Below are 115,343 nucleotides of genomic sequence, written 5' to 3' on the forward strand. Positions count from 1 at the left end.
GTGGACAGCCATACTTCTGATTTATGGCAGCAAATTTTATCAATCATACAAAACAAACTCAGCAAACCCAGCTTTGACACCTGGTTCAAAGCCACCAAAGCCACCAAGCTGAATGACCGTTCAATCGTCATTTCCGCACCAACCACGTTTGCCGTCGAATGGCTGGAGAGCCGTTACACCAAATTGGTTGGCTCGACGGTATACGAGTTACTTGGCAAGCAAGTCGATGTGAAATTTGTCATCGAAGAGAACAAGCCTGCTGAACCGGACCCGCAACTGCCGGCGCCAACGCCTACAGTTGTACAGGAAGAAGCCGTACTCAGCATGCTGAATCCGAAATATACGTTCGATACATTTGTCATCGGGCCGGGCAACCGTTTTGCCCATGCCGCATCGCTGGCGGTCGCTGAAGCGCCCGCCAAAGCTTACAATCCTCTCTTTCTGTATGGAGGAGTAGGTCTCGGTAAAACTCACTTGATGCATGCGATCGGACATTATGTTCTGGAGCATGATCCGGGCAGCAAAGTCGTTTATTTGTCGTCTGAGAAATTCACGAACGAATTCATTAACTCGATCCGTGACAACCGCGGGGAGAGCTTCCGTAACAAATACCGGAGCGTCGACATTTTGCTCATTGATGATATTCAGTTCTTGGCGGGAAAAGAATCAACACAAGAGGAATTTTTCCATACGTTTAATGCGCTGCATGAGGAACGGAAGCAGATTATCATCTCCAGCGACAGACCACCGAAGGAAATTCCGACATTGGAAGAACGGCTTCGTTCTCGCTTTGAATGGGGGTTAATCACGGATATCCAGCCTCCAGATTTGGAGACAAGGATCGCAATTTTGCGGAAAAAGGCACGTGCGGAAAACTTGGATATTCCGAATGAAGCGATGATGTACATTGCCAACCAGATTGACACCAACATCCGTGAACTGGAGGGCGCCCTGATTCGGGTCGTTGCTTATTCTTCACTGACTAATCAAGATGTAACCACTCATCTGGCAGCTGAAGCACTGAAGGATATTATTCCTTCCAGTCGTCCCAAAATGATCACTATTCATGACATCCAACAAAAGGTCGGCGAGTATTATAGCCTTAAGCTTGAAGATTTCAAAGCACGGAAACGGACCAAGGCAGTTGCTTTTCCAAGACAGATTGCCATGTATCTCTCTCGTGAACTGACAGACTTTTCTCTGCCCAAAATTGGGGAAGCATTCGGAGGACGAGATCACACCACTGTCATACATGCTCACGAAAAAATCTCCCAAGCGATTAAAAACGATCAGGATCTCTATAAAGTTATCAACAACTTAACCGAAAAAATAAAGAATCCAACCTGAACAAGTCCCAAGCCTATGCACAACATATACACATGTGGATAGGCTTGGGTGTACGGGTTTATACCCACTTATCCACATATTCAGTGCCCCTATTACTATTATTACTAAAAAGATCTTAAAGATATCATCTCCAAAATAGCCATTTCGGAGCTTAGCCTTCGGCCTTTGAAAAACACCTTTTAACACCCCAACACCCAAAAAAACAGCTAGGAGTGAAACCATGAAAATCAGCATAATGAAAAACTACTTAAACGATTCCATACAGCAAGTATCCAAAGCGATCTCAAGCCGTACGACGATTCCGATCCTGAGCGGTATTAAATTCGACGTCAATCATCAAGGTGTAACGTTGACAGCAAGTGACACCGATATATCCATTCAATCCTTCATCCCGCTTGAAGATGGAGATAAAAGCGTAGTTCAGGTAGATCAACCCGGCAGTGTAGTTTTGCCAGCCAAGTTTTTTGTGGAGATCATCAAAAAGCTGCCATCACAGGAAGTGCACATGGAAGTCAAAGAGAACTTCAACACCTTTATCTCCGCAGGTGCTACCGAAATTCAACTGGTAGGTCTGGATCCGGAAGAATTCCCGGTACTGCCAAGCATCGAAGAAAACCAAACCGTCTCCATTCCAGGAGATTTGCTGAAAAATATGATCAAACAAACGGTCTTCTCCATTTCCACACATGAGACTACTCCAATCCTGACAGGTGTACTCTGGAGTTTGGGTGACAACGAATTGAAATTTGTGGCAACAGACCGTCACCGTCTTGCTACTCGATCAGCAATGCTGGATAATGCAGAAGGTATCCGCTTTAACAACGTGGTCATTTCCGGTAAAACGCTGAACGAGCTCAGCAAAATTGTTCCGGATCAAAATACCCTTGTGGATATCGTTGTTGCAGATAACCAGGTTCTGTTCAAAATCGACCGTGTATTGTTCTACTCCCGTATTTTGGACGGAACATATCCGGATACTTCTAGAATTATTCCAACGTCATACAAAACAGAACTTGTTTTAGATACAAAAAAATTAAGTGAATCCATTGACCGGGCTTATTTGCTGTCGCGTGAAGAGAAAACAAACATCGTGCGTATGCAAACGATGGATTCGGGATCCGTTGAAATTTCTTCAAGCTCTTCCGAGCTAGGTAAAGTAAGAGAAGAAATCGAACCTGCCGAGTTTACAGGAGATCCGTTAAAAATCTCGTTCAACTCTAAATACATGCTGGATGTGCTGAAAGTTGTTGAAAGTGAGCAACTGATGATCGCTTTTACAGGAGTCATGAGTCCAATCATCTTGAAACCGCTGGATGACAGTCACAGCCTTTACGTGATATTGCCATATCGGACGACCAACTAACGAAAGGAAGATCATAGTGAACCAAGTTACGATTCGTACGGAATATATTAAGCTTGATCAATTTTTGAAACTGGCTGATTGCATCCCAACTGGAGGTATGGCCAAAGCTCTGCTTCAGGAAGGACTTGTACGTGTGAATAAAGAGCCTGAGGAACGCCGGGGACGTAAGTTATACCCTGGGGATATCGTTGAAGTGGACGGAGAAGGCACATTCGAAGTTGCTGCAGAATAAGAAGACCAGTTCGATCCTGCTGCCTCCTGACGGACGGGATAAAAGGGAGGTTACCGCGTGTTTGTGAACAGCATTGATCTGCAGAATTTCCGCAATTATGAACATCTGAGACTGGATTCTTTTGGTCCCGTAAACTTGTTGATCGGGCAAAATGCCCAAGGCAAGACCAATCTTGCAGAGGCGATTTTTGTACTTGCACTCACCAAGAGCCACCGTACATCCCGTGACAAGGAGTTAATCCGTTTCGGTGAGGAACGTGCCAGACTTGCAGCAGAGGTCGACAAAAAGTACGGATCGGTCAAGCTTGAACTATCTTTGTCGCAACAAGGCAAAAAAGCAAAGATTAACGGCCTGGAGCAGCGCAAGTTAAGTGATTTTGTCGGAGCGCTCAATGTGGTGATGTTTGCACCGGAGGATCTGGAAATTGTAAAAGGCACACCGGGGGTCCGCCGCCGGTTTCTTGACATGGAGATTGGACAGGTTGCACCTGGCTACCTGTACCACCTGCAGCAATACCAAAAAGTGCTCGTCCAACGAAATAATTTGCTTAAGCAGTTATGGGGAAAAGGGGCATCGGCCCAGACCATGCTTGAGGTGTGGAACGAACAACTGGTCGAGCATGGTGTTAAAATCGTCAAAAAAAGGAAACAATTCATAAAGAAACTGCAAAAGTGGGCAGAAACGATTCATCAGGGGATCACCGGAGGCGGAGAAGTCTTGCGGCTGGCCTACCTTCCTTCCTTCAGCGAAGCCGCTGAGGAAGATGAAGCTGTCTTAATGGACCAATTTATGATAAAATTATCACAAATGAAAGAGCAGGAGATTCGCCGAGGCACAACCCTTAGTGGGCCGCATCGGGATGACCTGTCCTTTTTCATTAACGATCGGGAAGTACAAACATATGGCTCGCAGGGGCAGCAGCGCACAACGGCGTTGTCCCTTAAACTTGCGGAAATTGAACTGATTCATGAAGAAATCGGAGAATATCCAGTTCTGTTGCTGGATGATGTTCTGTCCGAGCTGGACCCTTTTCGCCAGACGCAGCTGATCGAAACGTTCCAGAGCAAGGTGCAAACCTTTATTACGGCTACGGGGATCGAGAGCCTGAACGTTGACAAGCTCAAAGATGCCAGTATTTATCACGTTCATGCCGGACAGGTTGAACGCTAAGGAGTGAGGGGCTTATGTACATTCATCTGGGCGGTGAGAAGATCATCCGTTCTTCCGAATTGGTCGCTATTTTTGATATATCGATTGAAAAATCCTCAAAGATCTCCAAGCAGTATGTCACGCATGCCGAGCAGGAAAAAACAGTGGAACACATCGGCGAAGAGGAAGCCAAGTCCATTGTGGTGACCAAAAACATTGTGTACTACTCGCCTATTTCCTCAGCCACGCTGAAAAAGCGGGCTCACATTTTTCCGGATCTCTAGCGTTGTGTGGCATAAAAGATGTCTCTTTTGCTGCTTGTCTTTAAATTTGAATAGCTGCTGAAATGAAGGACGTTGCCTATTTCAGCAAACAATTATTAGTTAACGCATATTTACGATATTGAATCTATAGAAGTAGGTGAAAGGCATGTCTATGAATCAACCGTCATATGATGCGAATGAAATTCAGGTCCTTGAAGGATTGGAAGCCGTACGGAAGCGTCCGGGCATGTATATCGGTTCCACCAGTTCCAAGGGCCTGCATCATCTGGTCTGGGAAGTAGTGGACAACAGTATTGACGAAGCGCTTGCAGGTTACTGCGACCACATTGAGGTCAGTATCCATGAAGACAATAGCGTGACTGTAGTCGATAACGGACGGGGTATTCCTGTCGGCGAACATACCAAAATGAAACGTCCTGCACTTGAGGTAGTTATGACTGTCCTCCATGCAGGGGGAAAATTTGGCGGCGGCGGATATAAAGTATCCGGTGGTTTGCATGGTGTTGGTGTGTCCGTTGTGAATGCACTCTCTGAAAAAGTGGTTGTAACGGTTAAACGTGAGGGACATATCTATCAACAGGAATATCGCCGTGGAGCTCCACAGTATGACCTGAAAGTGATCGGTACAACCGACGAAACAGGAACAACGGTTAGATTCCATCCGGACCCTGAAATTTTCACGGAAACAAGAGTGTTCGAATATGACATCTTGCTTGCCCGGATTCGTGAGCTGGCATTCCTGAACAAGGGCATCGGTCTTACATTGACGGATGAGCGTACAGGTGCAACCAACTCGTTCATGTACGAAGGCGGCATTATCGAATACGTCTCCTACCTGAACCAGAAGCGCGAAGTCCTGCATGAGAATCCAATTTACGTCGAAGGTTCCAGAGATAACATTCAGGTGGAAGTTGCCCTGCAATACAATGACAACTACACCGAGAATATCTATTCCTTCGCGAACAATATCAACACGCATGAGGGCGGAACGCATGAATCAGGTTTCAAGAGTGCCCTTACGCGGATTATCAATGACTACGCCCGTAAGGCGGGGGTAATCAAGGACAGCACGGGGAACCTTTCCGGGGATGACGTGCGTGAAGGTTTGACGGCCATTATTTCGGTCAAGATTCCGGAACCACAATTTGAAGGACAGACGAAGACCAAGCTGGGCAACAGCGAAGTGCGTGGTATTGTCGAATCCTTGTTTGCCGAGAAGCTGCAGGAGTTTCTGGAAGAGAATCCTTCCGTATCCCGTCGCATTTTGGAAAAAGGGCTGCAAGCAGCACGTGCGCGTGAAGCTGCCCGTAAAGCCCGTGAACTGACACGTCGTAAAGGTGCACTCGAAGTAAGCTCACTTCCAGGTAAACTGGCAGACTGTTCATCCAAGGATGCTTCAATCAGCGAATTGTACATCGTCGAAGGTGACTCTGCAGGCGGATCAGCAAAGCAAGGTCGGGATCGTCATTTCCAAGCGATTTTGCCACTGCGTGGTAAGATTTTGAACGTGGAAAAAGCTCGTCTCGACCGGATATTGGGTAATGCGGAGATTAGAGCAATTATTACGGCAATGGGTACCGGTATTGGTGATGACTTCGATATTGCCAAAGCACGCTATCACAAAATCATTTTGATGACCGATGCCGACGTTGATGGTGCTCATATCCGAACACTATTGCTGACATTCCTGTATCGGTACATGCGTAAAATCATTGAGGCAGGTTATGTATATATTGCACAACCGCCATTGTTCAAGATTGAGCGTAACAAAGTGATTCGTTATGCCGGTTCCGAGAGAGAGCGCGATGAAATTATTGCAACGCTCGGCGAAAATGCGAAATTCAACGTTCAGCGTTACAAAGGTCTTGGCGAGATGAATGCCGGACAATTGTGGGAAACGACGATGGATCCGGAGAGCCGGACCATGATGCAAGTATCGATTAATGATGCCATACTTGCTGATACCATGTTTGACACCCTGATGGGGGATAACGTTGAACCGCGTCGTGACTTTATCCAGGAAAATGCAAAATACGTGAAAAACCTCGACATTTAACATATTCGAAGAGGCGCCTGAGAGGGCGCCTTTTTTATATTAGGGAAGCTATGGAACAGGGAAGGCGTATACTTAGATCTCCATATCCCTTTGTTATCTGCGTACACGTTTTTTGGCAGATGAAGCCTGTGCTTTAGGGGATGGCCGGGAGCTCTTACCCTTTTTGGAGGGCAAACGACCGTACGCAATCGCATAACGTTTGATCTTCCGGTACGCCTCCTTGTCCGGTAATAAGCCAAAGGCATAAATGCCTGGCAGTGTGTTGACTTCAAGAATCCAGGGACGCCCTGCTTCGTCTAGCGCAATATCAATACCAATCTCTTTGAGTCTTGGAAATGATGTTTGCAATTGCACAGCGGTATGAATACCTAAGCGGTACAGCTCAGTGCGAAGTTTTTTGAAGCCATCCTGGTGAAGATGGGGGAGTACGAGTTCTTCAAACGTGGCCAATCGCCCACCGCCATGAATGTTGGTGATGATTTTACCCGGGGCAGCAACACGTCCCAGAACACCTGTTGTTTCCCAGTTGTGTTGCAGATTTTTCTGAGTTAACACACGCAAGTCAAAAGGCAAATCTTCATGCTTCATCAGCGATATTCCCTGTTGAATGATATAATCACGTTCCTGAATGCGATCATTCAGTGCTCGTTCGAGTTCGTCCAGAGAATGAAATGATCTCTCCTCTGTACCGTATTGGAGATGATATGTTGTTGTGAGATAGGTAGCTCTGGAGATAATAGCACTTGCTTCGGGTTCATCAGGCAGGTTTCGATCATTGGTTTCTTCCGAAACCTCTGCATCTGTGGTGGAATCTTCGGAATTAACAACAGGTTCGTATAAACGGGTTGTTCTCACCCGCATAACGCCATTACCGTAAGTGCCACGGTCCGGTTTGATATAGTTGGACTCAAATAATTCAGTCATTCGTTCCAGAGTTTGACGGCTATATTTTCGGGTCACTGGGATATATTCATTCACAATGCGACTGCGTTGTAACACGGCTGTTTTGGCCCATTTGCTGGAGACGCGTTGGATACCCAAGATTCATCAGTCCTTTCATGTTTTGTTCAGTTCTAAAGAGGGACCAGACACGGAGAAATCAAAGGACAAGAGACGATTTCAGTGGTATAATAGAGAAATATGGCGTTTTGTGCGATGAGCTGCACAATTTGCAGTTTGATCGTAGGACGGGAATGGCTTTAGCCTCGGTAGGCACAGTACATATGCCGTTTTTCTAGCATTGTATGTGCAATTGGGGAGGAAGGCAGGGCGTATCCCCAGACATGCAGAAGTTCCCGGAAGAAAGGCTATTGCCCAGCGGACGTTTAATTGTGTAACTTTTGTGAAAGTAATATAATAAAGAGTAGCGTTCTTGCGCGGTTTTAGCCTTGTTAGGCTTTTCACATATAATCAACTTTTTTGCATGACGGAATGGAACGTTTGTTGAAGGACAAGAAGGAGGTCCAGCATGGCGGAAGAAATGAACTCTCAGATTACAGATCGGGATATAGGCGTCGAGATGCGTGAATCGTTTATGGATTATGCGATGAGCATCATCGTTAGCCGTGCCTTACCTGACGTGCGTGATGGATTGAAGCCGGTTCACCGGCGTATTCTGTACGCGATGTCAGAGCTCGGCATGACACCCGATAAACCACATAAAAAATCAGCCAGAATCGTCGGCGAAGTTATCGGTAAGTATCACCCACACGGTGACTCTGCTGTTTACGAGACGATGGTACGGATGGCACAGGATTTCTCCCTGCGTTATATGCATGTAGATGGACATGGTAACTTTGGATCGGTCGATGGTGATATGGCAGCAGCCATGCGTTATACCGAAGCACGTTTGTCCAAGATTGCTATGGAAATGCTCAGAGATATCAACAAGGATACGATTGATTTCCAACCGAACTATGACGGTGAAGAACATGAGCCAATCGTTCTGCCTGCTCGTTTTCCTAACTTGCTTGTCAATGGGGTTGGCGGGATCGCGGTAGGTATGGCTACCAATATTCCTCCTCATAACCTGGGTGAGGTCATTGATGGTGTACAGGCCATGATTCAAAATCCGGACATTACATCCATGGAACTCATGGATTACATTCAAGGACCAGACTTCCCTACGTCCGGCTACATTTTGGGCCGCTCAGGCATTCGCCAGGCGTATCAGACCGGACGTGGTTCAGTAACGATGCGGGCTAAAACCAACATCGAAGAGAATAACAACAAGGCACGAATTATCGTTACAGAGCTGCCTTATCAGGTAAACAAGGCGAGACTTGTTGAGAAAATCGCTGAGTTGGTACGTGATAAAAAGATTGATGGTATTACTGACCTTCGTGATGAGTCTGACCGTAATGGTATGCGGGTTGTAATTGAGCTTCGCAGAGACGTGAATCCGGGGGTTGTCCTGAACAACCTGTACAAACATACATCGATGCAATCCACTTTCGGGATTAACATGCTTGCGATTGTTAATAAAGAACCTAAAATCCTGAACTTGCGCGAAGTGTTGTATCACTACCTGCAGCATCAGATTGAGGTTATTCGCAGACGTACGCAGTTTGAACTGAAAAAGGCTGAAGCTCGTGCACACATTCTAGAAGGTTTACGTATTGCGCTGGATCATATCGACGAGATTATTACGTTGATTCGTTCATCCAGTAATGCGGATGCAGCAAGAGAAGGTTTGATTGAGCGCTTCTCACTCAGTCATGATCAGGCTCAAGCTATTCTCGATATGCGTTTGCAACGACTCACAGGTCTGGAACGCGAACGTATTGAAAATGAATATAACGAACTGATGGTCAAAATCAGAGAGTATCGCGAAATTCTGGCCAATGAGCATCTGGTGCTTGAGATTATCAGTACGGAACTGCAAGAGATCCGCGACCGCTTCAGCGATGATCGTCGTACGGAGATCACTGTAGGTGAAGAGAGTATTCTGGATGAGGACCTGATTCCACGTGAAGAGGTTATCATTACGATTACTCATACAGGCTACGTGAAACGTCTGCCGGTATCCACATACCGCAGCCAGAAACGTGGTGGACGTGGAGTCGTGGGTATGGATACGAAAGATACCGACTTTGTCGAGCATCTGTTTGTGACAAACTCCCACAATTACCTCATGTTCTTCACTGACAAAGGTAAAGTGTACCGTCTCAAAGCTTACGAGATTCCAGAGCTTGGACGTACCGCACGGGGAACGCCGATTATCAACCTGATCCAGATCGAGCAGGGCGAATCGGTCAATGCCGTAATTCCGGTCCAGGAATTCGAAAGTGACAGATACTTGTTCTTTGCTACCCGCCAAGGGGTTGTGAAGAAGACGCCACTTGAGGATTACACCAATATTCGCAAAGGCGGCTTGATCGGTATTTCCTTACGTGATGATGACGTTCTGATCGATGTTAAGCTGACCGATGGATTGCAAGAGATCATCATGGGTACAGCTCACGGAATGTCTATTCGATTCTCGGAAGGTAACGTACGTTCCATGGGACGAAGCGCAACCGGGGTCAAAGGGATTACATTGGATGAGCAGGATGCTGTTATCGGCATGGATGTAGTTGATAAAGAGCTTGATGTTCTGATCGTTACAGCCAAAGGTTACGGTAAACGTACACCTGTCAGTGATTATCGGATGCAGACTCGTGGCGGTAAAGGGATCAAGACTATTAATGTCACAGAGAAGAACGGCTCAGTAGTCAGCCTCAAAATGGTTAAAACCGAAGAGGATCTGATGATTATCACGTCCAGCGGTACGTTGATCCGGATGAGCATGGAAGGCATATCCACTATGGGTCGATACACGCAGGGTGTGAAGCTGATTCATATTCGTGACGAGGATTCAGTAGCTACAGTCAGCCGAATTGACAAAAATGAAGAGGAACCAGACGATGAGTCGCTTGAAGGCTTGGAAGGCGAGGAGTCCCAAGCTCCGGAAGTAAGCTTGGAAGAAGGCACCGTTTCTGACGCTGAGGTTAATGAAGTTGAGGGCGACGACGATTCCGGTTCGGAAGCATAAAATAGAATTTTATAAAGACTGATCTCTTTGAGATTGGAAGAAGATTGCGAGGGCTCCCACGGGGAGCCCTCTTGTTTGTATAAAGGAATCTCTTCTTTTATTCTTCCGAATCTGGGATGTACAGCCTGATTCCTGAGTAATATAATGGGAAATATCATGAAAAACCGGGACTATGGTCTTGTTTGTATTAACATAGAAGAACGATGAGTGAGGGGAATACACATGGGATTAATCACCCTGTCAGAAGTCAAACCAGGACTCAAACTTGGGAGTGATGTGCAAACACTTCGCGGCAACGTTCTGCTTCAGAAGGGAAAAGTCATTTTACCCAAGGATATGGAAGTGCTCAGAGCCTTTATGATTCAACAGGTAGATATTGAACAAGAAAGAACGGTGTCGAGTAGTACAGGAACCAAAGGTGCATCTGTGTCCGCAGGAAGTTCTGCGAATGACAACAATGGTGAACGGGCAGGGAAGACAGGGAACGTCACCACAGCTCCTGTAGTAACGTCTTTGCAGGATGAGTATGAGAAAATGGTCGGACTAACCAAAAATGCTTTCCTGTCCTCTCTGGCGGCTGAATTACCGGTCTATGAGTTACGTACACAGTTGGAGGCAGTGTTTGCACATCTCAAACAATATAATGTGCTTACCTTTAGTCCACGAGTAATGCAAGAACATGATTATGTATATCACCATGCCGCACTGAGTGCGATCACATCCTATCAACTGGCTCAATGGATCGATCTCCCCTCCAAGGATTGGATGCAAGTGGCTTTTGCAGGCTTGTTCCATGATATTGGTAACAACAAGGTAGATCCGCAGATACTCCATAAACCATCCACGTTGACGGCTACAGAGCAGGAAGAGATTCGTCAGCATACGAAATATGGTTATCAGATCCTTAAACAGGCAAAGGCTATTAATGAGGGAGCCAGACTTGCAGCTTTACAGCATCATGAAAAAGTGGATGGTTCAGGCTACCCGTTGCAGCTTAGTGGGACGCAGATTCATATTTATGCCAAGATTGTAGCTATCGCTGATATTTTCCACGCCATGACGCTGGAGAAGATCTACCGCAAGGCACAATCACCATACCTAGTCCTAGAACAGATCCAAAGTGAGGCATTTGGGAAATTGGACCCTGCAATTGTAAGAGTATTTGTTCAACGATCGACCCAGATCCATAATGGCATCCGAGTAAAACTCAGCAATAACCAGATTGGAGAGATCGTATTCTCTGATCGAGATCATCCTACACGGCCTATGGTGTCAGTAGAAGGAACCATCATTAACCTGATGCAGCAACGGCAGCTTCACATCCAAGAGGTTATCGGATAACAATAGATATTAAAGTAACTTGATGAGAGGGCCTTTCTTTTATAGAGAGGCTTTTTACGTGAGATAAATGTGGATGTGTAGAAAAAACAGAAAGATTGTAGAGTTATATATAATTACTCAAAAAAAGACTTGCATTCAATATCTGTACATGGTATATTCTAAGTCCGGCCAAGAAAACACGGTTTACACGGTGCGGCAAGCAAATGAAATAAGCTTCGAAAGAAACTTAAAAAAAGAGCTTGCAAAGTTGGTTTGGATGTGATAAGATATAAAAGTTGCTGAAGAGAACAACATTCGGTAACAAAATAAGTTTGATCTTTGAAAACTGAACAACGAGTGAGTAAACATTCTGCTTGCAGAATGAACGCGAAAGTTTGAGACAAGCCTTGGCTTGAATCGGCTGGAGCACAAATGAGATTTTTAATCTCGTCAGATTCAAAATGAGCTTATCGCTCTTTTCAATACTTTATTGGAGAGTTTGATCCTGGCTCAGGACGAACGCTGGCGGCATGCCTAATACATGCAAGTCGAGCGGACTTGAAGAGAAGCTTGCTTCTCGGATGGTTAGCGGCGGACGGGTGAGTAACACGTAGGCAACCTGCCCTCAAGTTTGGGACAACTACCGGAAACGGTAGCTAATACCGAATAGTTGTTTTCTTCGCCTGAAGGAAACTGGAAAGACGGAGAAATCTGTCACTTGGGGATGGGCCTGCGGCGCATTAGCTAGTTGGTGAGGTAACGGCTCACCAAGGCGACGATGCGTAGCCGACCTGAGAGGGTGATCGGCCACACTGGGACTGAGACACGGCCCAGACTCCTACGGGAGGCAGCAGTAGGGAATCTTCCGCAATGGGCGAAAGCCTGACGGAGCAATGCCGCGTGAGTGATGAAGGTTTTCGGATCGTAAAGCTCTGTTGCCAGGGAAGAACGCTTGGGAGAGTAACTGCTCTCAAGGTGACGGTACCTGAGAAGAAAGCCCCGGCTAACTACGTGCCAGCAGCCGCGGTAATACGTAGGGGGCAAGCGTTGTCCGGAATTATTGGGCGTAAAGCGCGCGCAGGCGGTCATTTAAGTCTGGTGTTTAATCCCGGGGCTCAACCCCGGATCGCACTGGAAACTGGGTGACTTGAGTGCAGAAGAGGAGAGTGGAATTCCACGTGTAGCGGTGAAATGCGTAGATATGTGGAGGAACACCAGTGGCGAAGGCGACTCTCTGGGCTGTAACTGACGCTGAGGCGCGAAAGCGTGGGGAGCAAACAGGATTAGATACCCTGGTAGTCCACGCCGTAAACGATGAGTGCTAGGTGTTAGGGGTTTCGATACCCTTGGTGCCGAAGTTAACACATTAAGCACTCCGCCTGGGGAGTACGGTCGCAAGACTGAAACTCAAAGGAATTGACGGGGACCCGCACAAGCAGTGGAGTATGTGGTTTAATTCGAAGCAACGCGAAGAACCTTACCAGGTCTTGACATCTGAATGACCGGTGCAGAGATGTACCTTTTCTTCGGAACATTCAAGACAGGTGGTGCATGGTTGTCGTCAGCTCGTGTCGTGAGATGTTGGGTTAAGTCCCGCAACGAGCGCAACCCTTATATTTAGTTGCCAGCACTTCGGGTGGGCACTCTAGATAGACTGCCGGTGACAAACCGGAGGAAGGTGGGGATGACGTCAAATCATCATGCCCCTTATGACCTGGGCTACACACGTACTACAATGGCCGGTACAACGGGCTGCGAAATCGCGAGATGGAGCCAATCCCAACAAAGCCGGTCTCAGTTCGGATTGCAGGCTGCAACTCGCCTGCATGAAGTCGGAATTGCTAGTAATCGCGGATCAGCATGCCGCGGTGAATACGTTCCCGGGTCTTGTACACACCGCCCGTCACACCACGAGAGTTTATAACACCCGAAGTCGGTGGGGTAACCGCAAGGAGCCAGCCGCCGAAGGTGGGATAGATGATTGGGGTGAAGTCGTAACAAGGTAGCCGTATCGGAAGGTGCGGCTGGATCACCTCCTTTCTATGGAGAATCGTTTCCTGCAACGGAAACATTCAAATACGCAGCTTAGCTGCAAAACACTCACTCGTTGCTCAGTTTTGAGAGCTCAAACTCTCAAACAGCTTGCTTTTGCATGGAGCTTGTTCTTTGAAAACTAGATATCGAAACGAAACAAACGCGAATTAGAACATTCCTTTTTAGCTGAACTTGTGTTAAACAAGTTTCAATAAAAACGGTAGATTGCACGTACGATGGTATCGAATGGGAGCGACTTTTGGCTTTGCGCAAGCAAACCAAGGGAAGCGAGCAGTCGAAACCGGAGCACGAGGTTAAGCTACTAAGAGCACACGGAGGATGCCTAGGCGCTAGGAGCCGATGAAGGACGTGGCGAACAACGAAACTGCCTCGGGGAGCTGTAAGCAAGCTTTGATCCGGGGGTGTCCGAATGGGGAAACCCAGCTGGGGTAATTTCCAGTTACTCACAACTGAATACATAGGTTGTGTAGAGGCATACCAGGGGAACTGAAACATCTAAGTACCCTGAGGAAGAGAAAACAATAGTGATTCCGTCAGTAGCGGCGAGCGAACGCGGAGAAGCCCAAACCAGAGAGCTTGCTCTTTGGGGTTGTGGGACGTCTCACATGGAGTTACAAAGGAACCGGTTAAGCGAAGAGGTCTGGAAAGGCCCGCCAAAGAAGGTAAAAGCCCTGTAGTTGAAAGTTGGTTCCCTCCGAGACGGATCCCGAGTAGTGCGGGGCACGTGAAACCCCGTATGAATCCGGCAGGACCATCTGCCAAGGCTAAATACTTCCTAGCGACCGATAGTGAAGCAGTACCGTGAGGGAAAGGTGAAAAGCACCCCGGAAGGGGAGTGAAATAGAACCTGAAACCGTGTGCTTACAAAAAGTCAGAGCCCGTTTTAGGGGTGATGGCGTGCCTTTTGTAGAATGAACCGGCGAGTTACGTTCCCGTGCAAGGTTAAGGTGAAGAGCCGGAGCCGCAGCGAAAGCGAGTCTGAATAGGGCGAATGAGTACGTGGACGTAGACCCGAAACCGGGTGATCTACCCCTGTCCAGGGTGAAGGTGCGGTAACACGCACTGGAGGCCCGAACCCACGCATGTTGAAAAATGCGGGGATGAGGTGGGGGTAGCGGAGAAATTCCAATCGAACTCGGAGATAGCTGGTTCTCCCCGAAATAGCTTTAGGGCTAGCCTCGGAAAACAGAGTCGTGGAGGTAGAGCACTGATTGGGTGCGGGGCCCGCAAGGGTTACCAAGCTCAGTCAAACTCCGAATGCCATAGACTTACTTCCGGGAGTCAGACAGTGAGTGCTAAGATCCATTGTCAAAAGGGAAACAGCCCAGACCATCAGCTAAGGTCCCCAAGTGTGTGTTAAGTGGGAAAGGATGTGGAGTTGCACAGACAACCAGGATGTTGGCTTAGAAGCAGCCATCATTGAAAGAGTGCGTAATAGCTCACTGGTCGAGTGACTCTGCGCCGAAAATGTAACGGGGCTAAACACACCACCGAAGCTATGGCTTGATGCTTTGCATCAGGGGTAGGGGAGCGTTGTATAAGGGTTGAAGGTGTACCGTAAGGAGCGCTGGACATTATACAAGTGAGAATGCCGGTATGAGTAACGAAAAGATCAGTGAGAATCTGATCCGCCGAAAGCCTAAGGGTTCCTGAGGAAGGCTCGTCCGCTCAGGGTAAGTCGGGACCTAAGGCGAGGCCGAAAGGCGTAGTCGAAGGACAACAGGTCGAAATTCCTGTACCACCGTAAGCCGTTATGAGCAATGGGGGGACGCAGTAGGGTAGTGACGCGGACTGATGGATGTCCGTCTAAGCAGTAAGGCTGATGTGTAGGCAAATCCGCACATTGTAAGGCTGAGCTGTGATGGGGAGCGAAAATTATAGTAGCGAAGGTCATGATCTCACACTGCCAAGAAAAGCCTCTAGCCAGGTGATGGTGCCCGTACCGCAAACCGACACAGGTAGGCGAGAAGAGTATTCTAAGGCGCGCGGAAGAACTCTCGTTAAGGAACTCGGCAAAATGACCCCGTAACTTCGGGAGAAGGGGTGCCCCGGTAGTGTGAATAGCACGAGGGGGCCGCAGTGAAAAGGCCCAAGCGACTGTTTAGCAAAAACACAGGTCTGTGCGAAGCCGTAAGGCGAAGTATACGGGCTGACGCCTGCCCGGTGCTGGAAGGTTAAGGGGAGTGGTTAGGAGCAATCCGAAGCTGTGAACCGAAGCCCCAGTAAACGGCGGCCGTAACTATAACGGTCCTAAGGTAGCGAAATTCCTTGTCAGGTAAATTCTGACCCGCACGAATGGCGTAACGACTTGGGCGCTGTCTCAACGAGAGATCCGGTGAAATTTTAATACCTGTGAAGATGCAGGTTACCCGCGACAAGACGGAAAGACCCCATGGAGCTTTACTGCAGCTTGATATTGAATTTGGGTACGATCTGTACAGGATAGGTGGGAGCCTTTGAAACGTGAGCGCCAGCTTGCGTGGAGGCAACGTTGGGATACCACCCTGATCGTATCTAGGTTCTAACCTGGTACCGTAATCCGGTGCGGGGACAGTGTCAGGTGGGCAGTTTGACTGGGGCGGTCGCCTCCTAAAGAGTAACGGAGGCGCCCAAAGGTTCCCTCAGAATGGTTGGAAATCATTCGAAGAGTGCAAAGGCATAAGGGAGCTTGACTGCGAGACCTACAAGTCGAGCAGGGACGAAAGTCGGGCTTAGTGATCCGGTGGTACCGCATGGAAGGGCCATCGCTCAACGGATAAAAGCTACCCTGGGGATAACAGGCTTATCTCCCCCAAGAGTCCACATCGACGGGGAGGTTTGGCACCTCGATGTCGGCTCATCGCATCCTGGGGCTGAAGTAGGTCCCAAGGGTTGGGCTGTTCGCCCATTAAAGCGGTACGCGAGCTGGGTTCAGAACGTCGTGAGACAGTTCGGTCCCTATCTGTCGTGGGCGTAGGAAATTTGAGAGGAGCTGTCCTTAGTACGAGAGGACCGGGATGGACGTACCGCTGGTGTACCAGTTGTTCCGCCAGGAGCACCGCTGGGTAGCTATGTACGGACGGGATAAACGCTGAAAGCATCTAAGCGTGAAGCCCCCCTCAAGATGAGATTTCCCAGTATGTAAGACCCCTTGAAGACGACGAGGTAGATAGGCTGGGGGTGGAAGTGCAGCAATGCATGGAGCTGACCAGTACTAATCGGTCGAGGGCTTATCCAATAGCAAGTTGTAATTCGCATGTTTCGTTTCGAATCTAGTTTTCAGAGAACAACAACTCTGAAATGTAAGCTATGCGTTTGGTGGCGATGGCGGAGGGGTTCCACACGTACCCATCCCGAACACGACCGTTAAGCCCTCTAGCGCCGATGGTACTTGGACCGCAGGGTCCTGGGAGAGTAGGACGCCGCCAAGCAAAGAACCACTGCCGATGTTATTCGGTGGTGGTTTTTATTTGTTTATAAGGATTAAATATGATAAGTGGAAGCTCTGACATGATCGATACTGGAAGGTAACATTTTTGTTACGGATAACAGCGGCAAAACCAGTATAATAGGACTATGTTAAATATGCTAAAAGTACCTGACCACAGAGCTGGAATGTGCAGCTGTGAAAAGGAGGGTGTGTGTGTTAAGTTGGCGGAGACTTGGACTACAATCATTTCTGTTGCTTTGTTTGACCGTTGTTCTAGCAGGATGCGGTGAAGCTTCAGGATCTGTATGGACTTCATATGAAGGTGCGGTGAACGAGAAGAGTTTTCCGGTGCCGAAAGTAGCGAATAAATCTGACCAGTCTGAAAATAATTCGGATATGGATTATGTTCGATATACGCTGTCTGGTATTAGTGAGAGTACTAGCTTGCCTGAGGTATATCTAGACGAGATTAAAAGCTGGGGTTGGACAGAGAGGCAAGCCAAGGGTACATCCAATGAATCCAGTACCTTGCGTGTATTTGCAAAGGAAGGACATACTGTGCATTTAGCAGTACATGATGGTTCCTTTACACTAATGGTTCCTAGAAATGATGCTACTCAAACGACAGTTAAATCATTGGCTGAAGATGATTGAGCTGGTTCAGGTATGATTTGGTATGATTAATTAACGCTGTGATGTTCCTTATAATATAGTAAAGCTCCCGTGTACATGATCGGGGGCTTTTTGTTTTTTGGCGAAGTAGGCTTTAGTAATGGTGGGAGAAGCTATCGCGTATGGTGGATCAGAGGCCATAAAGGTACAGAAGGAAGGAATGAGTAGTTTCTTTCGTACCATGTATAGGTGGTATGTGTGCTTGAAGCATAGCGGAGTGTAGAGCGCTAAAAGTAGAGGGGGAGAGATATAAGTTGTATAAAGGTATGAGGTAATGAGTGGCTGATGGAAAGCAGCTTGAGGGCATATAGAGCTGAGACTGAGTGAGAGATCGCTCAAGGCGTTCTACGAAACAAATGGGGTTATGAGATATGTAATAAGAGGCGAAAAAGAAGAGAAGAACGGAGCCACGACTGGGGATAACTCATTTAACTATGCCCATGCTGTGGATAATGGATGAGAAGGGAACAATAAATAAAGGTTATCCACTGTGGATAACCTTTATTTGCGCATATGAGGAACGATACACGATTATGTTTTTGCATCAGATTATTCGAAGGGCTCAGCGGTTATGTATTACAAGTAAGTAAGGTACATTGAGTATTGCATAAATGAGGGAGTGTTATTGCAGATAATATGAGACATCTTGTTCATTCAATTTGATGAGTCCGTCTTTACGCTCACGGGAGAGCACCATTACAACATACAAGCGAGGACCCAGCAACCACAAATGCCAGAAGATCAGCGAGAGGGTGAAGGACAATGGCGACCATATCAAACATACTGTAATGATACATAATCCAATCCAGCTCATGTTAAGGTGTACCCGGACAAACATACGGAAGCTAAAATGCTGATCAGGGATATAACCTAACCAGGGCATACGCATATTCCAGCGCCAGCGTTTGGCGTAAGAGGTACGGACCAGCAGTAATATGGTTCTGGCGATGACATAATGAATCCAGATGGTGATTGGACCTGCCAGTACAAAAAAGAAGAGGCCAGTCCAGGAGAATGCGAGTAGATTGAATAAGAGCATGATGACCGGCAGACACAGATAGCTGTAAATGACACTGCGGGCGATAGCCTTTTTTTTCAGAAGCCGGTATTGATAAAATGTTGCTTTATTCTCCGGTTCGGCGATCATACGATTATATATCCTCCTTCGGATTCACGTTTGTGTGGGGTAGGTATTCGTTTTTTTTACACGAGTAAAAGGGAATGAATCATACATGTATGTATATATGAACCTTGTATCTCACGCCATGACGATTGTACAAGATATTGAGATTCGACGGAGCTTATCTCAGTATACTCCCGAATACACGGACTGTCAGGCTTTGATATCGTTATCATGTATTATATATCGGCTGGGATTCCAAGTTTTTTTAAGGAAATTGAATATAAGTTTGAGTCAGGCCATGGGATACGTGATGTAGAGGTAAATGCGATGGATTGTAGGATTACTGTATATACATAAGCAGGTGAATGTTCTTGCAGGGAGAATGAATGTATTTTTCGGTACAGACACCCAAAAGGGGGTGGGCGAATATATATATTTTATAGAAAGAAAGCACTATGAAAATGTTTAAAATAATAGAAACTGTGCAATACTGATAGTAAACGTAAAACAAGGTGGGATGGTTCATGGAAGAACATGCCGAACACACATGTATTATCTGCGAGCAAAGAAAAAGAGAAGGCATTTTTATTGTATCTGAATTCATATGTGACACTTGTGAAGCAGAAATGGTTCATACCGACGCGCAGGATGCCAAGTACAATTATTTTATTCATCAAATGAAGCAAATTTGGGTACAAAAAAACGCATAATGAATGTTGCTAATAGAAGTAGAAGCGAAACATCACATTGTAACGATGCTGATGTGTATAGAGGCCCATTGGGCCTTTTTCTGTTTTTAAGAGGAGAGATTGTCTTGTTTGCCATCTTAGGAAGGGGTATGCTGATATAATGGGTATAGATCATTTGCAGTAGAGCGTGTGGAGATGGGGAAGAAGTGCGTTCCTTGGATTAGGAAGCATTTTGAAGCGCATAGGGCGCACATTATATATGTACAGGATGGTTATTTCATGGAACATAAAAATAAATCAAGTAGTGCCCCTTTATATGAAGCGTTGCTTGCGTATCGTGATTCGAAGCAGCGTTCTTTTCATGTGCCTGGGCATAAGAATGGACAAGCTTACCGACATTTACTGGAACAAGCAGAAGCAGGGCAATCTCCAGCTAAGGATATCGTCAATGAGGAACACCAGCACAACGGTGAGATTCAGAATGATGGAGGAAAGAATGTTAACCAGAAGGTAGAGCGTTTCAGTTCGGTGGATGAACATGGGGCTGATCTGCAGAGTGTGGAACGACTCAGCGTTGAAGGGGCTCACTCGGAATTAGAACTGGTACCGGTGCGTTCATTTCTGGAGATGATGGAGATGGATGTTACGGAGATCACGGGCACCGACGATTTACATCATCCAGAAGGTGTGATCCAGGAAGCACAGGAGCTTGCGGCAGATTGTTTTGGTGCTGAGGAGAGTTTCTTCCTTGTAGGAGGCAGTACGGCAGGTAATTTGTCTCTATTACTAACTGTGTGTGATGAGCCAAACAGTATTGTACTGGTGCAACGGAATGTGCACAAATCCGTTATTCACGGGTTAATGCTTTCAGGCGCAAGAGCTGTATTTCTGGAGCCGTGGGTCGATCCTGCGTCTGGACTTGCGGTCATGCCGTCTGTGGAGACGGTGCAGGCTGCTGTCCAGTACTATCCTGAGGCAAGGGGTGTATTAGTCACGTTGCCTAATTATTACGGCATGGGCGCTGATCTGACGCCCATAGCCGAGGTATGCCACGCCGCTGGCATGCCATTGCTCGTGGATGAAGCGCATGGCGCGCATTATGGGCAGCATCCGGAGCTGCCTGTCTCTGCACTGTCGTGCGGAGCAGACGGTGTAGTGCAGTCGACACATAAGATGCTGACGGCCTTCACCATGGGTGCCATGCTGCACATTCAGGGACCACTGTTAAACCGGTCCCTGTTAAGGCAGCGCCTGGCCATGGTGCAAAGCTCAAGCCCATCATACCCGGTGATGGCTTCGCTTGATCTGGCGCGCCGGCTGCTGCACGTGCAGGGCGCGAACACATTCACGGCGGGGTTCGCCGCCGTGAAAGCCTTTAAGCGCGGCCTCGCGGAGCTGCCGCGCTTTCAGTTGCTGCAGCCTGCACAGCCGCTGCAGCCAGAACCGCCAGCCGGAACAGCGAAGCCGGCTGGCATGCCCGTGTCCGCTGCGCAGCAGACACGGAAGGGCCTGACCGCGGCGGCGATGCCAGCTGCCGCGGGGTATACCGCTCAGGACCCATTCAAGGCCGTCATCTATGACGGCGCAGGGGTGCTGAGCGGTTATAGGCTACAGCAGCAGCTGGAAGCATGCGGCTGTGTGCCTGAGATGAGCGACGAACGGTACGTCGTCTTGCTCTTCAGCCTGGGCTCAACGGTGCAAGATGCCCAGCACCTGTTGCAGGCTTTACACCATATCAGCTCTGCCAATGGGCATGAGCTGAACCAATCCAATACAGAGCCATCGCAACAGATTGCGAAAGGTTCGGCACATTATATTTCCACGTGGAACAATTTACAAGAAACCACTCGCTACTCGGAACCGATCTCCTTTACACTGCAACCAATTGTGGAGACGAATACGATCAATGTGCCGATAGAAGAAAGCGTAGGCTGTCGATCAGCTGAGATGGTAGTCCCGTATCCTCCAGGGATTCCGCTTGTATATCCGGGTGAACGTATTAGTACATCGATGGTGGCTCGTATACAACTCCTGCGGGATGAGGGTGCAAAGTTTCATGGGGTATCCGATGCATCTCTACGGTCATTGAAGGTTATGAAGGAATGAAGGGAACACATGAGGATCTGAATTGCATTCACCAATAGGTAGGCAATATGACCAATACGGATAGCGATACCGGACCCTACACATGTGAGGGTCTCTTGGTCATTAATCTAGTTGCTAGGGTGTGTCTTCAAAATCAGGCATGCAATACGTTGAAGAATGTCAGGGTCCAACAGCTTGAAGTCAAGGATTGCTGATCCTGGCGAATTGTCCAGACGATTTTCTAAGAAACCGAGGACGTCTTATTTAGCCTTCGAGTCCTCCTTTTATTTTGTAAGGAACCTGAGACACGTTATTAACCATATTGACCTAACAAACACGCTGTAAACGGCTGGTTATTCCAATATACCGTGTTTCAGATTCCTTAGATTGCTGCGGGCGCTTCAAATCGCTGAATAAGACGTCACAGGGTCGTTAGCCCTCCCGCTCCGTGCCCTGCTCCAGACACATTCAGTTTGAAGACACGCTTTAGTTCAACTTATATAGATAGACATAAGAAAGAAGGGAACACTTTGGGTATTCCGCTAAAAAAATATACAGGAATAGTCCTGCAAGTTTTGTTGATGTACGGTTTTTATTGGATTGGCAACTTGATTCAAGCTGTATTACATCTGCCGTTAACAGGTAGTATTGTGGGCATGATGGTATTGTTTGTCACCATTCAACTGGGATGGATCAAAATGAGCTGGGGAGAAGAAGGGTCGACGTGGCTTCAATCTCATCTGCAATTGTTGTTCATCCCCCCAACTGTGGGCATTATTAATCATTTTGATTTTTTTAGAGCCAACACCTTGTTATTGGTACTTGGTTTGATTGTTAGCACATTAATCACCTGTCTGATATCTGCCAAATTAAGTGAGTGGCTTATGACATGGAGATCGTCTCATTCAGGCAAAAAGGAGGCGATCACTTGTCAGCATTCATCCTCGGAATTGGAATGATCGCGCTAACCATCGCTGTATATATTCCAGCCACTCGTCTATATAAAAGGCTGAAATGGCCGATCCTTATGCCTGTACTCACAACGACTGCCATCCTGATTCTGATATTGGTGATTTCCGGTATAAAGCTGGATACCTACATGCTGGGTGGAAAATGGATACAGGAGCTTTTGGGACCAGCAGTCGTATCGCTCGCTTTTCCCTTGTCCAGACATCTGCATGTGCTGAAGCAAAATATCATTCCAATTGTGGGTGGAACAATCGGAGGCAGTATTACAGGTATCGCTACAGGCGCTTTAATCGCCATTCTGCTCGGCTATCCGCAAGAGATGGTCATCGCTTTATTGCCAAAATCAGTGACAACTCCTGTGGCTATTCAACTCGCTAATCAGGTTGGGGGGAATGCCTCATTCACATCGCTGTTTGTGATGATTGCAGGATTCTCAGGGATATTATTGGGGCCGATGCTCTTGAAATGGGCCAAGGTCCGCAGTAAACATGCCTATGGAATTGGACTGGGTTCAGCATCTCATGCCCTCGGCATGGCAAGGTCTTTTGAATATGGAGAGAATGCGGTAGCCCTCAGTTCAGTTTCCATGATTGTCAGTGCTATTGCCGGATCAATTATGCTTCCATTATGGGTATGGATCATCTACGGTTGAATGCTTTACTTTGTTGTTCATGTTGGAGTAACCGCTGACCTATAGTATGATAGAGAGAAACAAGCTTGTATGATCTGGGTGTTATTAATACGTACCGATATAGCTGTAGCTATACACCTCTGGGCGGGGGATATCATATCTTGTAGCAAGAGGGTCTAAGCATATTCAATTACAGCAGCAATAGATGCAATTATCGACATAGAAAGCAGGGAAGCATATGCAGGGCAGAGGTAAATTCATTACGCTGGAAGGGGGAGAGGGTTCCGGTAAAACAACGATGATCGGTAGAATAGGTTCTTATTTTGAAGAACGGGGTATACCTTACGTAGTTACGCGAGAGCCTGGTGGAATTGAGATTGCGGAGAAAATACGTTCAATTATTCTGGACCCTCTTCATACGGCAATGGATGCTCGAACCGAAGCGCTATTGTATGCAGCTGCACGCAGCCAGCATCTGGCGGAGAAAGTAGAGCCTGCGCTGAGAGCTGGAAAAGCAGTCATCTGTGACCGATTTGTCGATAGCAGTCTGGTCTATCAAGGCTACGCCCGTGGACTCGGGATAGAGAATGTATGGGCCATTAACCGTTTTGCGATTGGTGATCTCATGCCGGATGTGACCTTATATCTGGACATTGAGCCTGAAGTGGGGCTTGCCCGGATCGATGCTCATGATGGCCGCGAAGTGAACCGTCTGGATCTGGAAAATCTGGAGTTTCACCGTAAAGTGCGAGAGGGTTACTTCCTATTAAAAGAGCAGTTCCCGGAACGGATCAGAGTTATCGATGCTTCCATGAAGCAGGAGGATGTCTTGGCAGCAATGATTTTGTCGCTGGAGACAGGGATTTTGAAGGATTTTGACGAGTAATTGTCTAATATATAGACAGGGCATTTGATAAAGGTGCTTATTCTAAAGGAGGTTATGCAGGATGAAACTGATTGTTGCGATTATACAGGATAAAGACAGCAACCGATTATCCAGCGCATTGGTCAAAGCAAACTTTCGGGCGACGAAGCTTGCCAGTACGGGCGGATTTTTGAAGGCAGGCAACACGACGTTTATGATCGGTGTCGATGATGGTCAAGTCGAATCCGTAATGAACGTCATTCGCAGCAGCTGTAAGGTTCGTGAACAGCTCGTGACTCCGGTCACACCGATGAGTGGAACAACCGACTCTTACCTGCCGCTACCTGTTGAAGTTCAAGTAGGCGGAGCTACTGTATTTGTTCTCCCGGTAGATCGCTTCGAACATTTCTAATTAAACCTATTGCATGGATCCCATGAGGGTCCTTCATGATTGATAGCATGTTGGAAACGATGGATGCAAGAAGAGTTAACAGAGTTCGTGCGTGCCACTTACGGAACGCCTTTCTTGACGAGAAGAATCAGCATACTCTTTCCGGATGAGCATTTCCCAGCTGGGGAATGGTTCATTTCGGAAAGAGGTTGACTACAAAGAACAAGTCCTTGATGGTGATGTGTATCTACCATTATATATAGAGTGTGATCAGCATATATAAAAGCCTCATTCTCACGCACAGGCGCAATGCGCACTGTGCTGATGGGCGATTGGCTAACTATGATAGAAAGCGGGCGTATCCATGAAAATCAATCCTGGATTCAGACCGATTCAGAGCGGGATCAGTTCTACTGATTCAGGTTCCAAACCGGTTCAATCCAAAAATTTCTCTGATATGATGAATCACCAGGGTGAACGGGCCTCACAAGCTGAACTGAATCGCCGGTTTAGTGAAATCCAGCTTCAGGGAGATCGCTTGGCACGTTCCATGACGATTCGTGAACTGAAGGCGTATAAGCAACTTGTTAAAAGGTTCCTGGAAGAGACCGTTCGTCGCGGTGTATCCATGAAAGAGACAAGGGGTTGGGATCGTCGTGGCAGAGGTAAGCGGTATAAGCTGATTGATGAAATTGACTCCGCTCTGTTATCCATGGCTGATGAATTGCTGGATACAGAAGAAGGAAAAATCTCTCTATTACAACAAGTAGGGGAAATTCGGGGGATGCTTATTAATTTAAGCTTCTGAGGAGGAAGTATGTCCTTTCAACAGATTATGGGTCAACAAGCGGCCAAGAAAATGTTACAAAGCAGTTTGAGACGTAAGGCAATAAGCCATGCGTATTTGTTTAGCGGTCCAGCTGGTAGCGGGCAACGGAAGACGGCAATTACCTTTGCCAAGGCAATATTCTGTACAGAGCTTGAAGATGACGCATGCGGGCAGTGTCTTGAATGCCGTAAGGTAGATCATGGTAACCATCCGGATCTAACCATGCTTGCACCAGATGGAAACAACATTAAAATAGATCAAATCCGGGATCTGCAGCGTATCTTTTCATACCGATCAGAGGCAGGCCATCCCAAAGTATATATTATAGAACAAGCCGAGAAAATGACGGTGCAGGCAGCAAACAGTTTGCTCAAATTTCTGGAGGAACCGCAGGTACCAGCAGTCGGCATCCTGATTACAGATAATGGACAGGCCATGTTGCCAACGATCCGCTCACGCTCCCAATTGGTGCCGTTCAGCGCACTGAATCCGGAAGAGATGCTGCAATCTCTGATCGAGGAAGGGCACCCTGCCAATCTGGCTCGCTCTGCCGTCCATTTAGCGTCAGGATTGGAAGCATGTAGAGAAATTCTCCAGCAGAATTGGTTTGCAGAAATTAGAAACGTAATGTTACAATTAGGGAAGGAGTCCCTGGGTAGAGGAAGTACATCATTGATCTCTGCACAGCAGAAGCTTTTTAAAACCGGACTCTCTGAACACCTGGACATGTTACTCAGTTTGTTCCATTTATGGTTTAGGGACATGCTGTATGTTCAGTACGATAGGCATGAACATATCGTTTTTATAGATCAGTTAGACATGTTATCTCAGTTGGCACATACCCGCAGCACAGAGCAGTGGGTCTCCTATATGGATATGGCCGCAGCATGCAGAAAAAAATTGCGTTTCAACGTCAATGGCCAGCTTTGTCTGGAGCAATTTTTGATCGGTTTGGCATAAGACTGGGAGAGGGCAAAGTTAGCTCCAATCATATGCAAACGGTTATAACTTCGGCCGGTTCCCTAAGAAGACGGGGCTTCAGACGAAGTGGGGTTGGCTTACAAGGGGGTTAATTTTTTGTACAGTGTAGTGGGTGTCCGTTTCAAAAAAGCGGGCAAAATTTATTACTTCGATCCCCTGGACCTTCCCATTGAGAAAGAAAACTGCGTTATCGTGGAGACAGCGCGGGGGGTTGAGTACGGTAAGGTTGTCGTAGGTAAGAAGGAAGTGGGCGAGTCCGATGTGGTGTTGCCGCTGAAGAAAGTCATCCGCGTTGCGGGCGATACAGATGCCCGTGTGGTTGATGAGAACAAACGTGCAGCCAAAGAAGCATTCGGTACTTGTTTAAATAAAATCAAAGACCATGGCCTCAAAATGAAGCTGGTCGATGTGGAATTTACGTTTGATCGCAATAAAATTATATTTTATTTTACAGCTGAAGGAAGAGTTGATTTCCGGGAGCTGGTCAAGGATCTGGCAAGCATATTCCGGACACGAATCGAGCTGAGACAGATTGGTGTACGTGATGAAGCGAAGATGCTTGGCGGAATCGGACCTTGCGGCCGTGTGTTGTGTTGTTCTTCCTGGCTGGGAGACTTTGAGCCGGTATCAATCAAGATGGCTAAAGATCAGAGCCTGTCACTGAATCCGACGAAAATTTCAGGGTTGTGCGGAAGACTCATGTGCTGTCTGAAATTTGAGCATGATAACTATGAAAGTGTGAGAGAAGAACTGCCAGCTGTAGGCAAATTGGTCGTCACCTCATTGGGTGAAGGAAAAGTTGTCGGAATTAATGCCGGTAGCCGCACAGTCCATGTTCAACTGTTCGACATCAGTAAAGTCAAAGAACTTCCGCTGGATGACGTCGTTATCAAGTAAACCATAAAGGTTGCTTCGGGGTGGAAACTTGGAAAAGAAAAATCTGTTTACGCACATTCATGAAATGGAAACCCAACTGGGTCAGTTGCACGGTGATTTAGGAGAGTTAAAAATGATTGTGAAGGAGCTGCTTGAGGATAATCAGCGGCTTACCATCGAGAATGAGCAGTTACGCAAACTGCTCAAACGTGAGGCTCCGGCAGATCTGCCGATCTCTTCAGCACTCGCTCCTGTAGCAAGACCAGCAGGTCCGGCTACAGGCGAGGATGTTGTGGGTGAAGGGTATGATAATCTGGCCCGGTTGTATCACGAAGGCTTCCATATCTGCAACGTCTATTATGGACATTTGCGGACGGAAGGCGATTGTCTGTTCTGCCTGTCTTTTTTGAATAAATGAAGTGACCGTAGGGATCCCCTACGGTTTTTTTTCAAGGTTATAAACCTAAACTAAACAAACATGAGATATAGAGTACCGGAGGATGAGCGTAACATATGGAAGAAAATGAAGTTGTGTTACATGAGTCAGAGCGGATTGATGATCTGCTCTCTCATGATCTGAGAATCATTCAAAGTGATGAAGTGTTTAGTTTTTCGATGGATGCCGTATTATTAGCCCGGTTTGCTTCCGTACCTAAACGGGGTTGTATACTTGATTTGTGTACGGGTAACGGGGTGGTTCCCATTTTGCTTACAACGCGTACGCAGGCTAGTCTGGAAGGGATCGAGATTCAGCCACGTTTGGCTGATATGGCGCGTCGCAGTGTGCAATTAAATGCATTGGATGAGTCGATTATGATTCGTGAAGGTGATTTGCGAGAACTCGTGAAAGAAACAGGACATGCTGTATACGATGCAATAACGGTTAATCCTCCATACATGCCTCTGAATGGCAGTGACCTCAAGATGAACACACATCAGGCAATGGCACGTCATGAAATCGGATGTACCCTGGAAGAAGTGATTCAGGCTTGCAGTCGACTTGTACGTAATGGCGGCAAAGTATCGATGGTTCATCGTCCACAGCGCCTTGCAGAGATTATCTCACTCATGCGCGAATATAAGCTGGAACCAAAAAGGATTCGGATGGTACATCCCCGTGCTCATTTGGAAGCCAACATGGTGTTAATTGAAGGAATGAAAGATGGTAAACCGGAAGTTAGGATGCTTCCTCCACTCATTGTCTACAATGAAGAGGGGAAATACTGCGAAGAGATTATGGATATTTACTATGGTCAGCAACATGCTGAGCGTACTACGAAAGGAGGGCTTTAGATGACTTTGCATATTCAAAAAAGCTATGCGGAGCAGCCTGAAGGATCAGGCAAGCTCTATCTGGTTGGAACACCCATTGGTAATCTGGAGGATATGACCTTCCGTGCCATCAAGACATTGCAGAGTTGTGACATCATTGCAGCAGAAGATACACGCCAGACCCGAAAGCTGCTTACCCATTTTGAAATTACACCTTCGATGCTGTTTAGTTATCATGAGCATAATAAGGGGGCGAGTGGACCTGAACTGATACGCTATATAATAGAAGGAAAAAATTTGGCACTCGTCAGCGATGCCGGTTTGCCAGCTATTTCGGACCCTGGTTCTGACCTTGTACAGCTTGCACTGGAAGCCGGAATAACGGTCATTCCCATCCCGGGGCCCAACGCTGCGTTGTCTGCTCTGATCGTGTCCGGATTACCGACGGAGCGTTTTACATTCGGCGGTTTTTTGCCGCGGGAGAAAAAGGACATGCGAAAAGTGCTGGAGGCTTTTGACGAATCCAACGGGACTTTGTTATTTTATGAATCGCCTCACCGTATTCGGAAAACATTAGTCCACCTTGAAGAAATTCTGGGTGATCGCTCGATTGTCCTGGCTCGTGAACTAACCAAGCGTCATGAAGAATTCGCAAGGGGTACTGTGAGGGAATGCATAGACTGGCTTGAAGAGCATCCACCTCTTGGCGAGTACTGCTTGCTGGTAGAAGGCATTAAGGAAGAGGAGCGTAAGGCTGAGCGCGAAGCATGGTGGCAGCTCATGTCACTCGCGGATCATGTCAGCCATTATGAGGGTGAAGGACATAACCGCAAAGATGCAATGAAAAAAACGGCTACCGATCGCGGTCTGGCGAAGCGTGATGTATATAATGCATTAATCGAGTAGTAATCTAACCAAATATCTTCTGTTGTGGGGAACATAACCTGAAAAGAAGCTTATATCCAACCTTAGTGGAATATTAAAAAGAGCAGAGTGGCTAAAAAAAATTCCGAACAAAATTCATCGTTCTCTCCCAGTTCGCGTGTGACAGAATCATTTTGGGTAATGGAACCCATAACAAGGCAAAAAAATACCTTCCGCGGTGGGGTTCACACCGGGAAGGTCATTAAGGAATATTAAAAAGGTTAGAAATAACAATTTAGATAAGTCCAGTATACCTGGTTTTTCTTATTTTGTCACAGGTGCAGGGATTTCGGAAATACATTCGTTACAAACAATTTTACCTTTGAAGTAAGTAACATTCTCTGCATTACCACAGAAGATACAAGCAGGCTCGTATTTTTTCAACATGATGCGCTCGCCGTCAACGTAGATTTCCAGAGCATCTTTTTCACCAATACCGAGCGTACGGCGCAATTCAATTGGAATAACTACCCGTCCCAGTTCGTCCACTTTTCTTACAATACCTGTTGATTTCATCATTATAATCAGTGCTCCTCTCAGCTAACTATCTTTGTCATTATTCGACATTATTTTATGTTTTATGATACTCATCATACCAACGATTCCCAAATCAGTCAACCTTAAAATTAGCTTAAAATTAAGGCTGTTTTTCACAAGGTTACTGGTGGTAAGGGATTGGAAGCCGTTTTTCGCATTTAAACCTCAATGTCAGCTTTGTCGATTTGGAAAACGACAAAACTACTTCATTCGACAAAGTTCGTCATATGGTGTCGAATCTTAGGTGAATCGCAGAGCTCAAAGCGTTAATATAAAAGAAATTAAAGGAGTGAGTCGACATGGAACAACGTTTAACGGAAGAGAAAGTATTCAAAGATCCGGTACATAATTATATCCACGTGCAAGATCCGGTTATATGGCAGTTAATTAACACCCCGGAATTTCAGCGTTTACGCCGGATTCGTCAGCTAGGTACTTCTTACCTTACCTTTCACGGAGCAGAGCATAGTCGGTTCTCACATTCACTAGGTGTTTATGAGATTACACGCAAGATCATCTCTCAATTTGAAAGAAGTCATTATTCGGATTGGCCGAAGGAAGAAAAGATTGTAGCTCTGTGTGCAGCTCTGCTTCATGATCTCGGGCATGGGCCATTCTCTCACTCCATCGAGGAAGCTTTTGACATGAATCACGAAGATTGGACTTGCCGCATTATTACAGGTGATACCGAAGTAGGGGCGATCTTAAGACGGTATGCTCCTGATTTTCCTGAGAAAGTAGCGTCTGTCATTCAAAAAACGTATGAAAAGCCGATTGTGGTGAACTTGGTGACCAGTCCGCTTGATGCAGACCGAATGGATTATTTGCTCAGGGATGCCTATTTTACAGGTGTAAATTATGGCACGATTGACCTTGATCGTATCCTTCGGATGCTGCGTCCTTATCATGGGCGGATTGTAGTCAAGGAGTCAGGCATGCATGCTGTGGAGGATTACCTAATGTCTCGGTATCAGATGTATTGGCAGATTTACTTCCATCCGGTAACTCGTAGTTCTGAAATTATATTGCGGCAAATATTCAAGCGAGCGAAAACACTCCTACAACATGGTTTTCAATTCCGCTTCATGATTGATCCACTCCCTCAATTATTTGAAGGAGAATTATCCGTGGATGAATATTTGCAGTTGGATGAAGCATTAATTCAGACGGCATTTACGCAGTGGCGCAAGGAGAACGATACTGTTCTAAGTGAGTTATGCGAACGTTTTATGGATCGCAAGTTATATAAGTATGTAGAGCTTGAACAGGTCGACTTGACAATGATGGAAGAGATTCGGGAAGCTTTTGTACAGGCTGGCCTCGATCCCGAATATGATCTTGAAATTGATTTTCCTTCGGATAATCCGTATGATGTGTTTCGTCCGGATGAATCCACAGATAAGCAGATTCTTCTTCTGGATCGACAGGACAATTTACGTGAGTTGTCAGAAGTATCTGACATTGTCCGTTCCATCAGTGGGCTTCACCGAGGGAAACATCATTTGTATTACCCGCAAAACAAGGTGGATGCGATTATTCACGAATTACCGTCACATATACGCCCCTATTTCTTGTAATCGTGTGGGTATAATCCGATGAAGAATTTCGATATCAAAACACTTTCTAAAAGAGCTATTTTCCATGATACAGTAATCTGCTTTAATGGGGAGTATATGTAGATCGACATAATTTTGTAAATGAAAGCAGGCAGAATGAGTACAATCAACAATATATAGATCAGAATTTCCGTATATCTTCTATATATTGTAGTTGTGAAGAAACAAACGTAATGATGTAATACACAGATACCCAAAATGTTTTATGTATGAGTCATTGAATTATTGAATTTTACAAATTGAATTTTACAAATTGGATTTTGAAAAAGAAGATAGTCGTTATTTCGACATGAAGGGAGATACAGACATGATGCTGTTCGACACACATACACATCTGGATGCACCACAATTCGACGAGGACCGCGAGGACATGATTCAGCGTGCTGTGGATGCAGGAGTTGGTCGCATGATCAACATTGGCTTTAACCGGGAGACGATTCCAACCACAATGAAACTCGCCGAAACATATGACTTTATATATGCAGCTGTAGGGTGGCATCCCGTAGATGCGATCACAATGCAGGAGGGCGATTTGGAGTGGATTGCATCTTTATGCAAGCATGAAAAAGTGGTTGCGATCGGTGAGATTGGATTGGATTATCACTGGGATACTTCACCAAAAGAGATACAGCATCGCGTATTACGACAACAAATTGCTTTGGCGCGTGAAGTGAACATGCCAATTGTCATCCATAATCGGGATGCACATGAGGATATCATAAGAATTTTGCGTGAAGAGAAGGCGGGCGAAGTTGGTGGTGTGATGCACTCGTTCTCGGGCAGTTGGGAAACAGCAAAAAGTTGTCTCGATATGGGCTTCCATCTCTCCTTCGGAGGACCGATCACATTCAAAAATGCAAAGCAGCCCAAAGAGGTGCTGGAGAAGGTTCCTATGGACCGGTTTTTCATTGAAACAGATGCTCCATATTTGACACCTCACCCTTATCGTGGGAAGCGAAATGAGACAGCGCATGTACGTCTGGTTGCAGAGGCAGCTGCGGAAATTAAAGGCATTTCGGTGGAGGAAATTGCTGCAATAACAACCAAAAATGCCATGGAACGATTTGGGATTCGGTAAAAAAACGAGCAAATGAGGTGAAAAAGGCAGGTAAGCGGAGGTAATTTGCCCTTTGATCCAAATAAATCAAGAATATTACAATATTTTAACCAAATATTCAGAAAAACGTACTTGATCAACGCTTTACAACATGCATCAAAACAGGATATCATCTTTTCAGTGAATTGTTGTGCGGAAAATTGGACAGATGTTCGGGGGATGAACAAAGGGACACTTTCCGATGAAACAACATTACTTTCATGAATCAGTCTCGCTGAGTCTCCGTTAACGGAGAGCGGGGGAACCAATAGGGCTTAAACATCGGTGTATTTGGCCGATGCGCAACGTTCGCTGACCCAAAAGCAGCGAAGGGAACTGCGAAGCCGTATTTGATTTCTTCTTTGGGTCTCGGGGTGAATTCAAGGGCGTCCGCCATGAGCGGGTGACCCAAGATAGGGCGGCTCTCTTTCGCCCGAACCCGACAGCTAACCTCGCAAGCGGAAAAAGAGAGGCAACCTCGTGCATGAATTTCCGATATTCAAAATCATTCGGAAGCCACGAAAGAGTTCCTCTTACACTCTTTCTTTGGCTTTTTTGTTTTTGAATAAAAGAAATATTGTCATCATACGGTAGGTATTCAGGAGGATGACATCATGTTGCGAAGATTGATTCATGGTGCAGAACCGGATTATGTTGGTCCAATCTGTGTTCTGTAGAAAATTTGGTATAGTCACGTCAAAGACATCATGCATTACTTTAGACGGCGAGGCTATGAAGGAGGACGGAGAAGTGGGCACATTCCAACCAGAAGAGACCCATGAGTCACGATCATCCAGTAAGTCTTTCGCGTTGCGGTGGAAGCATGAGAACATGCGTCAAATGGCATTGATCGCGATTTTCTCAATTGCGCTTACAATCATGATCTTGTTAGTCGTTTACGGTCAGGCCGGGAAACAAATTTCACTGGTTATTGATGGCAAAGCTCAGGTGGTAGAGACTCGTACAGGAATGCTTCAGGAAATGCTGGAGGAGCAGTCGATCACAGTCAGCCCTCACGATAAGGTATCCATGTCCATGAATGGGGCGTTAACAGATGGAGACCGAATCGTTATTGAGCGGGCCGTTCCAGTTAACATTACGGCAGACGGAGACACCAAGACTCTGTATACAACCGATTCATCGGTAGAAGATGCAATTCAAAAATCAGGTATTCAAGTTGAAAGTAATGATAAAGTGTATCCGGCGCTTGGAACTGCGATCAAAGCGGAGATGAAGATCCGTGTAGTGCGCGTAACAAAGCGTACAGTGGAAGTAGAGCAACCGATCGCTTACAAAGTCATTAAAACGGCTGACCCTAGCTTGTACAAAGGGGATAACCGTGTCGTTGTGAACGGCAAAGAAGGCACAATTGTACAGCATATCGAAAAGGTATTTCAGGATGGAGAATTGGTCTCCAAAAAAATGGTCGGCAAATCTGTCGCTAATAATCGTGTAGATAAAGTGATCGCTGTCGGCACCAAAGCAAAACCGGTCGTGAAAGAACCTGAGATTCAGACCGTATCGGCTCAAACTTCAACAACCAAAAAGGCTACAACAACGAACTCGAAGAAAACATCTGCCTCGGGCAGCAAAGTGATTACCGTATCCGGGACTTCTTTTAAATACTCCAAAGTACTTAAAAATGTATCCATGACTGCCTACTCTTCCGAAGAGCCTGGCATTGGAACTAAAACAGCTTCCGGTACTCGTGTAACGGAAGGACGCACCATTGCGGTTGATCCCAAAGTCATTCCAATTGGCTGGTGGGTATATATCGAAGGTCTGGGATTCCGTCGTGCGGAAGATACAGGCGGTGCCATTAAAGGCAACAAAATTGATGTGTATTATGACAGTGTGAAGCATGCCCTGAATTTTGGACGTAAGAAAGGCAAGACGGTCTACGTGATCGGTCCGGTGAAGCCGGAAGCGAACTAAAATCGTTTTACTTTGAAATGGGAATGCTATAAAATAGTTGCATGAATGATTCATGCGGAATATGCGGCGGAGGAGTCTGAATTCAGTCTCCCCCGCCGTTTGGCAGAGAAGAGGATATTCCTCTTCTTTTTGCGTTAGAAAGGAAGAAATGGAACATGATAAAAGAAGTCATTGTGGTGGAAGGCCGTGACGACACGGTAGCTATCCGTCGGGCCGTGGAAGCCGATACCATAGAAACAGGTGGATCAGCAATCAACCAACGCATTCTGAAGCGGATTGCGCTTGCTCAGGAGAGACGGGGAGTCATTGTACTGACAGATCCGGATCATGCTGGCGAACGCATTCGAAAAATTATTGCGAACAAGGTGCCAGGCTGCAAGCATGCCTTCATTCCGGAAGCCGATGCAACGCGCAAAGGGGACATTGGGGTGGAGAATGCCTCACCCGAGGCGATCCGTCATGCTCTGGCGCGCGTACATACTTCATACGAAGGTGCTCCGAGCCTGATTGATTGGGAGGACCTGATCGCGGCAGGACTTATTGTGCATCCGCAGGCTGCTGCACGTCGCATGGAGATGGGCAATCTGCTGGGCATCGGATATTGTAACGGAAAGCAGTTCCACAAACGTCTCAGTGTATTTCAGATTACACGGGAAGAATTCTCTACAGCATTAGCGCAAATTGAACGTGAAGGATTGTGAGCATATGAAGAACATGGAAGAGACGATTGAAATTGCAACGCCCAAGCGTACGAAAGAGATTATTCAAAGACACGGATTCTCATTTAAGAAAAGTCTGGGTCAGAACTTTCTGATCGATCAAAATATACTGAACAAAATTGTTAATGCAGCCGATCTGGACGAGTCTAAGGGCGCACTGGAGATCGGGCCGGGTATTGGAGCGCTCACGGAGCGACTGGCTCGGGTAGCCGGTCCCGTCACAGCCGTAGAGATTGACCAGCGCTTAATCCCAATCCTGGGAGAAGTGATGCAGCCTTATTCAAATGTACGTGTACATCATGGGGATGTGTTGAAGCTTGATCTGGCTGAGTTGTTTAATACGGATTTTGCATCCGTGGACAAAGTCAGTGTTGTGGCTAACCTGCCTTATTATGTAACGACTCCAATCATGATGAAACTTCTGGAAGAGAAACTGCCGGTAGACAGCATTGTTGTCATGATCCAAAAAGAAGTGGCTGAACGCATGGCTGCTGCACCTGGATCAAAAGACTATGGCAGTCTGAGCATCGCAGTTCAGTACTACAGTATGCCGGAACTTGTGTGTATTGTGCCTCCTACGGTCTTCATTCCGCAACCTAATGTGGAATCAGCTGTCATTAAGCTGAAAGTGCGTGAGCAGCCGCCAGTGGAGATTCCGGATGAAGCACACTACTTCGAAGTGGTACAGGCTTCTTTTGCCCAGCGGAGAAAAACAATCTCAAACAACTTGAAGGCACGTTTCTTCACAAAGGAGAACCGGGAACAGGCAGACATTCTGCTGGAGCAGGCAGGTATTCAACCGTCCCGGCGTGGAGAGACGTTGAGTCTGCAAGAGTATGCCACACTCAGCACCGTAATGTGGGAAGCTGGGGTACGTGCAGCGCTGTAAAATTTGAATGAACCAAACCGGGTCTTTGCCCATACGATGGGGTAGAGGTGATTACGTTGATGAATATCGGAGACTTGGTCGTTCGGAAGTCATACGGCGGCGATGTGACTTTTCGGGTGGAAGGCCTCCAGTTGGATGCTGCGGTCATTAAAGGGACTGAGTTCCGGCTGATTGCCGATTCCCCGGTGGACGATTTGATACAGGTTCCCTACGAACCACAAAGCGCCAAGACCAGACAGGCGCATATTAAAGCACATCAGACCCTGTCCCGTCTGCAGCAGAATCGTATGGAACAGGCTGAGCGGAATCGTGAAGGTCTGGTACAGGATTGGTCTGCCCAGCAGGAACCGGCTTATTTTGAAATGCCTGGAAAGGTGCTTCATCTGGATGGAGATCCAAACTATTTGAAAAAAAGTATGGATCTCTATGAGCAACTTCGTGTGCCCGCAGAGGGACAGTATGTCCATGAATCGGCAATGGCAGATACCTTATACCGCTTATTACCCAAAGTACGTCCGGATATCGTAGTTATTACGGGTCATGATGGGGTGCTAAAGACACGTCAGCCCTATGACTTATATAGTCTTGGTAGCTACAAGAACTCGCAAAATTTTGTATCGGCCATTCAGGTGGCCAGACAATATGAACGCCATCTGGACGCACTCACTATTGTGGCAGGGGCCTGTCAGTCCCATTTTGAGGCACTGTTGCGCGCTGGAGCGAACTTTGCCAGTTCCCCAGGCAGAATTCTCATTCATGCACTTGATCCGGTCTATGTGGCAGCCAAGGCCTCCTTTACTTCTGTGCGCGATACGGTCAACATGAGTGATGTTCTGCACAATACCATCAGTGGTAGCCAGGGTGTGGGTGGTGTCGAGACACGGGGGAGTTACCGGGTAGGTCTGCCTGGGCTGAATGATTTATCTACGCTAAAAGTGAACCCGTCGGCAGTCTGATGTAGGCCATTTAAAGTCCCAATTTGGGGCTTTTTTTGTTTGCAAAAAAATTCATTGACAACAACTTTTTGATGCTGATATAATAATTAGTTTTGATTTGACAATGACTGTAAAATCCGGTATAATGGACAAGAAAAGAGGTGGTCGTCGACAATGGCTAAAAACACGCTGTTGGATATCAAACGCAATCTCGATGCACATATTGGTCAGAAAATTATGTTGCGGGCTAATGGTGGCCGCCGTAAGACCATTGAGCGTACGGGTGTATTGGAAGAAACGTACCCTTCTGTTTTTATTGTTAAGCTTGATGAGGAGCAAGAAACCTTCAAGCGAGTATCTTATAGTTATGCGGATATACTTACGGAATCGGTGGAAGTCATGGTTTATGACCCGGGCAGCCAGACGCATAGCTCCTATATGGAGACGTAAGTATCGATTTACAGGCGATTCGCCCCACAAGGCGGATCGCTTTTTTGTTTTCTTTAAACACCAATTCTCCCTCTAACGTAACCCATACATACTCAGGAATGAGCGAGGAACGGTCGCGGCATACTATATGGACAGGTGAAGGGACAGTTTCTTAAGCAATGTAGGAAACTGAATATGGCCTGGTGACAAAATGTCCAAAACGTGAACGAACAACGAACTCATCACATTATGAAGGATACTTTGGAGGAGGATGGTTCATGAGTCGCAGAAGAAGAAGTGTCATGTCAGAGGATCTGAAGAATGAGCTCGCGAAAGATCTGGGCTTCTATGATACTGTGCAACAGGAAGGCTGGGGCGGAATTAAAGCCAAGGATGCAGGAAACATGGTAAAACGTGCAATTCAACTTGCTGAACAGGCTGCGCGCAAATCTTAATCCGTTTCAAGCAGACTGAAAAGCGGGGAAATCCGTCAGGAACAACCCCGCTTTTTCCCCTTAGATGCGGAATACAAATGACTTGACAGCCCCATTTTGATATAATATGTTAAGTTGTCTTAGGGAAAAGGTGAGGACGGGTGAACGCCTTGAAAATTTACGAAAAAGCGCCTGCTAAAATTAATTTGATGCTGGACGTTTTACATAAAAGAAGCGATGGATTCCATGAAGTTGAAATGATCATGACCATGGTCGATCTGGCTGATCGGCTGGAAATGTCGGAGCTGCCGCGAGATACTATTTTCATCTCCAGTCAGGCAGGTTATATCCCGCTCGACGAGAAGAATCTGGCTTTCCAGGCAGCCAGACTCATTAAGGAACGCTATAACGTGCGTACGGGCGTCCACATTCATCTGGATAAAAAGATTCCAGTTGCCGCCGGACTCGCCGGCGGCAGCAGTGATGCAGCAGCAGCGCTGCGTGGATTGAACCGTCTGTGGCGGTTGAATATACCGGATCACGAACTGCAGGAGCTTGGAGCTGAACTCGGGTCGGATGTTCCATTCTGTATCACAGGAGGGACTGCACTCGCTACAGGCCGTGGTGAGAAGTTAACTCCCATTCCTAATCCGCCGCAGTGCTGGGTAATTCTGGCCAAGCCTCCGATTAATGTGTCTACAGCCGATGTGTACGGAAGGTTCCGCAGTGACAAGATTGTTCGTCATCCAAGTGCAACTAAAATGGAGCAGGCTATACGCAATCAATCATTTACGGAAGTCTGTGACCAGATGGGCAATGTGCTTGAAGATGTGACGTTGAAACTGTATCCGGAAGTTCAGCATCTGAAGGATGCCATGATTCGATTGGGTGCAGACGGCGTGTTAATGTCTGGTAGCGGTCCAACGGTATTTGGTCTGGTTTCCAAAGAATCCAAGGTTGCCCGGATATACAATGGTCTGCGTGGGTTCTGTAAAGAAGTGTATGCTGTACGTATGTTAACGTAAAATTCGCTTTTATAATGTACAAACACGTATAAAGGTGTTATATTCTTAAATAATTATTCGGATTTGGATGTTTCCGTGATCGTGAGGATGGATCTCTGTGAAGAAGTTAAAACGAAGCGCAAGGCTGGTTGAAATGACGCAATACTTATTGTCCAGACCGCATACGGTTATTCCGTTGACCACATTTGCCGAACGTTATGGTGCCGCAAAGTCTTCAATTAGTGAAGATTTAGCGATTATCAAAGAAGTGTTCGAAGAAGGTGGGTCAGGAGAACTGCATACACTGGCTGGAGCAGCCGGGGGAGTAAGATGGATTCCGAAGGTATCCCGAGAACTGGCATTGGCATTTGCGGAGCGGCTCTCGACCCAGCTCGCGCAACCTGATCGGATCTTGCCTGGAGAATACCTGTACATGTCCGACTTGCTTGGTCAGCCCGCATTGATGAATGAAGCCGGCAAGATTTTTGCAACGGCCTTTGGCAATATGAATATTGATGTGGTTATGACGGTAGAAACCAAAGGAATTCCACTGGCTTATGCGACCGGAGCCCAGCTCAACCTGCCTGTCGTGCTCGTACGCAGGGACCATCAGGCTACAGAAGGATCGGCCGTAAGTATCAATTATGTATCCGGGTCCCATAAAAGTCTGCATACCATGTCGCTCTCTCGTAGGGCGATGCGTGAGCATTCCAGAGTACTTATTGTGGATGACTTCATGAAGGCCGGGGGTACGGTGCAAGGAATGATCGATCTTTTGGCCGAGTTTAATGCTACAGTAGCCGGGGTAGGGGTACTGGTGGAATCTGGTTCTGTAGATTCAGAAGAACGCCTGTTAACAGATTACGTATCTCTGGCGAAACTGACAGCGGTTGATGCCAAGAGCAGACAGATTTCCGTCAAGCCTGGCAACTATTTTGACCTGTAGAAAGATGACGAATGTTATGTCGTTAAAAGGTCTTTTCCATCGACCTGGCACTAACGTTGTCGAATTGTGTATTAAATAAAAAAATTCCTGAAATTAGGAAATTTTTGTGGTTATAAAAAGAAGGAGTTCGTATATGCTGTGTGGAATTATACACCAAGTTCTGATGGAAAAAGGTGGTGAACACACACATGCAAATTACGGATGTCAGACTCCGCCGTGTTAACTCGGAGGGGAGAATGAAGGCTATCGCATCCATTACCATCGATAACGAATTCGTCGTTCATGACATTCGTGTCATTGATGGTAACAACGGAATGTTTGTTGCTATGCCGAGCAAACGTACTCCTGATGGAGAGTTCCGTGATATCGCCCACCCGATCTCTTCCGGTACGCGTGAGAAGATTCAGGCAGCAGTTTTGACTGAATACGATCGTGCGGCAACTGAGGAAGAAGTCATTGAAGAAGGTGCCTGAGAACATTATTGGGGTTCGAAGGAAAAGAGAGCCATGTCTTATGGCTCTCTTTTCTTTTTGACCGGAATAAGATATATTCAGTATTGAGTTTATTAGCAGAGAACAAAAAGCGCATCGTGCGCTTGGTGGCAGGGCGGCATCTTAGGAATCATTGGGATTCGGTTAAGCTCGCAGGTACACGGCGTATACATATAGGTCACGATTCGTTGGTGTCCGCGTTGTTACGTGTGATTACAGAGACAGCAGGCGATGAACAGGACCGGCTTGAAGCCGGCTGAACGATACTCATTGGATATAGATCAGCGATGCATTTCAATGGGATTTTCAGAACAGGAGGTCGTTAATTTTGAAACGAATGGCAATCGTTCTTGCCGCAGGGCAAGGAAAACGAATGAAATCAAAATTGTACAAAGTACTGCATCCCGTATGCGGTAAACCTATGGTTGGACATGTGCTGGATGCAGCACTCAGCGCAGGCGTTGAACGCAGTGTAGTTGTAGTCGGTCATGGTGCCGAAGCGGTGCAGTCATTTTTGGGTTCCAGAGCGGAGTATGCACTTCAGGCGGAACAACTGGGTACAGGTCATGCAGTGAAGCAGGTTAAATCCTTGCTTGGCGGTGAAACTGGCTCTACGATTGTGGTCTGCGGAGATACACCACTTGTGACCAGTGAGACGTTGGAAGGTCTGATGAAGTTGCATGAGAGCAGCGGAGCAGCAGCCACAGTTCTTACGGCTCAGTTGGACAATCCCAAAGGTTATGGCCGCGTCATTCGCGGAGAAGATGGATCTGTACAACGGATTGTGGAACAAAAGGATTGCACAGAGCAGGAAGATGCTGTGAATGAGATTAACACAGGCACATACTGTTTCGATAATGCAAAATTGTTCGCTGCCTTGGAAAAAGTGACGAACCAGAACGCTCAGGGAGAGTATTATCTCACAGACGTAGTTGGCATTTTCCGCAATGATGGAGAAGTGGTTGAAGCTTACATGTCGGATGACATCGCAGAATCCATCGGGGTTAACGACCGACTTGCACTTTCGCAAGCCGAAGCCTTCATGCGTGAACGTCTTGCCGTACGCCATATGTTGAACGGTGTGACAATCATTGATCCGTCATCGACATATATCGGAGCGGATGTTACGATTGGATCAGATACAGTTCTGTATCCGGGGACGATCCTCAAAGGCACAACTTCCATCGGTGAAGCATGTCATATTGGTCCTCAGGCAGATGTGGAAGACAGCGTTATTCAGGACGGAGTTACGATTAAACATTCGGTAGTATCCAATGCCGAGGTTGGTTCTGATGCAACGGTAGGTCCATTTGCTAATTTGCGTCCAGGGACTAAGCTGGGTCGCAACGTAAAAATTGGTGACTTTGTTGAAGTGAAAAATGCTACAATTGATGAAGGTTCCAAAGTATCTCATCTCAGCTATATTGGAGATGCCAAAGTAGGGAAAAACGTAAATGTTGGATGCGGGGCAATAACTGTCAATTATGATGGTTATAATAAAGCTGTGACAACGATTGAAGATGATGCTTTTGTAGGCAGCAACGTCAATCTGATTGCACCGATTACGGTAGGAAAAGGCGCTTATGTGGTTGCTGGCTCCACCGTTACCCATTCCGTTCCCGAGAATGATCTGGCCATTGCTCGTCCACGTCAGGAGAATAAACCTGGTTATGCGGAGAAGATTCGCGGACGTGCCAAAGCCAAGAAACAGAATGCCAAACCCCAATAAGGGGTTTTGATAACAAGATTGCCTCCCGAAGATCGGGGAGGTGCCGACATGTCGCAGACGCTTATTGATTCCAATGAACCAGCACGGAGGGTTTTTATTTTATGACTTATTTTGATTCGAAATTAAAAATATTTACTTGCAATTCTAACCCCAAGCTTGCCCATCAAATTGCTGATTATATCGGGATCCCTATGGGTGAATCTCACACAACCAGCTTTAGTGATGGCGAGATTCAAGTGAAACTCTCCGAGAGTGTTCGGGGTTGTCACGTTTATATCGTGCAGTCCACTTGCTTGCCGGTTAATGATAACCTGATGGAAATGCTCGTTATGATTGATGCACTCAAACGGGCATCTGCCAAGACGATTAACGTCGTTATTCCTTACTATGGCTATGCAAGGCAGGATCGCAAGGCACGTTCACGTGACCCGATTACAGCGAAACTGGTTGCTAACCTGATTGAAAAAGCGGGTGCAACCCGTGTCATCGCGATGGACTTGCATGCAATGCAGATCCAGGGATTCTTCGACATTCCAGTCGACCATTTGCTTGGCGTGCCAATTCTGGCTCAATATTTCCGGTCGAAACAGATCGAAAATCCGGTTGTTGTGTCGCCTGACCACGGTGGCGTAGTGCGCGCACGTAAACTGGCTGATTTCCTGAATGCACCCCTGGCGATTATCGATAAACGTCGTCCTGAGCCAAATGTGAGCGAAGTGATGAACATTATCGGTAACATCGAGGGTAAAACAGCTATCCTGATCGATGACATTATTGACACGGCGGGAACGATTGTACTGGGAGCGAATGCTCTGATGGAAGGCGGCGTAAAAGAAGTATACGCGTGCTGTACTCACCCGGTATTGTCCGGACCTGCGATGGAACGTTTGGAGAATGCACCATTGAAGGAAGTCATCGTAACGGATACTATTCCAATTACGCATGCTAATCCGACAAGCAAACTCAAAGTGTTGTCTGTAGCGCCTTTGCTCGGAGAAGCGATTATCCGGGTTCATGAGGAATTGTCAATCAGCAAGCTGTTTGAAATTGAATAAGGATGTCTGCATAAAGTAGTAGAGGGGTTACGTTTTCCGGTTCAATGGAAAATGTAACCCCTGTCGGCGTGCCGTTTTATTAAAAGTGAAACAGACGCTGGTCAGCTAATACCCCGGGCGGGAGATAAATCGGAAACGACGCCGATGAAAAAGCGTGTCAGCAATTTCGACGAATTGATTATCGAAACGTGTGATTAGACCAATCTCAATATGGGTGTCGCGGTCGTATACCTGTACAGGTACGTGATATTCGAGATGATAGATAAAATCGCTATGTTGAGTCAGTTGTCCATTGTCTTCGCGCAAAACCCGCTCACCTTCCTGGGTCGATAAAATATTAACTGTGAACACTACAGTTAATCGATCTTTACTTTCTTGATATTATATGAAATATAAGATTCGAAGTCTATGCCTCACCTCAGGCTAATCCGAAGGAGGGAACAAGATGAAGTGGATTGTCGGACTTGGAAATCCAGGCTCGAACTATGCCAAAACCCGTCATAATATCGGTTTTATGGCACTGGATCGGTTGGCTGATCGTCATAATATCTCCATTACACAGAATAAATGTAAAGCGCTGATTGGAGAAGGCAATATTGGCGGTGTGAAAACTGTACTGATCAAACCAATGACCTATATGAACTTGTCTGGTGAATCGGTTCGAGCATATATGGACTTTTATAAAGTTAGTCTTGAAGATCTGATTGTTGTGTACGACGACATGGATACAGAGATTGGCAAAGTCAGATTGCGTTACCAAGGTAGTGCAGGCGGACATAATGGAATCAAGTCCATTATTCAGCATACTGGTACACAGCAGTTTAACCGGGTACGCATGGGAATATCCCGGCCTGAACCAGGACATGCCATTGTTGATTATGTACTGTCGACATTCATGAAGAAAGAAAAGGAAGCCCTTGATCAGACCATTGAGCAAACATGTGATGCCCTGGAGCATAGCTTGACTCATACGTTTGAACAAACAATGGCGAAGTTTAACGGTTAATTTTGTAAGACATACTGGTAAAATGATCATAAAGACGGGTTCGATTCAGCCATACTGGACATACTGGATGTATAAACCATGTTCAGGAGGCATAAACATGTCAGTGAATTACGTATGTAGGCATTGCCGTACCTTTATTGGACGAATCGATTCTGCCCGGATAACGGAAGTAGAGCTCGGCTTTCATTTCTTGACCCCCGACGAGCGGAGGGATATAATAGCGTATAATTCCGGTGGTGACATTACCGTTCGGATTACATGTGATTACTGTAAGGAAGCCCTGGAGCACAATCCGGAGCTTAGCCTGCTCGCGAGTCCGCTTCAGTAGACATCGCCTGTACAGGATCGAATGACAGTTGAGGGCGGTTGCGTAATAACGCTCCACCTTTTATAGCCTTGGCAGCCTGCTGAGGCTTCTTTTCAGTTGGCATGAAAGTCATGGCTATCTCGAAATCAGGCTCAGCCGCATCAACAGATGTGGTAATGTTGCGAGTAATCCGATATGATGAAACAGGACAAAAAGGAATTTGTATCCATTTTAATAGTGATGCTACGCGTATGCGTGAGATAATCAAGTAAGTTATAAGAGAGGTGCCCCTTTTGTTACAAGCACTTATACAGGCTTTTTCCAAAGATCCGGACTTCGGATCCATTACAGCCGGAATCAAGTCCGGCATGAAGGAACAATTGGTTTCGGGTTTATCCGGCTCGGCGCGTCAGATTATGCTGGCTGCCTTGCATCAGGAAATGAACCGACCATTGCTCGTAGTAACACACAATATGTTTTCAGCTCAAAAAATTGCAGAAGATTTACAGGAAGCGCTTTCACCTGATCAGGTGTTGATCTATCCTGCCAACGAACTTGTCGCTGCGGAAGCTGCTGTTTCCAGCCCGGAAACATTGGGTCAGCGTATTGATGTGTTGGTCCGTTGCGCCCAGGGATTCAGGGGCGTTGTTGTTATTCCTTTTTCCGGGGTAAGACGTTATGTTCCGCTTCCGGAAGTGATGGCCAATGCTCGAATTTTGATCAAACAGGGTAACACACTTCAACTGGACTCCTTCCTACTGGAGATGGTAAAGCTCGGATACGAGCGTGTGGAACGCGTGGAATCTCGTGGTGAGATGAGTGTACGCGGAGGTATCATCGACTTCTATCCGGTTACTTCATCGATCGCATATCGGGTGGAGTTATTTGATGATGAGATCGACTCCATTCGGACATTTGATCCAGCGGATCAGCGTTCGATTGAACGGATTGAAGAAATTACGGTTTTACCATGCAAGGAGTTAATTGCAGATCGTGAACGTATGGAAAAGGCTGCCGATGCGGCTGCTCTTTTGCTGGAGCAACAGCTGGAGAAAATGACGGACCGGCAGGCGAAGCTGCGTCTTCGTGAGGAAATTCACCGGGAGATCGAGCTTTTGCGGGAACACGTGTATTTCTCCGAAATGTATAAATATATTTCTCCGCTCTATCCGGAGAACAAAACGATCTACGACTATATGCCAGAAGATACCCTGCTGGTTCTTGATGAGCCTGCCAGACTATCGGAGACATCGAAACAGCTGGACCGTGATGAATCAGAGTGGAACCTGCATTTGATGCAAAACGGAAAAACACTTCCGGATCTTCCATTATCCGCAGACGGTGATGAACTCTTGTATGAGCGTCCATTCCAGACGCTGTTTATGTCGATCTTTTTGCGCCAAGTTCCACACACTCAACCACAAAACATTCTGAACTTCATCAGTCGTGGCATGCAGGATTTCCATGGACAGATGAACGTACTGAAGGCAGAGATGGAGCGTTGGCAGAAGGCCGGAGTCAAAGTGCTCATGCTGGCGAACGGTGAGGAGCGACTCGAGCGGATGCGCCGGGTACTGATGGACTATGATATTCCAGAGCCAGAGATGATGATTGGTAATTTGCAAACGGGATTTGAAATGCCGTCCATTCATTTGGCTGTTGTGACCGAGGGCGAGATGTTCTCGCAAAAACAGCGTAAAGTACGCAAACCGATTCGGAATGTGGATAATGCTGAACGGATCAAATCATATAGCGAGCTAAAAGTGGGCGATTATGTCGTTCATCAGAACCACGGGATTGGTAAGTACCTGGGGATCGGCACCCTCGAGGTTGGCGGTATTCATAAGGACTACATGCATATTCTCTATGCGGGTGGAGACAAACTGTCTGTACCTATTGAGCAGATCGATCTGATTCAGAAATATGTTGGTTCCGAAGAGAAAGAACCGAAAATATACAAGCTGGGCGGCAATGAGTGGACACGGGTTAAAAATAAAGTTCGCACATCCGTACAGGATATTGCTGATGATCTAATTAAGCTGTATGCAGAGCGTCAGACCTCCAAAGGGTTTGGATTCGACAAGGATTCTGCGGAGCAGCAGGAGTTTGAGGACATGTTCCCTTACGATGAGACACGTGATCAGGTGCGTGCGATCGAAGAAATCAAAAAGGACATGGAACAAAACCGTCCAATGGATCGTTTATTGTGTGGGGATGTTGGTTACGGCAAAACCGAGGTGGCTATTCGGGCTGCATTTAAAGCAGCTATTGAAGGCAAACAGGTGGCTGTCCTCGTGCCAACAACTATTTTGGCACAGCAGCATTTTGAGACGTTCCGTGAGCGCTTCTCCGGTTATCCGTTCAACATTCATGTGCTTAGCCGGTTCCGCTCCCGTAAAGAGCAGAATGAAACAGCCAAAGGCATCAAGGCAGGCACAGTGGATATTGTCATCGGGACGCATCGATTGCTGTCACAGGATCTGGTGTTCAAGGACCTGGGACTGCTCATTGTTGATGAAGAACAGCGCTTCGGTGTAACCCATAAGGAAAAACTGAAGAAGCTGAAAACCAATGTGGATGTGCTGACACTAACGGCAACGCCGATTCCGCGTACGCTTCATATGTCCATGCTGGGTGTGCGTGATCTGTCCGTTATTGAGACTCCACCAGAGAATCGTTTCCCGGTGCAGACCTATGTGGTTGAACACAGCCAGGCGCTTGTGCGTGAAGCCATTGAGCGTGAGCTTGCCCGTGGTGGGCAAGTGTATTACCTCTACAACCGTGTTCAGGGAATTCAGGAGATGGCTGCCGAAATTTCTGAGCTTGTGCCTGAAGCCAAAGTTGGTGTAGGACATGGTCAGATGTCGGAAACAGAGCTGGAGAAAACGATTCTGGACTTCCTGGATGGTGAATATGACGTGCTTGTGAGCACAAGTATCATCGAGACCGGGGTAGATATTCCGAACGTAAATACACTGATCGTACATGATGCGGATAAAATGGGACTCTCCCAACTGTATCAGCTGCGCGGACGTGTGGGTCGTTCCAACCGTATTGCGTATGCCTATTTTACGTACCAACGGGATAAAGTGCTTACTGAAGTTGCTGAGAAACGTCTGCAATCAATCAAAGAATTCACCGAACTGGGTTCAGGATTCAAAATCGCCATGCGTGACTTGTCGATTCGTGGGGCGGGAAATCTGCTAGGAGCGGAGCAGCATGGTTTCATCGCTTCCGTCGGGTTTGATCTGTATTCCCAGATGCTTGCGGAGGAGATCAACAAACGCAAAGTTACGATGCTTGGCGAAGAGCCGGTACCTTCAGACCAGTGGAACACAACCCTGGATCTCAGTATCGATGCTTACTTGCCGTCCGATTATATCTATGACAGTATTCAGAAGATTGAGATCTACAAAAAAGTGGCGGTCATTGCATCCTTCGACGATGCGATGGAGTTGGAAGACGAATTGGTTGACCGATTCGGTGATCTTCCGGAAGCCGTCATTAACTTGCTGGCTGTTGCGCGGATGAAAGTATACGGCAAAATCTACGGTATTGAGTCCATTTCCCAACGTGGTGAGGACATTACCGTGAAGTTCTATGAAGGGCGTGAACATGCCTTTGAACTCTCGAAAATCGCGCACATTGGAAATCAGTTCGAAAGACGTGTACAATTTGAACAAGGACCCCATATGCTGATTCACGCTAAAGGCAAGGGGCTTGGGGATAAGCAACTGATGGAGCTGGTAGAGAAAATTCTGGAGTCCATGAAAACTGCTTTTAAATCAAAGGGGGAACTAAAGGATGTTACCAAAGTATAAAAAAGTAGGAAAAGTACTGTCTGTGAGCATGGTTGCAGTACTATCCTTATCACTGCTTGCTGCATGTGGCAAGAAGGAAGAAGCAAAAACACCTGAATCCACGGATACAAGTGCTGTAGTCGCTACGTATGATGGTGGTACCATTACAGCCAATGAATTCGACATGGAGCAACGTGTCATGAAATTCCTCTATCCGGAGTATGCACAAATGATGGATATGGACGATTTCAAAGAGTATCTGGTGAAACAGGAAGTTGCTTATGAATATCTGAGTGGCAAAGCAAGTGAAGAAGCCAAAACAGCAGGTACAAAAGCGGCAACTGAGCAATTCGATAAAATGAAAGCTTCTGTTCAGGCAGATCAATGGACAGAAATGCTCAAAGCTCAGAAACTGACTGACGACAACATTAAAGACTACATGACTCGGATCATGACAGTAATCAAAGATAAAGAAACAGGCGTTACGGACGATGCAATCAAGGCTGAGTTTGAGAAAAACAAAGATCAGTTCACAACGGCTTCCGTTCGTCACGTGCTGATTAACTTCACAGATCCAAAAACGCAAAAAGAGCGTAAAAAAGAAGATGCACTTAAAATTGCAAAAGAAGTAAAAACCAAGCTGGATGGCGGAGCTGATTTTGCTGAAATTGCAAAAAAATATTCCGAAGATCCAGGTTCTGCTGAAAAGGGTGGACTGTATGAAAATACACCTGTAGGTAGCTGGGTGGAAGCATTTAAGGAAGCTGCAAAAACATTGCCACTGAATAAGATCAGTGATCCAGTAGAGACAGAGTACGGTTACCACGTCATGAAAGTGGAAGCTCGTACTGAAGCTGACTTTGCCAAATTGACGGCTGAACAAAAAGAAAGTCTGAAGAGCCAATTGGCTGCAGCCGAAATCGATACGTTCATGCAAAATGAATTGGACAAAATCGTAAAAGAAGTTAAACTGCCAAAAACAGAAAAAGCTGAAGAAGGTAAGACTGAAGGCACAACTGAAGGCACTACGGGTACAGGAACTGAAGGAGAAAAAACAACCGAACCAAAAACGGATGACTCCACAGGTACGGATACCAAGACTGACCAAGGTACGACTGGAACAGACAAAGATGCAACTACAGATGAAGGTACAAGCAGCAAGTAAGCTGGTAAAATTGCTGTGTTAGCATACGTTCAGGGTTGAATTCGCCCGAATGAATGCCTTGTACTACGTAAATATGGACAACCATACAGAGAAGCAAGGGGAGGACTTAGGACCTCCTTCTTGCTTCTTCTTTTATATATTCAAGTCGTATGGGTACATGGTCGCCTTCTTCGAAAGTTACACAACTATATTCTCCGAAGCATGTATAAGGAAATGGGAACAGATGAATACTATGGTCAAGATATCACACTAAACGTTCTGGGACTTTCCTCTACCCATTAAGGAACAGTAGTTGAAAAATCTTCTCGAGAAAGTGGGGCAACATGTGAAATGAAAGCTACTGGTATTGTCCGCCGTATAGATGACCTTGGTCGTGTGGTCATTCCAAAAGAAATCCGCCGTACGTTACGTATTCGTGAAGGTGATCCACTGGAAATTTTCGTGGATCGTGATGGAGAAGTTATCCTTAAAAAATATTCGCCAATTGGCGAACTTGGTGATTTTGCCAAAGAATATGCAGAATCCCTGTATGAGAGTACAGGACATGTAACGATGATTTCTGACCGGGATACCATTATCACGGTGGCAGGCGGCTCCAAGAAAGAATATTTGGACAAGCAGGTAGGTCAGCTGTTAGAGGGATGTATGGAAAACAGAAAGACCATTTTGGAAACAAACAACGGTTCTTATGAACTTAGCAAAGATCATGACGAGACGTTATCCTCTTTTGTTATTGCGCCGATTATTTCAGGTGGTGACCCCATCGGAACGGTTATCCTGTTTAATAAGGATGAATCGGTGAAGATGTCTCAGATGGAAGTGAAGATGTCTGAGACGGCTGCTGGTTTCCTTGGCAAGCAAATGGAACAATAGACCGCAGATTAACTCCTGGTGCCCTGTCTTGGGCATACGGGAGTTTTTGCATTTTAAGGGACAACGAAGTTAATCCGGATGATTGTGATGGGGGAGGGTTAGTCTGCGTGCCTTCAGGCAGTTATAATAGCAAGGTATGCTTAAAAGGATTACGCGGGAGGGACTTATGAAACAGCCGTCTACAGGCTCAAGGCTGCTACAGGGTGCATTTATACTTGGGCTTGCTGCCATTATCTCTAAAATCATTGGTGCTTTTCAGAAGATTCCGCTGCAGAATCTGGGGGGAGACGGTGTATTTGGCATCTACAATACGGTGTATCCGTTATATATGCTCATTATCACGCTTGCTGCTGCAGGGCTGCCGCTGGCCGTATCCAAATTCGTAGCAGAACAGAACGCACTCGGAAGACCAGACGAGAGCAGAAGAATTATTCGACTATCTTCCCTACTGCTCGGGGGAATTGGAATTATAATGGCGCTCTTGATGTATGCAGGTGCGCCGCTGATCGCTGACATGATTGGCAACCGCCATGTGGTTCCATCGATTCGTGCTGCTTCATGGGCGTTATTATTCGTACCGGTGATGACAGGGCTGCGTGGATATTTTCAGGGATTACAGCAGATGGTTCCAACAGCAGTATCACAAGTGGTGGAGCAGACGATACGTGTCACCGTCATGATTGTTCTTCTTCTGTGGTTGATGAGACGGGACGCTTCGCTTGAGACTATTGCTGCTGGTGCCATGATGGGCTCCGTTGCTGGTGGGATGGTTGGGCTGTTAACCATGTTAGGGTACATGGTCCGTCACCGGCGAAAAGGCAGGGAAGCAGTCACCGAACAGTTGAATTCGGAATGGAGCAGTAACAGCGGAGAGGTTGGATCAGATCGTCATGAGCGTCAGGAGAATACACCGGTTACGCCGCTGAAAAAAACGGTGAGTGCTATTAACCCGGCTCTGGCAGAAAGATCACGATCCAATGGTGAGTGGATCAAGACGCTGCTCATGTACGCCATTCCCGTCTGTCTCGGGTCGCTAGCTGTACCGCTGATGAATCTGGTGGATACCTTCACCGTGCCCCGATTGCTGCGAGGAGAAGGACTGGATGAGCTTCAGTCGATGGTTTCCTTCGGCATCTATAACCGTGGATTGCCGCTGGTTCAACTGGTGACGATGCTGGCCACGTCACTATCTGTGCTGTTTATTCCGGCGATGGCGGAAGCCCGGTTAAAGGGCGGGCCAGAAGCCGTCCGGCAGCAAGCAGGCCTTGCGCTGCGCTGGTTCTGGTTGATCGGCCTGGCGGCATCCGCGGGTCTCGCGGTGTTGGCGGAGCCGATTAACCGCATGCTGTACGGAGATGCCGCAGGCACCGAAGCACTGCGGTACATGGCGTTGACGGCTGCGGGCAGCACCGTCAGCATTATTGCGGCGGCGCTGCTGCAAGGCCTCGGCGCTGTGCGCGCACCCGCGTTCAGCATGCTGGCCGCCGCAGGCGTCAAGGCGCTGCTGAACGTCATGCTTGTGCCGGCGCTGGGCATCAGCGGCGCGGCCCTGGCAGGCGCAGTCGCCTACATGCTGGCGGCTGGCTTGAATGTGGCGCTGCTGGCGCGACTTGTCGCCCTTCGCCCTGCCCCTGGCGCCGTCCTGGCGAAGCCGGCGCTGGTGATCGCCGCCATGAGTCTGGCGGCGTTAGGCACGGCCTGGGCCGCCGAAGCCGTGCTCGGCGGCATGGGTGTCGCGGCCGACCGCAGGCTGGCCGCGCTGGGCGTGAGCCTACTGGGCATTGCCGCAGGCTCGGCCGTGTTCTTGCTGGCCGCGGCCCGGACAGGGCTACTGACCGCCGCGGAGCTGGCGGCTGTGCCCAAGTTGGGGCCTCGCCTTGCCAAGCTACTGCGCAGACTGCGTGTGCTGCGCTAGCTCCATGCTCACGGTGCTTCTACACCCAGCACAGCGAATATGCAATTATAGGATATCGAATGATTCTGGTATAATACGTGTAATTAGTCCTGTTCAGGCATGATGAATCATTGAGCCTGGACAGGATAGTCCGGATGGAGGTTTACGTAATGAGTGCAGCTTTAACCGTAGTGGGTCTTGGATCTGGAGATGCAGACCAACTGACCGTAGGTATTATCAAAAAAATGAAACATGCAGCTACGCTGTATGTACGTACCCTGGATCATCCCGTTTTGAATGATCTGAAGCAAGAGGGACTGGTAATGACCTCATTTGATGCCATCTATGAGGCGAAGTCCTCCTTCCCCGAGGTGTATGATGAGATCGCAAACCAACTGATAGAGGCTGCTCGTAAGGGTGAGGCCGGAACCGAAGTTGTGTATGCCGTTCCGGGTCATCCCATGGTGGCAGAAGCAAGTGTGCGCCTACTCAAAGAGCGTTGTCCGCAGATGGGTATTTCACTGCGTGTGATGGGCGGGGAGAGCTTCCTAGATGAAGCTTTTATACGACTTGGATTCGATCCAATCGAAGGTTTTCAACTTCTGGATGCCAGCAGCCTGAACACGGAACTGGTACAACCACAGCTACATACGTTGATCGGACAAGTCTACGATGTGTTCACTGCTTCCGATGTGAAGCTATGCCTGATGGAGGTTTACCCGGATGATTATCCGGTATTTGTGGGTCATGCGTTGGGTGTGGAGGGTCAGGAGGTCATTCACAAGATTCCATTGCACGAACTGGACCGGATCGAAGGGTACGGCAATCTGTCACTGATCTATGTACCGAAGAACACCGATGATGCCTTGCGTCGCAGATCCTTTGCGCGTTTGCATGAGATCGTCAATATTCTTCGCAGTCCGGGTGGCTGTCCATGGGATCAGGAGCAGACGCATCAATCCATTCGCAAAAACCTGATTGAAGAGACCTATGAGGTCATTGAGACGATCGATGAGGATGACCCCGACCATATGAAAGAAGAGCTGGGTGATTTGCTGCTGCAGATTTTATTGCACTCCCAGATGGAAGAAGAAGTGGGTACATTTAATGTGTATGATGTCATCGAAGGTTTGAATGATAAGCTGATCTTCCGCCATCCACATGTGTTTGGCGATAATCAGGCAGAAGATGCGAATGAAGCTCTTCAGAACTGGGAACAGATGAAGGCAGAGGAGAAGAAGCGCAAAGGCCAGGATCAGCAGAAGGTTTCCGTGCTGGATGGTATACCGCGTGACTTGCCTGCATTGATGAAGGGATACAAGTTACAGAAGAAAGCAGCCAAAGTAGGCTTTGACTGGGATGATGTTGAAGGTGTGTTTGCCAAGATCGAGGAAGAACTGGCGGAGTTGAAAGAAGCGGTGCAACAAGGCCAGTCTGCGGAAGAACGGAAGCTCGAACTGGGTGATTTATTATTCGCAGCCGCAAACGTTGCAAGATTCATCGATACGGACCCGGAAGAGGCGCTTGCTGCGACCAACCGCAAGTTCGTTGGGCGGTTCCAGTACATCGAAGAGCGTTTGCGTGAACAGGGAAGAACACCAGCAGATAGCAATGTAGAAGAGATGGAGCAATTCTGGCAGGATGCGAAGAAGGCAGGATTATAACGGGTTCAATTTTCTGGGAAATACCGATAAACCTTATTCCATCATGTTATGCAGTGTGTTATGATATACGAACATGTGTTCATCTGTGTTGACTGGGATAGGTGTTTAGCAACGGATGGTTTCGGGTACTGGTCTTAGACTGTTGCCTGCGGACCATCGACAAAAAGCTAAAAAAAGTCGCGGACTAAGGCAGGATTTCAGATGCCAAGCCAGAATACATGTGTAGTGACCTAACGCGAATCAGCGGCAATCGATGTATTGTCAGGAATCGCAGATACTTTTTTTTCAATTTGGGAGGCTTTTAAAAATGAACAAAACAGATCTGATTAACAACATTTCAACCAAAAGTGGTTTGACTAAAAAAGACGTTGAGTCCGTATTGAACGGCTTTTTGGGAGAAATTACAGATGCACTTGCCAGCGGAGACAAAGTACAATTGATCGGCTTTGGCACTTTTGAGACCCGCAAACGTTCCGGTCGTACCGGACGTAACCCACAAACAGGGAATGAAATCGTGATTCCTGAGTCCACTGTTCCTGCATTCAAAGCAGGCAACAAACTTAAAGAAGCCGTAAAATAATGCGTCTTGATAAATTCCTGAAGGTCTCCCGGCTAATCAAACGCCGCACTGTGGCCAAGGACGTCTCTGAACAGGGACGTGTTCTGGTGAACGGACGTGAAGCTAAGCCCAGCGCCGCTGTCAAAGTGGGCGATGAGCTGACGGTTCAGTTCGGTCAGAAACTGGTCACTGTGAAGGTGGAACGAATTGCCGAGAGTACCAAGAAGGATGAGGCGAGCAGCCTCTACACCTTGGTGAAGGAAGAGCCGATCGCCAAGGATAACGGGATGAACTGGTAACAGTACATCTGGTATTAAATATTCATTCAATGCAAGTTGAATCGAAACGTCCTCCTGTAACAGGGAAGGGCGTTTTTGTTTTTACTGGATGCCGGGTTATTTGTTCAACAACGCTGGTTCTATTCCAACCTCCACACCCATAAGCTAGGTGTAAGAAGGAGGGGTACATGCCATGGTTGAGCACGGTAAGGCCAAACAGCATCATCTGAGCATGCAGAATCGGAAACTGCTGGATCTGACGGGTGTCTCCAACGTGGAGAGCTTCGACAGTGAGGAATTTTTGCTGCAGACTGAACTTGGGCATCTGACCATCCGGGGGCACAATTTACATATCAAAAACCTGAGCCTGGAGGAAGGTCTGTTATCCATTGAAGGCACAGTCAGTTCGCTCCAATATCTGGACCCCGGTTCCCAGTCCAAAAATGGTAAAGGCCTGTTTGGCAAGATGTTCCGATGAGTCCGGATACTCAATGGATCACATTGATGTGGATGCTTACTTCGGGGGTCGTGATGGGAATGGCCTACGACAGTTACCGGGTACTGTCCGGACAGCTGCGGTTTCCGAGATGGAGTATTCACACGCTCGATCTGTTGTACTGGGTTGCTTCCGCGCTGTTCGTTTTTCGGATGCTATACGCCGGAAACCACGGACAGTTGCGGTTTTATGTCTTTTTGGGGCTGATTATAGGGGTTTGCTTCTATTTTTGGCTTTTAAGTGTTACAACCCAGCGTTTTGTGGTAATGTTAATTAAACTCGCAAGAAAGCTGATTCATTGGTGTGGACATATCCTTAACATCCTGATCGTTATGCCGGCTAAAGGAATTTATAAGTTAATTCGCGTATTATTCGGTTTTGTAATTGCGATACTATTATTCCTGGGCAGGCTGGTGCTACAGTGTTTGGTACCTTTCGGCAAGTTGTTCCGCTGGATGTTTAGGCCGCTCCTGAAACATTGGGTAACGCCACGCTTCATGATCCGTGTGGGTACAAGAATTGCAGCGATGTGGAAACGCTGGTTTTAAGGAGGTCCGTAATGGGTAAAACACCTGTGGGCAGATCAAAGGCTCCAACTAACCAAGGAAAATCTGCCGGTGCAAAAAGGCGCCTCATGCTTTGGATGACGTTTATGATTGTATTTGTAATATGGGCAGGATATACATTCCTTGTGCAGAATGCACAAATTTCGGACAAGAGTTCTCATCTGGCCACTCAGCAAGCTTCAAAGGAAGATACGTTGAAGAAGCTGGAACAGTTGAAGTACGAAGTCAGCCGGTTGAATGACCCTGAATACATAGGACAGCTGGCACGGAAAAAAGGATATTATCTTCCTGAGGAAACGCCGATCCAGGTTGAAGAGTCAGGGAACTGATGGAATTCGGTCTATTACCGAGCTAGGTTTGTTATCCGTGTGTCTGAAGCCGTTAAACCGGAAAAAATAGGCTCTCTGATGGGGTAGTGTTCAGTTGACCTTGGTTTATGGCATAAGGTATAATTACATTAGCGCAGCATTGATTTTGGCATTCAAAAAATCGGGTTGTATATTTTTAAGGGAGGATCATTTTATTCTATGGCAATTGAAGTGGGCACCAAGTTAGAGGGCAAGGTGACAGGAATCACGCATTTTGGAGCATTTGTGGATCTGTCAGGAGGTGTCACGGGTCTCGTTCACATCTCGGAAATCGCCGACAATTACGTCAAAGATGTCAACGACCACCTGAAGCTGAATGACCTCGTTACAGTGAAGGTTATCAACGTTGACAAGGATGGCAAGATCGGACTTTCCATTAAGCAAGCTGTTGACAAACCGGTTGAGCAACAAACCCAATCTAGACCCCCGAGAGCTCCTAGACCGGAACGCAGTGGAGGAGATCGCGAACGATTCAGCGGCGGAGGCCCAAGTGGTGGCCAAGGTCGTGGTGGTGGCGGCGGTGGATTTAACCGTGGTGACCGCGGAGGCCGTTCTTTCAAGCCCGCAGCAGGCAAACCTTCATTTGAGGATAAAATGTCACGCTTCCTGAAAGATAGTGAAGAGCGGATCTCTTCGCTTAAGAAGAACACAGAAGGCAAACGCGGAGGCCGTGGAGCCAAGCGTGTGTAATCTGTCACAACCTGATCTAAACATATAAGTAAAACCGTTAGCCCATGGGCTAACGGTTTTTTTGCGTTTCTTTCACAGATAAGTAGTTGAATAGCTTTTTTTGTAAGGTGAAGCTCCATATCCCCAGTTTTTCTGCACGGCAAAATGAAACCATAAGAACATTTGTCGTCTACCATTTTTTACCGACAGGTTTCCGTGGCATTCCACAGTTATCCTGCTCAAATGGTGGCGAGACCAAACCATCTCCGGTTCAAAATCAGACATTCCGATTGTCGGAATCAAGTAGGAGAATGAATGAAACCACAATAAGGCCGGGGGTTTCGCTCCACCGCGCCAGGCTTGTTTCTTTTGTCGTAAACTTTTTGGACCCTGCCCACCTATTCTGACAAACTACGTCTTCTAATCTATCTATAATCAGAACCATCGAGAACGAAACACGAAAATTCAAATTAATCGAATGGGGTGCCTTGAGGATGATGGAAAAGTGGAATGTCATTCAATTTCCGGGAATGAAAGCAGGTAAAGGAGGTACGGAAGCTCGGGAGGAGCTGTCGGTACGTCTGAAACAATGGCTTGGCTCCCGCAAGGCTGTCCAGATGGTTGCTTCCCGCAAATGGGTACTGCTGCTTACGTTTATGGGGTTCCTGCTCGGAAAGGCAATGATCCTGAATGAGTTATCTCCCTTTGCCATTGCTTACTTCGCTGTAATTGCTTTCATGCGCAGGGATTACATCATTCCGGTAGGCGCCGCTCTACTCGCAGGTAGTCTCTTTGCACCGTTTCCAGTACCACTCATTGTTGCATCGGAGATCGCCATCTTTTATCTGCTCTTCCGCGGTCTGGAGTCATATGATCGTGCTGAGTTATCTTATGCACCAACGATGGTGTTTACGACTACATTTATGGTCAAGTTATTCGCGGTTGTGATTGGACCATCCTTCAGCTGGTACGCGATGCTGATGCTCACGATGGATTCGGTATTAAGTTTCGTGCTCACCCTAGTTTTTATACAAGCCATACCGATCTTCACCTACCGCAAAAAAAAATTCAGCCTAAAGAACGAGGAGATCCTCTGCCTGATCATATTGCTCGCTTCCGTTATGACGGGAGCCGTAGGGTGGACCATTCAGTCTTTATCCGTCGAGCATATGCTCTCCCGTTATCTCATATTAATCTTTGCGCTGGTGGGCGGAGCCCCCCTTGGAGCCTCAGTTGGGGTCATTACCGGCTTGATTCTTAGTCTGGCTGACATGTCAGCGGTGTATCAGATGAGCCTGCTTGCTTTTGCCGGGATGCTGGCGGGTATGCTTCGAGAAGGCAAACGTGCGGCGGTTGCACTGGGCATGCTGCTGGGTTCGTCCATTCTATCCATATATCTGGGCGGACCGGGCGATGTGATGAACTCATTATGGGAGACGTGTGCAGCTATCGTACTATTCATGTTAACACCTAAAAGCCTGATGACGGCGATATCCAAATATGTACCGGGTACGCAGGATCATACCAAATCGCAGCATGAGTATGCCAAACGAATACGGGATATCACGGCAGAACGGGTAACCCGGTTCTCACAGGTATTCCGTCAACTGTCACGTAGCTTTGATCAGATGTCCGGTGCAGGGGAGCAGGTACAGAAAGAAGGTGGAATGGACCATTTCATGAATGCGGTTGCCGAGGGCACATGTGCAAGCTGTTTCAAGCGTACACAATGCTGGGATGCGAAGTTTATTCAAACCTACAAATATATGACGGACGTGATGAGTACGATTGAAGGAAACCCTGAGATCTCAGGCAAGCAGATTCCAGTCGACTGGAACAGGGTGTGTGCGAAACCGGAAGAGGTCCTTGAAGTCATGCGTGCCCAGTATGGACTGCATCAACATAACATGCAATGGAAGCGTCAAATTATCGATAGCCGGCAGCTGGTTGCAGAGCAATTGTCCGGTGTATCTCAGGTCATGGAGGACCTGGCCAAAGAAATTCAGCGGGAAAGTGATGAGATGGTACAGCAGGAGGAGCAGATTCGGGACGCACTGGAGTCACTGGGCTTGTCTATTCACTCCATTGAGATCATCAATCTGGAAGCGGGCAATGTAGAGATTGAGATTGTACATGCATATACACGTGGATTCGATGAGTGCCGGAAAATGATTGCTCCGCTGATCTCGGATGTACTGGACGAGCATATTGCCGTCTTGCACGAGACCATGACCGATCCTCGTCAGGGACTGGCAACCGTCACGTTTGGTTCGGCCAAAACCTTCGAGGTTACCACGGGTGTTGCTGCCGCCGCAAAAGGGGGAGATGTGATGTCAGGCGACAGCTTCAGTACGGTTGAGTTAGGCAACGGTACATTCGCGGTGGCGCTCAGTGATGGAATGGGCAATGGAGAACGGGCACGCATGGAGAGCAGCGCGGCGCTGAACATACTGGAACAGTTGCTACAGTCCGGCATGGACGAGAAACTGGCGATCAAATCCGTGAACTCCGTTCTGATGCTGCGCTCCCCTGAAGAGATGTATGCAACAGTGGATATGGCGCTGATCGATGAATATACGGCAGAGACCACGTTTATGAAAATCGGATCGACGCCAAGTTTTATCAAACGAGGACAGGAGGTTATTCAGGTTTCGGCCAGCAATTTGCCAATCGGTATTATTAAGGATATTGAAGTGGATCTGGTGACGGTACAGCTTCAGCCGGGGGATATCCTCATTATGATGACGGATGGCATCTATGATGCACCGGGGTATGCGGTGAACAAAGAGTTATGGATGAAACGGCTCATTCAAGAGATTGATACAGATGATCCGCAAGATTTGGCCGATTGCCTGCTTGAAAGTGTCATAAGATATCAGCAGCATGAGATCTTGGATGATATGACCGTCGTTGTTGGAAAAGTAGAGCATTTCCGCCCTGAATGGGCCACACTGCGTGTGCCTGGCATCAACCGGATGGAGCGTCCACGGACTGTCAGTTAATTGCATATTCTTCTGTTTGAAGTCTCTTCATTCTGGCAATGCTAGTCATAGAGTTGGAGAGTAACGAATAACGGAGGGATATCGGATGAAGCAAATCTTATTGATCACCGACGGTTGTTCCAATGTAGGACCAAGTCCGGTGCTGGCAGCGGCCGAAGCACAGGAAGAGGGGATTACGGTTAATGTGGTTGGCGTGATTGATTATGGAACCATTGGTGAGCTGGGTAGCCGGGAGATTGAGGATATTGCCAGAGCCGGAGGTGGAATCAGCCAAATTGTAGGTACACGTCAGCTTGCCCATACGATGCAGATGATGACAAGAAAAACGGTGGTTCAGACCATTCAGCAGGCGGTTAATAGAGAGTTAACACAAATTTTGGGAGAGAAGGAGCCCAAAACGGTAACCGATCTGGAGCCTGCACAACGCGCCCGGGTCGTGGAAGTGATGGATGATATGGCTGAAACTACAGCCTTACAGGTTATATTGCTAATAGACGTCAGTGCCAGCATGAAGCCCAAACTGGCTGCGGTAGAAGAAGGCATTCGCGATTTAATGTTGAGTTTGCAGGCGCGTATAGGTCAAAGCAAGCTTTCCGTATTTCATTTTCCGGGACGACACAGTGGAGAAGATGCGGTAATGGATATTGACTGGACAACGGATCCAGGCCGTGTTCGGTCCTTGTTTGGAAGGTTGCAGATGAAGGGTGCAACGCCGACAGGTCCTGCAATTCAGAAGGTGATTGATTTTTACCGTTATGGTACACTGGAGAAACAGCAGGAAATAGAAGGGAACTATCGCATTGAAAGAGAAGGGATGCTCGGTGACAACGTTGTCTGACGCCTCTTTCCCACCAGGAACAGTGGTTACAGGGAAATGGAATCGCAGTCGTTACACGATTCGGAAGCTACTGGGCAAAGGAGCTAATGGCATCGTTTTTCTTGTCCAACGGGGTGAAAATGGCAAACACTACGCGTTAAAAATGGGATTTGATCCGGTTGATCTGCAATCGGAAGTCAATGTGCTCAAATCTTTTCAACTACAGCGTAATCATGAGGCCCTTCGGCAGAGCGGCATTCCTTCCTATCTTAAAGATGTGGATGATTATGCCGTTCGTGGCCGGGATATTCCCTTTTATGTGATGCGTTACGTTAGAGGTGAGGCACTTCATCACTTTATTCGGCGTCAGGGGACAGACTGGACACTTCTGGTGGGACTTAGACTCTTGCAGAAGCTGGCACAATTGCATCAGGCGGGATGGGTGTTTGGTGATCTCAAACCTCAGAATGTGTTGGTATCCGACTATGGGCAGGTGGAATTGATCGACTACGGCGGAGTTACGTCGATTGGTCGAAGCGTCAAACAGTTCACCGAATGGTATGATCGGGGCTTCTGGAATGCAGGCAGCCGTACGGCAGATGGTACCTATGATGTATTTGCATTTGCATTATTATTGATTCATGTACTTGAAGCAGACGCGCTCAAGGCACTGGCGGCCGAAGGATTACCGCAACTGCGAAGTGTGAATCAGCTCGTAGCGCTGGTGGAGCGCAGTGAACGACTGGGTCCTTTTCGCAATTGGACGACTCAGGCATTACGAGGTCAGTTTCGTGATGCAGGTCATGCGGCACAAGGGTGGAAGGAAATGATGGCACGCCCCACGCCTCTCCGCCGTCGTTCCAAAAGTACAACACCGCGCTGGCTTATGAACGCATTCGCTGTATCTGTGATATTACTTATTGGAGTGCTCATCTATGCACTACTTTTCTGATCTGTGAGAGTGCATATACATAACGCAAGGAATGAGGAACAGGTATGGAGGCTTTACGCTGGAACATGCTGGTGAAGAACGTGCTGGATGCAGCGGAAGAGCATCAGTTATGGGTTCCCGGGAATCGGATTGTCGTCGCAGTATCGGGCGGGCCGGACTCGGTAGCTTTTTTGCATATCATGCACGAGATCAGCAAGCGGCATGTGCCACTTGAATTGATCTGTGCCCACGTGCATCATGGCTTCCGGAGTGAATCTGATGATGAAGCGGAGAAAATGATGGAACTGGCACAACAGCTTGGTATTACATTTGAATGGACCAAGGCCGATGTACCTTCATATATGGAGTTGACGGGTCAAGGACCACAGGAAGCAGCCCGCAACAAGCGATATGCCTTTTTGCACGAAGTGGCTTCCAAATATAATGCGGCAAGCATCGCTTTGGCACATCATGCGGATGATCAGGCAGAGACGGTCATGCTTCATTTGCTTCGTGGAACCGGCTTGTCGGGACTCTCAGGAATGAAGTTTAAAAGACGAGAAAAAAATGTGGAACTTATTCGTCCATGCCTTCGTATAAACAAGACAGACCTTGTAGAAGCTTGTAATACCCAGGGTTTTATGTATTTCAATGATGAGAGCAACGCCCTGCGTAAATATCGGCGTAATGCCATTCGCTTGGATGTGCTTCCTTTTTTGGGGCAGTATAATGGACAACTCACGCCGTCATTGAATCGGCTTGCCGAAATTGTGGGTGATGAAGACGATTTCATGGAGCAGAGTGCATATGACACATACAGGTGTCTAGTGCAGGTGAACGGCGGAAGGCAAACCTTTGAGGTGCCTTCCTTCTTGAAGTTACATGTCGCTTTACAACGAAGGTTGATTAAACTAATATTGAATTATCTGCCTTTGGACAGTGATTTTGTCGACTTTACCCGTATAGAAACCATTCGGCGCAAGGTCATGGAGACCCATGTGACGACCTGGAGCCTGGATATAGGACAGACACTCGCCTGCACTCGGGAGTATAATCTGATTTCTTTTGGCATACGGACGGACGTACAGGATCAATCTTACGAGTATCGTCTTGCGCAATGGAGTGGAACTTATGAGCTTTCACTCACCCCAATTAACCGGTATATTCGGTTGATGACGGTGAGTCCCGAGGACTATCATGTACCGGAATCGGCGGATCAAGCCGCGTTTGATGCGGATCAACTGCTTATGCCGCTGGTTGTGCGTTCACGGTTACCTGGAGATACCATGAAAGTGATGGGATTAAACGGAAGCAAAAAGGTGAAAAGTATTTTCATCGATGAGAAAATCCCCCTATTTGTCCGTCCACGTATTCCTGTGGTATGTGATGGAGCAGGTCATATCATCTGGTTACCGGGTGTTCGACGGTCCAATGTGGCTCCTGTCAGGGAGGGCACTTCCGCAATCCTGTACATGACTGTAGGCGATTCAGCGATTCAGGGGTAGTGGTTATGGTTCAGGTAAGGCTTTCATAGTATAACTTAGGAGGTTCGCACAGTTGCAGAACGACATTCAGGAAGTATTGATCAGTGAAGAAGAAATTCAGAGTAAAGTCAAGGAATTAGGCGCAACACTAAGTGCCGAATATGCAAATCGCAATCCTTTGGTCATTTGTGTGCTCAAGGGTGCGTTTATATTTATGGCTGATTTGGTTAAAAACATAACGGTACCTGTTGAAATGGATTTCATGGCGGTATCCAGTTACGGCGCTTCCACCAAGTCATCAGGTGTTGTCAAAATCATTAAGGATCTGGATGTATCCGTAGAAGGACGGGAAGTTCTGATTGTCGAAGATATTATCGACAGCGGACTTACACTCAGCTATCTGATTGAACTGCTAGAAAACCGCGGTGCCGAATCGGTGCGTGTGGTTACGCTGTTCGACAAGCCTTCAGGCCGTAAAGTTGAGTTGGAAGCTCATTACACAGGCTTTGACATTCCTGACGCGTTCATCGTTGGTTACGGTTTGGATTTTGCGGAGAAGTACCGGAACCTGCCCTATATCGGGATTTTGAAGCCGGAAGTCTATAGTAGCTAATATCCTGCCCGACCCAAGCCTTGAGCTGTTCTTGGCTTCTGTTGAGAAGCCATGTCGGGCTATGTTAAAATAATTAAAGTGTCTCGAGAGGAGGTAGGGGATGAATCGGTTCATCCGGAATTCTGGTTTTTATTTGATTCTTTTTTTAGTTGTGGTGGGGATAGTCCAGTTCGTCAGCAATGGCGGCGAAGCCACCGATAATCCTAGATATGATCAGTTGCGTGCAGCGATCAAAGCCAACAATGTCTCTGAATTGACGGTTCAATTCAACGGTCAAACGTATCTCGTGACCGGTCAATACAAGAAGGCACCTGATGGCGCCAAATCAGAAAATTTCTCAACGTATATTCCTCCTACGGATGAGGCAATTAGTGAGCTTGTAGCTGCAAGTGAAACTAACAATTTCCAATATCATCAGGAGCCAATGAAAGGTGACAGCATCTGGTTGACGTTGCTGACTTCCTTTATTCCTTTGATCATTATGTTCCTGCTGTTCTTCTTCCTGTTTAATCAGGCTCAAGGCGGCGGCGGTAAAGTAATGAACTTTGGTAAAAGCCGTGCTCGTCTCTACAACGAAGAGAAGAAGCGGGTTACATTTGAAGATGTTGCGGGTGCTGACGAAGAGAAACAGGAACTTGTTGAGGTTGTAGACTTCCTCAAGGACCCTCGTAAATTCGCAGCAGTAGGTGCGCGGATTCCTAAGGGCGTATTGCTCGTAGGGCCTCCAGGTACCGGTAAAACATTGCTCGCTCGTGCCGTAGCCGGTGAAGCGGGTGTACCATTCTTCACTATTTCAGGTTCCGACTTCGTGGAAATGTTTGTCGGTGTCGGTGCATCACGTGTTCGTGATTTGTTTGAAAATGCGAAGAAAAATGCCCCATGTATCATCTTTATCGATGAGATTGATGCTGTAGGACGTCAGCGTGGTGCTGGTCTCGGTGGTGGTCACGATGAACGTGAACAGACACTCAACCAGTTGCTCGTTGAGATGGACGGATTCGGAGTTAATGAAGGTATTATCATCATTGCCGCAACGAACCGTGCAGATATTTTGGACCCTGCCTTGTTGCGTCCAGGACGTTTTGACCGTCAAATTACGGTTGACCGCCCTGATGTAAGAGGTCGTGAAGCTGTCCTGAAAGTACATTCCCGTAATAAACCACTGACCAAAGATGTGAAGATGGATATTATCGCGAAGCGTACAACAGGTTTCTCTGGTGCGGATTTGGAGAATCTCTTGAACGAAGCGGCATTGCTTGCAGCGCGTCGTAACCGTAAAGATATTTCCATGAAGGAAGTTGACGAAGCGATTGACCGTGTCATCGTTGGTACGGAGAAGAAAAGCCGTGTCATCAGTGATCGCGAGAAACGAATCGTTGCTTATCACGAAGCAGGTCATACCATTGTTGGATACTTCCTCGAACATGCTGATATGGTACATAAAGTGACCATTATTCCGCGCGGACGTGCGGGTGGATATGTAATCATGTTGCCAAAAGAAGACCGTATGCTGGTTACCAAGCAGGAATTGCTGGATAAAGTAACCGGACTTCTCGGGGGTCGTGTAGCTGAAGAATTGTTCATCGGAGAAATTGGTACTGGTGCATACAGTGACTTCCAGCAAGCGACAGGTATTGTTCGCAGCATGGTTATGGAATACGGTATGAGTGAGAAATTGGGACCTATGCAATTCGGAAGTTCACAAGGACAGGTATTCCTTGGTCGGGATATCGGTCATGAACAGAATTACTCAGATTCCATTGCTTACGAGATTGATCAGGAAATGCAACGCTTTATCAATGACTGTTATGAGAAGTGTAAGGACTTGCTTGTTAAACATTCAAAAGAGATGCACCTGATCGCTCAGACTTTGCTTGAGGTTGAGACTTTGGAAATGGATCAGATCAAGCAATTGATCGAAACAGGTTCTTTGACTCCAAAAGCAGAGAATGACAATGATGGTGAAGGCACGCCAACTGAAGGCGGAGAGCCAATCATCGACACCATCGGTGATGTGCGTGTTCGTATTCAAGGTAAAGATGAAACGCCTGAGCCACCAGCCGGAGATATTCCAAACGAAGCTCCGAATCTGGAAAAGGGTAATAACAATAACCCGGATGATGGCGGAACTAAGCCAACGTCTTAATGCATAATACATCTGGCTATGATAGCAGGTGAAATCAAGAGAGCCCTCGGGGCTCTCTTTTTTTATCCATTATTTTAAAAGAGGATAGATAAAGATAAACGGGAGTTAGATGGCGAACCAGTTAGCAAACAGGTGGTTACAGCGCTGTTCCGGGCCTTTTTCATTTATTGACAGAGTCGTGAACGTTGTGTAAATTAGTTGTTAAACCGCTTGTGATTCGTTTCTCAAGCGAAGATAACGACTTAGGTTAGCCCACGAAACAGCGCATGACGCTGTCCCGATAAAGGAGAGGATCACAGGTGGAAGCTCTGGCTTTAGAGCGCAAGGCTGAGATGAACCGCGAGCTGCGTGAGCGGCTTATGGTGTTGAAAAAGGAACGTAATGCCATTATTCTTGCCCATTATTATCAACGTGACGAAGTACAGGAGGTTGCCGACTTCCGTGGAGATTCATTTCTGTTAGCCCAGAAGGCAGCACAGACAGATGCGGATGTGATCGTTTTCTGTGGTGTTCATTTTATGGGTGAAAGCGCTAAAATTCTTGCGCCAAATAAAACAGTTATTATCCCGGACGAACGTGCGGGCTGCCCAATGGCAGATATGGTGAATGTGGATGGACTACGCAAATTAAAAGCACAACATCCTAATGCCAAGGTGGTTACGTATATCAATTCCTCGGCTGAGATCAAAGCAGAGACTGACATCTGTTGTACATCAGCGAACGCAGTCCGGGTTATTCAATCGGTGGATTCCGACGAAATTATCTGGGTACCGGATAAAAACCTGGGACATTATGTGCAGCAGCATACAGACAAGAAAATGATTATCTGGGAAGGTTACTGCAACACTCACGATATGCTTACAGTCAAAGATGTGGTGGAGATGAGAGCCAAGCATCCAAATGCAGAGTTTGTTGTCCATCCAGAGTGTCGCCCTGAGGTTGTAGAAATGGGTGATTTTGTAGGCAGCACAACAGCTATTCTGGAGTATTGCAAAAATTCATCAGCGAAGGAATTTATCGTAGGTACCGAAGATGGTACAGGATATCAGCTTCGTCTGGATAGCCCGGATAAACAGTTCCACTTTGCTACCAAGTTCCTCGTATGTCCCAACATGAAGGTGAACAACTTGAAGAAACTGGTGAAATGCCTGGAAACGATGAAGCCGCAAATCTACGTGCCACCGGCCGTTGCCGACAAAGCCAGAGAATCACTAGAGCGTATGTTGTTGGTAAAATAGGATGCGCTACTCTTGCTCCAAGACAGGTGAATAACATGATACCGCAATATTTAGTTGATTTTGATCTGTCTGCCCTACCCATGGTAGAGACGGATGTACTGGTTATAGGCTCAGGGATTGCTGGTTTGTTTACTGCCATTAAGGCAAGTGAACAACAACGTGTATTAATGATCACGAAGAAGTCATTACTTGAAAGTAACACCAGATATGCGCAGGGAGGAATTGCTGCGGTTATTGCTGAGGATGATTCACCTGCTTACCACTTGCAGGATACACTTGTAGCAGGAGCGGGCTTATGCCGCTCCGAAGCGGTAGAGGTATTGGTGAATGAGGGGCCGGACGGAGTGAAGGAACTGATTCGTTTGGGTACTTTATTTGATCTGGAGAACGGCGAGTTGGCGTTGACGCAGGAAGGTGCGCATAGCCACCGCCGTATTTTGCATGCCAACGGAGATGCAACAGGATATGAGATTGTACGTGCGCTTGCTGTTGAAGTGAATGAGCATCCCGGGATTGAAGTTTGGGATGAGCATTTTGTTGTTGACCTAATTACGGATCGAGATCGAGGGGAATGCATTGGCGCTCTGGTTCAGAAGGATGACGGATCGCAAGTGTTCGTGAAGGCACAGGCAACCGTTCTTTGTTCTGGTGGGGCAGGACAACTGTACCGATACACGACGAATCCGGATGTAGCTACTGCCGATGGTGTAGCCATGGCTTATCGGGCTGGGGCTATTGTTCGTGACATGGAATTTATCCAATTCCACCCCACCTCTCTATGTTACCCTGGGGCCCCGCGTTTCCTTGTGTCAGAAGCCGTACGCGGCGAAGGAGCATATTTGCGCAATGTGAAGGGTGAGCGCTTCATGGATCGTTATCATGCCCAGCTTGAGCTGGCCCCACGCGATATCGTGGCACGAGCGATTGTTAGTGAGATGGAGTCTACCAACAGTACCTTTGTGTACCTGGACATTACACATGAACAGCCAGAGATGATCAAGCATCGGTTCCCTACCATATACGAGACTTGTATGCGTTATGGATTGGACATGACAACGGACTGGATTCCCGTTGCACCTGCTGCCCATTACATGATGGGTGGAGTGAAAACGGATTTAAGTGGAGAGAGCAGCATCTCCCGATTATTTGCTTGTGGCGAGGTGTCTTCTACAGGAGTGCATGGAGCCAACCGTCTGGCAAGCAACTCCTTGTCAGAAGCGATTGTATTTGGCCGGAGAATTGTTGATCGCATTCAATCACTTTCCCCGCTCGGTTCATTACAAGCAAGAGGGGCTGCGCCTTCATCTGTGGACATGAATAACATGAATAGCAAGATCATGAAAGAGCAAAAACCTATATCTGAAAGACGTTTACGACTACAGAAAATGATGGTTCGTCAGGTAGGCTTGCGCCGGAATGGTGAGGACCTGCAGAAGGCCATGGACAAGCTGCAACAGGAATTGCAATTTTTTGATCAGACACTCACTCATAAGGAAGAGCTGGAGTATGCCAACCTTCTGACCTGTGCCTGGTTAGTTACCAGCGGGGCATTACACCGCGAGGAGAGTCGGGGGGCTCACTATCGTGAGGATTTCCCGGCGCGTGATGATATCGTGTGGCAGAAGCATAGTCTGCAACAGCGAGAACAAGCGATTGTGGAGGAATTGATGTCATGATACTGAATGGATATAATGAAGGGCTTATCGAATCAATCAAAAACTGGCTTCGTGAAGATGTTGGTGCAGGTGACGTTACAACAAGTGTGACGATTCCAGCAGGCAACCAATCCAAGGCCATTATACACGCCAAAGACAATGGTGTTATTGCAGGCATGACCGTAGCTAAACTTGTATTTCAAGTCGTTGATCCTGATCTTGTATTTACACCGAAGGTAACAGACGGAGACAAGGTTACCCATGGCACGATTTTGGCCGAGGTAGAGGGAAGTACACATTCACTGCTTACGGGGGAACGACTGGCACTTAACTTGCTGCAACGTATGTCCGGAATAGCTACGCGTACGCGTGCCTACGTGGATGTGCTGGATGGTCTTGAGACCAGGCTCGTGGATACACGTAAGACAACGCCGGGCCACCGACTACTTGAGAAATACGCAGTGCGCGTGGGTGGCGGAGCGAATCATCGATTTGGACTGTACGATGCCGTTATGATTAAGGATAACCACATCAAGGGTGCAGGCGGAATCACCGAGGCGGTACAGCGTGCGCGAACCGTTATCCCACATACGATGACGATTGAAGTGGAGACTGAAAATCTGGAGCAGGTGAGAGAAGCCTTGCAAGCCGGGGCAGATATCATTATGCTGGATAACATGCATCCAGAGCGGATGCGTGAAGCGGTTGAACTTATTCGTGAACAGGCTCCTCATGTGAAGGTTGAAGCATCCGGTAACGTGTCACTTCAGACCATTCGTGGTATTGCAGAGAGTGGTGTGGATGTAATTTCGGTTGGCAGGTTAACCTATTCCTTTGAGAGCCTGGATATTAGTCTGGATTTAAATGAAAAGAAAGAGGGGTGAACCTCTTTGATTCTAGTTGTAGACGTGGGGAACAGCAATATGGTGCTCGGCGTATATCAAGGCCGGGAATTGCTGCACCACTTTCGTCTGAGTACATCACGTCAGTCTACAGTGGATGAATACGGCGTATTGATTTATAATTTATTTCATATGTCCGGCATCAGGGCAAGTGACATCGAAGGTGTCATCATCTCATCTGTGGTTCCGCCACTGGTGAATGTAATCGAAGCGATGTGTGAGAAGTATGTAGGCAAAAAAGCTTTGCTCGTTGGGCCTGGTATCAAAACTGGCTTGAACCTGCGATACGAGAACCCTCGTGAAGTGGGTGCGGATCGTATTGTTAATGCAGTGGCAGCCGTTGAGAAGTATGGCGGCCCTCTCGTCGTGGTCGATTTCGGTACTGCAACGACCTTTGACTGTATTGACGAGAAAGGTCACTACCTGGGGGGATCTATTGTACCTGGCATTCAGATCGCCACTGAAGCGCTCTATGAGCGGGCATCCAAGTTGCCTCGTATAGAGCTGGAGAAACCTAAAAAGGTCATTGGCCGTAATACAATTCATGCCATGCAAGCGGGTATTATATATGGCTATGCAGGGCAGGTAGATGGTATTGTAGAACGTATTCGCGAGGAGATGGGAGCGAAGCCCCGAGTTATCGCGACGGGTGGTCTCGCTACACTTATCGCAGAAGAAACCCGTAGTATAGAGGAAGTTGATCCGCTGCTTACGCTTGAAGGGCTGCGTATTATATATGAGCGGAACCGGGAAAGGTGAGCATAGTGACGGCATACAGCGGGCTGAGATTACAGCTTAAGTGTTGTGCCGTTTTTTCTGTGTTACGACTATTATGGCGATACGCCAAAGGAGGCTGAATGACTTGGAAAACAACAACAAGCATGACCGGTTAATTCGTGGTACAGCAATGAACGGAAAGGTAAGAGCCTTTGCTATCCAGACTACGGAACTGGTTGAGGAACTACGCAGAAGACACGATACGTTTCCCACGGCTACAGCTGCCATGGGGCGTACGGTTACAACAGCAGCCATTATGGGTGCAATGCTCAAAGGTGAAGAGAAGTTAACGGTACAAGTCAATGGTGATGGGCCCATTGGACAGATTGTAGCTGATGCCAATGCGAAAGGCGAAGTACGAGGATATGTTTCTAATCCGCATGTACATTTGCCAAGCAATAGTGTGGGGAAACTGGACGTTGCAGGCGCGGTTGGAACGGAAGGTTTCATCAACATAACGAAGGATTTGGGACTGAAAGAACCATATCGTGGCAGTGTGCCTATTATTTCAGGAGAACTGGGCGAAGACTTCACGTACTACTTTGCGCAATCGGAGCAAACTCCTTCTGCTGTAGGCGTTGGTGTGCTCGTTGATACGGATAATTCCGTTATTGTCTCAGGTGGATTCATTATGCAGCTGTTGCCGGGATTGACTGATCCAGAGATCACGGCGATCGAAAACGCCATTAGTACGTTGCCGCCAGTGACGACTTTGCTGGAGCAGGGGCTTGAATTGGAAGAGTTGCTTCGCCGATTATTGCCAGATGTACAAGTGATGGAAGGATTGGATATTCATTTTAGCTGTGAGTGTTCACGTGAGCGGGTAGAGAAGACACTAATCAGCCTGGGCCAAACGGAGATGGAGCAATTAATTGAAGAAGAGGGCCAGGCTGAAGTGGTCTGCCAATTCTGTAATGAAGCCTATGACTTTAACAAAGAACAACTTGAGACCATCCTAGAGCAAGCCAAGAACTGATCTATGCGGGGACGGGATGCGGAATGACAAGACAGGAAAAAGGGTTGTGGACGGCTGTAATTGTCTTGACGCTAGGTATGCTGGTCATGGGTAGTGTGATGGCTATGCATGGTCTCAGACAGGGTAAAGACGAGGCAGATGCACCCCATGATGCCAATACGGAAGAAGGAAGCACCGTAGCGACGATCAACGGAGAAGTTATCACGGACAAAGAGTGGACCGATGCGCTGAAACGACGTTACGGCAGTGAGTTATTACTCCAGATGTTAAACCGTAAAGCAGTATATGCCGAAGCAATCGAACGCAAGCTGATCGTCACTCCCCAAGAGATTGCAAGAGAACTTGCCGCCGCGATGGATGGGTACGATTCAGAGAAATCATATTTTGACGAAATGAAGTCTCAATTGGGCCTGTCGAAACAGGAACTTGAATTGGAAGCCGGGTACAGGCTGCTGCTTGAGAAAATCGCAACGATCGGTATACAGATCAAGGATGCAGATATTGAGCATTACTGGACTGAACACCGTGAGGATTACGTTTCCCCCGAGAAATATGACTTGTCCATCATCGTAGTGAAGGAAGAAGAGGAAGCCGATTCCTTACTGGATGCGTTGGAGAAGGGACAAGATTTTGAAGAAGCTGCTCGCAGTCAATCGACGGACAGCTTCTCTCGTGATGCTGGTGGGAGGCTGGGATGGATTGAGCAGAATGATCCATTCCAGTCAGAAGAAATCCTTCAACTTGCTGCCGGGCTGGATGTAGGCAATATTGCTGGTCCAGTTCAAGTGGAAGAAGAAGGCTATGTTATTATCAGACTTAATGATAAAGAAGAACGCCAGGTGCAATCGGCCGAAGAAGTCCGTGAGGAGATTCGAATGGAACTGGCTCTGAGTCAGGCTGATCCGTTGCCGCAGGTAGAGCAAATGCTGCGTAACAAGTATGAAGCCGTAATCCTGTCCGAGATTCCTGCCTCCTGAATTCAAAGATTGTATCGTACTGCTGCATCTTGATAAAAATACTCTGTCTGCGGTCTTAGGGCCAAAGGCAGAGTATTTTTTTTGAGTACTCATATTGACAATAAGGGTTAACGTTGATAAGATGAAAATAATAAATACCTACTCGTTTACTCGGATATAAAAGATTTATTTATGAACAAAGAAACTTTCGGAAACCTCCGCCCTGCTAGAAATCTTGGCAGTAAGGGATAGGATCAACAGGATTTCCGCAGTTCTTCTATAACAGCTAGAGGCTACCGGCCGCACAGTATAGGTTAAAGGACTCAAGTTTTATTCATCCACTAAGGAGGGCATTCATATGGCTAAAGTAGTTAATAACGTAACAGAACTCATCGGAGGTACTCCGCTTGTTCGTCTGAACCGTATCGTACCTGAAGGCAGTGCTGAAGTATTCGTGAAGCTGGAGTACCAGAATCCAGGTTCAAGCGTGAAAGACCGTATCGCAATTAGCATTGTGGAAGAAGCGGAAAAAGAAGGCAAGCTAAAACCAGGTGATACCATTATCGAAGCAACAAGTGGTAACACGGGAATTGGACTCGCGATGGTGGCTGCAGCCAAAGGCTACAAGTCCGTTATTGTAATGCCTGAGACGATGAGCTTGGAGCGTCGTAACTTGCTTCGTGCGTATGGTGCTGAGCTTGTGCTTACACCTGGAGCTGAAGGTATGAATGGTGCTGTTAAAAAAGCCGAAGAACTGCTGAAAGAAAACCCTTCCTATTTCATGGCTGAGCAATTTAAAAATAAAGCCAACGTGAAGATCCACCGTGAAACGACTGGCCCTGAGATTGTTGAAGCAATTCAATCTGTAGGCGGTACGTTGGATGCTTTCGTTGCAGGAATCGGTACAGGTGGAACAATTACAGGTGTAGGGGAAGTGCTGAAAGAAGCTTTCTCTGGTATTAAAATTGTTGCAGTTGAGCCAGCAGCTTCGCCAATTCTGGCGGGCGGCAAACCAGGACCACATAAGATCCAGGGGATTGGCGCCAACTTTATCCCTGAGATTCTGGATCAGGAAATCTATGATGAGATCATTCACATTGAGAATGATGATGCATTCGAGACGGCTCGTCAGGTAGCGAAGGAAGAGGGCATCCTGTCCGGTATTTCTTCCGGTGCGGCGATCCGTGCAGGTCTTCAGGTTGCGAAACAGTTGGGTGAAGGCAAGCGCGTGGTCGTAATCGTGCCAAGTAACGGCGAACGTTACCTCAGCACACCTCTTTACAACTTCGAAGGCTAAGTCTACAAATGACAAAACCAATCCTCCTTGCCCGTATGACGGGTATGGAGGATTTTTGGCGTAATGCTTTTAAAAGGGGCGGCGCTTTAGTATACTATCAGACAATAGAACTAGCGACAGATGGAGGGCGGCACACCGCAATGACACACCTGATGACAACATACGCCGACTGGATGGAGTGGGCTGAACAAGGCTGGACCATGATGCCCTATATCACGAAGTCGGATGAGGGACCGTATCATGGCGGTTTACCGTTATCGTGGGAGGCAGCCTGGAAGCAGGCGTCACCATACGCAATTGTGCTGGAGAATGGCAAAGGCGGGAGATATACATTTCTGGGGTTAGACCCCGTATCCGTTATTTCCGGCAAGGGTCAAGAAGCGGTTATTCATGATGTGACGCAAGGAGCCACCTCGACGGACAGCGGCAAGCCGCTTGATGTATTGAAGAGATGGACTGCCCCGTATAGTGCACCCAAGGTTAATGGGGCTCCAGACTTTGGGGGTGGATACGCAGGTTATCTCAGCTACGATGTAGCAAGATCATTGGAGAAGCTCCCAGATTTGGCTGAGGATAACCCGGCTCTGCCGGATTATTGGTGGATGCGCTTTGAAGAAATATGGGCGTATGACCATGAGCAGCAGGCACTTTTCTGCATGGTTCATCTGGCTATAGAGCCTAACCGGAACGAAACTGATATCCGTAGTCTATATTCAGCGGCAGAAGCACGAGCGACAGCGATGCAGAAACGTTGGCTTCATATTATGGGGGCTGCACAGGCTGAGGAACAACAACAGGCACTGGAACGCCGCAACAAGCAGGTCAATCGTACCCCGCAGCCTGAAGATGCGGAAAGGGAATCGGAAGGATGGGAAACCTCCTTTCCCCAGGAGGACTTTGAACAAGCTGTGCGTACGGTACAGGAATATATCAGGCAGGGCGATGTGTTCCAGGTGAACCTGTCCTTGAGACAGGAAAAGCGGCTTCATTCGAGCGCTGAGCATATTTATGAATGGCTGCGCCTTGTGAATCCATCACCGTATATGGGAATGCTGCGTAGTCCAGACTTTCAACTGGTAAGCGGATCTCCCGAGCTTCTGGTCAAAGTGGAGAATGGCAAAGTCAGTGCACGTCCCATCGCAGGGACCCGAAGAAGGGGCCGGGATGAAGCAGAGGACAAAGCTATGGCGGATGAACTGCTCAGCAGTGAGAAGGAACGGGCGGAGCATATTATGCTCGTTGATCTGGAACGGAATGATATCGGACGGATTGCAGCCTACGGTTCGGTTCATGTGCCTGAATTGATGACCATCGAGAAGTATTCCCATGTCATGCATCTCGTTTCCCAGGTGGAAGGCAGGTTGGCAGAAGGGTTATCCGTATTTGATGTGATCGCTGCGACATTCCCGGGTGGAACGATTACCGGAGCGCCAAAAGTCCGCACCATGGAGATTATCGAGGAACTTGAGCCTGTGCGGCGTGGGCCTTATACGGGTTCCATCGGGTGGATGGATTACAGTGGGAATATGGAATTGAACATCGTCATTCGTACACTTGCCATTAAGGACGGTATTGGTTATGTACAGGCCGGGGCAGGGATTGTTATTGATTCCGATCCATATCGGGAATACAAGGAATGCCGCAACAAGGCAAGAGCCATGATGAGAGCTGTGAATTACAGCGAAGAGGCGGAAGCAAGCAGAGCTATTGAACAAGAACAAGCGAAAAGAACAGAAGCTGTTAACTAACTAAACTAAATTAAAATAAAATAAAACGAAGCAACCGTCACTTGTGTTGACGGATGATGAGGAGGAGCAGGCATATGATACTGGTTATCGATAATTACGATTCCTTCACGTACAACCTGGTTCAATATCTGGGTGAACTGGGCGAGACGGTGGAAGTTCGCCGCAACGACGAGATTGATCTGGCAGGCATAGAGGCACTGGCACCTGATCATATTCTGATCTCTCCGGGCCCGTGTACACCGAATGAAGCAGGCATTAGCTTGGCAGTCATTGATCATTTCAAGGGAAGCATTCCGATCTTTGGTGTGTGCCTGGGGCATCAGTCCATTGGACAAGCGTTTGGTGGCAATGTCATTCGTGCGGAGCGCATGATGCACGGCAAAACATCCGAGATGCACCACAATGGGACATCGGTATTTGCCGGATTGCCATCCCCATTTACAGCTACCCGTTACCACTCCCTGATTGTCGAGCGCAGCAGCTTGCCGGACTGCCTGGAGATTACAGCGGAGACAGCTGAAGGTGAAATTATGGGTCTGCGCCACAAAGAATATGCGATTGAAGGTGTTCAATTCCACCCGGAATCCATTATTACAGACCATGGTCATCAGATGCTTCGTAACTTTTTGTCCCAACAAGTGAAGGTATAACATGCAATATGCCGCGATAAATGGAGAGTTGGTCAATATGGCGGCGGCCGTGGTTCCTGTAACGGATCACGGCTTTTTGTACGGACTTGGACTGTTTGAGACGTTCCGGACGTATCGAGGTGTTCCATATCTTTTGGAACGGCATCTGGAGCGCATGGCCTCGGGGTGTAAGGAACTTGGCATTCCTTTTACAACGACCGCAGCAGAGGTGACTGATTGGATTCAACGTTTGATGGATGCGAACGGACTTCGGGAGGCGTATGTGCGATACACGGTATCAGCCGGTGAAGCACCGCTAGGCTTACCTTCTGGTGATTATTCAAAGCCAAATCATATTTTACTGGCAAAAGCATTACCTGAACCTTCTCCCTCTTTATATGAGAGCGGCAAAATGCTCCAACGTTTGTCTACACCTCGCAACACGCCCGAAGGAGAAGTTCGGTTCAAGTCGCTGCATTATATGAACAGCATTCTGGCGAAACGGGAGCTTAATGGATACGGGCAGTATGTGCAGGGTGCAGAAGGGCTACAATTAACCCGTGATGGGCATGTCGCTGAGGGTATTGTCAGCAATGTGTTTTGGGTACGGGAAAATGTGCTCTACACGCCAGCACTCTCAACCGGCATTCTGCCGGGTATCACGAGAGCTTTGGTACTGGAAATTGCCTCGCAGCAAGGAATTCCCTGCATAGAAACGCTAGCCTCTTGGGAGGATCTCCTGCAAGCAGATGAAATATTTCTAACCGGCTCGGTGGCCGAACTGGTTCCGGTGACAACTCTGCGGGATCAGGACGGAGCCGAAACGATAATTAGCAACGGACATATTGGCCCGGTTACAGCAGTCCTTCTGGGTATGTACCGGCAGAAAGCGGGGTATACTTCATGACACTTACACCTGTCATTTATGAACGGAACTATGCATGGGGGCCAGCTGAATTGAAGCTGGGTACAAGAACACAGATTATGGGCATTCTTAACGTCACGCCTGACTCATTCTCGGATGGTGGACGTTATACCAACGTGGAGCGGGCGGTTGCTCATGCCAAACAGATGATGGAGGACGGTGCGGACCTGATTGATATCGGCGGGGAGTCCACCCGCCCAGGTTCAGATGTCGTGGGCGCCGATGAAGAGCTCAGCAGGATTATTCCGGTTATTGAAGCATTGCATCAGCAAGCTCCGCACATTCCGATATCGGTAGACACGTATAAGGCCGATGTTGCACGTCAGGCTATTCTAGCCGGTGCCCATATTATTAATGATGTGTGGGGTGCCAAGGCAGATGCAGATATGGCCCGCACGGCAGCAGAGCTGGGGTGTCCCATCATTCTGATGCATAATCGGCAGGAGCGAAACTATACTGATTATCTGAGTGATGTCGTGAGCGATTTGCAGGAGAGCATACACATTGCATTAACAGCCGGCGTGAAAGCAGACCAGATTATCCTCGACCCGGGCATTGGTTTTGTGAAGGATCTCGGAGAAAATCTGAAGCTCATGTCATCGCTCGGTTTGCTCAATGAAATGGGGTATCCCGTTCTGCTAGCCACCTCACGCAAAAGATTCATCCAGAACATTCTGGATGTCGGGGCGGATGATGCGTTGGAAGGAACGGCTGCGACCGTTGCATTTGGCATTGCCCAAGGCTGCCAGATGGTTCGGGTTCATGATGTGAAACCGATTCGGCGGACGGCAGACATGTGTGATGCCATGTTGTATGCTTCTCCGGGTATACGGAGGAAATAATGCTGGCGGGTCCCTGGTGACCCGTCCAGTGGAAGCGCAGCGTTTTTCAAAGGCGAAGCTAAGGGATATCTTCAAAACTAGAGAATTATTTCAATATATATAGAGGGCAGGCGGATCGTATGGATAGAATGGTATTGCATCGTATGGAGTATTACGGATATCATGGTGTTTTTGCAGAAGAACGGAAGCTTGGGCAGCGGTACTATATTGATCTGGAGATTGATATGGACCTGGGTGAGGCCGGACGTAACGATGATCTGACCAAAACGATTAATTATGCGGAGATCCATGAGCTGGTAAAACAGATTGTAGAGAATAAATCATTCCAGTTAATTGAAGCTTTGGGCGAACATATTGCATCTTCTTTACTAGACACTTATACTATTATCAATGCATTGACAGTCAAGGTGACGAAGCCACATCCGCCATTTGATATTCATTTTGAGGGCGTAACGGTAGAGCTTCGCCGCACAAGAAAGTGAGAACCGATCATGATTGCACATTCGACCTCTGAATCTTCAGAGGCTTATATTGCTTTAGGGGCCAATTTGGGTGACCGGGAACAGACGCTGTTTGAAGCATTGTCTTTGCTGGATGAACACCCTCATATATCCGTTCTGCGTTGTTCTGCACTATATGAGACGGAGCCTGTAGGATATGTAGATCAGCCTGCATTTCTGAATATGGCAGTCGCCGTACAGGCGATGCTGACACCTGAGCAGTTGCTCACGGAATTATTGGATATCGAGAACCGTCTCGGTCGTGTTCGTGATATTCGCTGGGGACCGCGCACCGTTGATCTGGATCTGCTCTGGATGCACGGTGAGACGCGAGATACCGAATTGCTTCAATTGCCTCATCCCCGCATGGGAGAACGGGCTTTTGTACTGGTACCACTGTCGGATATCGTACCGGAGGGCGAGATTTCAGGTTTGTATACCTTTGTACACTCATCGTTGTCTGTACTGGATGGAAAGGATGGAATACAGCTTTGGAAAACATGCAATTGGCCAACCGAATCCGGGCATTCCGGAAGCTGAAAGGTTTAACACAACATGAACTTGCGTCCGAGACCGGCATCTCGCTGGCCATTCTGGGAACCATTGAACGGGGAAACCGTAAGGTATCACAGCAAGAACTCGATCGAATTGCTGGTGTGCTGGCAATCAGTATCGAGGAGTTGCGGGGCAACTAGGACCGTTTCGGTTTCGCCATGTTACAACAACCAAGACACCGATCAAACTTTATATCGTGATATATATACAGAATTAAAAAAGGAGTGGAACGACTACCGTGCTTAACATTGGTGGCATTGAAATGAAAAACCAGGTCGTACTTGCGCCGATGGCTGGCGTATGTAATCCGGCTTTTCGTTTGATCGCAAAAGAATTCGGAACAGGTCTCGTATGCGCGGAGATGGTGAGTGGCAAAGCCATTGTCCATGGCAACCAGCGTACACGTGAGATGTTGTTTGTAGATGAGCGTGAGAAACCGCTGAGCCTTCAGATTTTTGGGGGAGATCGTGATTCCCTTGTAGAAGCAGCCAAAATCGTGGACAAAGAAACCAATGCAGACATCATCGATATTAACATGGGATGCCCTGTGCCAAAGGTAACGAAATGTGATGCCGGTGCACGTTGGTTGCTTGATCCGAACAAAATCTATGAGATGGTATCCGCTGTCGTGGACGCGGTGGAGAAGCCGGTGACGGTCAAGATGCGTATCGGCTGGGATAACGAGCATATCTTCGCGGTGGAGAATGCGCTCGCGGTTGAACGTGCTGGCGGACAGGCGGTAAGTGTACACGGCCGCACGCGTGAGCAACTCTATACAGGCACAGCTGACTGGTCACACATCAAAGATGTAAAAGAAGCTGTCTCTATCCCAGTGATCGGCAATGGTGATGTCCATACACCAGAGGATGCACGCCGTATGCTGGATGAAACGGGTTGTGACGGAGTTATGATCGGTCGTGCCGCCCTGGGTAACCCATGGATGCTGTATCGTACCATTCAATACTTAAGCACGGGGGAATTGCTTCCTGACCCGAATGGCGAAGAGAAGATCCGTGTTGCCATCCTGCATATGGATCGCCTGATCGCATTGAAGAATGAGACAGTTGCCGTACGCGAGATGCGTAAACATCTGGCTTGGTATTTGAAAGGCCTGAAAGGATCTGCCCGCATCAAGGATGTTATTATGGAAGGAACCAAGCGGGACGAGATGGTACAGATTCTGGAGAACTTTGTGAGTCAGCTGAAAAGCGAAGGTAATTTGGAGTCAGAACCGGTAATCGCCGGAAATGCATCTTAATTATAAACGCATCTGTAAAACGTTTACACCTATAGGGGACGTAACATTGACTTTTCGAGATCGTTCCCCTATAATTTCTCAGTATAAATTCGCCATGTGCGTTAATAAGGATATAGCATCAGGAGGAATATTCTATTCCTCTGGAGAACTTCATATAGTTTTGAAGATGTATGCGAGCGGAGCTCTGTAACAAGCACTGATTCCGTTGCCGTACAATCAAATTTATTCCCATGACAGGAGAATCGGTTGAGATGAGCGACAAGGAAGTTATCCTTACACCAGAAGGACTCAAGAAGCTGGAAGAAGAATTGGAAACATTGAAATCAGTGAAGCGCCGCGAAGTGGCTGAACGGATTAAGGTAGCCATCGGGTATGGAGATATCAGTGAAAACTCTGAATACGAAGACGCGAAGAATGAGCAAGCTTTCATCGAAGGACGTGTAATCACGTTGGAGAAATTGCTTCGTAACGCGCGGATTATTAACAGCGACGAGATCGATACCGATGCCGTAAGCGTGGGTGCAACCGTCACTGTAGAAGATCTGGAGTTTGGCGACATCACGGAATATACAATTGTAGGTACTGCTGAGGCAGACCCGCTTCAGAACAAGATATCGAACGAGAGCCCTGTAGGTAAAGCGATTCTCGGCAAGAAAAAAGGTACAGTTGTTGATGTAAGTGTGCCTGCTGGCGTAATTCAATATAAAATTATGGACATTAAAAAGCTATAGCAACGAAGCAGTTGGGCACGGTAAACAAAAGCTTCCTTAGGGAAGCTTTTTCAACATTAGAGGAAAAACGACCTCTCGCGATGCCTGCAATGTAAATAAGGAGATGAATACAGATCATGACGGATGAAGTCTTGAATCAGGAAACCGAACTTAGCGAGCTTTTACAAATTCGCCGTGACAAATTGGACGAGCTCCGCAAATTGGGAATCGACCCTTTTGGCCAAAAATACGTACGTACCGAAGAAGCCGGCTCCATTCTGAAGAAGTATGAAGAACTGACCAAGGAAGAGCTGGAAGAGAAGCACATCGAAGTCAGTATTGCCGGACGGATTATGGCGAAGCGGGGAATGGGTAAAGCAAGCTTCGCACATATTCAGGACCTGAGCGGCAGAATCCAGATCTATGTTCGTCAGGATAGCGTGCCTGAAGACAAGTATGCGGCATTTAGCCTGCTGGACCTTGGCGATATCGTTGGGGTAACGGGTGTGATCTTTAAGACCAAAACAGGTGAAACTTCTGTCAAAGTGAAAGATATTGAAGTGCTGTCCAAATCGCTCTATCCGCTTCCGGATAAATTCCATGGTCTCACTGACGTAGAGCTGCGTTACCGCCAGCGTTATGTTGACCTGATTATGAGCCCGGACGTACAACAGACCTTTATCGCACGTTCCAAAATCATTCAATCGATGCGTCGTTACCTGGATTCCCTTGGATATCTGGAAGTGGAAACACCTACGTTGCATACCATCGCAGGAGGAGCGGCAGCACGTCCGTTCATCACACATCACAATGCGCTGGATATGGAACTGTACATGCGGATTGCGATTGAACTTCACCTGAAACGTCTGATTGTTGGCGGGCTGGAGAAGGTATATGAGATCGGCCGTGTATATCGGAATGAAGGTATGTCCACACGTCACAATCCGGAGTTCACCATGATTGAATTGTATGAGGCATATGCCGACTACAAGGATATTATGCAATTGACGGAGAACCTGGTTGCTCATATTGCACAGGAAGTACTGGGTACGCAAGTGATCCAGTATGGAGATTATGAAGTAGATCTTACGCCACAGTGGCGCCGTGTTACGATGGTGGATGCAGTTAAGGAAGTTGTAGGCGTAGACTTCTCCGTACACATGTCGGATGAGGAAGCACACAACTTGGCGAAGGAACATAAGGTTCCGGTTGAAAAACATATGACATTTGGTCATATTCTGAACGCATTCTTTGAAGAATTTGTAGAAGAGACGTTGATTCAACCGACATTCATTATGGGACATCCTCTTGAAATCTCACCACTAGCGAAGAAAAATGATGTAGATCCGCGTTTCACGGATCGCTTCGAATTGTTCATCGTTGGACGCGAGCATGCCAATGCCTTCACAGAGCTGAATGATCCAATCGATCAGCGTCAGCGCTTTGAAGCACAGATGCTGGAGAAAGAACATGGGAACGACGAAGCTCATGAGATGGATGACGACTTCATCCGTGCGCTCGAATATGGTATGCCACCAACAGGCGGATTGGGAATCGGGGTTGATCGTCTGATCATGCTGCTTACCAACTCCCCGTCGATTCGTGACGTACTGCTCTTCCCGCACATGCGTCCTCGTACGCAAGATTAAATAAGGAACGTAGGATACGTTCATAATAGAAGAGGAACCTGCCGTTCAGTATCATGCTGGGGCAAGTTCCTCTTTAGGTTTACATAGACGCTAAAAATAAAGTTTGTCAGAAGGCCCTTGCTCACAGCACATCATTAGGGTAACACCGCGTCTTGAAATTGTTAGATTAACCTGTTCGTATTTTTGTTAAAAGAGGTGCCCTTCATGAAGTTCAGGCTTCACTTTGCCAAATTCTTATCTCCTCCGTTAATTCTGGTCGGTGGTTTTCTGCTTATCATTGCGATTGGAACGGTGCTTCTCATGTTGCCAATCTCCAACCAAAGCGGTATGCATTTGGCGTTTATTGACGCGCTCTTTACATCAACCTCTGCCGCATGTGTAACTGGACTTGTCGTTGTGGATGTAGGGACGACCTTTAATTTGTTTGGTCAGATCGTCATTATGGTACTGATGCAGCTTGGTGGACTCGGATTCATGACCATGGCTACCCTCTTTGCGCTTGTATTGGGCAAGCGAATCTCACTCAAGGACAGGTTATTACTCAAAGAAGCCATTAATGCAGACAGTATGGAAGGGATAGTACGCATTATCCGCAAGGTGTTGATTTTCTCCTTTACCATTGAAGGGGTGGCGGCTGTCATACTTGCGCTGCGCTGGGCAACGGAGATGCCATTGGGTCAGGCCGTATACTATGGAATATTTCATTCCGTTTCATTGTTTAATAATGGCGGATTTGATCTGTTTGGCAACAGCTTTCAATACTACACCGGAGACTGGATATTCAATGTGACTGCTTCTGTGCTCGTTGTCTCTGGTGGACTGGGTTTTGTTGTATTGAATGACCTGTTTGAGTATCGCAAACGCCGCCGTTTATCTCTTCAGTCCAAACTGGTGCTGTCTGTATCCGGAGCGCTGATCGGTATAGGAGCGATTGTCTTGTTTGTTTTCGAATTCACCAATGGACATACACTGGCTTCACTCACATGGAGCGAGAAGATCTATGCGTCCTTCTTCCAGTCTGTCTCTACACGTTCGTCGGGAACGAGCACAATCGATATCACGGAGATGAGGCAGGCTACCCAATTCTTCTTCATTCTGCTGATGTTTATCGGGGCTTCCCCAGGATCGACCGGGGGCGGAATCAAGACGACTACATTCCTGATCATGATTGGTGCGGTGTATGCCATGATTCGGGGAAATAAGGATATTGTGTTTTTCCGCCAGCGTGTTCCGAAAGAACTGCTGATGAGGGCGTTGACCATTATTATGGTTTCTCTGATCATATTCATGATCGTGGTGATGCTTCTGCTTACGACAGAGGATGCGCCATTCCTTTCACTGATGTTTGAAGCTGCATCCGCAATCGGTACCGTGGGTCTTTCTGTGGGAGTGACTGATGAGTTGACCAATTGGGGAAAAATCATCATTACCTTTACCATGTTTGTAGGTCGGATAGGGCCATTAACCATCGCGTATGCCCTTCGTCCGCGCAAAGAGAAGAAACTGTATCGTCATCCGGAGGGCCGGATCATTATCGGATAAAAAGAAAAACCGTCAGACATTCAGAACTAACTCCTGTTATCGTAACGGGCCTTAGTCACAACGAATGTGCTGCGGTTTTTTTGGTTTAACGGCACAAGGAAGCAAGATGCAAAGTGAGAACATCGTCCATGAGCTTGGCATTCATCTGATCCGGTCTAAGCACGGTATGTATGCCTAAGCCATCTACCAGTGCATACAATCTCTCGATCTCCAGTTCTTTGTCCAGATCGGGTCTGGAGAGGTCGAGCTTTATCAGGTAGGTGATAACAGAGCCTACAGCTTGTCTGAGTTCATCATATACGGTATTAGCAAGTTCTTTGAGTCTAGGATCGGTTTTCGATCTGGCTGTAAAAGCGTACCACACCTCCATTTCGGCCAGTTTTTCTTCTGTGTTTGGTAAGAATTCGAGCAATAGGCATTTCATATTGTCCATGGGAGAGCCGGTGAAGGACATTTTTTGGACTCGATGAGACACCCGTTCAGATACCAAATTCATGGCATATCGTAGTAGTTCCGATTGAGTAGAAAAGTAGTGACGCATCGAACCAACCGAAACTCCAGCTTCTTCAGCAATATTCCGAACAGAGGCCTGTTCCATGCCATCTCTTCGTATAATACGCCAAGCTGCCTCGGCCACGAGCACGCGCTGTTTATCGTGATCAACAAGTTTAGGCATAGGCATATTATATCACCGTTGATTATTATAGTACACACGTGCTAAATTATATTTAATACATTTGTATCAAAAAAGGAGAGGCTGAAATGATTGGTTATTTCATTATAGGTTGTGAGATTGCCTTTTGGGTGTTTGTGTTCGCAGGTGTGAGTGTCAGGTATCTCCTTGGCATGAAGCGAATAGGCATCGGTTTGTTAATGGCGACGCCGGTTATCGATCTGTTATTGCTGGTAGCTACAGTTATGGATCTACAGCGAGGAGCTACAGCAAGTATGATTCATGGTATAGCTGCGGTGTATATAGGAGTAAGCATTGCCTATGGTCACCAGATGATCGCTTGGGCGGATCGATATTTCCTATATTGGTTCAAAGGTGGAGAAAACCCTCGTAGTAACAAGTTATATGGTAGAGAACATGCGAGTCGTGAGCGTAGTGGATGGTTTAGACATCTATTGGCTTGGGCTATAGGAAGTGCTTTTTTATTGGCCATGATATGGTGGATTGGAGATGCTGAACGTACAGCTGTCTTCAATAATTTGATCAGAGTGTGGGGAATGATACTCGGTATCGATTTTCTGATAAGTTTTAGTTACAGTTTATGGCCAAGAAAGGTTCCTGCTAGGAATGTTAAACGTTAAAGTAAATATGGACGTGTGTATGAACTTGCTAAGTTGGGAGAATACCATATGTACGTCCGTATTAGATCAAACCGATTGTTATTATAGTTTTAAAAAAAGACTTGCATTCAATATCTGTACATGGTATATTCTAAGTCCGGCCAAGAAAACACGGTTTACACGGTGCGGCAAGCAAATGAAATAAGCTTCGAAAGAAACTTAAAAAAAGAGCTTGCAAAGTTGGTTTGGATGTGATAAGATATAAAAGTTGCTGAAGAGAACAACATTCGGTAACAAAATAAGTTTGATCTTTGAAAACTGAACAACGAGTGAGTAAACATTCTGCTTGCAGAATGAACGCGAAAGTTTGAGACAAGCCTTGGCTTGAATCGGCTGGAGCACAAATGAGATTTTTAATCTCGTCAGATTCAAAATGAGCTTATCGCTCTTTTCAATACTTTATTGGAGAGTTTGATCCTGGCTCAGGACGAACGCTGGCGGCATGCCTAATACATGCAAGTCGAGCGGACTTGAAGAGAAGCTTGCTTCTCGGATGGTTAGCGGCGGACGGGTGAGTAACACGTAGGCAACCTGCCCTCAAGTTTGGGACAACTACCGGAAACGGTAGCTAATACCGAATAGTTGTTTTCTTCGCCTGAAGGAAACTGGAAAGACGGAGAAATCTGTCACTTGGGGATGGGCCTGCGGCGCATTAGCTAGTTGGTGAGGTAACGGCTCACCAAGGCGACGATGCGTAGCCGACCTGAGAGGGTGATCGGCCACACTGGGACTGAGACACGGCCCAGACTCCTACGGGAGGCAGCAGTAGGGAATCTTCCGCAATGGGCGAAAGCCTGACGGAGCAATGCCGCGTGAGTGATGAAGGTTTTCGGATCGTAAAGCTCTGTTGCCAGGGAAGAACGCTTGGGAGAGTAACTGCTCTCAAGGTGACGGTACCTGAGAAGAAAGCCCCGGCTAACTACGTGCCAGCAGCCGCGGTAATACGTAGGGGGCAAGCGTTGTCCGGAATTATTGGGCGTAAAGCGCGCGCAGGCGGTCATTTAAGTCTGGTGTTTAATCCCGGGGCTCAACCCCGGATCGCACTGGAAACTGGGTGACTTGAGTGCAGAAGAGGAGAGTGGAATTCCACGTGTAGCGGTGAAATGCGTAGATATGTGGAGGAACACCAGTGGCGAAGGCGACTCTCTGGGCTGTAACTGACGCTGAGGCGCGAAAGCGTGGGGAGCAAACAGGATTAGATACCCTGGTAGTCCACGCCGTAAACGATGAGTGCTAGGTGTTAGGGGTTTCGATACCCTTGGTGCCGAAGTTAACACATTAAGCACTCCGCCTGGGGAGTACGGTCGCAAGACTGAAACTCAAAGGAATTGACGGGGACCCGCACAAGCAGTGGAGTATGTGGTTTAATTCGAAGCAACGCGAAGAACCTTACCAGGTCTTGACATCTGAATGACCGGTGCAGAGATGTACCTTTTCTTCGGAACATTCAAGACAGGTGGTGCATGGTTGTCGTCAGCTCGTGTCGTGAGATGTTGGGTTAAGTCCCGCAACGAGCGCAACCCTTATATTTAGTTGCCAGCACTTCGGGTGGGCACTCTAGATAGACTGCCGGTGACAAACCGGAGGAAGGTGGGGATGACGTCAAATCATCATGCCCCTTATGACCTGGGCTACACACGTACTACAATGGCCGGTACAACGGGCTGCGAAATCGCGAGATGGAGCCAATCCCAACAAAGCCGGTCTCAGTTCGGATTGCAGGCTGCAACTCGCCTGCATGAAGTCGGAATTGCTAGTAATCGCGGATCAGCATGCCGCGGTGAATACGTTCCCGGGTCTTGTACACACCGCCCGTCACACCACGAGAGTTTATAACACCCGAAGTCGGTGGGGTAACCGCAAGGAGCCAGCCGCCGAAGGTGGGATAGATGATTGGGGTGAAGTCGTAACAAGGTAGCCGTATCGGAAGGTGCGGCTGGATCACCTCCTTTCTATGGAGAATCGTTTCCTGCAACGGAAACATTCAAATAGCAGACTAGATCTGCACAAACTACTCACTCGTTGCTCAGTTTTGAGAGCTCAAACTCTCAAACAGCTTGCTTTTGCATGGAGCTTGTTCTTTGAAAACTAGATATCGAAACGAAACAAACGCGAATTAGAACATTCCTTTTTAGCTGAACTTGTGTTAAACAAGTTTCAATAAAAACGGTAGATTGCACGTACGATGGTATCGAATGGGAGCGACTTTTGGCTTTGCGCAAGCAAACCAAGGGAAGCGAGCAGTCGAAACCGGAGAACGAGGTTAAGCTACTAAGAGCACACGGAGGATGCCTAGGCGCTAGGAGCCGATGAAGGACGTGGCGAACAACGAAACTGCCTCGGGGAGCTGTAAGCAAGCTTTGATCCGGGGGTGTCCGAATGGGGAAACCCAGCTGGGGTAATTTCCAGTTACTCATAACTGAATACATAGGTTATGTAGAGGCATACCAGGGGAACTGAAACATCTAAGTACCCTGAGGAAGAGAAAACAATAGTGATTCCGTCAGTAGCGGCGAGCGAACGCGGAGAAGCCCAAACCAGAGAGCTTGCTCTTTGGGGTTGTGGGACGTCTCACATGGAGTTACAAAGGAACCGGTTAAGCGAAGAGGTCTGGAAAGGCCCGCCAAAGAAGGTAAAAGCCCTGTAGTTGAAAGTTGGTTCCCTCCGAGACGGATCCCGAGTAGTGCGGGGCACGTGAAACCCCGTATGAATCCGGCAGGACCATCTGCCAAGGCTAAATACTTCCTAGCGACCGATAGTGAAGCAGTACCGTGAGGGAAAGGTGAAAAGCACCCCGGAAGGGGAGTGAAATAGAACCTGAAACCGTGTGCTTACAAAAAGTCAGAGCCCGTTTTAGGGGTGATGGCGTGCCTTTTGTAGAATGAACCGGCGAGTTACGTTCCCGTGCAAGGTTAAGGTGAAGAGCCGGAGCCGCAGCGAAAGCGAGTCTGAATAGGGCGACTTAGTACGTGGACGTAGACCCGAAACCGGGTGATCTACCCCTGTCCAGGGTGAAGGTGCGGTAACACGCACTGGAGGCCCGAACCCACGCATGTTGAAAAATGCGGGGATGAGGTGGGGGTAGCGGAGAAATTCCAATCGAACTCGGAGATAGCTGGTTCTCCCCGAAATAGCTTTAGGGCTAGCCTCGGAAAACAGAGTCGTGGAGGTAGAGCACTGATTGGGTGCGGGGCCCGCAAGGGTTACCAAGCTCAGTCAAACTCCGAATGCCATAGACTTACTTCCGGGAGTCAGACAGTGAGTGCTAAGATCCATTGTCAAAAGGGAAACAGCCCAGACCATCAGCTAAGGTCCCCAAGTGTGTGTTAAGTGGGAAAGGATGTGGAGTTGCACAGACAACCAGGATGTTGGCTTAGAAGCAGCCATCATTGAAAGAGTGCGTAATAGCTCACTGGTCGAGTGACTCTGCGCCGAAAATGTAACGGGGCTAAACACACCACCGAAGCTATGGCTTGATGCTTTGCATCAGGGGTAGGGGAGCGTTGTATAAGGGTTGAAGGTGTACCGTAAGGAGCGCTGGACATTATACAAGTGAGAATGCCGGTATGAGTAACGAAAAGATCAGTGAGAATCTGATCCGCCGAAAGCCTAAGGGTTCCTGAGGAAGGCTCGTCCGCTCAGGGTAAGTCGGGACCTAAGGCGAGGCCGAAAGGCGTAGTCGAAGGACAACAGGTCGAAATTCCTGTACCACCGTAAGCCGTTATGAGCAATGGGGGGACGCAGTAGGGTAGTGACGCGGACTGATGGATGTCCGTCTAAGCAGTAAGGCTGATGTGTAGGCAAATCCGCACATTGTAAGGCTGAGCTGTGATGGGGAGCGAAAATTATAGTAGCGAAGGTCATGATCTCACACTGCCAAGAAAAGCCTCTAGCCAGGTGATGGTGCCCGTACCGCAAACCGACACAGGTAGGCGAGAAGAGTATTCTAAGGCGCGCGGAAGAACTCTCGTTAAGGAACTCGGCAAAATGACCCCGTAACTTCGGGAGAAGGGGTGCCCCGGTAGTGTGAATAGCACGAGGGGGCCGCAGTGAAAAGGCCCAAGCGACTGTTTAGCAAAAACACAGGTCTGTGCGAAGCCGTAAGGCGAAGTATACGGGCTGACGCCTGCCCGGTGCTGGAAGGTTAAGGGGAGTGGTTAGGAGCAATCCGAAGCTGTGAACCGAAGCCCCAGTAAACGGCGGCCGTAACTATAACGGTCCTAAGGTAGCGAAATTCCTTGTCAGGTAAATTCTGACCCGCACGAATGGCGTAACGACTTGGGCGCTGTCTCAACGAGAGATCCGGTGAAATTTTAATACCTGTGAAGATGCAGGTTACCCGCGACAAGACGGAAAGACCCCATGGAGCTTTACTGCAGCTTGATATTGAATTTGGGTACGATCTGTACAGGATAGGTGGGAGCCTTTGAAACGTGAGCGCCAGCTTGCGTGGAGGCAACGTTGGGATACCACCCTGATCGTATCTAGGTTCTAACCTGGTACCGTAATCCGGTGCGGGGACAGTGTCAGGTGGGCAGTTTGACTGGGGCGGTCGCCTCCTAAAGAGTAACGGAGGCGCCCAAAGGTTCCCTCAGAATGGTTGGAAATCATTCGAAGAGTGCAAAGGCATAAGGGAGCTTGACTGCGAGACCTACAAGTCGAGCAGGGACGAAAGTCGGGCTTAGTGATCCGGTGGTACCGCATGGAAGGGCCATCGCTCAACGGATAAAAGCTACCCTGGGGATAACAGGCTTATCTCCCCCAAGAGTCCACATCGACGGGGAGGTTTGGCACCTCGATGTCGGCTCATCGCATCCTGGGGCTGAAGTAGGTCCCAAGGGTTGGGCTGTTCGCCCATTAAAGCGGTACGCGAGCTGGGTTCAGAACGTCGTGAGACAGTTCGGTCCCTATCTGTCGTGGGCGTAGGAAATTTGAGAGGAGCTGTCCTTAGTACGAGAGGACCGGGATGGACGTACCGCTGGTGTACCAGTTGTTCCGCCAGGAGCACCGCTGGGTAGCTATGTACGGACGGGATAAACGCTGAAAGCATCTAAGCGTGAAGCCCCCCTCAAGATGAGATTTCCCAGTATGTAAGACCCCTTGAAGACGACGAGGTAGATAGGCTGGGGGTGGAAGTGCAGCAATGCATGGAGCTGACCAGTACTAATCGGTCGAGGGCTTATCCAATAGCAAGTTGTAATTCGCATGTTTCGTTTCGAATCTAGTTTTCAGAGAACAACAACTCTGAAATGTAAGCTATGCGTTTGGTGGCGATGGCGGAGGGGTTCCACACGTACCCATCCCGAACACGACCGTTAAGCCCTCTAGCGCCGATGGTACTTGGACCGCAGGGTCCTGGGAGAGTAGGACGCCGCCAAGCAAAGAACCACTGCCGATGTTATTCGGTGGTGGTTTTTATTATATAGTTTTATTATGCAGTATGGGATTAAAATACAGATTGAATTTGGTGATTTCTCAGCACAATAGGATGTGTACAGGTAACGTTATTCGATACGAATTGACGTTTTTTTGCGTAATAACTAGACTTGTCCGCTCTGGAAAAACAGTTGTGTTCATCAGGCAATACACCTGATATAACCAAGTACTTTTCCTTGACAGTCTAAATATCGCTTTGCTAAGATGGCAATAATAAATTTTTCAGAAAACGTATTTTCGGCGTAAAATACAGCCTGGAATCTTCGGGTTTTGGACCGTAAAGCTGAGCAAACATAAGGAGGAACACTTGCGTGTGGGAAGATAAATTTGGTAAGGAAGGCCTCACCTTTGATGATGTATTGCTAGTGCCACGGAAATCCGAGACACTGCCTAAAGAAGTAGATGTATCTATTCGTTTGAGTGATACTGTAAAGCTAAATATTCCTTTGATCAGTGCGGGTATGGATACGGTAACTGAAGCGACATTGGCTATTGCTATTGCACGTGAAGGCGGTATCGGTATTATTCATAAAAATATGTCGGTTGAACAACAGGCAGAAGAAGTAGATCGTGTTAAACGTTCGGAGAGTGGTGTTATTACGAATCCATTCTCACTGACGGCAGATCATCTGGTATCTGATGCGGAAGCAGTAATGGCGAAATATCGGATCTCCGGTGTACCTATTATTGAAGGAGATCAGAAGCTGGTTGGTATTTTGACCAACCGCGATCTGCGTTTTATCCATGATTACGGCATCAAAATTAGCGAAGTCATGACTCATGAGAATCTGGTTACCGCTCCTGTTGGCACTACACTGCAAGAAGCTGAAGGTATCCTTCAGAAGCACAAGATTGAGAAACTTCCATTAGTTGATGAGACAAACACGTTGAAAGGTCTTATCACGATTAAAGATATTGAGAAAGCCATTCAATTCCCTCATGCAGCCAAAGATGCTCAAGGACGTTTGTTGGTTGGTGCAGCGATTGGTATTTCCAAAGATACATTTGAACGTGCAGATGCTTTGGTACAAGCTGGTGTCGACCTGATTACGGTAGACTCGGCTCACGGACACCACATCAATATCATTGAAGCTGTACGTCAGCTTCGTGAACGTTTCCCTAGCCTGACCATCGTTGCAGGTAACGTCGCTACTGGCGCTGCCACTCGTGACCTGATCGAAGCAGGGGCTTCGGTAGTCAAAGTGGGTATTGGTCCAGGTTCGATTTGTACAACACGTGTTATTGCTGGTATTGGTGTACCTCAAGTAACTGCAGTGTACGATTGTGCAACAGTGGCACGTGAATATGGAGTTCCGATTATCGCGGATGGCGGAATTAAATATTCTGGTGAAATTACGAAGGCACTGGCTGCAGGCGCACACGCGGTGATGCTGGGAAGTTTGTTTGCCGGCACAGCAGAAAGCCCGGGAGAAACTGAAATCTTCCAAGGACGTAGCTACAAAGTATACCGCGGTATGGGTTCAATGGCTGCAATGAAACAAGGTAGTAAAGATCGTTACTTCCAAGATGATGACAAGAAACTGGTTCCGGAAGGAATCGAAGGTCGTGTCGCTTACAAAGGACCATTGTCTGATACGATCCACCAACTGATTGGTGGTCTGCGTTCGGGTATGGGATACTGTGGTACAAGTAACTTGGAGCAACTTCGTAACGATACAGGCTTTATCCGAATTACAGGTGCGGGACTGCGCGAAAGTCATCCCCATGATGTACAGATTACCAAAGAAGCACCTAACTACTCGTTGTAATCTGAAGAGAGTTAATCATTTCCAGGACAGGCTCGGTGATTTTCACCGGGTCTGTCTTTTTTTGCAGATACCCCTGTGATAGAATAGAACAAGCGGTGACGATCCATGGATGGATTAAGGCGTTGCGGCGGCTTTTTGACGTGAATCTATGAATATGGTTTTGAAAAGCAAATGCAGTGCCAGAAAAGGCTGCCAGGTAAACAGAAGCGCGGACGTCCTTTTACATAAGCATTTGCAAAATGCGGACTAAGTGACAATCGATAACGAACTTTAGGAGCAATAATATTGCTCGTTCGATACAGCGCATATAGCACACATCTCATACATCAAACACACAGATTAGGGAACAAGAAAATCGCAGCATAAGCTGCACTGAAGCAATTAATAATGCTTTGGATCGAAGGGAGTATTCATCATTGAAAGCCAAACACATGAATAAAAAGAAACGCCAAATGCTCAAAAAGAGCGTAGCCTCGGTAATGCTAATTAACATGCTTTGCATGTCTGCAGTAATGCCGGTCATGGCTGCTGCGGACAACTCCAGTCAGGTTCTGACTGCTGCGGCAACAACAACGAAGACGGAGAAAGCCGTAAAGGTGCCTGGGGTAGACTCACTTGGGCTTGAGGTTAGATCAGCGGTGCTAATGGAAGCCTCAACGGGACAGATTCTACTAAATGTCGATGCGGATAAAGCGATGCCACCTGCAAGTATGACCAAAATGATGACAGAGTACATTGTCGCCGAACAAGTCAAACAAGGTAAATTCGGTTGGGACGATATTGTAACTGTTAAAAAGAATGCTGCACAAAGTATCGGGTCGCGAATTTTCCTCGCGGAAGGTGACCAGCACACAGTTAAGGATCTCTATATTGCTATGGCTGTTGGCTCTGCCAATGATGCTACGGTTGCTTTGGCTGAACATGTTGCCGGTTCGGAAGAAGCTTTCGTGAAAATGATGAATGATGAAGCGAAGCGTATGGGCATGAAGGATACGTTCTTCATAAACTCTTCGGGTCTCGACCGAGCAGATATGCCTGCTGATTTCCGCCCAGCTGAAGACAAGGAAACGGTGATGTCCGCTCTGGATGCTGCAATTCTATGCCGATACATCATTATGGATCACCCGGACTACACAGAATTTACAACGATTCAATCCTACAAGTTCCGTCCCAATGATAAAGCTCCAATTATCAATTACAACTGGATGCTGGAAGCGAATAAAAATATAACCAATTTCAAAAGCTATGCCTATGAAGGTCTGGATGGAATGAAAACAGGCCATACCACGAACGCAGGTAATAACTTTACAGGTACAGCAGAACGTAACGGTATGCGTCTAATTAGTGTTGTTATGGGCACAGATTCGGAATCCGCACGTTTCAGAGAAACTAAAAAGGTATTGGACTATGGATTTAACAACTTTGAAGTGAAACAGGCTGTTGCAGGCAAGACCAAAGTGACGGGCTGGGAAGCGGTACCTTTGAAAAAAGGGAAAGAAACAACCGTTCCTGTTGTAACAGATAATGCGGTAAGTTTTGTTGTTCCCAAAGGTACTCAGAACCTGGATGTGACATTCAAAGCCAACGTAACTGAGGCTGACAAGCTGGTAGCACCACTCAAGGCAGGTACGAAGGTTGGTACGGTAACGTACACGTATAAAGCAGAGGGAATTGAGCCACAGGAAAAAACAGTGAACTTGATCACTGCTGAAGAGGCTGAAAAAGGCGGATGGTTCCGTTTGTTCTTCCGTGCTGTGAAGGATTTCTTTGTGGATCTTTTTGACGGAATCAAAAACCTGTTCTAAGCCTTAGCAAACTTCATGGAAAGAGTATGATCATGATTTTAAGCTTACATGGTCATATCATTGACAAAATACAAGTTATTCCGACCGGATGGATTGTATATTTACAATTTTTCCGGTAAAATATCAAGTTAGAATTCACGTATGATGAAGTGAAAAAGTACAATGTTCGTTTACCGTATGCAAGATCGTGGCTGGTAAGAGAAGGGGAATGAGCGTATGAAGATCGGCGTTTTAGCACTTCAAGGAGCTGTCACAGAGCATATTCGAAGTATTGAACGTGCTGGAGCAGAAGGTATAGCTATCAAACAGGTTCAGCAATTGGAGAACTTGGATGGTCTTATCCTTCCTGGCGGGGAAAGCACGACGATCGGTAAACTGATGCGCAAGTATGGGTTTATGGATGCCATTCGGGCGTTTGCTGCTGAGGGCAAACCGGTATTTGGTACCTGTGCTGGCTTGATCGTTATGGCTAAACACATTGCAGGGCAAGAAGAAGCTCATTTGGAGCTAATGGATATGACTGTATCCCGAAATGCATTTGGACGGCAGAGAGAGAGTTTTGAGACGGATTTGCCAGTCAAAGGCATTGAGGAGACGGTAAGGGCTGTATTTATACGGGCGCCCTTGATCGAGAGTGTCGGAGACCAGGTGGAGGTACTCTCCACATACAAGGATGAGATTGTTACGGCTCGTCAGGGACATTTGTTGGTTTGCTCCTACCATCCGGAATTGACGGATGACTATCGTCTGCATACTTATTTTGTAGACATGGCCAGATCCTACAAACACACGGTAGACTCTAAATAATGCATGATGTACAACCTATGATCTCCCGGTCATCGGATCACTTCACCAGAAGCCGTGTAAGGCCACTGGTTGGCAGTTGCATCTGAACGGATGCCTGATGTTGCCTGTATCTGCTTCATAGCGGGAATCGCAGCGGAGGGTGACAAGGGGGATATAGGTTGTTTTTTGGGTTACAGGTTCCGATAAGTATATAGTAAGGTGTATACAGTAGAGTTTTGAGAATGGATCTAACATAAGGCTTCACGTTGTGAGGTTATTTAGGAGGGGTATATCGTGCTTGATGTGAAAATATTGCGGAATGAGTATGCACGTGTAGAAGAAGCATTGACTAAACGTGGCAAATCGCTGGATCTTATCGCTGGATTTACCGAGATGGATGCCAAGCGTCGGGAGTTACTTCAAGAGAGTGAAACACTGAAGAGTCGTCGGAATACGGTCTCCGCGGAAGTTGCTAGACTGAAGAAGAATCGTGAGAATGCTGATGATCTGATTGTGGAGATGCGTGAAGTGTCTGATCGAATCAAAGCCATGGACGAGGAAGTTCGGGAACTGGAAGTGAAGATCAATGATCTCACAATGGCGATTCCGAATATTCCTAACGAAAGTGTACCTATTGGAGCTTCTGAAGACGACAATGTTGAGATTCGTCGTTGGGAAGAGCCGAAGTCATTTACTTTTGCACCAAAGGCACACTGGGAAATTGCGCAGGATCTCGATATTCTTGATTTTGAAGCGGCTGCCAAAGTAACAGGTTCCCGTTTTACCTTTTATAAAGGTCTGGGCGCACGTCTGGAACGTGCATTGATTAACTTCATGATGGATCTGCACAGCGATCAACATGGATATGAAGAGATTCTGCCTCCATACATCGTTAATCGGGACAGCTTGTTTGGAACAGGTCAACTGCCTAAGTTCGAAGAAGACCTGTTCAAGTTGAAAGATACCGAATATTATCTGATCCCTACTGCTGAAGTTCCGGTAACGAACTATCATCGCGAAGAGATTCTGAATGTAGATCAATTGCCTAAGCACTTCGTGGCATACAGCTCTTGTTTCCGTTCTGAAGCCGGTTCGGCTGGACGGGATACACGCGGCTTGATTCGTCAGCATCAATTCAACAAAGTAGAGCTGCTCAAGCTCTCTACTCCAGAGACTTCGTATGAAGAGCTGGAGCAAATGACTCAAAATGCGGAGCGTGTGCTTCAATTGTTGGGCTTGCCGTATCGCGTCCTGACATTGTGCACGGCAGATATGGGCTTCACTTCAGCTAAAACGTATGATATTGAAGTATGGTTGCCTGAGAGCGACACTTATCGTGAGATTTCTTCGTGCTCCAACTGTGAGGACTTCCAGGCACGTCGTGCCAATATCCGTTTCCGCAGAGAGCCAAAAGCCAAACCGGAATTTGTTCATACATTGAACGGGTCAGGATTGGCTGTTGGACGGACGGTAGCCGCTATCCTGGAGAACTATCAACAGGAAGATGGTACGGTTGTCATTCCTGAAGCATTACGTCCTTATATGTGCGGTGCAAGTGTGATCGCACGTCGCTCTTAAGTAAGAGTTAGCTAACCATCCTCATCAAGAGGAATACAAATTCAATCCGTCATTTCGGAATGGCGGATTGGAGTGTTTTGTATAACTGAGGTAATTGTCTGATAAAGGATCATCAATTTTAATATAAAAGGTTGCATTATAATGTCGAGATGTGGTATGATACTTTTTGTGGCAAGTTTATAAAAGTTAATTCCCTGGAGAGGTACCGAAGCGGTCATAACGGGGCGGTCTTGAAAACCGTTAGGGGGCAACTCCACGTGGGTTCGAATCCCACCCTCTCCGCCATACTACACTTATAACAAGGATTCGAGCGATCTCGCTCGGGTCCTTTTTTGCGTTGTGAGTTTGTTCAACGTAGTGAGCATACAGGTTGGTGACCAATGTATATGTTGCATAGTACAACGTTATATTTTGAATAAGGCTAATATGTATAAAAACATCTTCATCGCCGCACTTTATAGGAGTGGAGGTGGTAAGATGAACCGCGAGTTAAACATCGATCAGACAGAGCTTGTAGGGGCCTGGCAAGAACGTTTGCCTCAAGTCCTGAATGTTGGAGACCAGGCTCAGGTAATGGCCGATGAAGCCGATCAGCAGGCGATTCGGATACACATTGCTACAGCAGGGCACGAGATGTACTCTTTTGATTTCAAATGTGCATATGTCGATTCCCGTGAAGTCAGCGTACAGCTGATTGATGTGGAACGGGATGGACAAACGACGGATGAGCGTACAGAACCGATTCAGGAACTGGCTCACGATTATACACGGCACATTCATGAATGCGCCCAGTCGTTACAATCCCAGACGAGATAATAGCCTGAAATCTGAAGGAGTGAACTCAATTGACTAAAGCCAAAGCGGGAGTAGACAAAAACCTGCAAAATGTAGTCGATGATCTGGAGCAACCTACCGTAAACAGTCATCATGCCCAGCAAATTCAGCAAGATATTAATGATCGCCGTCATCAGGATGCACTGAATCATGACAAAACGGAAGATAGGGACCCATCCCATTCCTAACAATGATGAGGGGGCAATAATATGAGCAAACCAAAAACAATTCCCGTACCGGAAGCGCAAGCATCCGAACAGCATCGTCATTCATCCAAACGCTCTTCCATGCAGGAACCATTATCCGGTTCCAAAAAAGTAAAAAATCAAAATCATGTGGATCATTTGAATCCTCAAGGTTAATAGAAGAAACAGATTCACGCAAAAGTCCCTTGTTACCTAACAAGGGGCTTTTGCGTATTCATACATATATAAAGACAGGCACATGGTTATTCCCAAAGCTGACATAGGTCTTTGTAGCCATTTTAAAGAGGAAAGATCACATTTTTCCCAAATTAGGTTTCGGTATCTGGTAATATGGTATATCATTGATATTGAATTACTTTTTTTTGGGGTTATCACGAGAGGAGAGAAACAAATGACTAAACGTATGGGGGCGCTTCTTCTCACGTTGCTGTTGACCGTATCTATGGCATTGACAGCATGTAGCAGCAAGCAGGAACCAAAAGAGGCATTGAAGACGGCTGCGGCCAATGCTTCCAAATTGACTTCGTATGAAATGAGTTCTAATTTCACTATTAATGAATTGAGCTATAAACCTGGGGATGCTTCACAAACTGATCCTACCATGACTCAGTTTATGAGCATGCTGAAGGATGCTCAGTTGAATGTAACAGGTGTATACCAAAGTGAGCCAATGCAGACAGAGATGACTCTTGGCATCGAGCTTAAAGGCGACATGGGTATGACCTTTAACATCCCAATGGTGATGACGGCAGAGAAACTCTATGTGAAAGTGCCGAATATTCCGTTCTTCCCGATTCCGGAGAATGTTGTAGGCAAGTTCTTGGAACTTGACCTGAAAGAACTGGCTGAGCAAGAGGGTACAGAATGGAACCCTGATGCTATGGACGCAGCCAAAACGCAAAAGCTGAGCAACGAAGTCATGGACGCAGTGCTGAGCGAGTACGATCAAGCTAAATTCTTCAAAAATCTAGACACCAAAGATGCAAAACTTCCTGAAGGTGTAGATGCGAAGCAAGTTGTACAATTCTCGGTGAATAATGACAATGTTAAAGAAGCAGTTACTGTACTGGTAACAAAAGCTATGCCTAAAGTATTGGATATTCTGTCCAAAGAGGAATATCGTGAAATGCTGCAAATGGATCAGGCTGATATCGACAAAGCTAAAGAAGATCTGAAGATCACTGAGGCAGATCAGGCTGAAATGGCTAAAGACTTGGATAAATTGAAAGATGTTCTGACAATCAACCAATTCAACATCGATTTCGCATTGGACAAAAACGACTTCCCTGTATATCAAAAGATGGTCGCTGATGTGCTGATCAAGCCAGAAGGTACAAAAGACGAAGTGAAATTGGCATTTACCGGTTCCAATACGTACACTAAGATTAACGAAAAAGCAGCATTCAAAATCAACATCCCTACTGGCGATGACGTAATTACTATGCAAGAGTTCGAAGAACTGATGAACGCTTCATACGGATACTAATCTCGCTGAGTTCAAACCGTCTGTGATTCAAGTGAAGGATAATATCCTTCCGCTTGGGTACAGGCGGTTTTTTTAGTTAGACAGAGTAAGAGGGGATATACGCAAAATAATTGATCTTTGAAGTTGAATCGTGGCTGGTGATCTATATAAATAAAACCGCACTCTCTCCTACATAACTAGAGTAGTGCGGTTTTGTACATTAACTTTGTATATTGTTGAATTGGGAATACAGACAGCTTTATTGGGAAGCTTCTAAATCAATTAATTCGTAAGTTCGTCCAAGTCTTCAGCAAGTACAGCATAGATCTGATGATCCTGATATTTGCCGTTGATCTTGAGGTATTTGCGTGCAGTACCTTCAAACTGGAATCCGTTCTTCTCCAGTACGCGCTGTGAACCTTTGTTGGAGGGCAATACTGCAGCCTGAATCCGATTTAACTTCAGCGCACGGAAGCCATAAGCTACGGCCAGTTTAACCGCTGCTGTCATTCGTCCGCCACCCTGATAATCTGGATGGATAAAGTAACCCATATCCGCATAATTGGCAACGCCCAATACGACATTGTTGATACTTACTTGTCCAATTAGCAGGCTGTCTTTAATAGTATAGATTCCAAATTGATATCCTGTACCATCTTCTGCTGCCTTGACCCGATCCTCAATCCGCCGAGTCTGAGCATCCAGTGTATAGAATTCATCGTCTCGCACGGGTTCTACAGACTGGTAGGGGACGCGTGTGATCTGAACCAGGTCCAGATAGGACTGTGTATCTTGGGGGGTGAGCAACCGAAGGCTTATGCCATTGGCTGTATCATAGAGTGTTAGTGCCATTACAGCACACTTCCTTTCTAATTGGGATGTTTGTAGTCGGTGACTACTTTAACTTTTGGCGCAGACTTCTGAAAAATTGAGTTAGCATCGTGGAGCATTCAGGTTGAAGAATATCCGCAATAACCTCGGTGCGATGGTTAAAACGCGGCTCCTGTAGCAGATTCATCAGTGTACCTGCACAGCCTGCCTTGGGATCAGCCGTACCATAGATAACGCGGGGAACTCTGGATTGTACAATTGCACCTGCACACATTGGACAAGGTTCCAGTGTGACGTACAGAGAACAATCCAACAAACGCCAAGCTCCGATGGTCTCGCTGGCCTGACGAATAGCCACCATCTCTGCATGGGCGGTGGAATCCAGTGTAGTTTCACGCAGATTGTATCCCCGACCAATAATTTGGTTATTTTGTACGATTACAGCTCCAATCGGCACTTCCCCGAGAGCTTCAGCCTTGTAGGCCTCGGCAATGGCCTCTCGCATCCAGTGCTCATGTTGAGCCTCTTCAGATAAATTCCCAAGATCGGGCTGGGGAGAATGGTCATTCATTACTATATAACTCCTTCCAAAATCGTTTATTCAGCGAACAAATATTCGGGTTGTTAACATGTTGTGTATAGAATTGTGGATAACCTTGTAGTTGCTCACATAGTTATGAACAAACTATCCACAAGCCTGTGGGTATGTGGATAAATATAGTGATTAATTTCATTGTAGAGTTCGAAAATGCAAAAACAACGAATTTCGAGCTTTTCAGTCATTCGGTAACTTTTGGACACAGGTCAATTATCCTTTTCAAAAAGACATACAAGCGTTATGATGGAGATAGGTTTTGCCATATATCGCCAGAGGGTACAAGCCGAGAGGTGAACAAAAAAACTTGTCTATTAAAACGAAATTATCCATGATTATGTCGTGCTCAGTGCTCGTTATTTTAGTGTTGAATATCGCACTGAGTTATTATACTACAGAAGAGAATCTGAGGCAGGACAGTGAAACCAAGATGGTGCTCACTGCAAAGCAGATTGCAATTGCTGTCGAACAGAATCAATACAGTTCGGATTATGTAAAACGGCAGATTGGAAACAATCTGTGGCTTGCTGCTGTCATGGCAGCGGAAGAATTGGACCCGGATATTAATAATATCACAAATGAAGAACTTGTACGCTTGAGCCAAAAGGTCGGCGTCTCACATATTTCGTTAATGGAGCAGACGGATGATGACATCGTTGTTAACCGCTCCTCAGATCCGAGAGAAATCGGGCTGTCCACCAAATCCATGACTTATTGGTATCAGGCCTTTAAGCAATTATTCGAAAAACAACAGGTGACGATTCCCCAAGGACAGAAGTTGGAGCATTTCTGGTCAGATGGATTCGAATATTCGACATCCAGTCCTTCGGATATTGATATCTGGGGTTACTACCATGATGGAAAGAGAAACTACATAATCAATCCCTTCTATAATAATACGGAAGTTGATGACTATGTGAAAATCTCTAGTCCGGATGAGATTTTAAATAAAATTCGTGAGGTCAATCCCTCCATTCTGGAGATTACAGGCATCAATCCGTTGACTTTTGGTAGCCCGAACATGGGTGATGACGGAAGAGATTCGAACTTTAGCAAGTTGAATAACAGACCGATTCGTTTTGGTACATACCAGTATGGTTCTACGGATGAGGATCATCGTGCTGTGGTGCGCGCCATTCGAACAGGGCAAAATGTATCTTTTGTCAGTGAAACGCACGAACAGAAGGTACTGAAGAGTTTTATTCCCATTTTCACACCCAATCAGTCTTCCTATGTGATCAGTATTGTCATGGACTATAAGCAAATATCCTCCATGGTATCTGAGCAGTTGGTGAGCCATGCCTCCATATCGTTGGTTTTGCTGGAGATTGTGATCTTTGGCAGCTATTTGCTCGCAGGGTATATTACACGTCCGATCCAATCCATACTGGGCAAAGTGAATGATGTAGCGGACGGGCACTTTGATTTCCGTCTGAAAGTAAAGAGGAAAGATGAACTTGGCCAGCTGGCCAATCGTATTAATGCCATGATTCGTAATCTGGGCCATTATACGAGCCGTCTGAAACAGATGTATGAAGAGAATCGGGCGGTGAAAGAACATCTGGAGTCCATTATCAATCAGACAGCGGATGCCATTCACATTACGGATCTTGAAGGAAAAGTGCTTCGGGTTAACCGCGCATTTGAACAATTATATGGCTTTCGAAGTCGTGAGGTGGAAGGTCGTAATCTGAAGATCATCCCGCCAGAGGCAGAAGAAGAAATGAAACGTCAGCATGCCCAACTCGTTGAGGGGATGTCCATTACGTCCAACGAAACCACTTGGATGAAGAAAGACGGGACCCGAGTAGAGGTCAGTGTCAGTACGGCTCCGGTACGAGACGAGGCTGGAGAGATTACCGCGTTGATTAGCGTCTCCAGGGACATTACAAGCCGTAATCGGATGGAAGAGCTGCTGAGACGTTCTGAGAAGCTAACAACTGTAGGCCAGCTTGCAGCAGGTGTGGCACATGAGATTCGTAATCCACTGACCACGCTGCGAGGGTTCCTGCAGTTACAGCAAGAGAGCAACAAGCTGAATCATCGTCATCTGGATCTGATGTTATCGGAGCTGGATCGCATCAACCTTATTGTTGGTGAATTTCTGATTCTGGCGAAACCACAGGCGGTTCATTTTCAGAATCGGGACATTCGTTTTATTCTTGGCGATGTCATCTCGTTATTGGATAGTCAGGCGCATCTGCATGGTGTAGAATTTGTACTGCGTGCCTCATCCGATTCGGCTATGGTACACTGTGAAGAGAACCAATTGAAGCAGGTATTCATCAATTTGCTGAAAAATGGTATGGAGGCCATGCCAAATGGAGGAAACATCCATATCAAGCTCAAGCATGACGAGCAGTCGAAACGCGTCAGAATTGAGATCAGGGATGAAGGCATTGGTATCCCGGAAGAGATGATGCCCAAGCTTGGGGAGCCTTTCTTTACGAATAAAGAGTCTGGAACAGGGCTTGGCCTGATGGTCAGTCAGCGCATTATTCAATCACATAAGGGCATGATGGATATTAAAAGCGTCATGAACAAGGGAACAACGGTTATTATTGAACTGCCTGCTTCCGAGCAACAACCGGAAGTTATTGAGGTAGATCAGGTAACAGATGACACACTTACAGATGAAGAGAAATAGATGAGGTGAGATTACCTTTTGCGTATTAATAAATTTATTAGTGAAACAGGTTATTGCTCCCGGCGTGAAGCCGACAAGTTGGTGGATAGTGGTCAGGTAACCATTAATGGAGTTAAGGCTGAACTGGGCAGTCAGGCAGAAGAAGGCGACGATGTAAGAATTAATGGCAAACCGATCAAGGAAAAGAGAAAACATGTATATATCGCGCTGAATAAACCGATTGGAATCACAAGTACAACTGAGCAGCATATTCAGGGGAATATCGTTGATTTTGTCGGGCACGATGAACGTATCTTTCCAATTGGGCGCCTGGATAAGGACTCGGAAGGTTTGATCCTGATGACCAATGATGGTGATATCGTTAACCGGATTCTTAGATCAGAAGGGCGCCATGAGAAAGAATATATCGTTACTGTTGATCGATCTGTAACCCCGAGTTTCCTTAGAGGTATGAGCACTGGGGTGAAGATCCTGGGTGAAATGACCCTGCCTTGTACAGTGACCCGGATGACGGATCGAGTATTCCGTATCATCCTGACTGAAGGAAAGAATCGTCAGATTCGGCGGATGTGTAGTGCCTTTGGTTACGAGGTTCGTAAGTTGAAGCGTATTCGGATCATGAACATCCATCTTGGAGAAATGGCGACAGGTTCATGGAGAGAGCTTACCCCTGCTGAAAAAGCGGAGCTGGGCGGTCTGTTGGACTATTCACTGGAATAGTTGGTTCGAGTTCGACTAATTTAACCGATTAAAGCTCTGCTTTCCGAAAAGGAGCGCAGGGCTTTTTTTCGGAAAGCAGAGTTAATGAAGACTAGTCAATAATACCGAATAGTAAGGAAATATGTAGATGAACCAGGCATAAGCCTTATATAAACCCAAAAGACCGTTCTCCTTGTACCTGGAGAACGGTCTTTGGTTAATGAATCGCTGCAGGCCTCTAGTTTCCTCCGCCAACGGCTTTTACATTTGTATTGTTACTTTGATACTTCCGAATGATAGATACCTCTACACGGCGATTCTGTGCCCGTCCCGTATTGGTGTCATTGCTGGCAATTGGGTGATACTCTCCATAACCACTTGGTGTGAATTTGGAAGGGTCCAATTGCGAGTTCAGCAACAGGATTTTCAGGAAGTTGAGCGCACGATCTGCGCTTAGATCCCAGTTATCCTTATATTGGTTGTTCGAAATGGGAATATTATCGGTATGACCGGATACAACCACTTCATATTCAGGGAACTCCTGCAGCATGCTTGAGATTGCTTTCGCCAGGGATCGTGATTCAGGCTTCACATCTGCTCGGCCTGAGGAGAACAGGGCGTTATCACTGATGGTGATCTTCAATTCAGACTGATTCAGCTTGGTGTTCAGCTGGTCTGAAAGTCCGTTCTTCGAGATATATTTGTCGAGTCGCTCTTTTAGTTTCTCCAGGTCTTCTTGTTCTTTCTTAGCCATCTGTGCATCTGTAATCTGAGCTGGTGTTTTCTTGGTGATTTCTGTAGGTTCCTGTTTGTTCTTACCCAAATCAGCACCTGGCGTATCCGGATTCATGGACGAATGGTCCAGAATTCCGGAACCTCCATTTAATGCACTGTTTAGTGCGGAAGCCATCTGCTCAAACTTAGCTGCATCGATTGAACTCATACCGAACAATACAATAAACAGAGCGAGCAACAAGGTCATCAAGTCGGAATAGGGAAGCAACCAGCTCTCGTCTATATGCTCTTCATGTGGTTCGTGCTTCTTAGCCTTTTTCACCTGGTGATCCCTCCTTCTCTTCCAGTTGTTTACGTTCGGAAGGTGTCAGGAATACGGATAACTTTTGGTTGATGGCGATGGTGGAGACACCGGATTGTATGGATAACAGTCCTTCAACCATCATCAGCTTGATCTCCATTTCTTGCTTGGACATCCGTTTCAGCTTGTTAGACATCGGGTGCCATAACACGTAACCACTAAATATACCAAGGAGTGTTGCGATAAATGCTGCCGCAATCGCATGGGAGAGTTTCTCCATGTCACTGAGATCGGCAAGTGCTGCGATGAGACCTACAACGGCCCCGAGAACCCCGAGCGTTGGTGCGTACATCCCCGCCTGAGCGAAGATCAAGGCACTGCCACGGTGGCGCTCCTCTGTAGCATGAATATCTTCCATAAGCACATCACTTACAAATTCCTGATCGTTGCCGTCTATAATCATACGCATACCGCCACGAAGGAACTGATCGTCAATCTCTTCTACTTTTGATTCCAGTGCAAGCAAACCTTCACGACGGGTAGTGGAAGCCCAATCCATAAATGTGCCGATCAGGGATACGCGATCAATTAGTACTTGATTTTTGAAAACAATCCCGAAAAGCTTAGGGATTTTTTTAACTTCAGACATCGGAAATGCGATAAAGATGGTTCCTGCTGTACCAACAAAGATAATAATGTAGGCTGCGGGATTGTTAACCAGGTTGATTAAGGGCGCACCCTTCAAGAACATACCAAATACAAGGGAGACCAGCCCCAAAATTAGTCCAATAATCGTTGAAATGTTCATCATACACCTCATCCATGAGATAAAATTGAATCCTTTCAAGCGGCTGTGTTCGGGCTTCCGGACGAATTTTTGGCCGCAATCCGTTCAATGTTAGGCATTCCTTACGGTTGCTAAAACAGTTAAAACGGTCATATATGTATTTATCGACCAGAAGGCCTTTTTTTTTAAGGGCTATTTTCAGGTATAATAAGATCAAATCCGCTCCTTAGGGGCCGAATAGGAGTGAAAAGCCAATGGGCGTAAAGCATGGACGGGATTATGAAGGAATTTTGACAGATCTGACAACGGCAATCGGACGCATACCGGATCGGTATGTTTTCTTTGAAATGGACGCGGAAGAGTGGGAGAGACTGGCTGCATCTGACCAACTTGAAGTGGATGAGGCGTTGGCGGAGGATCTGTTCTATGCGCTGGGCGAGGAGTCCGTTATTCCGGTTGGAAGTGGCGTGGTCATCCATGATAAGGAACAGCACCGCATTCATATTTTGATCGGGGAAGAAGAGTTGACATTTGTACCTTTAATTTAGTGTGTTCACATGCATTTTCAGGGGTATAAATGGAATTGGAATTCCCCTCAAAGCCTTATGGTTATTGGTTCTATGCCATGTAGTTGATTGGATTTTGAAGCTTGTCCGTGGTAAGATGTTAGTCGTGAAATGGGCCAACCGCATGGCGGTGAGCCTGGCCTTTGAGGTTGCTGTTGATAGCGCCGAAGGTGTCGGTGGTTATACGGACTCACGTCTGTAATGTACCATCCTATGGGGAGGAAGATAACGCATGGTTTTTTCGCAAGAGGAAGTCGAAGCTCATCTGGGAAGGCTGGAAGGCTGGGAACTGGAAGAGGGACGGTGGATTGTACGTAAATTCGTGTTCTCCAACTACATGAAAGGGATTGCATTTGTGGATGAGGTCGCTGCGATCTCGGAAGCATTCAATCATCATCCTTTTATTACAATTGATTATACAACGGTTACACTGCGTCTCACATCATGGGATGCGGGTGGTATCACATCTGTAGATATCAAGGAAGCAGGGCAATATAACGAAGCTTATGACAAAATGAGGTCGCAATAACGAGGTCGGTTATTATCGCGCGGCCAGAAGTGAGTGAACCATACATGTCAGACTATAATCAGAAACAACCTCTTATTGCTGTCGTAGGCAGTCTCAATATGGATCTTGTGGTGAAGACAGACACAATTCCGGAAGAGGGAGAGACGGTGAGCGGTGAGGAGCTGCATTATCTCGCTGGTGGCAAAGGGGCCAACCAGGCTGTTGCCGCTGCGCGTCTGGGTGGACAGACGACGATGATTGGCGCGGTGGGATCGGACGGTTTTGGCGAACGTCTGCTGCACAGTCTGACGGAAAGTGGTGCAGATGCCTCGCGGGTTCGAATATTGGAAGAAACGGTAACAGGGACGGCTTCCATCTGGCTCTCTCGGGGAGACAACCGGATTATCGTTATTCCTGGTGCGAATGGGCAAGTGGTGCCTGAGATGCTGGAAGAGGCGGATACGGTTAAAAGCCTGACTGCAGCCGCAGCGGTGCTGCTACAGCTGGAGATCCCGCTGCCAGCGGTTACCCGCGCCGCCCAACTGGCTGCTGAAGGCAGCGCACTGGTGGTGCTCAACCCGGCTCCCGCGGTGCCGGGTCTGCCCCAGGAGCTCCTGCGGTGCGTCGACGTTGTCACGCCGAACCGCAGTGAGCTTGCCGTGCTTACCGGCCGGGATCATCTCCGGCCGGAAGACCTAGATGCGGCGGTCGCAGAGCTCGCCGCATCCCTCGGGGCCGCTGTCGTCACGACGCTCGGCCCCGAGGGGGCTGTCTACGCGGCGGCGCCTGGTGGCCGCGTACAAGCAGGGCGTGCCGGCGCGTGCCGTGCGCCCGGCTACGCCGTAAGCGCCGTCGATACGACCGGCGCTGGCGATTGCTTCAACGGCGCGCTGGCGGTAGCCCTCGCGCGCGGTGAGACTTTGGACGCGGCCGTAGGCTTCGCCATGGGTGCGGCCGCGTTATCCGTGACAAAGCTCGGCGCCCAGTCCGGGATGCCGTCCGCACGTGAAGTTGAGGCCTTTTTGGCTGAGCATGCCGCAGAGGCTTAATAATTGATATAACAAAGAGGCTCTTATTCTCCCAAAAGGGGATTAAGCGCCTCTTTGTTATGCGTGTGCAGAGATTATTTCTTCTCTGACAGCCACATGGCGATATTTGCAATTTCTTCATCCTGCAGCTTGCCCTTGAAGGAAGGCATGCCACCTTTACCTTTGACAATTGTAGAATAGATCTTCTCCAGATCATCCTGGCTACCGATGTTAGCCAGAGCAGGTCCTACGCCACCTTGAAGCTGATCCCCGTGACAGGAGATACAATTGGCTTTGACCAGTGCTTCAGCTTGTCCGGCATCCAATGTTACTTCCGGCATGGTTGGCTTGGCTTCTTCAGCCACTTCTTCTTTCCCTGGAAGCGTAAACATTAAAACAATAGCTAAAGCGCATGCTGCAAAAAATACTCCGCTCATGATCCATTTGTGCATCCCTTATGTCCCCTCCAGAATGAAAGATCATCTAACCTGAAACTATCCATATCATTATAACGGAACCTGTACTGACATCATAGCATTTTGTGGGAATTTTTTGAACTAATCACATAACAAGGGGCAAATTTGGTTGTTTTGCAATGGATTCTAACCGCGAGGCCCTTCATAAACCATACAGTGAAAGGGCTTCAAGCCGCTTGGGGTCTGTCGTTCGTATGTATCCTGGGTGACAAATCCACTCTTCAGATAGACTTGAATGGCACGAGCATTCCAAGTGAGTACTTCCAGATCAATCTCATTCGTGGGATTTCGGCGAATAGCTTCCTGTACAATGGCAGTGACAAAAGCTGTCCCTTGACCCTGACCACACAGCTCTGGATGCATGCCAAGGCCAATCCGGGTTACCCCTTGAAGTGGGAAGTATTGAGCAAACCCACATATACGATCGTTCTGATCCAGGACGATTGCATATTGCTTCTGCCGCAGCTGTGCATCTCCGAATTCCACTTCCAGAGCTTTCATCTGCTCCCAGGGGAGCCAGCTGTAGATATTGTAAGGCGGATCATACTGCCAACTGCAGATAAGCTCCGCATGTTCTTCTCGCATGGGTACAACGTGAAACGTCACAGGGGTTTCCTTCATACACCTGCATGCTCCTTTCCTTGAAACAGAACTCTTTGTCCACTCTACAAAAGTGATGTTCATTTAGCAAGTCTTCCTTCCCAAGAAAAAAAATGAAACAAAAGTTCCGGTAATTTCGTTTATATTATAACGGGATGGGTAAAAACATCATAAGGGCACGGACGAACGAACGCAAAATGAACCTGTTGATGTCGCAGGATATACCCCGAGTATAACTTGCAACATGAATAAGGATTGAAGCACAAAAAAACCGCCGGATACATTCCTGCGGAGAATGTACCGGGCGGTTCTGTTATGCTTCTTGCTTTCGTTCCAGTATGGTTAATGGTTACAGCATCATGTTGCTCAGCTTGTCCCTAGTCAAGGGCCAGTGATTCATATGCGTCCGTGCTCATAATCCGTTTTGCGCCAACATAACGATTGGCCCAATAGTTTTCACTCAATGCACTGATCGTAACGCCTTTGGAAGAAGAGGAGTGTGCGAACTTTCCATCCCCTACAAAGATACCTACATGAGATACGCCTTTACCTGTTGTATTAAAGAACACCAGATCGCCAGCTCTCATTTCCATGCGGGATACGGAATCGCCCATGTCGAATTGGGAACTGGATTGGCGTGCCAAATCAATACCCAACTTGTCGAATACATACCGGGTAAATCCGGAGCAGTCAAAGCCGTTAAGCGTTGTTCCCCCACTTTTGTATGTAGTTCCCATTGCTGAATCAATTACTGTGTCCATCTTTGAATCTGCGAATGCGCTACCTGCACCAAGCGATAAAGCGAATGTGATGCTAAGTACAGCTGCGGTTAATTTCTTCTTGAACAAGAGATATTCCCCTTCCAATGCCTGCGAGGTTAGCTTAAGGATTCGGTTGAAGGTCCCCTATGATCCCTCTGTAGCAAGATCAATTCACCCATAACTGGTTCCCCCGCTTCCCAGGTGCCAGGAATTTGGCTATGCTAGTTATGCACCTGCGAAATCAAGAAATGACGATTTAATTTTAAGTAGTTACAAATATGAATGTAAAGATTACAAAGTTGTTACTAAAAACTCACTGCGATTATTGTAACAGAGGAGTACGGCTTTGGCAACGTTTAGCAACAAATTTAGCAAAAAAAACCTCGACCTTTGACGGGGAAAGGTTGAGGTTTGCCTATTTATAAGTACATATTAGGCCATGAGTTTAACATGTGATGGTAACAATTTTTAAACTATCTGCTCTCGCCTTTGGATATTTTGGACTGCCATAATCGGAAATGGCTGCATATTTTCCACAGACTCAATAGACATCTGGCAAGTGGATACGTCTGTTGTAGTATAAGTCCGGTCAGTCCAGTTAATAACCATGAGGCTGTAGTGAATGCCCCAAAGACGAGCAGGTGTACTCCGCCCAGCAGTAATGCAATGCCGATTACAGCGATGAGATGACGCAGTGCAATCCAGAGTGCTTTGAGGGTACCGTGAGCCCCGCCTTCTCCTTCTGGTGCCGAAACACCGAACTGCATATAGAGTATGACATGGTGGATGATCCAACCATATACAATCCAGGCAGCAACATAAGGTATGCCAGGTAAAAGTAATTGAAGGGAATGAAATCCGTCCATGAGAATCGAGTAGAGCTTCGGTATGAGCCAGTAGGCGGGCAGAAGTATCAATAATGTACGTATGGTGTGGAGCAGCAGCATCGGTTTCCACAGATTTTTGATTCCGCGGACAAAGGGGATGCGCTCTTCTGTAGAATTAAAGTGCTGAAGTGAGTAGAGCAGTCCTGCCTGAATGAGGGGGCTGATCAACATGCGAACCAGCAGCATGCCCCCGAGAATCCATAGATAACGATGAACCTCCGGATGGGTAGACAGGTTAAGTTGACTTTCCATTTTGAACAAAAGTGTACTCAGCTCACCGGCATCAGCATCTGGATAGCGAAGGAGCAGTGGGATGACGGCCGATTGTACCATTCGATAGAAGAAATATCCCCAAATGAGTTGATAAAGAAATAAGAGTGCGGCAATGAACATATGCTGACGGACGAGAAACCAGCCTTCACGTATTTTCGCTTTCACCGTTTCCACCTCACCATGACAGACCTCCGAATATGGCTTCTATTAGTTTGGTTACACTCATGCTCCAGCGGGACTTCGTCTGCTCATCCAGTCCGGATTTCAGGAAATTGTTCATATGGCGGTTCTCCAGCACGATCGAGTACAGGGGATCGGTCATGGCCCAGGATACGGGGGATGTGTGAGTTAATTTGTAAGTGATGCGATCTTCTTTGCCATTCCATTGCTTGGTGAGGATATGCCCGTCTTCAAAAGCAATGCGAATAGGAACGGCGTTGTAATCACTCCCTTTTTTTGCGATCGTCACGGATGACTCGTACAATGTTTGACCGTCTTTCTGTACGGGCGTAACACGAATCTTCTCTACAGCAAAGTCAGCCATCCCGTTACTATAGACGTATTGATCAAAATAATCAGACCAGGAAGTGCGGGTCACTTGTTCCACAATTTTCTGAAAATCAGCCGAAGTGGGATGTTTGAAGCGGTACTTCTTCACATAGGTAGAGAGGATGCGTTCCATCTTTTTGGCACCGACTTGATGTTCGATACCAAGCAATACAAGTTTGCCACGTGTATAGACATTGGCTGCATACTCATTCTGTGAATCGAACTTCCAGGATTCTTGTGTTAAGGATGACGGAGAAGTAATCAGTCCCGATTGTACCGGCAGATTCGGAATCAATCCGTATTCCTGCTCCATCAGTTTGTCTTCTGCATAAGAGGTGAATCCCTCATCCAGCCAGGCTTCCTCGAATTCGTTGCTGGCAACCATGCCGTAGAAGTACTGGTGTCCGATCTCGTGGACTACGGTTCGTTCCAGGTCATAACCTGGCGTGGTGTCATCGGCTCCAAAGGCTGTAACTAGCGTAGGGTATTCCATACCTCCAGCGCCATTCCCCGCTTTGGGTGGAACTACGATGGATAAGGTAGCATAAGGATATGGGCCAAACCATTTGCTATAATTGGCTAGAGCGGCCTTCGCGGCGTAGAAATAACGTTCTTTCAGATCCTGATGAGCTGGGTCCAGATATAACTTGATTCGTACACCAGGCACATTGGGTGCAGAGAAGGGTTCCTCGGCGTACACAAAATCGGGTGAGGCTGCCCAGGCGAAATCATGCACATCATCGGCATAGAATTGATAGACCTTTTCTCCATTCTTCACCACGGCTTGCTGCGTCGGAAATCCGGTAGCAGCCACTTTGTATGTTTCAGGCACCCGAATACGCACACTATATATACCGAAGTCAGCGTAAAACTCTGAATTGCCATGGTACTGGTGCAGATTCCAGCCTTCCGTTGCTCGTCCACGTCTGCCCACAGGTTCATAGGCACTTAATTTGGGAAACCATTGACCTGCCATGACAAAATGATCAGCAGTTCCCATCCGGGCAAAAATCTTCGGCAGATTCACTTCAAATCGGGTGTGGAGCGTGATGCTTTCCCCGCCTTTGACGGGTTTGGGCAAGCGTACTTTAATGAGGGTGGTGTCCTTGATATTTCCGTCATCTGGTTGCACATACTGCATCCGGTGCAGCAGAGAGAGCCCGTCCTCCGTTTTCATTTCGGTAATGTTCATGGAGCCATAACCATTGGTAGGCATGACATCACCCCGAAGCTTTCCACCGGATTCCTTCATAAAGGTGGTGTCAGCAGAAGAGAAGGCGTTGGGATACATATGAAAGTAAAGCTCGCTGACGGTTTTTTTACCTGGATGTGTCCAGGTAATCGTCTGAGTCCCTTCCAGTACATTCCCTTCGACCAGTTTTACATCCATGTGATATTCCACAACACGGTTGCTGTACACTTCGGCAGTAGGGGTCTGTACACTTTCTGGAGGTGCTGGCGTTGGGGCTATTGCCTTAGGCTTGCCCGATTCGGGGGCGAGTACTGGCAATTCGGAATGAGTTGAGCGATTATAACCCAGAGTGATCCATATCCCTCCGGCAAGTACACACAGGGCCAGGGATGCAGTGAGCCAGCTCTTGGCGCGTCGTGGAATCATCGTTAAATACCTCCCGTTGACAAGCATCTACAGCATGTATATGTTTGCAATGGGACAATTATTAGTTAAAATATTTGTATCAACCCTTGGAGGTTATAAACATGGACCAAAACGAGCAAAACGGCAAAAAACAGATTGCCTTGAATATCGTTAGTGCAAAAAGCAAGCATAAAGGCTTCGGTGCAGGCTCCATTGAGCTGAATAACCTTTCCCCGGTCATTATTGATAATGGCGAAGCCAAAATCGATATCGGTGCGATGCATGCGAAGAGCAAAGTGGAACGCAATATCAAGTTCTCAACCAATCGTGAAGATGTACCCAACGGACGCCAGGTATGGCTGGTATGGGTAGCTGTCGATCGCACGGAGGAAGGCCAACTGTATGGTGGAGCAACGGCATGTGAGATGTGGATTGATACAGAAGCAAGACGTGGATGGAAACTGCTGGCGGAACATGTGAATCGCATGGATTATGCCTTGAAGCGTCGCTTCATGTTGGATGAGCTTGGACCTGAAGCTCGAGCTGCACTTAAGACACTGCTGATCTCACACAATGAAGACTGGTGGAATGCTTCTCCAGATGTATTGAAGGAAGCACTCGCCTAAGGCAGATCTTTTAACACAGTCTAAAAGAAAAAAAGCAAAAGGCCCCTTAACCGGAAATTTCGGTTGGGGGTCTTTTGCTTGTGTATTAATCGTATACATCGATCTGAATAATTATGAGTTTTCATCCGAAGTGAACTTCCAATTGTTCAATATAACCAGGGGTTATAGGTGACGCAACTAAGTCATCGCCCATTTACGTCATTCTACCCACCAACGTTTGAAATCTCCCCACCAAGAATGTTTCTCTTCCTGTATGCCTTGTTGATTCTGTACCTGACGGGTCTTCTCATCTTCTCCAGAATCCAAATCATCCGTCGTACCATGACATACCTCTGTCGGTTCAGTACCATCAATAAAAACTTCCAATCGTTTCTCTTCACAACCGTTTCCTGCCAGCTTGCCGGATTCCGGATCAATATAGACACTTACGACATGATCAGGCACGGTGAAGATTTTGGGTGGTACGCTCGCAAGGGCCTGTTCTGTGAACTGGGCAAAGATCGGCGCTGCCCGGCGGCCATCCGAAGTGGAGATGGCTTTGCCTTGGTCGTACCCAACCCATACCGCGGTGGAGAGCTCCGGTGTGAATCCAACGAGCCAGGCATCCATGTTGGTTGTTCCCGTTTTTCCCGCAACCGGTCGTTTGATCGCCTTAGACACCCGGTTGCCCGTTCCTCCATTTTCGAAGACACTTTCCATTAAACGAGTCAGTACATAAGCTGCCGCAGGTTCCACAACGGTCTCAGCCTTCGTCTGAGGCGATTCATAGAGCACACGTCCTGCGGCATCTGTCACTTGTAGAATGGCTACAGGTGGCGTCCGTTGTCCACCAGCAGCAATGACGGAAAAGGCCGATGCCATCTCCAGCGGGCTGACAGGTGACGTTCCCAGTGCAAGAGAAGGTACGGCGCTCAGGTTGCTTGTAATGCCAAGGTTTTTTGCCATACTCACAACCTCCTCAGGACCGATCTGCATAATGGTGTTCACCGCATAAATATTGTCTGAAGCGGCGATCGCCTGTCTTAGATCAATCTCACCCAGATACTTGTCTCCAAAGTTGCCGGGTTTATAGGTTTTGCGGTCATTGTCATAGTGAAAAAGGGTAGGTTCACTGTTAAATATGGATGCACTGGTGAGTTGCTTGGATTCCAGGGCTGCCAGATACATAATCGGTTTAAACGCCGAACCTGGCTGGCGCGTTGTCGCTAGAACATGGTTAATCTGATTGGTACGGTAATTCTTGCCGCCTACCATGGCTTTGATGTAGCCCGTACGAGGGTCGATGGACACGAGGGCCGTCTCCAGCTCACTTTTGGCATCCATACCCTTCGCTATGGCGTCTTCCGCTGCTTTTTGTACACGCAGATCCAGGGTGGTGTAGATATTCAATCCCCCATGATCCAGCATCGCTTCGCTGATTCCCAACTCTTTGATGGCCAGATTCCGGATATAGTCACGGAAATACGGGGCGCTTTCCA

103 protein-coding genes, 1 tRNA gene, 6 rRNA genes and 2 riboswitches (1 of these 112 running past the window's edge) are annotated in these 115,343 nt (G+C 47.3%); of the genes, 95 read left to right on the top strand and 15 right to left on the bottom strand.

Annotated features, from left to right (window positions below; all coding sequences use genetic code 11):
* The 6 genes from dnaA to gyrB form a co-directional block, all read left to right on the top strand.
* Positions 1–1,347 (top strand): chromosomal replication initiator protein DnaA (gene dnaA / locus NST38_RS00005; protein WP_301289659.1); only part of this gene is annotated, 1,347 nt, incomplete at its 5' end.
* Between the two features lie 220 nt (positions 1,348–1,567).
* Positions 1,568–2,710, top strand: coding sequence for a DNA polymerase III subunit beta (dnaN, locus tag NST38_RS00010; protein WP_017691408.1), 1,143 nt, complete (start codon positions 1,568–1,570; stop codon positions 2,708–2,710).
* A 16-nt stretch (positions 2,711–2,726) separates the two neighbouring features.
* Positions 2,727–2,942 (top strand): S4 domain-containing protein YaaA, encoded by a 216-nt coding sequence (yaaA, locus tag NST38_RS00015; protein WP_036611994.1) that lies wholly within the window; start codon positions 2,727–2,729, stop codon positions 2,940–2,942.
* 57 nt (positions 2,943–2,999) lie between these two features.
* Complete coding sequence (gene recF / locus NST38_RS00020) at positions 3,000–4,112, top strand: DNA replication/repair protein RecF (protein WP_017691406.1); 1,113 nt, start codon at positions 3,000–3,002, stop codon at positions 4,110–4,112.
* A gap of 14 nt (positions 4,113–4,126) precedes the next feature.
* Positions 4,127–4,375, top strand: coding sequence for an extracellular matrix regulator RemB (gene remB / locus NST38_RS00025; RefSeq protein WP_017691405.1), 249 nt, complete (start codon positions 4,127–4,129; stop codon positions 4,373–4,375).
* 145 nt (positions 4,376–4,520) lie between these two features.
* Positions 4,521–6,431, top strand: a complete 1,911-nt coding sequence (gene gyrB / locus NST38_RS00030; RefSeq protein ID WP_036611997.1) for a DNA topoisomerase (ATP-hydrolyzing) subunit B — start codon at positions 4,521–4,523, stop codon at positions 6,429–6,431.
* 93 nt (positions 6,432–6,524) lie between these two features.
* Here the strand turns inward: gyrB and NST38_RS00035 are convergent, their stop codons facing one another.
* A complete protein-coding gene (locus tag NST38_RS00035) occupies positions 6,525–7,472 on the bottom strand; it encodes a YheC/YheD family protein (RefSeq protein ID WP_076252196.1) in 948 nt (315 codons plus the stop codon).
* A gap of 427 nt (positions 7,473–7,899) precedes the next feature.
* Between NST38_RS00035 and gyrA the strand changes: the two genes are divergently transcribed.
* The 6 genes from gyrA (at position 7,900) to NST38_RS00065 (ending at position 17,902) form a co-directional block, all read left to right on the top strand.
* Complete coding sequence (gene gyrA / locus NST38_RS00040) at positions 7,900–10,464, top strand: DNA gyrase subunit A (protein ID WP_036612002.1); 2,565 nt, start codon at positions 7,900–7,902, stop codon at positions 10,462–10,464.
* 222 nt (positions 10,465–10,686) lie between these two features.
* Positions 10,687–11,805 carry an HD-GYP domain-containing protein gene (locus tag NST38_RS00045; protein ID WP_076252198.1) on the top strand — a complete coding sequence of 373 codons (1,119 nt, stop codon included), beginning with the start codon at positions 10,687–10,689 and terminating at the stop codon, positions 11,803–11,805.
* A 466-nt stretch (positions 11,806–12,271) separates the two neighbouring features.
* A 16S ribosomal RNA gene (locus NST38_RS00050) occupies positions 12,272–13,824 on the top strand.
* Between the two features lie 306 nt (positions 13,825–14,130).
* Positions 14,131–17,056: ribosomal RNA gene (locus tag NST38_RS00055) — 23S ribosomal RNA — on the top strand.
* Between the two features lie 76 nt (positions 17,057–17,132).
* A 5S ribosomal RNA gene (rrf, locus tag NST38_RS00060) occupies positions 17,133–17,249 on the top strand.
* Together the 16S, 23S and 5S rRNA genes form the textbook arrangement of a ribosomal RNA operon.
* Positions 17,250–17,461: 212 nt before the next feature.
* Positions 17,462–17,902: a hypothetical protein gene (locus tag NST38_RS00065; protein ID WP_017691399.1), complete on the top strand. Its 441-nt coding sequence runs from the start codon at positions 17,462–17,464 to the stop codon at positions 17,900–17,902.
* 640 nt (positions 17,903–18,542) lie between these two features.
* Here NST38_RS00065 and NST38_RS00070 read toward each other — a convergent pair.
* On the bottom strand, positions 18,543–19,067 hold the full coding sequence (locus tag NST38_RS00070; protein WP_036606136.1) for a hypothetical protein: 525 nt from the start codon (positions 19,065–19,067) through the stop codon (positions 18,543–18,545).
* A 500-nt stretch (positions 19,068–19,567) separates the two neighbouring features.
* Between NST38_RS00070 and NST38_RS00075 the strand changes: the two genes are divergently transcribed.
* From NST38_RS00075 to rsmI, 12 genes are all read left to right on the top strand, one after another.
* Positions 19,568–19,753, top strand: a complete 186-nt coding sequence (locus tag NST38_RS00075) for a sigma factor G inhibitor Gin (RefSeq protein ID WP_017691396.1) — start codon at positions 19,568–19,570, stop codon at positions 19,751–19,753.
* A gap of 258 nt (positions 19,754–20,011) precedes the next feature.
* A complete protein-coding gene (locus NST38_RS00080; RefSeq protein ID WP_341343756.1) occupies positions 20,012–21,838 on the top strand; it encodes an aminotransferase class I/II-fold pyridoxal phosphate-dependent enzyme in 1,827 nt (608 codons plus the stop codon).
* Positions 21,839–22,347: 509 nt separating this feature from the next.
* The gene (locus NST38_RS00085) at positions 22,348–22,776 is read left to right on the top strand and encodes a CidA/LrgA family protein (RefSeq protein WP_051446959.1); all 429 of its coding nucleotides are present in this window, start codon (positions 22,348–22,350) and stop codon (positions 22,774–22,776) included.
* A complete protein-coding gene (locus tag NST38_RS00090; RefSeq protein ID WP_083685168.1) occupies positions 22,746–23,438 on the top strand; it encodes an LrgB family protein in 693 nt (230 codons plus the stop codon). The genes NST38_RS00085 and NST38_RS00090 overlap by 31 nt, the downstream gene beginning before the upstream one ends.
* Positions 23,439–23,655: 217 nt before the next feature.
* Positions 23,656–24,303, top strand: coding sequence for a dTMP kinase (gene tmk, locus NST38_RS00095; protein ID WP_017691392.1), 648 nt, complete (start codon positions 23,656–23,658; stop codon positions 24,301–24,303).
* A gap of 61 nt (positions 24,304–24,364) precedes the next feature.
* Entirely contained in the window at positions 24,365–24,694 is a 330-nt protein-coding gene (locus NST38_RS00100; protein WP_017691391.1) for a cyclic-di-AMP receptor, read from the top strand.
* A 343-nt stretch (positions 24,695–25,037) separates the two neighbouring features.
* Positions 25,038–25,481 carry a YaaR family protein gene (locus NST38_RS00105; protein WP_017691389.1) on the top strand — a complete coding sequence of 148 codons (444 nt, stop codon included), beginning with the start codon at positions 25,038–25,040 and terminating at the stop codon, positions 25,479–25,481.
* A 9-nt stretch (positions 25,482–25,490) separates the two neighbouring features.
* Entirely contained in the window at positions 25,491–26,462 is a 972-nt protein-coding gene (gene holB / locus NST38_RS00110; RefSeq protein WP_036606132.1) for a DNA polymerase III subunit delta', read from the top strand.
* 117 nt (positions 26,463–26,579) lie between these two features.
* Entirely contained in the window at positions 26,580–27,380 is an 801-nt protein-coding gene (locus tag NST38_RS00115) for a PSP1 domain-containing protein (RefSeq protein WP_017691387.1), read from the top strand.
* A 28-nt stretch (positions 27,381–27,408) separates the two neighbouring features.
* Complete coding sequence (gene yabA / locus NST38_RS00120; protein ID WP_017691386.1) at positions 27,409–27,777, top strand: DNA replication initiation control protein YabA; 369 nt, start codon at positions 27,409–27,411, stop codon at positions 27,775–27,777.
* 95 nt (positions 27,778–27,872) lie between these two features.
* Positions 27,873–28,652 (top strand): tRNA1(Val) (adenine(37)-N6)-methyltransferase, encoded by a 780-nt coding sequence (locus tag NST38_RS00125; protein ID WP_076254652.1) that lies wholly within the window; start codon positions 27,873–27,875, stop codon positions 28,650–28,652.
* Positions 28,653–29,537, top strand: a complete 885-nt coding sequence (rsmI, locus tag NST38_RS00130; protein ID WP_036606130.1) for a 16S rRNA (cytidine(1402)-2'-O)-methyltransferase — start codon at positions 28,653–28,655, stop codon at positions 29,535–29,537.
* Between the two features lie 282 nt (positions 29,538–29,819).
* Here the strand turns inward: rsmI and NST38_RS00135 are convergent, their stop codons facing one another.
* Positions 29,820–30,074 carry an AbrB/MazE/SpoVT family DNA-binding domain-containing protein gene (locus NST38_RS00135; RefSeq protein WP_024633700.1) on the bottom strand — a complete coding sequence of 85 codons (255 nt, stop codon included), beginning with the start codon at positions 30,072–30,074 and terminating at the stop codon, positions 29,820–29,822.
* Positions 30,075–30,391: 317 nt separating this feature from the next.
* Here NST38_RS00135 and NST38_RS00140 point away from each other — a divergent pair, with 317 nt between their 5' ends.
* The 14 genes from NST38_RS00140 (at position 30,392) to NST38_RS00205 (ending at position 43,370) form a co-directional block, all read left to right on the top strand.
* Entirely contained in the window at positions 30,392–31,669 is a 1,278-nt protein-coding gene (locus NST38_RS00140; RefSeq protein ID WP_076254650.1) for an HD domain-containing protein, read from the top strand.
* Positions 31,670–32,015: 346 nt separating this feature from the next.
* Complete coding sequence (locus NST38_RS00145; protein ID WP_179087975.1) at positions 32,016–32,786, top strand: TatD family hydrolase; 771 nt, start codon at positions 32,016–32,018, stop codon at positions 32,784–32,786.
* Positions 32,787–33,027: 241 nt separating this feature from the next.
* Positions 33,028–33,281: riboswitch (cyclic di-AMP (ydaO/yuaA leader) on the top strand.
* A 273-nt stretch (positions 33,282–33,554) separates the two neighbouring features.
* Entirely contained in the window at positions 33,555–34,739 is a 1,185-nt protein-coding gene (locus NST38_RS00150; RefSeq protein WP_076254648.1) for a 3D domain-containing protein, read from the top strand.
* Between the two features lie 155 nt (positions 34,740–34,894).
* On the top strand, positions 34,895–35,440 hold the full coding sequence (rnmV, locus tag NST38_RS00155) for a ribonuclease M5 (RefSeq protein ID WP_017691379.1): 546 nt from the start codon (positions 34,895–34,897) through the stop codon (positions 35,438–35,440).
* Between the two features lie 4 nt (positions 35,441–35,444).
* A complete protein-coding gene (gene rsmA / locus NST38_RS00160) occupies positions 35,445–36,347 on the top strand; it encodes a 16S rRNA (adenine(1518)-N(6)/adenine(1519)-N(6))-dimethyltransferase RsmA (RefSeq protein WP_100528122.1) in 903 nt (300 codons plus the stop codon).
* Positions 36,348–36,406: 59 nt separating this feature from the next.
* Positions 36,407–37,303 (top strand): sporulation peptidase YabG, encoded by an 897-nt coding sequence (yabG, locus tag NST38_RS00165; protein WP_017691377.1) that lies wholly within the window; start codon positions 36,407–36,409, stop codon positions 37,301–37,303.
* A 153-nt stretch (positions 37,304–37,456) separates the two neighbouring features.
* Positions 37,457–37,732 carry a biofilm formation stimulator Veg gene (veg, locus tag NST38_RS00170; RefSeq protein ID WP_017691376.1) on the top strand — a complete coding sequence of 92 codons (276 nt, stop codon included), beginning with the start codon at positions 37,457–37,459 and terminating at the stop codon, positions 37,730–37,732.
* 257 nt (positions 37,733–37,989) lie between these two features.
* Positions 37,990–38,166, top strand: a complete 177-nt coding sequence (locus NST38_RS00175; RefSeq protein ID WP_017691375.1) for a small, acid-soluble spore protein, alpha/beta type — start codon at positions 37,990–37,992, stop codon at positions 38,164–38,166.
* A gap of 149 nt (positions 38,167–38,315) precedes the next feature.
* Positions 38,316–39,170, top strand: a complete 855-nt coding sequence (gene ispE, locus NST38_RS00180; RefSeq protein WP_076254660.1) for a 4-(cytidine 5'-diphospho)-2-C-methyl-D-erythritol kinase — start codon at positions 38,316–38,318, stop codon at positions 39,168–39,170.
* A gap of 97 nt (positions 39,171–39,267) precedes the next feature.
* Positions 39,268–40,095, top strand: a complete 828-nt coding sequence (purR, locus tag NST38_RS00185) for a pur operon repressor (protein WP_017691373.1) — start codon at positions 39,268–39,270, stop codon at positions 40,093–40,095.
* Positions 40,096–40,283: 188 nt separating this feature from the next.
* Positions 40,284–40,568 carry a septation regulator SpoVG gene (spoVG, locus tag NST38_RS00190; protein ID WP_017691372.1) on the top strand — a complete coding sequence of 95 codons (285 nt, stop codon included), beginning with the start codon at positions 40,284–40,286 and terminating at the stop codon, positions 40,566–40,568.
* Positions 40,569–40,651: 83 nt separating this feature from the next.
* Positions 40,652–40,846: a hypothetical protein gene (locus NST38_RS00195; RefSeq protein ID WP_124118801.1), complete on the top strand. Its 195-nt coding sequence runs from the start codon at positions 40,652–40,654 to the stop codon at positions 40,844–40,846.
* A 77-nt stretch (positions 40,847–40,923) separates the two neighbouring features.
* On the top strand, positions 40,924–42,315 hold the full coding sequence (gene glmU, locus NST38_RS00200; protein WP_260633062.1) for a bifunctional UDP-N-acetylglucosamine diphosphorylase/glucosamine-1-phosphate N-acetyltransferase GlmU: 1,392 nt from the start codon (positions 40,924–40,926) through the stop codon (positions 42,313–42,315).
* Between the two features lie 101 nt (positions 42,316–42,416).
* A complete protein-coding gene (locus NST38_RS00205; RefSeq protein ID WP_017691370.1) occupies positions 42,417–43,370 on the top strand; it encodes a ribose-phosphate diphosphokinase in 954 nt (317 codons plus the stop codon).
* 105 nt (positions 43,371–43,475) lie between these two features.
* On the opposite strand, the gene NST38_RS00210 is transcribed toward NST38_RS00205, so the two are convergent.
* The gene (locus NST38_RS00210) at positions 43,476–43,676 is read right to left on the bottom strand and encodes a hypothetical protein (RefSeq protein WP_024633712.1); all 201 of its coding nucleotides are present in this window, start codon (positions 43,674–43,676) and stop codon (positions 43,476–43,478) included.
* Positions 43,677–43,815: 139 nt separating this feature from the next.
* Between NST38_RS00210 and pth the strand changes: the two genes are divergently transcribed.
* From pth to NST38_RS00395, 37 genes are all read left to right on the top strand, one after another.
* Complete coding sequence (gene pth, locus NST38_RS00215) at positions 43,816–44,376, top strand: aminoacyl-tRNA hydrolase (protein ID WP_036606126.1); 561 nt, start codon at positions 43,816–43,818, stop codon at positions 44,374–44,376.
* A 97-nt stretch (positions 44,377–44,473) separates the two neighbouring features.
* A complete protein-coding gene (locus NST38_RS00220) occupies positions 44,474–44,704 on the top strand; it encodes an anti-sigma-F factor Fin family protein (protein ID WP_017691368.1) in 231 nt (76 codons plus the stop codon).
* 272 nt (positions 44,705–44,976) lie between these two features.
* A complete protein-coding gene (gene mfd, locus NST38_RS00225) occupies positions 44,977–48,504 on the top strand; it encodes a transcription-repair coupling factor (RefSeq protein WP_036606125.1) in 3,528 nt (1,175 codons plus the stop codon).
* Positions 48,488–49,648 carry a peptidylprolyl isomerase gene (locus tag NST38_RS00230; protein ID WP_036668467.1) on the top strand — a complete coding sequence of 387 codons (1,161 nt, stop codon included), beginning with the start codon at positions 48,488–48,490 and terminating at the stop codon, positions 49,646–49,648. The genes mfd and NST38_RS00230 overlap by 17 nt, the downstream gene beginning before the upstream one ends.
* A 330-nt stretch (positions 49,649–49,978) precedes the next feature.
* Positions 49,979–50,521, top strand: a complete 543-nt coding sequence (gene spoVT, locus NST38_RS00235; protein WP_036606123.1) for a stage V sporulation protein T — start codon at positions 49,979–49,981, stop codon at positions 50,519–50,521.
* A gap of 166 nt (positions 50,522–50,687) precedes the next feature.
* Positions 50,688–52,436, top strand: a complete 1,749-nt coding sequence (locus tag NST38_RS00240; RefSeq protein WP_076254646.1) for a putative polysaccharide biosynthesis protein — start codon at positions 50,688–50,690, stop codon at positions 52,434–52,436.
* Between the two features lie 149 nt (positions 52,437–52,585).
* On the top strand, positions 52,586–54,079 hold the full coding sequence (gene mazG / locus NST38_RS00245; RefSeq protein ID WP_036668465.1) for a nucleoside triphosphate pyrophosphohydrolase: 1,494 nt from the start codon (positions 52,586–52,588) through the stop codon (positions 54,077–54,079).
* 307 nt (positions 54,080–54,386) lie between these two features.
* Positions 54,387–54,659, top strand: a complete 273-nt coding sequence (locus NST38_RS00250) for an HU family DNA-binding protein (protein ID WP_017691362.1) — start codon at positions 54,387–54,389, stop codon at positions 54,657–54,659.
* Positions 54,659–54,937, top strand: coding sequence for an RNA-binding S4 domain-containing protein (locus tag NST38_RS00255; RefSeq protein ID WP_036606120.1), 279 nt, complete (start codon positions 54,659–54,661; stop codon positions 54,935–54,937). The genes NST38_RS00250 and NST38_RS00255 overlap by 1 nt, the downstream gene beginning before the upstream one ends.
* A 172-nt stretch (positions 54,938–55,109) precedes the next feature.
* Positions 55,110–55,394 carry a sporulation protein YabP gene (gene yabP / locus NST38_RS00260; protein WP_036606119.1) on the top strand — a complete coding sequence of 95 codons (285 nt, stop codon included), beginning with the start codon at positions 55,110–55,112 and terminating at the stop codon, positions 55,392–55,394.
* Complete coding sequence (gene yabQ / locus NST38_RS00265) at positions 55,391–55,960, top strand: spore cortex biosynthesis protein YabQ (protein ID WP_076254644.1); 570 nt, start codon at positions 55,391–55,393, stop codon at positions 55,958–55,960. Before yabP ends, yabQ begins: the two co-directional genes overlap by 4 nt.
* An 11-nt stretch (positions 55,961–55,971) precedes the next feature.
* Positions 55,972–56,307 carry an FtsB family cell division protein gene (locus NST38_RS00270; protein ID WP_076254642.1) on the top strand — a complete coding sequence of 112 codons (336 nt, stop codon included), beginning with the start codon at positions 55,972–55,974 and terminating at the stop codon, positions 56,305–56,307.
* 198 nt (positions 56,308–56,505) lie between these two features.
* Entirely contained in the window at positions 56,506–57,036 is a 531-nt protein-coding gene (locus NST38_RS00275; protein ID WP_017691357.1) for a S1 domain-containing RNA-binding protein, read from the top strand.
* A 473-nt stretch (positions 57,037–57,509) separates the two neighbouring features.
* Entirely contained in the window at positions 57,510–60,017 is a 2,508-nt protein-coding gene (gene spoIIE / locus NST38_RS00280; protein ID WP_179088724.1) for a stage II sporulation protein E, read from the top strand.
* Positions 60,018–60,102: 85 nt separating this feature from the next.
* The gene (locus NST38_RS00285) at positions 60,103–60,855 is read left to right on the top strand and encodes a VWA domain-containing protein (RefSeq protein WP_091018321.1); all 753 of its coding nucleotides are present in this window, start codon (positions 60,103–60,105) and stop codon (positions 60,853–60,855) included.
* On the top strand, positions 60,839–61,786 hold the full coding sequence (locus NST38_RS00290) for a serine/threonine protein kinase (protein WP_036606117.1): 948 nt from the start codon (positions 60,839–60,841) through the stop codon (positions 61,784–61,786). The genes NST38_RS00285 and NST38_RS00290 overlap by 17 nt, the downstream gene beginning before the upstream one ends.
* 44 nt (positions 61,787–61,830) lie before the next feature.
* Positions 61,831–63,270 (top strand): tRNA lysidine(34) synthetase TilS, encoded by a 1,440-nt coding sequence (tilS, locus tag NST38_RS00295; RefSeq protein WP_076254640.1) that lies wholly within the window; start codon positions 61,831–61,833, stop codon positions 63,268–63,270.
* A 52-nt stretch (positions 63,271–63,322) separates the two neighbouring features.
* A complete protein-coding gene (gene hpt, locus NST38_RS00300) occupies positions 63,323–63,862 on the top strand; it encodes a hypoxanthine phosphoribosyltransferase (protein WP_017691352.1) in 540 nt (179 codons plus the stop codon).
* Between the two features lie 100 nt (positions 63,863–63,962).
* Complete coding sequence (ftsH, locus tag NST38_RS00305) at positions 63,963–66,008, top strand: ATP-dependent zinc metalloprotease FtsH (protein WP_036606115.1); 2,046 nt, start codon at positions 63,963–63,965, stop codon at positions 66,006–66,008.
* Positions 66,009–66,307: 299 nt separating this feature from the next.
* Positions 66,308–67,246: a quinolinate synthase NadA gene (gene nadA / locus NST38_RS00310; protein WP_036606114.1), complete on the top strand. Its 939-nt coding sequence runs from the start codon at positions 66,308–66,310 to the stop codon at positions 67,244–67,246.
* A gap of 35 nt (positions 67,247–67,281) precedes the next feature.
* Positions 67,282–68,922 carry an L-aspartate oxidase gene (nadB, locus tag NST38_RS00315; RefSeq protein ID WP_076254638.1) on the top strand — a complete coding sequence of 547 codons (1,641 nt, stop codon included), beginning with the start codon at positions 67,282–67,284 and terminating at the stop codon, positions 68,920–68,922.
* Positions 68,919–69,785, top strand: a complete 867-nt coding sequence (gene nadC / locus NST38_RS00320) for a carboxylating nicotinate-nucleotide diphosphorylase (RefSeq protein ID WP_076254636.1) — start codon at positions 68,919–68,921, stop codon at positions 69,783–69,785. The genes nadB and nadC overlap by 4 nt, the downstream gene beginning before the upstream one ends.
* 6 nt (positions 69,786–69,791) lie before the next feature.
* Complete coding sequence (locus NST38_RS00325) at positions 69,792–70,562, top strand: type III pantothenate kinase (protein WP_341343757.1); 771 nt, start codon at positions 69,792–69,794, stop codon at positions 70,560–70,562.
* A gap of 73 nt (positions 70,563–70,635) precedes the next feature.
* A complete protein-coding gene (gene hslO / locus NST38_RS00330) occupies positions 70,636–71,556 on the top strand; it encodes an Hsp33 family molecular chaperone HslO (protein ID WP_047844508.1) in 921 nt (306 codons plus the stop codon).
* A 23-nt stretch (positions 71,557–71,579) separates the two neighbouring features.
* Positions 71,580–72,533, top strand: a complete 954-nt coding sequence (locus NST38_RS00335) for a peptidyl-prolyl cis-trans isomerase (RefSeq protein ID WP_076254634.1) — start codon at positions 71,580–71,582, stop codon at positions 72,531–72,533.
* A gap of 337 nt (positions 72,534–72,870) precedes the next feature.
* A complete protein-coding gene (cysK, locus tag NST38_RS00340) occupies positions 72,871–73,809 on the top strand; it encodes a cysteine synthase A (RefSeq protein WP_036606108.1) in 939 nt (312 codons plus the stop codon).
* Between the two features lie 140 nt (positions 73,810–73,949).
* Positions 73,950–75,557, top strand: coding sequence for an anthranilate synthase component I family protein (locus tag NST38_RS00345; protein ID WP_047844506.1), 1,608 nt, complete (start codon positions 73,950–73,952; stop codon positions 75,555–75,557).
* Between the two features lie 74 nt (positions 75,558–75,631).
* On the top strand, positions 75,632–76,207 hold the full coding sequence (gene pabA / locus NST38_RS00350) for an aminodeoxychorismate/anthranilate synthase component II (RefSeq protein WP_036606106.1): 576 nt from the start codon (positions 75,632–75,634) through the stop codon (positions 76,205–76,207).
* A 1-nt stretch (position 76,208) separates the two neighbouring features.
* Complete coding sequence (locus NST38_RS00355) at positions 76,209–77,093, top strand: aminotransferase class IV (RefSeq protein ID WP_076254632.1); 885 nt, start codon at positions 76,209–76,211, stop codon at positions 77,091–77,093.
* Entirely contained in the window at positions 77,090–77,953 is an 864-nt protein-coding gene (folP, locus tag NST38_RS00360; RefSeq protein WP_341343758.1) for a dihydropteroate synthase, read from the top strand. Before NST38_RS00355 ends, folP begins: the two co-directional genes overlap by 4 nt.
* A 119-nt stretch (positions 77,954–78,072) precedes the next feature.
* Complete coding sequence (gene folB / locus NST38_RS00365; RefSeq protein ID WP_036606103.1) at positions 78,073–78,435, top strand: dihydroneopterin aldolase; 363 nt, start codon at positions 78,073–78,075, stop codon at positions 78,433–78,435.
* Positions 78,436–78,444: 9 nt separating this feature from the next.
* Entirely contained in the window at positions 78,445–78,993 is a 549-nt protein-coding gene (folK, locus tag NST38_RS00370) for a 2-amino-4-hydroxy-6-hydroxymethyldihydropteridine diphosphokinase (RefSeq protein WP_047844503.1), read from the top strand.
* Positions 78,954–79,148, top strand: coding sequence for a helix-turn-helix domain-containing protein (locus tag NST38_RS00375; protein WP_370511459.1), 195 nt, complete (start codon positions 78,954–78,956; stop codon positions 79,146–79,148). Before folK ends, NST38_RS00375 begins: the two co-directional genes overlap by 40 nt.
* Before the next feature lie 98 nt (positions 79,149–79,246).
* Positions 79,247–80,266: a tRNA dihydrouridine synthase DusB gene (dusB, locus tag NST38_RS00380; protein WP_036606100.1), complete on the top strand. Its 1,020-nt coding sequence runs from the start codon at positions 79,247–79,249 to the stop codon at positions 80,264–80,266.
* A gap of 251 nt (positions 80,267–80,517) precedes the next feature.
* Positions 80,518–80,997, top strand: a complete 480-nt coding sequence (gene greA / locus NST38_RS00385; RefSeq protein ID WP_036606099.1) for a transcription elongation factor GreA — start codon at positions 80,518–80,520, stop codon at positions 80,995–80,997.
* A 116-nt stretch (positions 80,998–81,113) separates the two neighbouring features.
* Positions 81,114–82,625: a lysine--tRNA ligase gene (lysS, locus tag NST38_RS00390; RefSeq protein WP_076254627.1), complete on the top strand. Its 1,512-nt coding sequence runs from the start codon at positions 81,114–81,116 to the stop codon at positions 82,623–82,625.
* 204 nt (positions 82,626–82,829) lie between these two features.
* Positions 82,830–84,167: a TrkH family potassium uptake protein gene (locus NST38_RS00395; RefSeq protein ID WP_036606097.1), complete on the top strand. Its 1,338-nt coding sequence runs from the start codon at positions 82,830–82,832 to the stop codon at positions 84,165–84,167.
* An 85-nt stretch (positions 84,168–84,252) separates the two neighbouring features.
* Here NST38_RS00395 and NST38_RS00400 read toward each other — a convergent pair whose 3' ends face one another.
* Positions 84,253–84,843, bottom strand: coding sequence for a TetR/AcrR family transcriptional regulator (locus NST38_RS00400; RefSeq protein WP_076254656.1), 591 nt, complete (start codon positions 84,841–84,843; stop codon positions 84,253–84,255).
* Between the two features lie 86 nt (positions 84,844–84,929).
* Here NST38_RS00400 and NST38_RS00405 point away from each other — a divergent pair, with 86 nt between their 5' ends.
* The 13 genes from NST38_RS00405 (at position 84,930) to NST38_RS00465 (ending at position 99,420) form a co-directional block, all read left to right on the top strand.
* Entirely contained in the window at positions 84,930–85,481 is a 552-nt protein-coding gene (locus NST38_RS00405; RefSeq protein ID WP_076254626.1) for a hypothetical protein, read from the top strand.
* A gap of 438 nt (positions 85,482–85,919) precedes the next feature.
* A 16S ribosomal RNA gene (locus tag NST38_RS00410) occupies positions 85,920–87,472 on the top strand.
* A 309-nt stretch (positions 87,473–87,781) separates the two neighbouring features.
* Positions 87,782–90,707 (top strand): 23S ribosomal RNA (locus NST38_RS00415).
* Positions 90,708–90,783: 76 nt separating this feature from the next.
* Positions 90,784–90,900 (top strand): 5S ribosomal RNA (gene rrf, locus NST38_RS00420).
* A gap of 367 nt (positions 90,901–91,267) precedes the next feature.
* Positions 91,268–92,725 carry an IMP dehydrogenase gene (gene guaB, locus NST38_RS00425; RefSeq protein WP_036607306.1) on the top strand — a complete coding sequence of 486 codons (1,458 nt, stop codon included), beginning with the start codon at positions 91,268–91,270 and terminating at the stop codon, positions 92,723–92,725.
* Between the two features lie 416 nt (positions 92,726–93,141).
* Positions 93,142–94,530: a D-alanyl-D-alanine carboxypeptidase family protein gene (locus NST38_RS00430; protein ID WP_076254813.1), complete on the top strand. Its 1,389-nt coding sequence runs from the start codon at positions 93,142–93,144 to the stop codon at positions 94,528–94,530.
* Between the two features lie 216 nt (positions 94,531–94,746).
* A complete protein-coding gene (gene pdxT, locus NST38_RS00435; RefSeq protein WP_076254815.1) occupies positions 94,747–95,337 on the top strand; it encodes a pyridoxal 5'-phosphate synthase glutaminase subunit PdxT in 591 nt (196 codons plus the stop codon).
* 273 nt (positions 95,338–95,610) lie between these two features.
* The gene (serS, locus tag NST38_RS00440; protein WP_341343759.1) at positions 95,611–96,894 is read left to right on the top strand and encodes a serine--tRNA ligase; all 1,284 of its coding nucleotides are present in this window, start codon (positions 95,611–95,613) and stop codon (positions 96,892–96,894) included.
* A 196-nt stretch (positions 96,895–97,090) separates the two neighbouring features.
* Positions 97,091–97,179: transfer RNA gene (locus tag NST38_RS00445), tRNA-Ser, on the top strand.
* 192 nt (positions 97,180–97,371) lie between these two features.
* The gene (locus tag NST38_RS00450) at positions 97,372–97,710 is read left to right on the top strand and encodes a hypothetical protein (protein WP_076254819.1); all 339 of its coding nucleotides are present in this window, start codon (positions 97,372–97,374) and stop codon (positions 97,708–97,710) included.
* A gap of 29 nt (positions 97,711–97,739) precedes the next feature.
* Entirely contained in the window at positions 97,740–97,916 is a 177-nt protein-coding gene (locus NST38_RS00455) for a hypothetical protein (RefSeq protein WP_179087979.1), read from the top strand.
* A gap of 21 nt (positions 97,917–97,937) precedes the next feature.
* Positions 97,938–98,090: a small acid-soluble spore protein P gene (locus tag NST38_RS00460; protein WP_036607296.1), complete on the top strand. Its 153-nt coding sequence runs from the start codon at positions 97,938–97,940 to the stop codon at positions 98,088–98,090.
* Between the two features lie 235 nt (positions 98,091–98,325).
* A complete protein-coding gene (locus NST38_RS00465; RefSeq protein WP_047841148.1) occupies positions 98,326–99,420 on the top strand; it encodes a hypothetical protein in 1,095 nt (364 codons plus the stop codon).
* 261 nt (positions 99,421–99,681) lie between these two features.
* Here NST38_RS00465 and NST38_RS00470 read toward each other — a convergent pair whose 3' ends face one another.
* On the bottom strand, positions 99,682–100,251 hold the full coding sequence (locus tag NST38_RS00470; RefSeq protein ID WP_076254821.1) for a GNAT family N-acetyltransferase: 570 nt from the start codon (positions 100,249–100,251) through the stop codon (positions 99,682–99,684).
* 43 nt (positions 100,252–100,294) lie between these two features.
* Positions 100,295–100,801 carry a tRNA adenosine(34) deaminase TadA gene (gene tadA, locus NST38_RS00475; RefSeq protein WP_076254823.1) on the bottom strand — a complete coding sequence of 169 codons (507 nt, stop codon included), beginning with the start codon at positions 100,799–100,801 and terminating at the stop codon, positions 100,295–100,297.
* 331 nt (positions 100,802–101,132) lie between these two features.
* Here tadA and NST38_RS00480 point away from each other — a divergent pair, with 331 nt between their 5' ends.
* Both NST38_RS00480 and rluF read left to right on the top strand, forming a co-directional pair.
* A complete protein-coding gene (locus NST38_RS00480) occupies positions 101,133–103,472 on the top strand; it encodes an ATP-binding protein (protein WP_047841153.1) in 2,340 nt (779 codons plus the stop codon).
* 18 nt (positions 103,473–103,490) lie between these two features.
* Entirely contained in the window at positions 103,491–104,192 is a 702-nt protein-coding gene (gene rluF, locus NST38_RS00485; protein ID WP_036607293.1) for a 23S rRNA pseudouridine(2604) synthase RluF, read from the top strand.
* Positions 104,193–104,409: 217 nt separating this feature from the next.
* Here the strand turns inward: rluF and motB are convergent, their stop codons facing one another.
* Together motB and motA are read right to left on the bottom strand one after the other, a co-directional pair.
* Entirely contained in the window at positions 104,410–105,228 is an 819-nt protein-coding gene (motB, locus tag NST38_RS00490; RefSeq protein WP_036607292.1) for a flagellar motor protein MotB, read from the bottom strand.
* Complete coding sequence (gene motA, locus NST38_RS00495; RefSeq protein ID WP_036607291.1) at positions 105,215–106,015, bottom strand: flagellar motor stator protein MotA; 801 nt, start codon at positions 106,013–106,015, stop codon at positions 105,215–105,217. Before motA ends, motB begins: the two co-directional genes overlap by 14 nt.
* Before the next feature lie 233 nt (positions 106,016–106,248).
* On the opposite strand from motA, the gene NST38_RS00500 reads away from it, so the two are divergent.
* The 4 genes from NST38_RS00500 (at position 106,249) to rbsK (ending at position 108,117) form a co-directional block, all read left to right on the top strand.
* A complete protein-coding gene (locus NST38_RS00500; RefSeq protein ID WP_074092938.1) occupies positions 106,249–106,542 on the top strand; it encodes a hypothetical protein in 294 nt (97 codons plus the stop codon).
* Positions 106,543–106,606: 64 nt separating this feature from the next.
* Complete coding sequence (locus tag NST38_RS00505; RefSeq protein ID WP_167483873.1) at positions 106,607–106,762, top strand: hypothetical protein; 156 nt, start codon at positions 106,607–106,609, stop codon at positions 106,760–106,762.
* Positions 106,763–106,792: 30 nt separating this feature from the next.
* Entirely contained in the window at positions 106,793–107,089 is a 297-nt protein-coding gene (locus NST38_RS00510) for a 4a-hydroxytetrahydrobiopterin dehydratase (RefSeq protein WP_017691315.1), read from the top strand.
* Positions 107,090–107,133: 44 nt separating this feature from the next.
* The gene (rbsK, locus tag NST38_RS00515; protein ID WP_076254827.1) at positions 107,134–108,117 is read left to right on the top strand and encodes a ribokinase; all 984 of its coding nucleotides are present in this window, start codon (positions 107,134–107,136) and stop codon (positions 108,115–108,117) included.
* A gap of 74 nt (positions 108,118–108,191) precedes the next feature.
* Here rbsK and NST38_RS00520 read toward each other — a convergent pair whose 3' ends face one another.
* From NST38_RS00520 to NST38_RS00540, 5 genes are all read right to left on the bottom strand, one after another.
* Positions 108,192–108,548 (bottom strand): c-type cytochrome, encoded by a 357-nt coding sequence (locus NST38_RS00520; RefSeq protein ID WP_036607288.1) that lies wholly within the window; start codon positions 108,546–108,548, stop codon positions 108,192–108,194.
* Between the two features lie 150 nt (positions 108,549–108,698).
* The gene (locus NST38_RS00525) at positions 108,699–109,193 is read right to left on the bottom strand and encodes a GNAT family N-acetyltransferase (RefSeq protein ID WP_076254830.1); all 495 of its coding nucleotides are present in this window, start codon (positions 109,191–109,193) and stop codon (positions 108,699–108,701) included.
* Positions 109,194–109,549: 356 nt separating this feature from the next.
* Positions 109,550–110,020, bottom strand: coding sequence for a C40 family peptidase (locus tag NST38_RS00530; protein WP_036607285.1), 471 nt, complete (start codon positions 110,018–110,020; stop codon positions 109,550–109,552).
* A gap of 3 nt (positions 110,021–110,023) precedes the next feature.
* Positions 110,024–110,161, bottom strand: a riboswitch (cyclic di-AMP (ydaO/yuaA leader).
* 245 nt (positions 110,162–110,406) lie between these two features.
* Complete coding sequence (locus NST38_RS00535; protein WP_036607309.1) at positions 110,407–111,258, bottom strand: hypothetical protein; 852 nt, start codon at positions 111,256–111,258, stop codon at positions 110,407–110,409.
* A gap of 10 nt (positions 111,259–111,268) precedes the next feature.
* Complete coding sequence (locus NST38_RS00540; RefSeq protein ID WP_076254832.1) at positions 111,269–113,260, bottom strand: M1 family metallopeptidase; 1,992 nt, start codon at positions 113,258–113,260, stop codon at positions 111,269–111,271.
* A 101-nt stretch (positions 113,261–113,361) separates the two neighbouring features.
* On the opposite strand from NST38_RS00540, the gene NST38_RS00545 reads away from it, so the two are divergent.
* Positions 113,362–113,865, top strand: a complete 504-nt coding sequence (locus NST38_RS00545) for a YwhD family protein (protein ID WP_017691308.1) — start codon at positions 113,362–113,364, stop codon at positions 113,863–113,865.
* A gap of 198 nt (positions 113,866–114,063) precedes the next feature.
* Here the strand turns inward: NST38_RS00545 and NST38_RS00550 are convergent, their stop codons facing one another.
* Positions 114,064–115,343 carry the 3' portion of a transglycosylase domain-containing protein gene (locus tag NST38_RS00550; protein WP_076254834.1) on the bottom strand. 799 nt of this gene lie beyond the right edge of the window, so only the last 1,280 of its 2,079 coding nucleotides appear in the window; its start codon lies off the right edge, out of view; the stop codon is at positions 114,064–114,066.

The organism is Paenibacillus sp. FSL H8-0104 (genome assembly GCF_038050215.1).
Classification (GTDB): domain Bacteria; phylum Bacillota; class Bacilli; order Paenibacillales; family Paenibacillaceae; genus Paenibacillus; species Paenibacillus amylolyticus.

Coding starts and splice junctions, on each gene's coding strand:
- dnaN (WP_017691408.1), top strand. CDS start 1,568: ATGAAAATCAGCATAATGAAAAACTACTTAAACGATTCCATACAGCAA.
- remB (WP_017691405.1), top strand. CDS start 4,127: ATGTACATTCATCTGGGCGGTGAGAAGATCATCCGTTCTTCCGAATTG.
- gyrB (WP_036611997.1), top strand. CDS start 4,521: ATGTCTATGAATCAACCGTCATATGATGCGAATGAAATTCAGGTCCTT.
- gyrA (WP_036612002.1), top strand. CDS start 7,900: ATGGCGGAAGAAATGAACTCTCAGATTACAGATCGGGATATAGGCGTC.
- NST38_RS00045 (WP_076252198.1), top strand. CDS start 10,687: ATGGGATTAATCACCCTGTCAGAAGTCAAACCAGGACTCAAACTTGGG.
- NST38_RS00070 (WP_036606136.1), bottom strand. CDS start 19,067: ATGATCGCCGAACCGGAGAATAAAGCAACATTTTATCAATACCGGCTT.
- NST38_RS00075 (WP_017691396.1), top strand. CDS start 19,568: ATGGAAGAACATGCCGAACACACATGTATTATCTGCGAGCAAAGAAAA.
- NST38_RS00080 (WP_341343756.1), top strand. CDS start 20,012: ATGGAACATAAAAATAAATCAAGTAGTGCCCCTTTATATGAAGCGTTG.
- tmk (WP_017691392.1), top strand. CDS start 23,656: ATGCAGGGCAGAGGTAAATTCATTACGCTGGAAGGGGGAGAGGGTTCC.
- NST38_RS00100 (WP_017691391.1), top strand. CDS start 24,365: ATGAAACTGATTGTTGCGATTATACAGGATAAAGACAGCAACCGATTA.
- NST38_RS00105 (WP_017691389.1), top strand. CDS start 25,038: ATGAAAATCAATCCTGGATTCAGACCGATTCAGAGCGGGATCAGTTCT.
- holB (WP_036606132.1), top strand. CDS start 25,491: ATGTCCTTTCAACAGATTATGGGTCAACAAGCGGCCAAGAAAATGTTA.
- NST38_RS00125 (WP_076254652.1), top strand. CDS start 27,873: ATGGAAGAAAATGAAGTTGTGTTACATGAGTCAGAGCGGATTGATGAT.
- rsmI (WP_036606130.1), top strand. CDS start 28,653: ATGACTTTGCATATTCAAAAAAGCTATGCGGAGCAGCCTGAAGGATCA.
- NST38_RS00135 (WP_024633700.1), bottom strand. CDS start 30,074: ATGATGAAATCAACAGGTATTGTAAGAAAAGTGGACGAACTGGGACGG.
- NST38_RS00140 (WP_076254650.1), top strand. CDS start 30,392: ATGGAACAACGTTTAACGGAAGAGAAAGTATTCAAAGATCCGGTACAT.
- NST38_RS00145 (WP_179087975.1), top strand. CDS start 32,016: ATGATGCTGTTCGACACACATACACATCTGGATGCACCACAATTCGAC.
- rnmV (WP_017691379.1), top strand. CDS start 34,895: ATGATAAAAGAAGTCATTGTGGTGGAAGGCCGTGACGACACGGTAGCT.
- rsmA (WP_100528122.1), top strand. CDS start 35,445: ATGAAGAACATGGAAGAGACGATTGAAATTGCAACGCCCAAGCGTACG.
- yabG (WP_017691377.1), top strand. CDS start 36,407: ATGAATATCGGAGACTTGGTCGTTCGGAAGTCATACGGCGGCGATGTG.
- veg (WP_017691376.1), top strand. CDS start 37,457: ATGGCTAAAAACACGCTGTTGGATATCAAACGCAATCTCGATGCACAT.
- NST38_RS00175 (WP_017691375.1), top strand. CDS start 37,990: ATGAGTCGCAGAAGAAGAAGTGTCATGTCAGAGGATCTGAAGAATGAG.
- spoVG (WP_017691372.1), top strand. CDS start 40,284: ATGCAAATTACGGATGTCAGACTCCGCCGTGTTAACTCGGAGGGGAGA.
- glmU (WP_260633062.1), top strand. CDS start 40,924: ATGGCAATCGTTCTTGCCGCAGGGCAAGGAAAACGAATGAAATCAAAA.
- NST38_RS00205 (WP_017691370.1), top strand. CDS start 42,417: ATGACTTATTTTGATTCGAAATTAAAAATATTTACTTGCAATTCTAAC.
- pth (WP_036606126.1), top strand. CDS start 43,816: ATGAAGTGGATTGTCGGACTTGGAAATCCAGGCTCGAACTATGCCAAA.
- NST38_RS00220 (WP_017691368.1), top strand. CDS start 44,474: ATGTCAGTGAATTACGTATGTAGGCATTGCCGTACCTTTATTGGACGA.
- NST38_RS00230 (WP_036668467.1), top strand. CDS start 48,488: ATGTTACCAAAGTATAAAAAAGTAGGAAAAGTACTGTCTGTGAGCATG.
- spoVT (WP_036606123.1), top strand. CDS start 49,979: ATGAAAGCTACTGGTATTGTCCGCCGTATAGATGACCTTGGTCGTGTG.
- NST38_RS00240 (WP_076254646.1), top strand. CDS start 50,688: ATGAAACAGCCGTCTACAGGCTCAAGGCTGCTACAGGGTGCATTTATA.
- mazG (WP_036668465.1), top strand. CDS start 52,586: ATGAGTGCAGCTTTAACCGTAGTGGGTCTTGGATCTGGAGATGCAGAC.
- NST38_RS00250 (WP_017691362.1), top strand. CDS start 54,387: ATGAACAAAACAGATCTGATTAACAACATTTCAACCAAAAGTGGTTTG.
- NST38_RS00255 (WP_036606120.1), top strand. CDS start 54,659: ATGCGTCTTGATAAATTCCTGAAGGTCTCCCGGCTAATCAAACGCCGC.
- yabP (WP_036606119.1), top strand. CDS start 55,110: ATGGTTGAGCACGGTAAGGCCAAACAGCATCATCTGAGCATGCAGAAT.
- yabQ (WP_076254644.1), top strand. CDS start 55,391: ATGAGTCCGGATACTCAATGGATCACATTGATGTGGATGCTTACTTCG.
- NST38_RS00270 (WP_076254642.1), top strand. CDS start 55,972: ATGGGTAAAACACCTGTGGGCAGATCAAAGGCTCCAACTAACCAAGGA.
- NST38_RS00275 (WP_017691357.1), top strand. CDS start 56,506: ATGGCAATTGAAGTGGGCACCAAGTTAGAGGGCAAGGTGACAGGAATC.
- spoIIE (WP_179088724.1), top strand. CDS start 57,510: ATGATGGAAAAGTGGAATGTCATTCAATTTCCGGGAATGAAAGCAGGT.
- NST38_RS00285 (WP_091018321.1), top strand. CDS start 60,103: ATGAAGCAAATCTTATTGATCACCGACGGTTGTTCCAATGTAGGACCA.
- tilS (WP_076254640.1), top strand. CDS start 61,831: ATGGAGGCTTTACGCTGGAACATGCTGGTGAAGAACGTGCTGGATGCA.
- ftsH (WP_036606115.1), top strand. CDS start 63,963: ATGAATCGGTTCATCCGGAATTCTGGTTTTTATTTGATTCTTTTTTTA.
- nadB (WP_076254638.1), top strand. CDS start 67,282: ATGATACCGCAATATTTAGTTGATTTTGATCTGTCTGCCCTACCCATG.
- nadC (WP_076254636.1), top strand. CDS start 68,919: ATGATACTGAATGGATATAATGAAGGGCTTATCGAATCAATCAAAAAC.
- hslO (WP_047844508.1), top strand. CDS start 70,636: ATGGCGATACGCCAAAGGAGGCTGAATGACTTGGAAAACAACAACAAG.
- NST38_RS00335 (WP_076254634.1), top strand. CDS start 71,580: ATGACAAGACAGGAAAAAGGGTTGTGGACGGCTGTAATTGTCTTGACG.
- cysK (WP_036606108.1), top strand. CDS start 72,871: ATGGCTAAAGTAGTTAATAACGTAACAGAACTCATCGGAGGTACTCCG.
- NST38_RS00345 (WP_047844506.1), top strand. CDS start 73,950: ATGACACACCTGATGACAACATACGCCGACTGGATGGAGTGGGCTGAA.
- pabA (WP_036606106.1), top strand. CDS start 75,632: ATGATACTGGTTATCGATAATTACGATTCCTTCACGTACAACCTGGTT.
- NST38_RS00355 (WP_076254632.1), top strand. CDS start 76,209: ATGCAATATGCCGCGATAAATGGAGAGTTGGTCAATATGGCGGCGGCC.
- folP (WP_341343758.1), top strand. CDS start 77,090: ATGACACTTACACCTGTCATTTATGAACGGAACTATGCATGGGGGCCA.
- folB (WP_036606103.1), top strand. CDS start 78,073: ATGGATAGAATGGTATTGCATCGTATGGAGTATTACGGATATCATGGT.
- folK (WP_047844503.1), top strand. CDS start 78,445: ATGATTGCACATTCGACCTCTGAATCTTCAGAGGCTTATATTGCTTTA.
- NST38_RS00375 (WP_370511459.1), top strand. CDS start 78,954: ATGCAATTGGCCAACCGAATCCGGGCATTCCGGAAGCTGAAAGGTTTA.
- greA (WP_036606099.1), top strand. CDS start 80,518: ATGAGCGACAAGGAAGTTATCCTTACACCAGAAGGACTCAAGAAGCTG.
- lysS (WP_076254627.1), top strand. CDS start 81,114: ATGACGGATGAAGTCTTGAATCAGGAAACCGAACTTAGCGAGCTTTTA.
- NST38_RS00395 (WP_036606097.1), top strand. CDS start 82,830: ATGAAGTTCAGGCTTCACTTTGCCAAATTCTTATCTCCTCCGTTAATT.
- NST38_RS00400 (WP_076254656.1), bottom strand. CDS start 84,843: ATGCCTAAACTTGTTGATCACGATAAACAGCGCGTGCTCGTGGCCGAG.
- NST38_RS00405 (WP_076254626.1), top strand. CDS start 84,930: ATGATTGGTTATTTCATTATAGGTTGTGAGATTGCCTTTTGGGTGTTT.
- pdxT (WP_076254815.1), top strand. CDS start 94,747: ATGAAGATCGGCGTTTTAGCACTTCAAGGAGCTGTCACAGAGCATATT.
- NST38_RS00450 (WP_076254819.1), top strand. CDS start 97,372: ATGAACCGCGAGTTAAACATCGATCAGACAGAGCTTGTAGGGGCCTGG.
- NST38_RS00460 (WP_036607296.1), top strand. CDS start 97,938: ATGAGCAAACCAAAAACAATTCCCGTACCGGAAGCGCAAGCATCCGAA.
- NST38_RS00465 (WP_047841148.1), top strand. CDS start 98,326: ATGACTAAACGTATGGGGGCGCTTCTTCTCACGTTGCTGTTGACCGTA.
- NST38_RS00470 (WP_076254821.1), bottom strand. CDS start 100,251: ATGGCACTAACACTCTATGATACAGCCAATGGCATAAGCCTTCGGTTG.
- tadA (WP_076254823.1), bottom strand. CDS start 100,801: ATGAATGACCATTCTCCCCAGCCCGATCTTGGGAATTTATCTGAAGAG.
- motA (WP_036607291.1), bottom strand. CDS start 106,015: ATGAACATTTCAACGATTATTGGACTAATTTTGGGGCTGGTCTCCCTT.
- NST38_RS00500 (WP_074092938.1), top strand. CDS start 106,249: ATGGGCGTAAAGCATGGACGGGATTATGAAGGAATTTTGACAGATCTG.
- NST38_RS00510 (WP_017691315.1), top strand. CDS start 106,793: ATGGTTTTTTCGCAAGAGGAAGTCGAAGCTCATCTGGGAAGGCTGGAA.
- rbsK (WP_076254827.1), top strand. CDS start 107,134: ATGTCAGACTATAATCAGAAACAACCTCTTATTGCTGTCGTAGGCAGT.
- NST38_RS00520 (WP_036607288.1), bottom strand. CDS start 108,548: ATGCACAAATGGATCATGAGCGGAGTATTTTTTGCAGCATGCGCTTTA.
- NST38_RS00525 (WP_076254830.1), bottom strand. CDS start 109,193: ATGAAGGAAACCCCTGTGACGTTTCACGTTGTACCCATGCGAGAAGAA.
- NST38_RS00540 (WP_076254832.1), bottom strand. CDS start 113,260: ATGATTCCACGACGCGCCAAGAGCTGGCTCACTGCATCCCTGGCCCTG.
- NST38_RS00545 (WP_017691308.1), top strand. CDS start 113,362: ATGGACCAAAACGAGCAAAACGGCAAAAAACAGATTGCCTTGAATATC.